At 66.0% G+C, this 115,343-nt stretch carries 102 protein-coding genes, 2 tRNA genes and 2 pseudogenes (1 of these 106 running past the window's edge); 41 read left to right on the forward strand and 65 right to left on the reverse strand.

The annotated features are described in order from the left end of the window. Positions 1-206: 206 nt before the first annotated feature. The gene (locus tag E3O25_RS03855; protein ID WP_134360505.1) at positions 207-2,057 is read right to left on the reverse strand and encodes a phosphoenolpyruvate carboxykinase (GTP); all 1,851 of its coding nucleotides are present in this window, start codon (positions 2,055-2,057) and stop codon (positions 207-209) included. Positions 2,058-2,236: 179 nt separating this feature from the next. On the opposite strand from E3O25_RS03855, the gene E3O25_RS03860 reads away from it, so the two are divergent. The 3 genes from E3O25_RS03860 to E3O25_RS03870 all read left to right on the forward strand — a co-directional run bounded on the left by E3O25_RS03860 (position 2,237) and on the right by E3O25_RS03870 (position 5,832). Continuing rightward, positions 2,237-3,679: a helix-turn-helix domain-containing protein gene (locus E3O25_RS03860; protein WP_092109955.1), complete on the forward strand. Its 1,443-nt coding sequence runs from the start codon at positions 2,237-2,239 to the stop codon at positions 3,677-3,679. A gap of 144 nt (positions 3,680-3,823) precedes the next feature. Next, complete coding sequence (locus E3O25_RS03865; RefSeq protein WP_092109953.1) at positions 3,824-4,807, forward strand: nitrilase-related carbon-nitrogen hydrolase; 984 nt, start codon at positions 3,824-3,826, stop codon at positions 4,805-4,807. Next, positions 4,804-5,832 (forward strand): agmatine/peptidylarginine deiminase, encoded by a 1,029-nt coding sequence (locus tag E3O25_RS03870; protein WP_134360506.1) that lies wholly within the window; start codon positions 4,804-4,806, stop codon positions 5,830-5,832. Before E3O25_RS03865 ends, E3O25_RS03870 begins: the two co-directional genes overlap by 4 nt. A gap of 4 nt (positions 5,833-5,836) precedes the next feature. Here E3O25_RS03870 and E3O25_RS03875 read toward each other — a convergent pair whose 3' ends face one another. From E3O25_RS03875 to E3O25_RS03920, 10 genes and pseudogenes are all read right to left on the reverse strand, one after another. Continuing rightward, positions 5,837-6,136 carry a hypothetical protein gene (locus E3O25_RS03875; RefSeq protein ID WP_134360507.1) on the reverse strand — a complete coding sequence of 100 codons (300 nt, stop codon included), beginning with the start codon at positions 6,134-6,136 and terminating at the stop codon, positions 5,837-5,839. Positions 6,137-6,153: 17 nt separating this feature from the next. After that, positions 6,154-6,936: a 3-hydroxyacyl-CoA dehydrogenase gene (locus tag E3O25_RS03880; RefSeq protein ID WP_092109948.1), complete on the reverse strand. Its 783-nt coding sequence runs from the start codon at positions 6,934-6,936 to the stop codon at positions 6,154-6,156. Then, positions 6,936-8,120: a thiolase family protein gene (locus E3O25_RS03885; RefSeq protein ID WP_092109946.1), complete on the reverse strand. Its 1,185-nt coding sequence runs from the start codon at positions 8,118-8,120 to the stop codon at positions 6,936-6,938. The genes E3O25_RS03880 and E3O25_RS03885 overlap by 1 nt, the downstream gene beginning before the upstream one ends. A 41-nt stretch (positions 8,121-8,161) precedes the next feature. Beyond that, positions 8,162-8,968, reverse strand: a complete 807-nt coding sequence (locus E3O25_RS03890) for an RNA methyltransferase (protein ID WP_092109945.1) — start codon at positions 8,966-8,968, stop codon at positions 8,162-8,164. A gap of 412 nt (positions 8,969-9,380) precedes the next feature. Next, on the reverse strand, positions 9,381-10,001 hold the full coding sequence (locus E3O25_RS17855) for a DUF4397 domain-containing protein (RefSeq protein ID WP_370448719.1): 621 nt from the start codon (positions 9,999-10,001) through the stop codon (positions 9,381-9,383). A 213-nt stretch (positions 10,002-10,214) separates the two neighbouring features. Further along, positions 10,215-10,703, reverse strand: a pseudogene (locus E3O25_RS17860) (DUF4397 domain-containing protein); the annotation flags it as partial. Between the two features lie 86 nt (positions 10,704-10,789). Further along, a complete protein-coding gene (locus E3O25_RS03905) occupies positions 10,790-11,602 on the reverse strand; it encodes an anti-sigma factor (protein ID WP_134360508.1) in 813 nt (270 codons plus the stop codon). Next, positions 11,589-12,143, reverse strand: coding sequence for an RNA polymerase sigma factor (locus E3O25_RS03910; RefSeq protein WP_241988486.1), 555 nt, complete (start codon positions 12,141-12,143; stop codon positions 11,589-11,591). Before E3O25_RS03910 ends, E3O25_RS03905 begins: the two co-directional genes overlap by 14 nt. A gap of 276 nt (positions 12,144-12,419) precedes the next feature. Continuing rightward, positions 12,420-13,901, reverse strand: a complete 1,482-nt coding sequence (locus E3O25_RS03915; RefSeq protein WP_134360510.1) for an NAD-dependent succinate-semialdehyde dehydrogenase — start codon at positions 13,899-13,901, stop codon at positions 12,420-12,422. A 168-nt stretch (positions 13,902-14,069) separates the two neighbouring features. Continuing rightward, a complete protein-coding gene (locus tag E3O25_RS03920) occupies positions 14,070-15,539 on the reverse strand; it encodes an MFS transporter (protein ID WP_338419433.1) in 1,470 nt (489 codons plus the stop codon). A 138-nt stretch (positions 15,540-15,677) separates the two neighbouring features. Between E3O25_RS03920 and E3O25_RS03925 the strand changes: the two genes are divergently transcribed. Next, positions 15,678-16,556 (forward strand): helix-turn-helix transcriptional regulator, encoded by an 879-nt coding sequence (locus E3O25_RS03925; RefSeq protein ID WP_092109933.1) that lies wholly within the window; start codon positions 15,678-15,680, stop codon positions 16,554-16,556. 96 nt (positions 16,557-16,652) lie between these two features. Here the strand turns inward: E3O25_RS03925 and E3O25_RS03930 are convergent, their stop codons facing one another. The 6 genes from E3O25_RS03930 to E3O25_RS03955 all read right to left on the reverse strand — a co-directional run bounded on the left by E3O25_RS03930 (position 16,653) and on the right by E3O25_RS03955 (position 24,084). Next, positions 16,653-17,810 (reverse strand): acyltransferase, encoded by a 1,158-nt coding sequence (locus tag E3O25_RS03930; RefSeq protein WP_092109983.1) that lies wholly within the window; start codon positions 17,808-17,810, stop codon positions 16,653-16,655. 5 nt (positions 17,811-17,815) lie between these two features. Beyond that, the gene (locus E3O25_RS03935; RefSeq protein WP_241988487.1) at positions 17,816-19,339 is read right to left on the reverse strand and encodes an FAD-binding protein; all 1,524 of its coding nucleotides are present in this window, start codon (positions 19,337-19,339) and stop codon (positions 17,816-17,818) included. Between the two features lie 224 nt (positions 19,340-19,563). Further along, on the reverse strand, positions 19,564-20,829 hold the full coding sequence (locus E3O25_RS03940) for a VCBS repeat-containing protein (protein ID WP_134360512.1): 1,266 nt from the start codon (positions 20,827-20,829) through the stop codon (positions 19,564-19,566). Between the two features lie 27 nt (positions 20,830-20,856). After that, positions 20,857-22,077 carry an MFS transporter gene (locus E3O25_RS03945; RefSeq protein ID WP_134360513.1) on the reverse strand — a complete coding sequence of 407 codons (1,221 nt, stop codon included), beginning with the start codon at positions 22,075-22,077 and terminating at the stop codon, positions 20,857-20,859. Between the two features lie 91 nt (positions 22,078-22,168). Then, positions 22,169-23,335: a non-hydrolyzing UDP-N-acetylglucosamine 2-epimerase gene (gene wecB / locus E3O25_RS03950; RefSeq protein ID WP_092109925.1), complete on the reverse strand. Its 1,167-nt coding sequence runs from the start codon at positions 23,333-23,335 to the stop codon at positions 22,169-22,171. Positions 23,336-23,391: 56 nt separating this feature from the next. After that, positions 23,392-24,084 carry a hypothetical protein gene (locus E3O25_RS03955; RefSeq protein WP_134360514.1) on the reverse strand — a complete coding sequence of 231 codons (693 nt, stop codon included), beginning with the start codon at positions 24,082-24,084 and terminating at the stop codon, positions 23,392-23,394. A gap of 206 nt (positions 24,085-24,290) precedes the next feature. Here E3O25_RS03955 and E3O25_RS03960 point away from each other — a divergent pair, with 206 nt between their 5' ends. From E3O25_RS03960 to E3O25_RS04000, 9 genes are all read left to right on the forward strand, one after another. Then, positions 24,291-25,133, forward strand: a complete 843-nt coding sequence (locus tag E3O25_RS03960) for an alpha/beta hydrolase (protein ID WP_092109921.1) — start codon at positions 24,291-24,293, stop codon at positions 25,131-25,133. Next, positions 25,126-25,674 (forward strand): hypothetical protein, encoded by a 549-nt coding sequence (locus E3O25_RS03965; RefSeq protein WP_092109919.1) that lies wholly within the window; start codon positions 25,126-25,128, stop codon positions 25,672-25,674. The genes E3O25_RS03960 and E3O25_RS03965 overlap by 8 nt, the downstream gene beginning before the upstream one ends. 363 nt (positions 25,675-26,037) lie before the next feature. Further along, the gene (locus E3O25_RS03970; protein WP_134360515.1) at positions 26,038-27,492 is read left to right on the forward strand and encodes a fumarylacetoacetate hydrolase family protein; all 1,455 of its coding nucleotides are present in this window, start codon (positions 26,038-26,040) and stop codon (positions 27,490-27,492) included. Continuing rightward, positions 27,480-28,193 (forward strand): GntR family transcriptional regulator, encoded by a 714-nt coding sequence (locus E3O25_RS03975; protein WP_134360516.1) that lies wholly within the window; start codon positions 27,480-27,482, stop codon positions 28,191-28,193. Before E3O25_RS03970 ends, E3O25_RS03975 begins: the two co-directional genes overlap by 13 nt. Before the next feature lie 2 nt (positions 28,194-28,195). Continuing rightward, positions 28,196-29,710: a 5-carboxymethyl-2-hydroxymuconate semialdehyde dehydrogenase gene (gene hpaE, locus E3O25_RS03980; protein WP_092109913.1), complete on the forward strand. Its 1,515-nt coding sequence runs from the start codon at positions 28,196-28,198 to the stop codon at positions 29,708-29,710. A 154-nt stretch (positions 29,711-29,864) separates the two neighbouring features. After that, a complete protein-coding gene (gene hpaD / locus E3O25_RS03985; protein ID WP_092109911.1) occupies positions 29,865-30,938 on the forward strand; it encodes a 3,4-dihydroxyphenylacetate 2,3-dioxygenase in 1,074 nt (357 codons plus the stop codon). Between the two features lie 12 nt (positions 30,939-30,950). After that, the gene (gene hpaH / locus E3O25_RS03990; protein WP_134360517.1) at positions 30,951-31,736 is read left to right on the forward strand and encodes a 2-oxo-hept-4-ene-1,7-dioate hydratase; all 786 of its coding nucleotides are present in this window, start codon (positions 30,951-30,953) and stop codon (positions 31,734-31,736) included. Then, positions 31,721-32,542, forward strand: coding sequence for an HpcH/HpaI aldolase/citrate lyase family protein (locus E3O25_RS03995; protein ID WP_134360518.1), 822 nt, complete (start codon positions 31,721-31,723; stop codon positions 32,540-32,542). Before hpaH ends, E3O25_RS03995 begins: the two co-directional genes overlap by 16 nt. A gap of 32 nt (positions 32,543-32,574) precedes the next feature. Further along, positions 32,575-33,315: an IclR family transcriptional regulator gene (locus E3O25_RS04000; RefSeq protein WP_241988488.1), complete on the forward strand. Its 741-nt coding sequence runs from the start codon at positions 32,575-32,577 to the stop codon at positions 33,313-33,315. Here the strand turns inward: E3O25_RS04000 and E3O25_RS04005 are convergent, their stop codons facing one another. Next, positions 33,316-34,593 (reverse strand): hypothetical protein, encoded by a 1,278-nt coding sequence (locus tag E3O25_RS04005; RefSeq protein ID WP_134360519.1) that lies wholly within the window; start codon positions 34,591-34,593, stop codon positions 33,316-33,318. It abuts the gene before it with no gap. A 234-nt stretch (positions 34,594-34,827) separates the two neighbouring features. Here E3O25_RS04005 and E3O25_RS04010 point away from each other — a divergent pair, with 234 nt between their 5' ends. Continuing rightward, entirely contained in the window at positions 34,828-36,174 is a 1,347-nt protein-coding gene (locus E3O25_RS04010; RefSeq protein WP_092109903.1) for an MFS transporter, read from the forward strand. Between the two features lie 327 nt (positions 36,175-36,501). Here the strand turns inward: E3O25_RS04010 and E3O25_RS04015 are convergent, their stop codons facing one another. The 5 genes from E3O25_RS04015 to E3O25_RS04035 all read right to left on the reverse strand — a co-directional run bounded on the left by E3O25_RS04015 (position 36,502) and on the right by E3O25_RS04035 (position 41,938). After that, positions 36,502-37,944 (reverse strand): aldehyde dehydrogenase family protein, encoded by a 1,443-nt coding sequence (locus E3O25_RS04015; protein WP_134360520.1) that lies wholly within the window; start codon positions 37,942-37,944, stop codon positions 36,502-36,504. 127 nt (positions 37,945-38,071) lie between these two features. Next, entirely contained in the window at positions 38,072-38,767 is a 696-nt protein-coding gene (locus E3O25_RS04020) for an alpha/beta fold hydrolase (protein ID WP_198410946.1), read from the reverse strand. Positions 38,768-38,799: 32 nt separating this feature from the next. Further along, positions 38,800-39,390 carry an isochorismatase family protein gene (locus E3O25_RS04025; RefSeq protein WP_134360522.1) on the reverse strand — a complete coding sequence of 197 codons (591 nt, stop codon included), beginning with the start codon at positions 39,388-39,390 and terminating at the stop codon, positions 38,800-38,802. A gap of 34 nt (positions 39,391-39,424) precedes the next feature. Next, complete coding sequence (locus E3O25_RS04030) at positions 39,425-40,918, reverse strand: D-alanyl-D-alanine carboxypeptidase/D-alanyl-D-alanine-endopeptidase (protein ID WP_134360523.1); 1,494 nt, start codon at positions 40,916-40,918, stop codon at positions 39,425-39,427. Positions 40,919-40,951: 33 nt separating this feature from the next. Then, positions 40,952-41,938 (reverse strand): Gfo/Idh/MocA family protein, encoded by a 987-nt coding sequence (locus E3O25_RS04035; protein WP_092109893.1) that lies wholly within the window; start codon positions 41,936-41,938, stop codon positions 40,952-40,954. 94 nt (positions 41,939-42,032) lie between these two features. On the opposite strand from E3O25_RS04035, the gene E3O25_RS04040 reads away from it, so the two are divergent. Next, the gene (locus E3O25_RS04040) at positions 42,033-42,302 is read left to right on the forward strand and encodes a hypothetical protein (RefSeq protein ID WP_092109891.1); all 270 of its coding nucleotides are present in this window, start codon (positions 42,033-42,035) and stop codon (positions 42,300-42,302) included. A 3-nt stretch (positions 42,303-42,305) separates the two neighbouring features. On the opposite strand, the gene E3O25_RS04045 is transcribed toward E3O25_RS04040, so the two are convergent. From E3O25_RS04045 to arsD, 7 genes are all read right to left on the reverse strand, one after another. Continuing rightward, positions 42,306-43,100 carry a siderophore-interacting protein gene (locus tag E3O25_RS04045; protein WP_134360524.1) on the reverse strand — a complete coding sequence of 265 codons (795 nt, stop codon included), beginning with the start codon at positions 43,098-43,100 and terminating at the stop codon, positions 42,306-42,308. 9 nt (positions 43,101-43,109) lie between these two features. Further along, on the reverse strand, positions 43,110-43,868 hold the full coding sequence (locus tag E3O25_RS04050; RefSeq protein ID WP_092109888.1) for an ABC transporter ATP-binding protein: 759 nt from the start codon (positions 43,866-43,868) through the stop codon (positions 43,110-43,112). Beyond that, entirely contained in the window at positions 43,865-44,851 is a 987-nt protein-coding gene (locus E3O25_RS04055) for an iron chelate uptake ABC transporter family permease subunit (protein WP_241988489.1), read from the reverse strand. Before E3O25_RS04055 ends, E3O25_RS04050 begins: the two co-directional genes overlap by 4 nt. After that, a complete protein-coding gene (locus E3O25_RS04060) occupies positions 44,841-45,857 on the reverse strand; it encodes an ABC transporter permease (protein WP_241988490.1) in 1,017 nt (338 codons plus the stop codon). Before E3O25_RS04060 ends, E3O25_RS04055 begins: the two co-directional genes overlap by 11 nt. Before the next feature lie 8 nt (positions 45,858-45,865). Then, positions 45,866-46,819 (reverse strand): siderophore ABC transporter substrate-binding protein, encoded by a 954-nt coding sequence (locus E3O25_RS04065; RefSeq protein WP_198410947.1) that lies wholly within the window; start codon positions 46,817-46,819, stop codon positions 45,866-45,868. 204 nt (positions 46,820-47,023) lie between these two features. Then, on the reverse strand, positions 47,024-48,781 hold the full coding sequence (gene arsA / locus E3O25_RS04070; RefSeq protein ID WP_092109884.1) for an arsenical pump-driving ATPase: 1,758 nt from the start codon (positions 48,779-48,781) through the stop codon (positions 47,024-47,026). Positions 48,782-48,785: 4 nt separating this feature from the next. Further along, positions 48,786-49,169, reverse strand: coding sequence for an arsenite efflux transporter metallochaperone ArsD (gene arsD, locus E3O25_RS04075; protein WP_134360526.1), 384 nt, complete (start codon positions 49,167-49,169; stop codon positions 48,786-48,788). A gap of 94 nt (positions 49,170-49,263) precedes the next feature. Here arsD and arsM point away from each other — a divergent pair, with 94 nt between their 5' ends. From arsM to E3O25_RS04090, 3 genes are all read left to right on the forward strand, one after another. Further along, complete coding sequence (arsM, locus tag E3O25_RS04080; RefSeq protein WP_134360527.1) at positions 49,264-50,028, forward strand: arsenite methyltransferase; 765 nt, start codon at positions 49,264-49,266, stop codon at positions 50,026-50,028. Positions 50,029-50,076: 48 nt separating this feature from the next. After that, positions 50,077-50,436, forward strand: a complete 360-nt coding sequence (locus E3O25_RS04085; RefSeq protein ID WP_134360528.1) for a hypothetical protein — start codon at positions 50,077-50,079, stop codon at positions 50,434-50,436. Positions 50,437-50,507: 71 nt separating this feature from the next. Next, complete coding sequence (locus E3O25_RS04090; RefSeq protein WP_166787661.1) at positions 50,508-51,332, forward strand: META domain-containing protein; 825 nt, start codon at positions 50,508-50,510, stop codon at positions 51,330-51,332. A 111-nt stretch (positions 51,333-51,443) separates the two neighbouring features. On the opposite strand, the gene E3O25_RS04095 is transcribed toward E3O25_RS04090, so the two are convergent. Next, positions 51,444-52,037: a GNAT family N-acetyltransferase gene (locus tag E3O25_RS04095; protein ID WP_092109875.1), complete on the reverse strand. Its 594-nt coding sequence runs from the start codon at positions 52,035-52,037 to the stop codon at positions 51,444-51,446. Between the two features lie 342 nt (positions 52,038-52,379). Here E3O25_RS04095 and E3O25_RS04100 point away from each other — a divergent pair, with 342 nt between their 5' ends. After that, a complete protein-coding gene (locus E3O25_RS04100; RefSeq protein WP_092109874.1) occupies positions 52,380-52,763 on the forward strand; it encodes a hypothetical protein in 384 nt (127 codons plus the stop codon). Positions 52,764-53,162: 399 nt separating this feature from the next. Here the strand turns inward: E3O25_RS04100 and E3O25_RS04105 are convergent, their stop codons facing one another. Together E3O25_RS04105 and E3O25_RS04110 are read right to left on the reverse strand one after the other, a co-directional pair. Further along, entirely contained in the window at positions 53,163-53,573 is a 411-nt protein-coding gene (locus E3O25_RS04105; RefSeq protein WP_134360530.1) for a GntR family transcriptional regulator, read from the reverse strand. Next, positions 53,570-54,403 carry a hypothetical protein gene (locus E3O25_RS04110; RefSeq protein ID WP_134360531.1) on the reverse strand — a complete coding sequence of 278 codons (834 nt, stop codon included), beginning with the start codon at positions 54,401-54,403 and terminating at the stop codon, positions 53,570-53,572. The genes E3O25_RS04105 and E3O25_RS04110 overlap by 4 nt, the downstream gene beginning before the upstream one ends. Positions 54,404-55,086: 683 nt before the next feature. On the opposite strand from E3O25_RS04110, the gene E3O25_RS04115 reads away from it, so the two are divergent. Then, a complete protein-coding gene (locus tag E3O25_RS04115) occupies positions 55,087-55,695 on the forward strand; it encodes a hypothetical protein (protein WP_092109868.1) in 609 nt (202 codons plus the stop codon). After that, the gene (locus tag E3O25_RS04120; RefSeq protein ID WP_134360532.1) at positions 55,692-56,189 is read left to right on the forward strand and encodes an RNA polymerase sigma factor; all 498 of its coding nucleotides are present in this window, start codon (positions 55,692-55,694) and stop codon (positions 56,187-56,189) included. Before E3O25_RS04115 ends, E3O25_RS04120 begins: the two co-directional genes overlap by 4 nt. Before the next feature lie 90 nt (positions 56,190-56,279). On the opposite strand, the gene E3O25_RS04125 is transcribed toward E3O25_RS04120, so the two are convergent. Continuing rightward, positions 56,280-57,689, reverse strand: a complete 1,410-nt coding sequence (locus E3O25_RS04125; RefSeq protein ID WP_134360533.1) for a PLP-dependent aminotransferase family protein — start codon at positions 57,687-57,689, stop codon at positions 56,280-56,282. Between E3O25_RS04125 and E3O25_RS04130 the strand changes: the two are divergent. Continuing rightward, positions 57,688-58,673: pseudogene (locus tag E3O25_RS04130) on the forward strand (DMT family transporter). The gene E3O25_RS04125 and the pseudogene E3O25_RS04130 sit on opposite strands and share 2 nt — an antisense overlap. Positions 58,674-58,847: 174 nt before the next feature. Here the strand turns inward: E3O25_RS04130 and E3O25_RS04135 are convergent. The 6 genes from E3O25_RS04135 to topA form a co-directional block, all read right to left on the reverse strand. After that, positions 58,848-58,923: transfer RNA gene (locus E3O25_RS04135), tRNA-Thr, on the reverse strand. Positions 58,924-58,969: 46 nt separating this feature from the next. After that, the gene (locus E3O25_RS04140) at positions 58,970-59,635 is read right to left on the reverse strand and encodes a TetR family transcriptional regulator (protein ID WP_092109861.1); all 666 of its coding nucleotides are present in this window, start codon (positions 59,633-59,635) and stop codon (positions 58,970-58,972) included. 127 nt (positions 59,636-59,762) lie between these two features. Beyond that, positions 59,763-61,295 carry an alpha/beta hydrolase gene (locus tag E3O25_RS04145; protein ID WP_134360534.1) on the reverse strand — a complete coding sequence of 511 codons (1,533 nt, stop codon included), beginning with the start codon at positions 61,293-61,295 and terminating at the stop codon, positions 59,763-59,765. Positions 61,296-61,370: 75 nt separating this feature from the next. Beyond that, positions 61,371-62,570: a DNA polymerase III subunit delta' gene (locus E3O25_RS04150; protein WP_092109858.1), complete on the reverse strand. Its 1,200-nt coding sequence runs from the start codon at positions 62,568-62,570 to the stop codon at positions 61,371-61,373. Positions 62,571-62,641: 71 nt separating this feature from the next. Next, positions 62,642-63,259: a dTMP kinase gene (gene tmk, locus E3O25_RS04155; protein WP_092109856.1), complete on the reverse strand. Its 618-nt coding sequence runs from the start codon at positions 63,257-63,259 to the stop codon at positions 62,642-62,644. Further along, complete coding sequence (topA, locus tag E3O25_RS04160) at positions 63,256-66,288, reverse strand: type I DNA topoisomerase (protein ID WP_092109854.1); 3,033 nt, start codon at positions 66,286-66,288, stop codon at positions 63,256-63,258. Before topA ends, tmk begins: the two co-directional genes overlap by 4 nt. A gap of 206 nt (positions 66,289-66,494) precedes the next feature. On the opposite strand from topA, the gene E3O25_RS04165 reads away from it, so the two are divergent. Beyond that, positions 66,495-66,731, forward strand: coding sequence for a hypothetical protein (locus E3O25_RS04165; protein WP_092109853.1), 237 nt, complete (start codon positions 66,495-66,497; stop codon positions 66,729-66,731). 66 nt (positions 66,732-66,797) lie between these two features. Here E3O25_RS04165 and E3O25_RS04170 read toward each other — a convergent pair whose 3' ends face one another. From E3O25_RS04170 to E3O25_RS04190, 5 genes are all read right to left on the reverse strand, one after another. Then, the gene (locus E3O25_RS04170) at positions 66,798-67,190 is read right to left on the reverse strand and encodes an Rv3654c family TadE-like protein (protein ID WP_134360535.1); all 393 of its coding nucleotides are present in this window, start codon (positions 67,188-67,190) and stop codon (positions 66,798-66,800) included. Next, the gene (locus tag E3O25_RS04175; protein WP_198410951.1) at positions 67,187-67,546 is read right to left on the reverse strand and encodes a TadE family type IV pilus minor pilin; all 360 of its coding nucleotides are present in this window, start codon (positions 67,544-67,546) and stop codon (positions 67,187-67,189) included. Before E3O25_RS04175 ends, E3O25_RS04170 begins: the two co-directional genes overlap by 4 nt. Positions 67,547-67,571: 25 nt before the next feature. Further along, complete coding sequence (locus E3O25_RS04180) at positions 67,572-67,805, reverse strand: DUF4244 domain-containing protein (protein ID WP_241983795.1); 234 nt, start codon at positions 67,803-67,805, stop codon at positions 67,572-67,574. A 109-nt stretch (positions 67,806-67,914) separates the two neighbouring features. Beyond that, a complete protein-coding gene (locus E3O25_RS04185) occupies positions 67,915-68,994 on the reverse strand; it encodes a type II secretion system F family protein (RefSeq protein ID WP_092109847.1) in 1,080 nt (359 codons plus the stop codon). Next, on the reverse strand, positions 68,994-70,247 hold the full coding sequence (locus E3O25_RS04190) for a TadA family conjugal transfer-associated ATPase (protein ID WP_370448717.1): 1,254 nt from the start codon (positions 70,245-70,247) through the stop codon (positions 68,994-68,996). Before E3O25_RS04190 ends, E3O25_RS04185 begins: the two co-directional genes overlap by 1 nt. A 404-nt stretch (positions 70,248-70,651) precedes the next feature. Here E3O25_RS04190 and acs point away from each other — a divergent pair, with 404 nt between their 5' ends. After that, positions 70,652-72,625, forward strand: coding sequence for an acetate--CoA ligase (gene acs / locus E3O25_RS04200; RefSeq protein WP_092109843.1), 1,974 nt, complete (start codon positions 70,652-70,654; stop codon positions 72,623-72,625). A gap of 165 nt (positions 72,626-72,790) precedes the next feature. On the opposite strand, the gene E3O25_RS04205 is transcribed toward acs, so the two are convergent. Further along, entirely contained in the window at positions 72,791-73,261 is a 471-nt protein-coding gene (locus E3O25_RS04205) for a RidA family protein (RefSeq protein WP_134360537.1), read from the reverse strand. A 2-nt stretch (positions 73,262-73,263) separates the two neighbouring features. Further along, entirely contained in the window at positions 73,264-73,431 is a 168-nt protein-coding gene (locus E3O25_RS16885) for a DUF4177 domain-containing protein (protein WP_166787660.1), read from the reverse strand. 71 nt (positions 73,432-73,502) lie between these two features. Between E3O25_RS16885 and E3O25_RS04210 the strand changes: the two genes are divergently transcribed. From E3O25_RS04210 to E3O25_RS04245, 8 genes are all read left to right on the forward strand, one after another. Beyond that, a complete protein-coding gene (locus E3O25_RS04210) occupies positions 73,503-76,103 on the forward strand; it encodes a transglycosylase domain-containing protein (protein WP_241988492.1) in 2,601 nt (866 codons plus the stop codon). A gap of 44 nt (positions 76,104-76,147) precedes the next feature. Beyond that, positions 76,148-77,092 carry a metallophosphoesterase gene (locus E3O25_RS04215; RefSeq protein WP_092109978.1) on the forward strand — a complete coding sequence of 315 codons (945 nt, stop codon included), beginning with the start codon at positions 76,148-76,150 and terminating at the stop codon, positions 77,090-77,092. A gap of 63 nt (positions 77,093-77,155) precedes the next feature. Beyond that, positions 77,156-77,229, forward strand: a tRNA-Pro gene (locus E3O25_RS04220). A 67-nt stretch (positions 77,230-77,296) separates the two neighbouring features. Further along, on the forward strand, positions 77,297-78,790 hold the full coding sequence (locus E3O25_RS04225; RefSeq protein ID WP_166805963.1) for an MFS transporter: 1,494 nt from the start codon (positions 77,297-77,299) through the stop codon (positions 78,788-78,790). A gap of 6 nt (positions 78,791-78,796) precedes the next feature. Then, positions 78,797-79,261, forward strand: a complete 465-nt coding sequence (locus tag E3O25_RS04230; protein WP_092109835.1) for a VanZ family protein — start codon at positions 78,797-78,799, stop codon at positions 79,259-79,261. 77 nt (positions 79,262-79,338) lie between these two features. Beyond that, entirely contained in the window at positions 79,339-80,193 is an 855-nt protein-coding gene (locus tag E3O25_RS04235; protein ID WP_134360540.1) for a hypothetical protein, read from the forward strand. Between the two features lie 4 nt (positions 80,194-80,197). Beyond that, positions 80,198-81,298: an acyltransferase family protein gene (locus E3O25_RS04240; RefSeq protein WP_166805964.1), complete on the forward strand. Its 1,101-nt coding sequence runs from the start codon at positions 80,198-80,200 to the stop codon at positions 81,296-81,298. Next, positions 81,295-81,864 carry a YdcF family protein gene (locus E3O25_RS04245; RefSeq protein ID WP_092109829.1) on the forward strand — a complete coding sequence of 190 codons (570 nt, stop codon included), beginning with the start codon at positions 81,295-81,297 and terminating at the stop codon, positions 81,862-81,864. Before E3O25_RS04240 ends, E3O25_RS04245 begins: the two co-directional genes overlap by 4 nt. Here E3O25_RS04245 and E3O25_RS17745 read toward each other — a convergent pair. Further along, entirely contained in the window at positions 81,836-82,372 is a 537-nt protein-coding gene (locus tag E3O25_RS17745; protein WP_092109827.1) for a DapH/DapD/GlmU-related protein, read from the reverse strand. The genes E3O25_RS04245 and E3O25_RS17745 overlap by 29 nt on opposite strands. Before the next feature lie 193 nt (positions 82,373-82,565). Between E3O25_RS17745 and E3O25_RS04255 the strand changes: the two genes are divergently transcribed. The 6 genes from E3O25_RS04255 (at position 82,566) to E3O25_RS04280 (ending at position 91,285) form a co-directional block, all read left to right on the forward strand. Continuing rightward, complete coding sequence (locus tag E3O25_RS04255; RefSeq protein ID WP_134360542.1) at positions 82,566-83,993, forward strand: O-antigen ligase; 1,428 nt, start codon at positions 82,566-82,568, stop codon at positions 83,991-83,993. An 84-nt stretch (positions 83,994-84,077) separates the two neighbouring features. After that, positions 84,078-85,094, forward strand: coding sequence for a hypothetical protein (locus E3O25_RS04260; RefSeq protein ID WP_092109977.1), 1,017 nt, complete (start codon positions 84,078-84,080; stop codon positions 85,092-85,094). After that, positions 85,091-88,012 (forward strand): oligosaccharide flippase family protein, encoded by a 2,922-nt coding sequence (locus E3O25_RS16890; protein WP_166805965.1) that lies wholly within the window; start codon positions 85,091-85,093, stop codon positions 88,010-88,012. Before E3O25_RS04260 ends, E3O25_RS16890 begins: the two co-directional genes overlap by 4 nt. After that, positions 88,009-89,226, forward strand: coding sequence for a glycosyltransferase (locus E3O25_RS04270; RefSeq protein WP_092109821.1), 1,218 nt, complete (start codon positions 88,009-88,011; stop codon positions 89,224-89,226). The genes E3O25_RS16890 and E3O25_RS04270 overlap by 4 nt, the downstream gene beginning before the upstream one ends. Further along, positions 89,223-90,272: a polysaccharide pyruvyl transferase family protein gene (locus tag E3O25_RS04275; protein WP_092109819.1), complete on the forward strand. Its 1,050-nt coding sequence runs from the start codon at positions 89,223-89,225 to the stop codon at positions 90,270-90,272. The genes E3O25_RS04270 and E3O25_RS04275 overlap by 4 nt, the downstream gene beginning before the upstream one ends. Further along, a complete protein-coding gene (locus tag E3O25_RS04280) occupies positions 90,269-91,285 on the forward strand; it encodes a glycosyltransferase (RefSeq protein WP_134360543.1) in 1,017 nt (338 codons plus the stop codon). The genes E3O25_RS04275 and E3O25_RS04280 overlap by 4 nt, the downstream gene beginning before the upstream one ends. Positions 91,286-91,319: 34 nt before the next feature. On the opposite strand, the gene E3O25_RS04285 is transcribed toward E3O25_RS04280, so the two are convergent. The 3 genes from E3O25_RS04285 to E3O25_RS04295 all read right to left on the reverse strand — a co-directional run bounded on the left by E3O25_RS04285 (position 91,320) and on the right by E3O25_RS04295 (position 93,766). Beyond that, positions 91,320-91,634: a transcriptional regulator gene (locus E3O25_RS04285; RefSeq protein WP_241983793.1), complete on the reverse strand. Its 315-nt coding sequence runs from the start codon at positions 91,632-91,634 to the stop codon at positions 91,320-91,322. Beyond that, a complete protein-coding gene (locus E3O25_RS04290; protein ID WP_092109815.1) occupies positions 91,627-92,085 on the reverse strand; it encodes a hypothetical protein in 459 nt (152 codons plus the stop codon). Before E3O25_RS04290 ends, E3O25_RS04285 begins: the two co-directional genes overlap by 8 nt. Positions 92,086-92,188: 103 nt before the next feature. Next, the gene (locus E3O25_RS04295; RefSeq protein ID WP_166805966.1) at positions 92,189-93,766 is read right to left on the reverse strand and encodes an HNH endonuclease signature motif containing protein; all 1,578 of its coding nucleotides are present in this window, start codon (positions 93,764-93,766) and stop codon (positions 92,189-92,191) included. Positions 93,767-94,479: 713 nt separating this feature from the next. On the opposite strand from E3O25_RS04295, the gene E3O25_RS04300 reads away from it, so the two are divergent. Then, positions 94,480-96,027 (forward strand): right-handed parallel beta-helix repeat-containing protein, encoded by a 1,548-nt coding sequence (locus E3O25_RS04300; protein WP_166805967.1) that lies wholly within the window; start codon positions 94,480-94,482, stop codon positions 96,025-96,027. A 518-nt stretch (positions 96,028-96,545) separates the two neighbouring features. Beyond that, positions 96,546-98,483 (forward strand): right-handed parallel beta-helix repeat-containing protein, encoded by a 1,938-nt coding sequence (locus tag E3O25_RS04305; protein ID WP_134360546.1) that lies wholly within the window; start codon positions 96,546-96,548, stop codon positions 98,481-98,483. Here the strand turns inward: E3O25_RS04305 and E3O25_RS04310 are convergent. From E3O25_RS04310 to E3O25_RS04345, 8 genes are all read right to left on the reverse strand, one after another. Further along, positions 98,437-99,660, reverse strand: coding sequence for a glycosyltransferase family 4 protein (locus tag E3O25_RS04310; protein WP_134360547.1), 1,224 nt, complete (start codon positions 99,658-99,660; stop codon positions 98,437-98,439). The genes E3O25_RS04305 and E3O25_RS04310 overlap by 47 nt on opposite strands. Further along, complete coding sequence (locus E3O25_RS04315; protein WP_134360548.1) at positions 99,657-100,760, reverse strand: polysaccharide pyruvyl transferase family protein; 1,104 nt, start codon at positions 100,758-100,760, stop codon at positions 99,657-99,659. Before E3O25_RS04315 ends, E3O25_RS04310 begins: the two co-directional genes overlap by 4 nt. Beyond that, positions 100,757-101,743, reverse strand: coding sequence for a glycosyltransferase (locus E3O25_RS04320; RefSeq protein WP_198410949.1), 987 nt, complete (start codon positions 101,741-101,743; stop codon positions 100,757-100,759). The genes E3O25_RS04315 and E3O25_RS04320 overlap by 4 nt, the downstream gene beginning before the upstream one ends. An 83-nt stretch (positions 101,744-101,826) precedes the next feature. Continuing rightward, positions 101,827-103,302, reverse strand: a complete 1,476-nt coding sequence (locus E3O25_RS04325; RefSeq protein WP_134360549.1) for a polysaccharide biosynthesis tyrosine autokinase — start codon at positions 103,300-103,302, stop codon at positions 101,827-101,829. A gap of 105 nt (positions 103,303-103,407) precedes the next feature. Further along, positions 103,408-104,325: an alpha/beta hydrolase gene (locus E3O25_RS04330; RefSeq protein ID WP_166805969.1), complete on the reverse strand. Its 918-nt coding sequence runs from the start codon at positions 104,323-104,325 to the stop codon at positions 103,408-103,410. Further along, positions 104,322-105,380, reverse strand: coding sequence for an acyltransferase family protein (locus E3O25_RS04335; RefSeq protein WP_166787653.1), 1,059 nt, complete (start codon positions 105,378-105,380; stop codon positions 104,322-104,324). The genes E3O25_RS04330 and E3O25_RS04335 overlap by 4 nt, the downstream gene beginning before the upstream one ends. Before the next feature lie 49 nt (positions 105,381-105,429). Beyond that, positions 105,430-106,431: an LCP family protein gene (locus E3O25_RS04340; protein ID WP_134360551.1), complete on the reverse strand. Its 1,002-nt coding sequence runs from the start codon at positions 106,429-106,431 to the stop codon at positions 105,430-105,432. A gap of 318 nt (positions 106,432-106,749) precedes the next feature. After that, complete coding sequence (locus tag E3O25_RS04345; protein WP_134360552.1) at positions 106,750-107,517, reverse strand: HAD-IIB family hydrolase; 768 nt, start codon at positions 107,515-107,517, stop codon at positions 106,750-106,752. A gap of 154 nt (positions 107,518-107,671) precedes the next feature. Here E3O25_RS04345 and E3O25_RS04350 point away from each other — a divergent pair, with 154 nt between their 5' ends. Next, positions 107,672-108,295 carry a flavin reductase family protein gene (locus E3O25_RS04350; protein WP_092109794.1) on the forward strand — a complete coding sequence of 208 codons (624 nt, stop codon included), beginning with the start codon at positions 107,672-107,674 and terminating at the stop codon, positions 108,293-108,295. Between the two features lie 181 nt (positions 108,296-108,476). Here E3O25_RS04350 and E3O25_RS04355 read toward each other — a convergent pair whose 3' ends face one another. From E3O25_RS04355 to E3O25_RS04380, 6 genes are all read right to left on the reverse strand, one after another. Then, positions 108,477-110,696, reverse strand: a complete 2,220-nt coding sequence (locus E3O25_RS04355; protein ID WP_134360553.1) for an acyltransferase family protein — start codon at positions 110,694-110,696, stop codon at positions 108,477-108,479. 80 nt (positions 110,697-110,776) lie between these two features. Continuing rightward, positions 110,777-111,196, reverse strand: coding sequence for a YeiH family protein (locus E3O25_RS17350; RefSeq protein WP_370448720.1), 420 nt, complete (start codon positions 111,194-111,196; stop codon positions 110,777-110,779). A 486-nt stretch (positions 111,197-111,682) separates the two neighbouring features. Then, positions 111,683-112,993 (reverse strand): UDP-glucose/GDP-mannose dehydrogenase family protein, encoded by a 1,311-nt coding sequence (locus E3O25_RS04365; protein ID WP_092109788.1) that lies wholly within the window; start codon positions 112,991-112,993, stop codon positions 111,683-111,685. Between the two features lie 345 nt (positions 112,994-113,338). Next, complete coding sequence (locus tag E3O25_RS04370; protein WP_092109785.1) at positions 113,339-114,226, reverse strand: aminodeoxychorismate lyase; 888 nt, start codon at positions 114,224-114,226, stop codon at positions 113,339-113,341. Between the two features lie 113 nt (positions 114,227-114,339). Next, positions 114,340-115,278, reverse strand: a complete 939-nt coding sequence (locus E3O25_RS04375) for an anti-sigma factor (RefSeq protein WP_092109783.1) — start codon at positions 115,276-115,278, stop codon at positions 114,340-114,342. Continuing rightward, on the reverse strand, positions 115,275-115,343 hold the 3' portion of the coding sequence (locus tag E3O25_RS04380; RefSeq protein WP_241983791.1) for a sigma-70 family RNA polymerase sigma factor. The gene runs 516 nt beyond the window's last position; 69 of the gene's 585 nt are visible here — the last part of the coding sequence; its start codon lies beyond the right edge, outside the window; the stop codon is at positions 115,275-115,277. Before E3O25_RS04380 ends, E3O25_RS04375 begins: the two co-directional genes overlap by 4 nt.

Consider the following 115,343-nt stretch of genomic DNA (forward strand, 5'->3'; position numbering starts at 1 on the left):
CGGATTCTGTTCGTCGGTCGAGGGCTCATTGGTCGGGTTTAACGTGGTCATACAAACTCCCAAGAGTCTGGGTGTTGCAACGACCAGTAGAACCCAAGTAGAACATGGGCCCGTTTTCCGGGACCGGGCCCGGAAAGCACTGCACGACCGATGGGGACACGACAAGGCCCCGTCACCTGCGTGACGGGGCCTTGTCACTCGGGAAATTAGTCCTTGAGGTGGTAACGCACGCTCGCGAGCTCAGCGCGCAGTGCCGGCGGCACCTTCTCGCCGAACTTGTCGAAGTATTCCTCGGTGAGGTCACACTCGGCGAGCCAGCTGGCCTGGTCGATCGCGAACAGCTGGTCCACGGCCTCCTTCGACAGGTCGAGACCGTCGAGGTTCAGACCGTTCTCGGCCGGGAGCAGCCCGATCGGGGTGTCGACGGCGTCGGCGGTGCCCTCGATGCGACGGATCATCCACTCGAGAACCCGCGAGTTCTCACCGAATCCGGGCCAGATGAAGTCACCGTCGGGGCCCTTGCGGAACCAGTTCACCTGGAAGATGGCCGGGGCGTTGGTGCCGAGCTCCTTGCCGACCTTGAGCCAGTGACCCCAGTAGTCGGCCATGTTGTAACCGCAGAAGGGCAGCATCGCGAACGGGTCGCGACGCAGCTCGCCGACGATGCCGTCAGCGGCCGCGGTCTTCTCAGACGAGATGGTGGCGCCCATGAACACGCCGTGCTTCCAACTGCGCGCCTGAGCGACCAGCGGAACGTTGGTCGCCCGACGGCCACCGAACACGATGGCGTCGATCGGCACGCCGCCGGCAGCTTCCCAGTCGTCGGCGATCGACGGGCACTGGGCGGCTGCCACGGTGAAGCGGGAGTTCGGGTGGGCGGCGGTACGGCCGGAGTTGGGAGTCCAGTCCTTGCCCTGCCAGTCGATCAGGTGCTCGGGAGCCTTGTCGGTGAGGCCTTCCCACCAGACGTCTCCGTCGTCGCGCAGGGCCACGTTGGTGAAGATGGTGTTGCCCCACATGGTGGAGACGGCGGTGGGGTTGGTGGTTTCACCGGTTCCGGGAGCGACTCCGAAGAAGCCGGCCTCGGGATTGATCGCCCAGAGACGGCCGTCTTCACCCTGGCGCAGCCAGGCGATGTCGTCGCCGATGGTCTCGACCTTCCAGCCGGGGATGGTCGGGCGCAGCATCGACAGGTTCGTCTTGCCACACGCCGACGGGAACGCGGCGGCCACGTGGAATACGCCGCCTTCCGGGGAGATCAGCTTGATGAGCAGCATGTGCTCGGCGAGCCACCCCTCGTCCCGGCCCATCACCGACGCGATACGCAGGGCGAAGGACTTCTTGGAGAGCAGGGCGTTGCCGCCGTAGCCGGAACCGTAGGACCAGACCTCGCGGGTGTCGGGGAACTGCACGATGTACTTGTCATCGTTGCACGGCCATTCCACGTCGGGGCGGGTGATGCCCGACGCGTCGACGAGCGGGTAACCGACGCTGTGCACGGTGTGCACCCACGGGTCGCCGGCCTCGATCATCGTCAGCACGGTCTCACCCATGCGTGTCATGATGCCCATGTTGAGTACGACGTAGGGGGAATCGGTGATCTCGACGCCGAGCTGCGAGATGGGGCCGCCGAGCGGGCCCATCGAGAACGGCACGATGTACATGGTGCGGCCGCGCATGCTGCCGGCGAAGACGCCGCGCAGTTCCGCGCGCATGGCGGAGGGTTCGGCCCAGTTGTTGGTGGGGCCGGCATCCGCTTCATCGGTGGAGCAGATGAAGGTGCGGCCCTCGACGCGGGCAACGTCTTTCGGGTCGGTGCGGGCGAGGAAGCTGTTGGGGCGCCATTCCGGGTTGAGCCGGATGAGCTGGCCGGAGGCGACGAGCAATTTGGAAAGCTCGTTGGCCTCGCGCTTCGAGCCGTCGCACCAGACGATGGCGTCGGGTTCGGTCAGGCGGGCGATCTCATCGACCCACGCCTGCAGGTTCGGGTCGGTGCTGCCCGTACGGGGCGGGAACGCGTCCCCGTTGGTCTGGAGGGAAGAGTTGGTGAGGGTCATATTCTGGCCTTTCCGTATTGCTCGGGTAGGTGCAAATTTATGGAACGTCGGGCTGCATTGCTTTCTTGACGTTGCGTACGACCATAATTTTGGCCACAAATCAAGGATGGCCCCATCTGGGACATAGAACCGACGAAATTGCCAGTTAAAAACCGTTGTTTTTTAGATATTGTTAAGGAATGTCGACTCAAGCCTCCGATCTGGTCACCCTGGGCCATCGAATCCGCCACTTTCGCAGCGAGCGGGGTCTCACCCTCGACCAACTTGGCGAGCGCGTCAGCCTGGCGGGCAGCCAGCTGTCACTGATCGAGAACGGCCGCCGCGAACCGAAACTCTCAACCCTGCAGGACCTCGCGACCGCCCTGTCGGTGGACCTGGCCGAACTGCTGCGCCGCGAAGCCCCCAACAACCGGGCGGCGCTCGAGATCGAACTGGACCGGGCGCAGAAGAATCCGCTCTACGGGGCGCTCGGCCTGCCCGTCGTGAAGGTGACCAAGGGGATGCCGCTGCCCGCAATCGAATCGCTGCTTGGCTTGCACCGTGAGCTGTCCCGCCGCGCCAGCGAGGCCATCGCCACCCCGGAGGAGGCCCGTCGGGCCAATACCGAATTGCGGGAACGGATGCGCGCGCAGGGCAACTACATTCCCGAAATCGAGGAACTCGTCGAGGAACGGGTGCGGGCGAGTGGGCACATCTCGGGCGCCCTCACCCACCGAGAAGTGAGCGTCATGGCTGATCAGCTCGGTTTCAGCCTGATCTATGTGAATGACCTGCCCAACTCCACCCGGTCGGTCACCGACCTCGCCAACGGCCGCATCTACCTGCCGCCGGCCTCGATTCCCGGCGGGCACGGCCTGCGATCGATGGCGTTGCAGGCGATGGGCCACCGCCTGCTCGGGCACGAACGGCCCGGCAGCTACGCCGAGTTTCTGTGGCAGCGGCTCGAGATCAACTATTTCGCGGCCGCGTGCCTGATGCCGCGCGAGGCATCCGTCGCTTTTCTGTCCAACGCGAAGCAGGAACGCGAGCTGTCGGTCGAGGATTTTCGGGACACCTTCGGTGTGACCCACGAAGCGGCCGCGCTGCGGCTGACCAACCTCGCCACGAGTCACCTCGACATGACCCTGCACTTTCTGCGGGTCAACGGCGACGGCGCACTGCAAAAGGGCTACGAGAACGACGACCTGCCGTTTCCGGTGGATGTCACCGGATCGATCGAGGGCCAATACGTCTGCAAGCAGTGGAGCGCGCGCAGCGCTTTCACCCACACCAATCGCACCACGGAGTACTACCAGTACACCGACACCCCGGCCGGCACGTTCTGGTCGGCCACTCAGACCGGGTCAACGGATGCCGGCGAATTCTCGATCAGCGTCGGCGTTCCGTTCGCGCAGGCGAAGTGGTTTCGGGGGCGGGAGACCACCCAGCGCACCGTGTCACGCTGCCCGGACGAATCCTGCTGCCGCCGCCCGAACTCGGATGCGGCAGCGCGCTGGGCCGGACGGGCCTGGCCGAGTGCCCGGTTGCACGCCCACGTGCTGTCGCCGTTGCCGTCTGGCACCTTTCCGGGGGTTGACGACTCCGAGGTGTATGCCTTTCTGGAGGCGCACGCAGCCGAGTAGCTCGCTGACGCTTTCGTTTGCTGCGCGCGCCCGCCGCCGCTGCCCGCGCGCGTGGCAGGCCAGCCGCGTGAGCAGGTTTCGGCCGCGCGAATGCCCCCACTGCCTATAGTGGGGGTCCGGGTTGTGCAATACGAGGAGAACACTATGCGCCTGATCCAGGCACCAGCCAGCCCAGCCTCCCCCACCCGGGTGCGCCAGCCCGATCGCGGCCCCCTGCGCGTCGGCCTCGTGCAGCATCGCTGGCACGGCAACGACGCGACGCTTCGCGCCGAGTTGGCCGAGGGCATCCTTTTGGCGGCCGAGGCCGGCGCGCGCATCGTCTTTCTGCCGGAGCTGACCCTCAGCAGATACCCCGGAAACGTGCGCGCCACCGGTACACCGAAAGCGGATGCCGAGCCGCTCCGGGACGGCCCGACCTTCGCCTTCGCGGCCGCCCAGGCCCGGCAGCACGAGGTAATCGTGCACGCGTCACTGTTCGAACAGCCCGCTGAAACCGACGAACCGAACGACCCGCGCGGCTACAACACGGCCATTCTGGTGTCGCCGAGCGGTGATCTGCTCGGCCGCACCCGCAAGACGCATATCCCGGTCACCGCCGGCTACTACGAAGACACCTACTTTCGGCCTGGTGCGGCCGACGACGCCTACCCGGTCTACGAGGTGGCGGGCGCCCGCCTCGGCCTGCCCACCTGCTGGGACGAATGGTTTCCCGAAGTCTCCCGGCTGTACGGTCTCGGCGGCGCCGAGATTCTCGCCTACCCCACCGCGATCGGGTCGGAACCGTTGTTTCCCGACTTCGACACCCAGCCGATCTGGCAACAGGTCATCGTGGCCAACGGCATCACAAGCGGCCTGTTCATGGTCGTGCCGAACCGGCACGGTCACGAGGGCGACCTCACGTTCTACGGCTCGTCGTTCATCTCCGACCCGTTCGGACGCGTGCTCGTGCAAGCGCCGCGCGGCGAGTCCGTGGCGCTCGTGGCCGATCTCGACCTGGCGCAGCGCGAAGAGTGGCTCAGCCTGTTCCCGTTCCTGGCCACCCGCCGGCCCGACAGCTACGGCCGGCTGACGGCGGCGGTCGACCCGGCGCATCCGTTCGGCGCGGCCGACACCGGGGCGACGGCATGACCTGGCGCATGCCGGCCGAGACGGCGCCGCAAGACCGCGTCTGGATGGCGTTTCCGGCCGGCGGTTACACCCTGGGCGACACCGCGGCCGAGGCCGACGAGGCCCGCCGCACGTGGGCCGCCGTCGCGCACGCGATCGTCGACTTCGAGCCGGTGACCATGGTCGTCGACCCGTCGGCCCAAGCCGACGCGACGCGCTACCTGTCGGCCGCCATCGAGATACTCGAGGCTCCGCTCAACGACAGCTGGATGCGCGACATCGGCCCGAGCTTCGTGCACGACGCAGACGGCCGCCTCGGCGCCGTCGACTGGACCTTCAACGGCTGGGGCGACCAGGAGTGGGCCAGCTGGGACCTCGACGCCTCGATCGGCCGGTTCGTTGCGGAGGCCGCCGGTGCAGCCGTTGTCGGGTCGTCGCTCGTGAACGAGGGCGGCGGAATCCACGTCGACGGCGAGGGCACCGTGCTGGCGACAACGAGCGTGCAACTCGACCCCGCACGCAACCCCGGCGCCACGCACGCCTCTGTCGAGGCCGAACTACGGCGCACGATCGGCGCCGAGCACGTGGTCTGGCTGCCGCGCGGCCTCACCCGCGACCACACCCGCTTCGGTACCCGCGGGCACATTGACATGGTCGCCGCGCTGCCGTCGGCGGGCACAATCCTGCTGCACGCGCAAAACGATCCGGCGCACCCCGACTACCCGCTCACCCGCGAATTGCGCGCCCTGCTGGCCGACGCGCACGATGCGGCCGGGCGCTCATTCACCATCATCGACCTGCCGGCGCCGGCCGTAGTGCGCGACGACGAGGGCTTCGTGGACTACAACTACGTCAATCATCTCGTGGTCAACGGCGGTGTCATTGCCTGCGGTTTCGGCGACGATCGGGCCGATGCCCAGGCTCGCGACGTGCTGGCCGCCACCTATCCGGGTCGGCGGGTGGTGTCGGTCGAGGCGCGGCCGCTGTTTACGCGCGGCGGCGGCATCCACTGCATCACGCAGCAGCAGCCGTCACAGCGGGCCTAGCCGATTAGGCCCGCGCGGCGACCCGCCGGTTGTGCCAGGTGCGAATGACAATGAACGGAACCAGTACGGCCGCGATGAGCAGCACGAAAGCCCAGGCGCCAATGTCGGGCGTCATGAGGTTGGCTCCCCAGATGACCAGCGCGACGGCTCCGACGTTCAGCAGAACGGATGCCCGCGGCCGGCTGGGCGGGCTGGTGAACAGGGGCAGCGGAGCCGTTGGGTTTGCCCAGGCCACGGACAGAACACCGAAGATGCCGCAGGCGAACCCGGCCAGAACAAGGATCGTACCGAAGATGACTGCCATACCTCGACCCTACAGTCCTACTTCGGCTGCATTCGAATCGCCCCGTCCAGACGGATAGTTTCCCCATTGAGCATGGGATTCTCGACTATATGCCGCACCAGGAATGCGAATTCCTCGGGGTCGCCCAAGCGGGACGGATGCGGCACCTGGCCGCCCAGCGAATCGCGCACCGGCTGCGGCAGGCCCTGCAACATGGGAGTGTCAAAGATTCCGGGCGCAATCGACACCACCCGAATCAGGCTCTGCGCGAATTCGCGGGCGAGCGGCAGGGTCATCGCGGCCACGCCGCCCTTGGACGCGGCGTACGCTGCCTGCCCGATCTGCCCGTCGAACGCGGCGACCGAGGCGGTATTGACGATGACGCCGCGTTCGGCGCCGCCGTGCCGACCCGGGTCACCGCGGGGTTCGGTGCGCTGCATCGCCGCAGCGGCCAGGCGCACGACGTTGAAGGTGCCCACGAGGTTGATGCGTATGGCCCGTTCGAAATCTTCAAGCGGCAGCGGGCCGTCGCGGCCGATCGTGCGGGCGCCGGGCGCAATGCCGGCGCAATTGACCACGATACGCAGCGGCGCCAATGCCACCGCGGCGTCGACGGCGGTTTGCACGTCGCCGGCGCTTGTCACATCGCCGGCCACGTACCGGGCCCGGTCGCCGAGCGCTGCGGCGATCAGCTCGCCGGGAGCGCCCGGCAGGTCGAGGAGCACGACGGAGGCCCCGGCCTCGTGCAGCGTGCGAACGCAGGCCAGGCCGAGGCCGGAGGCGCCTCCGGTAATGAGCGCGGAGCATCCGTCTATGTTCATCAGAGCCTCTCGATCAATGTGGCGTTGGCCATGCCGCCGCCCTCACACATGGCTTGCAGGCCCCACCGGCCGCCGGTCATCTCGAGGTGATTGAGCAGGGTGCCGAGCAGTCGGGTACCCGAGGAACCGAGCGCGTGGCCGAGGGCGATGGCGCCGCCGCGCGGGTTGAGGCAGTCGGGGTCGGCATGCAGCTCGCGCAGCCAGGCCAGCGGCACGCTCGCGAACGCTTCGTTGATCTCGTAGGCGTCGATGTCGTCGATGCCGAGCCCGGCCCGCGAGAGGATGCGCTGGGTCGCCGGAATAACACCGGTCAGCATGAGCAGCGGGTCGCTGCCCACCACGGTGAAGCTGTGAAAACGGGCCCGCGGGTTGAGGCCGAGCTGCGCGGCCCGCCCGGCGCTCATGATCAGGGTGGCCGAGGCGCCGTCGGTCAGCGGTGACGAGTTGCCGGCAGTGACGTGCCAGCCGAGTTTCGGAAACCGGGCTGCGAGGGCGTCGGTGCGAAACGCGGGGCGCAGGCCGGCGAGTGAGGCATGCGAGGTGCCGGCGCGGATGGTCTCGTCCTCACTCACGACGGTGCCGTCCGTTCGGGTGACGGCCACGATTTCGCCACCGAAGTCGTCGCGGTCGGCCGCCGCCGCGGCGAGCCGGTGCGAGCGGGCCGCATAGTTGTCGAGAGCGTCGCGGCCGAGGTTCCATTTCTGGTTAATGAGTTCGGCGGAGACGCCCTGGTTGACGAGGCCGTCGGGGTAGCGCTCGTGCATGAGGGTGCCGAATGGGTCCTGGGTGCCGGTCGATGACCCGAGCGGCACCCGACTCATCGACTCGACGCCGCACGCGATAACCACGTCGGCGCTGCCGCTCATCACGGCCTGGGCGGCGAAGGCGGTGGCCTGCTGGCTGGAGCCGCACTGCCGATCGATCGTGGTGCCGGGAACGGTGTCCGGGAATCCGGCGCTCAGCAGGGCGGTACGCGTCACGTTGTTGCTCTGCTCGCCGACCTGGCTGACGCAGCCGCCGATCACGTCGTCAACGAGCGCCGGATCGAGGTTGTTGCGGCTGACCAGTTCGCGCAGCACGGTGGCCAGCAGGTCGGCCGGATGGATGCCGTCGAGGGCTCCGCCAGGCTTACCGCGGCCCGACGGGGTGCGCAGAACGTCGATGATGACAGCTTCATTGCTCATGACCCCAGCCTAGGCCCGCGGGGTCGGGGTGTCAGAAAGCGCTACCCGGACAGCGCCCACATCGCGACGGCACTCGCCGCGGCAACGTTGAGCGAGTCGATGCCGTGCTTCATCGGAATCTGCACCACACTGTCCGACGCGGCGAGCGCCTCCGGAGTGAGCCCCTCACCCTCGGCGCCGAGCAAAAGGGCCAGGCGCTCATGCCGGGTGCCGTCGAAGTCGCGCAGGCTGACCGCGTCGGGCGTTAGAGCGAGGGCGGCCACCTGGAATCCGTGCCGGGTGAGCAGGGCGCGGGTCTCGGTCCAGTCGCCGACCCGGGTCCACGGCACCTGCAGCACGGTCCCCATCGACACCCGGATGGCCCGGCGGTAGAACGGGTCGGAGCAGCGCGGCGTGATCAGGATCGCATCCGCTCCGATGGCGCCGGCCGAGCGAAAAATGGCGCCGACATTGGTAGGGTCGGCCACGTTTTCAAGGATGACGATGCGGCTGGCACCGGCCAGCAGGGCGTCCGCGTCGGGCAGCTCTGGCCGGTTCATTGAGGCGATGAGGCCGCGGTGCAGAATGTAGCCGGTGAGGTCGGCCAGCAGCTCGCCGGGACCGACGAACACCGGCACTGCGGCCGCGTAATCGCCGAGCACCGCGAGCGCCTCATCGGCGGTATTGCCGAGAGCGAGCACCGACCGCGGAATATGACCGGCGCGCAGGGCCCGCTCCAGCACGAGGGCCGATTCGGCGATGTACAGCCCGTGTTCGGTGCCGCGGGCCTTCTTGAGGGCCACATCGGTGAGGTGGGCGTAGTCGACCAGTCGGGCATCGCTCAGGTCGTCGATCGCGATCAGGGGCATCCGCAAAGTCTAGCCAGCGCCCCGCCGCCTGCCTCCCGCGCGTCCCCCGGCCTCCCGCGCGTCCCCCGGCCTCCCCCGGCTCCCCCGGCTCAGTGTGGGGGCTAATTCAGGAAAACTTCCGGCGCCGGCAGCCGCCGCGCCCGGAAACACGCGGCACGGCGGATGCACACAGCGGGATTTCCTGAATTAGCCACTGGAACGGGCGGGTAAACACAGACCCGAACGGCTCTAGCGGCCGAGTGTGGGTCGTGTCACGAACTCCGTCATCCGGCCCATCGGGGGCCAATTCAGGAAAACTGGCGGCGCCGGCATCCGACACGCCCGGAAACACCCGGCACGACAGATGCACCCAGCTGGATTTCCTGAATTAGTCCCCGGCGAGTGTCATGTGACCCGACTTCGGGGGCTGAAGCTACCGGGTGGGCACCGTCTGCACGGCCAGCGCCAGGGTTCCGTCGGCGAGGCTGCCCCAGGCATACACGATCGTGTTGGTGCTCGCGGCGATGGCCACGTCGGCCGGGCCGATGAGCGCCGCCGTGGTACCGGCAGCGGCAACCGCGGCCGAGATGGTACCGACCGGCAGCACGAGCACGGACTCGTTCGGGTTGGTCAGGCCGGTGATGGCCGGCACGCCGTCAGCGAGCACGTCAACGGCCGGCGCTGCTGCCACGTGGCGCACCGTCAGGCGGCCCTGCCCGTCGCCGGGTGCCGACGTGTCGTTCGTGAACAAGGCGGCGGTCGGAGCTCCCGCCTCGCTCAGGTGGGCCACCGCGGTGTAGTTCAGGCCGGACGCGACCGCGAGGTCGACCGGACCGATCACGGGGGCGCTCGCGTCGGCGGCATCCGCTGCGGTGATGGCGAGGGAATAGCTGCCGGCCGGAATGCGGAACGTCTTCGTGAGGGTGCCGGGTTCAAAGTCGTCGATGACCAACGTGCCGTCGACGTACACGTCGACCATGACGCCCGGAATGGCGTGCAGCACCGAAACGGATGCCGGCGCAGCGGCCCGCGTGCGCACCGTCTGCACGAACAGGGCGAGGTTGCCGTCGGCGAGGCTGCCCCAGGCGTAGACGACCGTGTTGGTGCGCGGTGCGATCGTGACGTCGGCCGGGCCGAGCAACGGCGCGGTGGTTCCGGCGGCGGCCACAACGGCGCTGATCGTGCCGACCGGCAGGTCGAGCACCGCGTCCGACGGGTTGGTCAGGCCGGCGACGGCGACGGCGCCGTTCGCGAGAACGTCGACGGCGGGTGCCGCCGCTACGTGACGCACCGTGAGGCGGCCCTGCCCTGCAGCCAGCGGCGTGGTGTCATCGTTGAACAGGGTGGCGGTGGGCACGCCGGCGTCGGTGAGGTGGGCGACGGCCGTGAAGCTGCGCCCGGCCGTGACGGTCACGGTGGCCCCGCCGTTCAGGGCGATGCTCGCCGTCGGGGATCCGTTGGCGCTACCGCCGATCTCGAGGGGGTTGGAAGCCGAGATGTCGACGGTGTGGGTGCCGGCCGCGATTTTCAGCGGGCCGAGCAGGGTGCCCGGCTCGAAGTCGTCGATGACGACGCGGCCGTCGATCGAGATGTCGAGGGTCAGGCCGGGAATGGCGTGCAGCACGGACACCGACGCGGTACCCGGCGCAGCGGATGCCGCGGGTACGGCCGCCTGCGCCGGCGCGAGCCCGGCGAGAGCGATGAGGAGACCGGCGGATACTCCGACGGCGATGGACTTGCGCATTGCTACCTCCATGGGTCGTTACGGAAGGCCGCTTTGCCTCCCTCGGTAACAACTTCCCCGGCCTGGCGGGTTACGGATGCACCGTCCGGAAATATTTGTCAGGTATCCGAGTGCAGTTCGCCGCGAACGATGGAGTCACCGGAGTGCGCCGGGTCGCCGTCGGCGGGTTCGGCCGACACGTCCACGAGGGGGTACTGGGCCAGATCGACGGACGCGGGGAGGGCGAAGCGGCCGGTGGAGCCGTCGAGGAATCCGATGCTGACCAGGCCGGACGCATCCGCTTTCAACAGCCAGACCTCGCGCAGGCTCGTGTCGGCCGGCGCATCGAGGTCGACGACGACGACGCGACGGCCGTCGGGAGTCTGCTCGACCCGGGCCGATCCGCTTGCGGTCCACCCGGGCAGGGCGTCGAGGGCAGCTTCGGCCACGATCTGCTCCCGGGGCACGCCTCCGGTCGTGGTCGCGACGCCGATGGCAATGCCGCCGAGCAGCCCGACCACGCCGGCGGCTGCCGCGATGGACACCCAGCGTCGGCGGGGCCGGGACGACAGGCCGCCCGCGACTGGCTCCAGGCCGTCGATAGCGGATGCCTGCGGCCGGGTTGCGGCATCCGTCTCGGTCGGTGGGGGCGCTGGGCGCACGGCCTCGCTCAGTCCGAGTGCTGCGTGGATGCCGGCCCAGACTCCCCCGGGCGGCGTGAGCAATCGTTCAGGCCCGGCCGCGCGGCCGAGGTACACGACGTTTCGCAGTGCGCGGTATTCCTCGGTGCACGCAGCACAGGAGTCGAGGTGGGTGCACTCCCGGGCGCTCGCGCCCTGTTCGGCCAGCGCCAGCAGGTGCAGATCGTCGGCTCCGATGTGGGCACCGTCAATGTGCGCGACCTCGAGGTGGGCGGCCTCAGTAGGAGTCATCAGACACCTCCAGTCGGGTGCGCAGGCGGGTCAGGCTGCGCCGCATGTGGCTCTTGACCGTGCCCAGCGGCAGACCGAGGTTGTCGGCGATCTGCACCTGGGTGAGGTCGTCGAAGAGGGCCAGGCGCATCACCTGACGCGGTACCGGCTCGAGCCGGTCGATTTCGTCGCCGACCAGCACCCGATTGACCACGCTGATGCTGTCGTCAACATGCTGGGTCGGAATGGTCGCCGCGAGCGCTTGCTCCAGCCGCCGCCGTCGGCTTCGCGCTTCATGGGTGTCGGCAATCACGTGCCGGGTGATGCCAATCAGCCACGCCGGCAGCTGGGAGCGGCCCGAATCGAACCCGGCACGACCGCGCCACGCCGCAATGAACACTTTCTGGGTGACGTCTTCAGCATCGGCCGCGTTGGTGAGCGAGCGCACCGCGATCGTGAAGACCAGCGGACCCCAGCGCGCGTAGGCCGCAGCCAGGGCGCGCTCGTCACCCTCCCGAAAGGCGCCGGCCAGCGCCGCGTCATCGTCGGTGAATGCACTCACGTGGGGGTGGGTCCTTCGGGCCGAAACACGAACCGGGCAGGGTGGCGGCGTCCACACCCCTCGAGTGTTTACCTCCGCGCGCACCAGCATAGTGAGTTTCCTTCGACTCGGTGGCGGATTCCCGCCCGCGAAAGGCCACAGCACAAACCCGACGTCGCCTGCCGTGACCTCCGAGCGCGAACCACTTACCTGTTAGTTCTCCCGTCGACAGCGAAACGGATGCACCCGGCCGCGATTCACCGCGCGGTCACAGACCAACTCCCTCTGTCGTGTTGGCTAGGACACCGGCGTGAGCGTGTACTTCGTCGAGAGATATTCCTGGATGCCCTCGAGCCCGCCCTCGCGGCCCAGGCCGGACTGCTTGACGCCGCCGAACGGGGCGGCTGCGTTGGAGACGACGCCCGTGTTCAGGCCCATCATGCCGGTCTGCAGTTTCTCGATCATGCGCTGGCCGCGCGCGAGGTCGGTCGTGAACACATAGCTGATCAGGCCGAACTCGGTGTCGTTGGCGAGGCGGACGGCATCCGCTTCGTCGGAGAAGGTGCTGATTGCGAGCACCGGGCCGAAGATCTCGTCGCGCAGGATGTCGCTGCCCGGCCTGACGTCGGTCAGTACGGTCGGCGCGTAGAAGGTGCCCTCGCGCTCGATCGCGTTGCCGCCGGTGAGCAGGGTCGCGCCGCGGGAAACCGCGTCTTGTACGAGGGAATCCGCCTTGGCGACGGCTTTGCCGTCGATCAGCGGGCCGATGGTGATGCCGGCTTCGGTGCCGCGCCCAATCTGGAATGCCTCGACCTTTTCGGTGACGCGGCGGGCGAACTCCACGGCGACGGACTCGTGCACGATGAAGCGGTTGGCCGCGGTGCAGGCCTGGCCGATGTTGCGGAATTTGGCGATGATGGCACCGTCGACGGCCTTGTCGAGGTCGGCGTCGGCGAAGACGACGAACGGGGCGTTGCCGCCGAGTTCCATCGAGGTGCGCAGCACGTTCTCGGCGGAGAGCTTGATGAGCGACTTGCCGACTGCGGTCGACCCGGTGAAGCTGAGCTTGCGGAGGCGGGAGTCGGCGATGATCGGTTCGGAGACCGCACCGGACTGCGATGTCGTGATGACGTTGACGACGCCGGCAGGCAGGCCGGCCTCTTCGAGCAGGGCCACGAAGTGCAGTGTGGTCAGCGGGGTGAGCGCGGCCGGTTTGACGACGACGGTGCAGCCGGCGGCGAGCGCGGGGGCGATCTTGCGGGTCGCCATGGCGAGCGGAAAGTTCCACGGGGTGATCAGAAAGCAGGGGCCGACCGGGTGTTGGGTGACGATCATGCGACCGGTACCCTCGGGGTTGGCACCGTAGCGGCCGCTGATGCGCACGGCTTCTTCACTGAACCAGCGCAGGAATTCGCCGCCGTAGGCGACCTCACCGAGCGCCTCGGGCAGCGGTTTGCCCATTTCAATGGTCATGAGCAGGGCGAATTCCTGCTTGCGTTCCTGCAGCAGGTCGAAGGCTCGGCGCAGAATTTCGCCTCGCACGCGGGCTGGGGTCGCGGCCCAGTCGGCTTGCGCTGCGTCGGCGGCGTCGAGGGCGGCAGCGCCGTCCGCCACGGTCGCGTCGGCGATGGTCTTAATGACCAGTCCGGTGGCCGGATCGGTGACATCGAGGGTGCGGCCGCCGGTTGCGGCAATCCATTGGCCATTGATGTAAAGCTGGCCGGGCACTCGAGCGAGCAACTCGGATTCGTGCGTGCGCGCGTCGGTAATTACTGTCATTGCATCTCCCATGCTTATGTCTGCCCGTCGATCTGACGGTAATAGCCTATCTGCGCCCACCGACACGGTCGCTGGACGCGCATGTTTCTTGGCTTCGACGAGTGTGGGGCGAGGAACCGGTCTACATCTCACCTCATGGTGTCGTCCGACATAACCGGGTCTATCGACTCAGGCGTCGTTTCGTGCGGGAGATTTGAGGAATGCGGCCACGGCGAGGGCAGTGATGAGGCATAGTCCGGCATTGACCAGAATGGCAGTGGAGACTCCGTCGAGCACCGTCAGGGATGTTTCGGCCCCCAGCCGGTGAACCCGGGCTGCGACGATGGCACTCATAATCGGTATACCCATTGTGATGCCGATTTGCTGGCTCATGGTCGCCAACCCCGTAGCCAAACCTTGTTCGTGATCCGACAAACCCGATGTCGCGGTGACCATAAAACCGACGATTGCCACAAGGTTCGCCACCCCTCCCACGAAGGTGGCGATGAGCAGCAGGATGATGGACTCGCCATTGGTCCCGAGCAACACCAGCGATCCGGTGGCAGCGGCCTGCACGGTGAAACCGACGATGATGGTCTTCTTGGTGCCCCACCGACCGATGAGGCGGGGCCCGACGATACCGCCGAGAACCGTTCCCAGCCCCAGAACGGCGAAGGACAACCCGGCACCAAGGGGAGTGTAGCCAAGGGTCTTTTGCAGATAGAGGGTCAACAGGAAAACCAGGGATGTTTCGGTGACGAAGGCCAGAGCCCCGGCGATGTTTCCCCAAGCAATGGTGCTGCGTCGCAGAATAGCCACTGGAACGAGGGGGTGAGCTGTATTGCGTTCAACGAACCAGAAAACGACGAGCAGGAGCGCGCCAAAGAGGAGTGGTCCCAGCGTCATCGGGTGGACCCATGAGGTTTCCGCTGCTGAGGACAGGCCGTAAACGATGGCGAGCAGACCAAGGGTGACCGTGATAGCACCGGGCACGTCCAGTCTCGTTTTCTGCGCAGGACGGGATTCAGCCAGGATGGCCGGTGCAAGCATGACGACGGCTATCGCTATAGGTACGTTGATAAAGAATGCCCAACGCCAAGACAATAGATCGGTCAATACGCCGCCGAGGATGGCACCCGTGGTGAACCCGGCTGCCATCAGGGCGCCATTGAGTCCCAGCGCTTTCTCGCGAAGTTTCCCTTCAGGGAAGGATGTAGTCAGCAGGGACAACGCTGCGGGTACGACGGCTGCGGTTGCCAGTCCCTGAGCGACCCGGGCAATGAGCAACAGCGCCGGTGTGGTGGCGAGTCCGCCTACCAGGGAAGCGATCCCGAGCACGGCCATCCCGAGGATGAATAGCCGACGCCGGCCGAACAGGTCCGCGACCCGGCCGAAGAGCAGAGTGAACCCGGCCGCGCACAACGCAAACGCGGTGATGATCCACTGCAGGGTGTCCAGCCCAAAGCCGATCTCAGATCCGATTACGGGTAGCGCAACGTTGAGGATGGAAAAATCGACGGCGAGGGTGAAACTTGCCGTCAGCAGAAGAACGAGGATCAGTCGTTGCTTGCCGGTCATTGTTGCTGATGACGTGGCCGGGGGTGAAACTGTTCCCGGCGGTATTGATGGCGTCTCCTGGACGTCATTGGTGCTGGCCATGGCGGTGGTCCTTCCGTAAGCCCGAAACGGGATGTGTACCCTCAGCCTGCGATCTTCGCTCAAGCACAACCAGACCGTGCTGTGGGTAGCACTGGCGGGGTTAGGCAGGTGCAGTCCCGATAAGCCAGACTTAAGAGCATGAGTAGCCCCACAGAACTTGGTGAGTTCCTGCGTAACCGACGGTCCGGACTGCAGCCAGAAGATGTTGGTTTGCGCAACTATGGCGTGCGGAGAGTACCTGGGCTGCGTCGGGAGGAACTGGCCATGCTCGCGGGGGTCAGCAACACCTACTACACCCGACTCGAGCAGGGTCTAAGCAGCAACGCGTCCGAATCAGTCCTCGAAGCCATCGCCCGCGCGCTCGACCTTGACGATGCAGAACGCGCCCACCTGATGGACCTCGCGAAGCCGGTGAAAACGAAGCGTCGTGCGAACGTGAAGCCTGATCATGCGCGTCCGGGAACCCTGCGCCTCATCGAATCGATGTCAACCACTCCAGCGGTGGTGTTAGGTCGTCGCAGTGAAGTACTCGCTTGGAATGCCCTTGGACACAAACTCGTTGCGTCGCAGCTGGCCTTTGACAGTCCGTCCTGCTTGGCGGAGCGTCCCAACATGACGCACATGTTGTTCCTGGATGCTCATACTCGCGAGCTGTATGAGCGGTGGACCGAAGAAGCCAACCGCGCCGTCGCTTCGTTACGGCTGCTGACCGGTCGTTTCTCCGACGACCAGGAGCTGACTGCTCTGGTCGGTGAATTGACCATGAAGAGTCCGGAATTTGCCTCGATCTGGTCGAAGCATCCGGTGGAGAACTGCATATCTGGCTTGAAGTATTTCAGGCACCCGTTTGTCGGCTCCCTGGAGCTGAACTTCGAGGTTTTGTCCTCTCCAGATGACTCGGGCCACCGGATCCTGCTCTATACGGCTGATCCGGGCTCACCCAGCTCCGAAGCGCTGCAGCTGTTGACCTCCGCGAACACCGTCGGCCAGTTCGACCACGACTGGGCACGTCCGTAAGAACCGCCACCGGGATAAGAGAAGAGGGTGGCCCCACGCAATCCGTGGAGCCCCCTCCGTGAGGGCGAGGATCTTTCTCCAGGTTTGATCGGGGAGTCACGCCGCCGGTTCTTTCCGTCTGGGGCGGGCCCACCTGTCCATAGCCGGTTTTTCCACCAGCGCGTAGAGAGCCCATCCGCCCAAGATCGCTGCGATGAGAAACCCGACGATCATCAGGAAAGCAACCGGCGTCGGATAGGTCGCGTTTCCCATGAGAATGCGTCCGTAGAAGATAACGATTCCCTGGCAGAGGTAGAACCCAAAGGATATGTTTCCGAGCCACAACATGATGCGGCTTCCCAGAAACCGATTTGCACCGCGCATATCGGCGGTAGCAACGGTGCAGATCAAAGCAGAAATTGGAATGATCATCGCGACATTGAACGACCACACGAAAGGTACAGTCAGGGCAATACCGTAGCCCGCCGCGCAGAGGATCAGTGCCTGATAGGTCTTCATCGGGATCCAGCGTCCCGACAGAACGATAAGAGCCAGAATTGATCCGAGGACGAATTCGAAAAGCCGAGTCGGCGGAAAAATGTAACCAAACCAGAATTGTGTCGCGGAAACCGGAGTCAGTGCCGAAACCGGCGTATCCGGGATTAGGTATAGCGTGATGAGCTGCACGACGACCATGCACAGGCCCATCACTCCCGCCCACCCCCAGAGCCAGTTCCGGGGAATTTGCCGCAGGAGGTGCATGATGAACGGGAAGAGCAGATAGAAAAGCAGTTCGCTGCACAGCGTCCACGCTGGGGGATTGACCGCGACGTACACGGATTCGTCCGGCGAGTAGGAGTTCACCAGAAAGAAGCTGGTGATGGATGCCACCGGGCTGGTGATCGCCGCTGCGAACAGCACCATAGACAGCACCCACATTACGATGTGGTTGGGAAAGATCTTCACTATCCGGCGACGCCAGAAGCTGACCAGCCGCTCCCCTGGTTTCGACGCCCAGGCCAGGACGAAGCCGCTGAGCACGAAGAAGAACGACACTCCCACGTATCCGGTCTTGTTGAAGGCCGCCTCCAGGGTTCCTCCCAGCTGTACATCCTGGAAAGGGTTGACAGCGTTGTTTGGTGGGATGGGAGAGTTGAACAGCGTGATGTGGAAGAAGAAAACGAGCAGCGCGGCAAAGAAACGCAGCCCCGTCAGCGACGGCAATTTGCTGCGAACGGACACCTCGACCCGATCTGGGGTCAACGTCGTCGGCATAGTCATCACTGGACCGACTCACTGTTCGCGGGTTCGCGGGGAAGTTCGATACTCAGTTTGTGACGAAAGAAATCAGTCGGGTCCCAGGCAAGCTTGGCCTTTTGCAGACGAGGATAGTTGTCCTTGAAATACAGTTGCTGCCAGCCGATGCCGGAACGGTTATGCGCTCTTTCTGCAACGTCGGTGTCCGGATAATTGATGTAACAACCATCCGTGTCTTCGCCGGGGACGGGAACTCCCCCGGTTGCGGCGAACATCCCCTCGAAGGTTTCGCGCTCCCACCCCAGGTAGTAGGCGTCATCCTTGGCATCGGACCAGAACGTCTGCAAGCATAATTTGTAAGCGGAGCGGCGCTGTGCGTTGGCTGTTGAATGCTGTTCGACAGCGTTGACCTGGCCGCCGAAGGAGAACAGCACCATCATCGTGTTCGGGTTAGCGAAACCAGGTTTAGTCATTTGTCCGTACAGGACGCCGATCTGGGCTGCAGAAAAGCGCTTGTTCATGTAGGCAGACTTGTGGGCTCCACGGCTTGTTGGATTGGTGATTGTGGGGTTGTCCGTTCCGACCAACCGAGTTGCTTGCAACCACGGAATGTCCTGCGGGGTGAAGAAGGCGGGAACGGCCGGTATCTCGCCGTTGGCGGTGGTCACCGGGGCAGGTTCGATGGCCACTCCTTCGAGAATGGATGCGATGTAGTCGTTTAGAATCCTGCGCGCCTGCGGGGCGGCGGCGTCAACCTGGGTGAACATCCCCAGACTTCCATGAGCCTTATGACTAACGTTGAAGAGGCTGCTCAGATTGGACTCCGCCGTGCCTGGGCCGCTGTGTTTCTCATGCCAGGCACCGAAGTTGGTGATGAGGCGGGCAAATTTTCGTTCATCCAACTGGTTCCAAGGCAAGCTGATCGCACTGACCAGGACCCTCGACGGAGCAGCGATGAGTTGATTCTTCGGCTCGGTTCCACTAGCGCCGGGTGATCGAAACCAGTATTTCGTGATGAGGCCGAAGTTACCACCCCCGCCACCGGTGTGGGCCCACCACAGGTCTTGCTTTTCGCCTGCGTCATCCCGGGTCGCAACTACGGTTCGGACCTTTCGGTCGGACGTGACGGTGACGACTTCGACCGCGTAAAGGTGATCTACCGTCAGCCCGTGGGCGCGGGAAAGTAGTCCGTATCCTCCCCCAGCGATGTGTCCGCCAATGCCGACGCTGTAGCAGATACCACCGGGAATCGTTACTCCCCAGTTCTTGTAGAGGGTTTCGTAGACGTTCATGATGCGCGCACCGGGCTCGATGGCGAAAGCGCGCATCTTCGGATCGTAATAGACAGCGGTCATGGGTGACAGATCCAAGATGACTTCGACGTCGGGGTTGCAAACGAAGTCGGCAAAGCAGTGGCCTCCGCTGCGGACCGACACCCGTTTCTTTTGGGATAGAGCATCCTGTAGGGCTGCTGCGGCATCCTCCGTGGTCGTGATCAGCCTGACGTAGTCGGGGTTCGCCACGAAGCGCTGATTGTTCCCCGTCATGAGATCGGCATATCTGCGGTCTTCTGGTCTGACGATGGATCCGGCTGGGACGACCGGCCCTGACCCGAAACCTGAATCGGAGCTGAAGCCCGTCGGCGACGTCCCCAGCGCTGCTGCAGGTGCCACTCCGTGCGCAGCCAGGAGCAGCGTTCCCGCCACCGTACCGGCGGAGCCAGTCATGAACAGACGTCGATTCACTGGGGAGTCTCTTTTTCGTGTCATGACTATTCCAACCTTCGTTTCTCGTGCGGCGTGAGGTTATGGTGCAGGGTGATCTGCGCTTTTGGCGCAACGAAGTAGTGCTCGACCGAGTAGGAAATGGTGGCAAAGTCCTGTATTCCGCGACCCGTAAAGTCACCGGCTACGATGCGAGCCACTGATTCGCCGGACACCCGCCACTTGAGAAACAGACCTCTGGCTGCGTCGACCGCCTTGTAGTAAATGGCCCCCTGCCACGGGTTCGGCCCGCGCAATCCGACAAGGAATTCGTCATCGCCGTCCCCATCAAAGTCGCCACACATAACCGTGTGACCAGGCCCCTCACCGCTGTCGTTCGGGTCGCCGTAAATGTCCAGGACATGCCTCGTCCACCTCGCCTGTTCGCCCGTCTCGGGTGTGGCATCGCGCACATACACGGCGACGGTATTTCCGTGAAAGGGTTCCACTGCGGCGACGTACGCCAGCGGGTCCTCGCCCAATCGGCCGCCGTCCAGGTCACCGCTTCCCTTGAACGTGGTTTGTTCGAACTGGGACTCCTCGCCGGTACCAATGTGCTCCCAGGTCCACGCACGAGCCGCCTCGTCAAAATAGAGCCAGTTAACCCCTTCATCCGAAGCCATCAGGATGGAATCAAGATTTGACCCCGGAACAATATTCTCTTTCCGTGCAACACCGTGAATCATGCGAAAATCGCGGTTCGTGATGACTTCCATCGGCCATTCCGTAGCGTTCCTGACGTCATCGGGCTGGGTAAAGATGACCACCGGGAGAACGGCGTGGACACCTTCCACTGCGACGATGGGGAAGCCGATGATTTGCATCACATCGGTGCGGGTGAAGTGCCCCACCCGCAAACGGTGCATACCGGTGGCGCGCCCAACGTAGTGACGCACCCACTGATCCGTGGTTTCTGCGGCGTTCCCCGGGTTTTCAAGCCAGTCGATCTTGCCGCCCTCCGGGTCTGCATGGTGAATCGTTCCGCCGGGACCATACAGCTGGTAGCAGACCGCAAGATCGGAGACCCCGTTGCCGGTGATATCCCCGAAATCCATGCCTACTGGTTCCTTGATCTTGTCCACCACCAGGCGCTTCTGCCAGCCCGGATTTTGATACCAATAGATTTCTCCGAGCGACAGTCCGTAGCCGACGAGATCGGGCTTGCCGGTCCCTGTTATGTCTGGAGCTTCGAGCCAGTATCCGTCCCGAAGGAAGTCGGTGACAGTTTCGGAGCCGAAGCTTGGTTCGGCGATTGCCAGAGAGTGTACGGGCATGTGTATTCCTTTTCGATGACGGTGGAGTCAGCGTCGAATGGACAGATTTTTGGGAAGTGGCAGGGTTTCAGCGTGGGCACTGGTCGTGGCGCGACGGTTTTGCCTGCCCTCAAGCCGCGACGAGAGGAGCATCGTGACCACTGCCGCGCCCGCGAGGGCTGCTCCGACCCAACTCGGTGAGGTGTAGCCGAGTCCCGCTGCGATTGTCAGACCGCCCAGGTGGGCTCCGATCGCGTTGCCCAGGTTGAAGGCCGAGATATTCACACCGGAGGCGAGAGTCGGGGCCTCGGCAGCGAAGTGCAAAACACGCATCTGCATGCCCGGCACGGCTGCGAATCCGACGCCCCCGAGTAGGAACAGAGTAACAATGCTGGCCCACTGGTTGTGTGCGGTCAGCGTAAAAGCGGCGAGGATGACGGTGAGCGCGACGAGTAGGCCGATCAAAGTGCGATTAAGATTGTGGTCGGCCGCCCGGCCCCCGATGAGGTTGCCGACGAAGAGCCCGACGCCGAAGACCACGAGAAGCCAGCTGACCATTCCAGGCTGGAATCCCGCGACTTCGATCATCATTGGGGCGATGTACGTGAAGGCGCCGAACATTGCTCCGAAGCCGAAAATGGTGACCAGAACCGACAGCCATACCTGAGCATTCTTAAAGGCGCGCAACTCGCTTATCAGCCCAATTCGCGGACTGCTCGAGTCAACCTCCTTCGGCACAAAGAGCACCAGGCCGATCAGGGTGACGACCCCGATCGCGGAGATTGCCCAGAATGTTGTTCGCCACCCCGTTGACTGGCCCAAAAATGTTCCCAGCGGGACACCCAGAACGTTTGCCGTGGTTAGGCCGGCAAACATGACCGCAATGGCCCGGGCCTTTCGGTCCGGAGTAACGAGCTGGGAGGCCAACACGGCCCCGATTCCGAAGAACGCACCGTGACAGAGCGCGGCGATGATGCGGCCGGCCATCATGAGTGAATAGTCGATTGAAATGGCCGAGATGAAGTTTCCCGCGATGAAAAGGCACATCAGACCGACGAGTACCGTTTTGCGGTTCATCCGTGCCGTCGCCGCAGTCAGGATGACACCACCCACGGCCACGCTCAAGGCGTATATCGAGACCAAGTACCCGGCGACGGGAATACTGACGTTGAAGTCTGCTGCTACCTCGGGGAGCAGACCGAGTATGACAAATTCGGTCAACCCAATGCCGAATCCGCCGGCGGCAAGAGCTAAGAGGCCAAGAGGCATATCACAAGGTTCCTTTTAGGGAGTATGAACAGTAGCGCCGGGGAGTCTGTCTTCACGTCACTCTGCGCGACGGCGCCTGCACGCGAGACCACTATGCCGCGATGCCAACACGTTCTGCCCCGGGGACGAAAGGCGTGACCGCCGGCCCCATTCCGAAGAAATGAGCGACCGCGGCAATGGTGCGCTGGGTCGCACGGCCATCTCCGTATGGGTTTATGGCCGTGGCCATTTCCCGGTACACAACCTCGTCGTGAAGGAGCCGCATCACTTCGGCAACGATCACAGGCCGAGAACGACCAACCAGTTTCGAGCTGCCCGTCAGGATGGACTCGTGTCGTTCGGTGATGTCCCTCAGCACAAGCGTCGGTTTTCCCAGCGCAGGGCCCTCCTCCTCCGCGCCGGAGCTGTCCGAAAGGATGATGTCGCTGCGGACTAGCAGCCTGCAGAAGCTCAGGTATGGGAGCGGATCCACGAGGGTAACGTTTTCCAGCCCGGAAAGGACAGGAATCATAACGCCACGCACCAGCGGGTTCAGGTGCAGCGGGACAACGATCCGTACCTGGTCATTCTGGGCGATGTCGAAGAGGGCTCCAGCGATCTCCGCCATCGGCTGCCCCTGGGACTCACGGCGGTGGGTCGTGGCAACGATAACCTTCCGTGGATCCTGATCCAGGTCTTCCAAGGCTGGGTCACCGTAGCCTGCAAGATTGTTCATGCCCCATTCCAGGGCGTCGACGATGGTGTTACCGGTGACGACAATACAGCTTTCCCGGATTCCCTCACGAATAAGGTTGGCGCTGTTTCCGGGCGTGGGGGCCAGATGAAGTGAGGCGATCTGTGCAACCAGCTTCCGGTTGGCTTCCTCAGGATAGGGAGACTCGTTGTTTCCGCTACGCAGACCCGCTTCCACGTGGATGATCGGCACCTGGTTGTGCAGGCCAGCCAGGGCTCCGGCGAGAGTGGAGGCGGTGTCACCATGAACCATGACCGCATCCATGTCCCCCAAGTAGTCGCCGTCGCAAATGCCGGCCAGGATCCGGTGCGTAACCTGGCTGAGGGTCTGCTTGTCTCGCATGATCCTCAGCTCGACGTCCGGTTTGATACCGAATTCGTGCATCGTTGAATCCAGCATTTCGCGGTGCTGACCGGTTGAAATCAGAACCGGTCTGAACCGGCTGTCTTCCTGTAGGGCTTTGATGATCGGGGCGAATTTCACGGCCTCTGGCCGGGTACCAAAAACAAGTCCAATGGTTTTCATAACGCTCCCTGAGAGATCTTGATGGCTGATGTGTCGACACAATCGTCCGTGACGGTTTAATTCCGGTGGTATTCGATGGCCAGCCAGACACAGTCCGTGTCGGCTCGGTACTGGTGCCAGGGGTATTGGAACGCCCCCTCGGCCTCCCGGCAGAATGGAGTTGGGTTTGTATTTCCGGGGCTAAGCAGTTGGTCTTCGTACACGGTTTTTGCTTCGTTCTCCATGAACTTCTGCATGCGTCCGTATCCGTGTATCTGGGTGTGGACCTCAATGAAATCGTGTTCGTTATGGATCCCGCAGTCCGTGCCTTTCGGACTGAACCACAGGTTGGCCCGAACACCAAAGGTCGTCGATCCCCGTGAATCGCCCAGCTGCCCAAGGATCAGATTGCTATCGAACTCGACATATCCAAGTTCGTCCTGCGCGGACTTCAGTAACACTGGGGCATCAGGAGAGTCCCCGTAAAAGTTTGCCCAGCCCAGAGCGGCGATGCCGCTTTCGTCGACGCCGGTCTCTCCTAATTGCAGGACGATGAGCTTCTCCCCGGTGACCTTTCCCTGACGAAGAATCGTTGATGAGAGTGGGGGCAACGGACTGATCTGTGATCCCTCGATATAGGCCGCACTCGGGGCAGCGTTCACGATGATGGACGAATTGTGGAGGATTACTCCCACCGCGTCATCGAGCAGCTGCGCCTTGATCAACGTGCTGCTGAAATTTAGTATTGTGGATTCATCGATTTCATTCACATCCTCCAAGTCATTGAGACAGTAGGGATGCAAGCGCCACTTGTCGGCGCAATCTACAGCCCAAAGAGAAGTGGCTACCCGCATCGGATAACCACTCTGGTCCAACGCCACCAGCTTGGGGGATAGACCCTCTGACATCCATACCCTGTCAGGGATAGGCACGGCAGGGGCAGGCGACAACATGCGAACCTGAGCATGATGAAGGGATGAACACCGGATCAACGACCATGCGCAACGTCCGATGGGCTAAGTCCAGCGTGATGGCGGACGATGGCCATCGCATTCCGCTGAGGATCTATGAGACCGAGACGGCCGTTCGGAAAACCCTGGTTTGGGCCCACGGCGGTAGCTGGATCCGCGGTTCGCTCAACGACTGGCATGCTGCCTGTTTGTCCGTGGCCGCCCTGTGCGGGATGCGTGTTGTCAGCGTCGGGTATCGATTAGCCCCTGAATGGACCCACCCAACCGCCCTTCACGACCTTCTCGCTGCACTCGATTGGGCATCGTCGCTCCTCGATGATCCAGGGACCCAGCTATTCGTGGGCGGCGACAGCGCGGGCGGTACGCTCGCTGCATCCGCTTCTCTGTGGTGCCGAGATCATGGCAAGCCGCTGGCGGGGCAGGTATTGGCCTATCCGCCGCTGGACCCTGACTGCCGGGCTCCCTCGTACTTTAAACTCAGACCAGGATTTCCTGATCGTGTACAGCTCCAACAGTCATGGGCCCTGTATCGCGGAGCAGCGAAGCTGCCGGACGAGGAACGGTACCTCACCCCGCTGAATGTCGCCGACCTCTCCGGCGTGTGTGCCACCGCAATTCTCACCGGAAGTCTTGACCCGGTCGCAGACGACGTGCGGATCTACGCCGGCGAACTACGGCGGGCAGGAGTCCATGCGACGCTCCGCATCGACCCCACCGTTGGTCACGGCGACTTCCTTGCTCTGAGCGGAATGCGACCAAACCCCGTGCACGCATGGATTGCTTCCACACTGAAAACCGGATTCGACTCAACCAAAGACACCGAAAATCGGAGACACCAGAATGAATGAGAAAATCCACATTTCCCCCTCCGGAACCGGCTACGTTTCGGCCTTGCTCCGGCACTTCGCGGACCTGCGCGACGGAACCCACGGCGATGCTGTCAGCCGTTCCGAAAAAGAACATCTGTTCAGGAATACGGTCGCGCTCCTGGACCGACAGAGCCGATGCGCATTGCACGAGGTGAACGCAACACTACTGCTGGGCTCGGGCACGATCACCACCACCACCACGATCCGCACCCCAGACGGCGGGCTCAGCTGCTGCTGGATGCTCACCTGGCCCGGGCAATCGGCGGCAGGTATTCCGCCGATCACCCTTGAGGCGTACTACGGCCGCGGATTCCACCACCCGCATCTTCGAGGCGGAACAGTTCGGGACTGGCCCCTGAACGTGTTTACGCCGGAACAGGCTGCCGAGGAGCTTCCGACACTGCGGGCCATCGTGGCAGCCGAACTTCACAACCTCGTCTTTCTGGCCGATTTCAGCATTGTCCCCGCAACAGCAGCCAGGAACGACCGTGCGCACGAGGCCTTGAACCGGAAGTCATGAGGCTCTCCATCCCGGACCAGTCCTCGGTCGGTAGCACTTCAATAGACGATAGTTTCCGGCACACCGGCCCAGGTCCGGTGCCGATGGGAATTCCTCGCAGAACGCAACGTTGTTGACGAGCTAGTGACCAATAGTCCGATAGCTGCTTGGACAGACCGTTTGACGTCTTACCGTCTGCTCGCTGCAGAGTTTCACCGCCGTTTCCTCTGACCGTCCCAATGTCACCGATGAGAATCATTACCTTGGAGGCCGGGGCGGCGGCTCAGCGGACGGGACACAGCGGCGAATTCTGACGAGGGTTGCATCCTCCGCGAGATCGTATATGATTTCAAATACACACGCAGCGCCGCGAGAGGACATCACATGCAGCACCCCACACCGTTCACCGGCACCCCCGGCAAGGTGATCGCCCTGCACCTGAACTACCCCTCCCGCATCGCTCAGCGCGGCCGCACGCCGGAACAGCCGTCCTACTTCCTCAAGCCCGGCACCTCGGTGAGCGCGTCGGGTACCCCGATCGAACGCCCGGCCGGCACTGAACTGCTCGCCTTCGAAGGCGAGATCGCCCTCATCATCGGCCGCAGCATCCGTCGGGTAACGCCGGAGGACGCCTGGGCAGCCGTCTCGGGCGTCACCGCCGCGAACGACTTCGGCGTCTACGACCTGCGCTACGCCGATAAGGGCTCGAACCTCAAGTCCAAGGGCGGCGACGGTTTCACCCCGCTCGGCCCGGCCGTGATCAACGCCGCCGACATTCAAGCGGATGCCCTGCGCGTGCGCACCTGGGTCAATGGCGAGCTCGTGCAGGAAGACACCACGGCTGACCTGGCCTTCCCGTTCGGCCGTCTGGTCGCCGATCTCTCGCAACTCATGACGCTCGAACCGGGCGACGTGATTCTCACCGGAACTCCCGCCGGGTCCTCCGTCGTGCAGCCGGGCGACGTCGTCGAAGTCGAAGTGGACGCCCCCACCGCGCCCGGCGCGCCGAGCACGGGCCGCCTGGTCACGCCGGTCGTCGCGGGCACGGTCGCCATGGCCGGCTACGGCGCCGCACCCAGGATCGACGACCTGCAGCGGGCCGAGGCCTGGGGGTCCGCTGAGGCGGCCGGGCTGCCGGGATCGACCGGCATCCTGACCGACGAACTCAAGGCGAAGATCAACTCGGTCGGGACGGCAACGCTCAGCTCCCAGCTGCGTAAGCGCGGCCTCAACAACGTCTCGATCGACGGACTCCGATCCACTCGTCCAGGCATGCGAATGGTCGGCCTCGCCCGTACCCTGCGCTTCATTCCCAACCGCGAAGACCTCTTCATCTCCCACGGCGGCGGCTACAACGCTCAAAAACGCGCCTTCGACTCCCTCCGCCCCGATGACGTGCTCGTGATCGAGGCCCGCGGCGAGACCGGCACCGGCACGGTCGGTGACATCCTCGCCCTGCGCGCCCAGGTCAACGGCGCCGCCGGTCTGGTGACGGACGGCGGGGTGCGCGATGTGGCCGCCGTCACCGCCCTGGCGATGCCCACCTACTTCGCCAATGCGCATCCGGCCGTTCTCGGCCGAAAGCACGTGCCGTGGGATACCGACCTCACCATCGCCTGCGGCGGCGCGGCGGTGCAGCCCGGCGACGTGATCGTCGGGGATGCGGACGGCGTCCTCGTGATTCCGCCGGGATTGATCGAAGAGGTCGTCGCCGAGGCCATCGAACAGGAACACGAGGAGACCTTCATCGCCGAGATGGTTGCTGCGGGCGAGGGCGTCGACGGGCTGTACCCAATGAACGCGAGCTGGAAGGAACGGTACCGGGAATGGCTGAAGTAACCGGCCAGGCCACCGGCCTCAGCAAGTCGCAGCTCTCCTACCAATGGATCAAGGCGCGCATCTCCGACAGCACGTTCACCCCGGGCTACCGTCTGGTGCTCGGTGCGATCGGCAAAGAGTTGGGCGTGAGCGCGGTCCCGGTCCGCGAGGCCATCCGCCGCCTCGAGGCGGAGGGTCTGGTCACCTTCGAACGCAACGTCGGTGCCCAGGTCGCCATGATCGAAGAGACCGAATACCTCTACACGATGCAGACCCTGAGCGTCGTCGAGGGCGTCGCGACCGCCCTGTCGGCCCCCTTCATCACCGGCGCCGACATTGCCCGGGCCCGCACGGTCAACCAGGAGATGATCGCCTCCCTCGAAGACCTCAACCCGCACCGGTTTACCGAACTCAACCTCGAATTTCACTCCATCCTGTTCGAGAACTGTCCAAACCCGCACATTCTCGACCTGGTGCACCGCGGCTGGAACCGCATGCAGGTGCTGCGCGATTCCTCGTTCAGCTTCGTGCCCGGCCGTGCCCGCGAGTCCGTGGCGGAGCACGAGAACCTGCTGCAGCTGATCGAGGCGGAGGCGCCCGCCCTCACGCTCGAGCTGGCCGCACGCGCCCACCGCACCGGCACAATGGATGCCCTCCTCGCGTACCAGAAGTCGCATCACCCCCACCAGACCCCCGAATCGTCCCCGAGAAAGAGATCCTGACCATGACACAGACGTCTGTCCAGACCACGCACTACGTTCCCGCTGACCTACCCACCAGCATCCGTCATTTCATCGGCGGAGAATTCGTCGACAGCGTCGGCGGGGAAACCTTCGACGTGCTCGACCCGGTGTCAAACCAGACCTACGCCACCGCGGCCGCCGGCCAGCAAGCCGACATCGACCTGGCTGTCGCCGCCGCGAAGGAAGCCTTCGACAACGGTCCCTGGCCGCGCATGCTGCCGCGAGCTCGCGCCCGGGTGCTGCACCGCATCGCTGACGCCGTCGAGGCGCAGGATGCCCGACTCGCCGAGCTCGAGACTTTCGACACCGGGCTGCCGATCACGCAGGCGCTCGGCCAGGCGCAACGGGCCGCCGAGAACTTTCGTTTCTTCGCCGACCTGATCGTGGCGCAGGCCGACGACACCTACAAGGTGCCGGGCCGGCAGATCAACTACGTCAACCGCAAGCCGGTCGGCGTCGCCGGGCTGATCACCCCGTGGAACACCCCGTTCATGCTCGAAAGCTGGAAGCTCGCCCCGGCGCTCGCCTCCGGCTGCACCGTCGTGCTGAAACCCGCCGAATTCACGCCCCTGTCGGCGAGCCTGTGGGCGCAGATCTTTCGCACCGCCGGGGTTCCCGACGGCGTGTTCAACCTGGTCAACGGCATCGGCGAGGAGGCCGGCGACGCGCTGGTCAAACACCCTGACGTGCCGCTCATCTCCTTCACCGGCGAAACCACGACCGGCCAGACCATCTACCGCAACTGCGCCGCGAACCTCAAGGGCATGTCGATGGAACTCGGCGGCAAATCCCCCGCCGTGGTCTTCGCCGACGCCGACCTCGACGCCGCCATCGATTCAACTCTGTTCGGCGTGTTCTCCCTCAACGGCGAGCGCTGCACGGCGTCGAGCCGCATCCTGGTGGAGCGCTCCATCTACGATGATTTCTGCGCCCGCTATGCGGCCCGCGCCCAGAGCATTGTCGTCGGCGACCCGCACGACCCGAAGACCGAGGTCGGCGCGCTCGTACACCCCGAGCATTACGCCAAGGTCATGAGCTACGTCGAGATCGGAAAATCCGAGGGCCGTCTGCTCGCCGGCGGCGGCCGCCCGGCCGGCCTGCCAGAGGGCAACTACGTCTCCCCCACGGTCTTCGCCGATGTCGCCCCGACCGCCCGCATCTTTCAGGAGGAGATCTTCGGCCCGGTCGTGGCCATCACCCCCTTCGAAACGGATGCCGAAGCGCTCGCCCTGGCCAACGGTGTGAAGTACGGGCTCGCCGCCTACATCTGGACCACCGACCTCACCCGCGCGCACAACTTCGCCCAGTCGGTCGATGCCGGCATGGTCTGGTTGAACTCGCACAACGTGCGGGACCTTCGCACCCCGTTCGGCGGCGTCAAGGCCTCCGGCCTCGGCCACGAGGGCGGCTACCGGTCGATCGACTTTTACACCGACTCGCAGGCCGTGCACATCACGCTCGCGCCCGTGCACACGCCTCGCTTCGGCGGCCGGTAACCCGCCCCTGTGGACGGGGCCCGGGCCCCGTCCACAGGCCCAGTTTAGAAACTGGGCCCACGTTCACACCGTGGGTCCGGCATCCGTTTCACCCAGCAGAACCCCTGCACCTACCCCGCACCTACCCCGCGTCACCCTCAACGAGGAGAACCCCATGACCCATCCGATTCCCACCCCCACCGCGACCCCGCCCGACATTCTCCGCTGCGCCTACATGGACATCGTCGTGACCGACCTGGCCCGCTCGCGCGAATTTTACGTCGACATTCTCGGCCTCGTTGTCACCGAGGAGAGCGACACCGAGATCTACCTGCGCAGCTTCGAAGAGTTCATCCATCACAACCTGGTGCTGCGTCAGGGGCCCATCGCCGCCGTCGCCGCGATGGCCTTTCGGGTGCGCAGCCCCGAAGACGTCGACCTCGCCGAGGCGTACTACCGGGAGCTCGGCTGCCGCACCGATCGCCGCACCGAGGGCTTCGTGAAGGGCATCGGCGACAGCGTGCGCGTCGAGGATCCGCTCGGCTTTCCCTACGAGTTCTTCTATTCGACCATCCACGTGGAACGTCTCGCCTGGCGTTACGACCTGCAGGGGCCGGGCGCGCTCGTGCGTCTCGACCACTTCAACCAGGTCACCCCCGACGTCGGCCGGGGCCGCAAGTACCTCGAAGACCTCGGCTTTCGCGTCACCGAAGACATCAAAGACGAAGACGGCGTCACCTACGCCGCCTGGATGCGCCGCAAGGACACCGTGCACGATACCGCCCTCACCGGCGGCAACGGGCCGCGCATGCACCACATCGCCTTCTCGACCCACGAGAAGCACAACATCATCTACATTTGTGACAAGCTCGGCGCGCTGCGCAAGAGCGACCTGATCGAGCGCGGACCCGGCCGCCACGGCGTCTCGAACGCGTTCTACCTGTACCTGCGCGACCCCGACGGCCACCGCGTCGAGATCTACACGCAGGACTACTACACCGGCGACCCCGACAACCCCGTCGTCACCTGGGACGTGCACGACAACCAGCGCCGCGACTGGTGGGGCAACCCCGTCGTGCCCAGCTGGTACACGGATGCCTCGCTCGTGCTCGACCTCGACGGCAACCCGCAGCCGGTCATCGAACGCACCGAGCCCCGCGAAATGGCCGTCACCGTCGGCGCCGACGGCTTCTCGTACACCCGCAAGGATGACGAGCTGGCCGGCTTCAAACTCGGCACCACTCTCTAGAAAGCAGCGCGCATGCTTGAGCAGTCAGTCATCGAAAAGATCGCCGACGAACTCGTCGCGGCCGGTCGCACCCGGTCGACGGTTCCGCTGTTGACCACCCGATACCCCGGAATGACCGTCGACGACGCCTATGCCGTGCAGAGCCTGTGGAAGGAGCGCGGCATCGCGGCCGGCCGCCGGCTCGTCGGCCGCAAAATCGGCCTGACCTCCAAGGTGATGCAGGTCGCCACCGGCATCACCGAACCCGACTACGGGGTGATCTTCGCCGACGAGGTCTACGAGAATGGTGCGAGCATCCGTTTCGACAGCTTCTCGAACGTGCGCATCGAGGTCGAACTCGCGTTTGTGCTCGGCAAGCCGTTGTCCGGCCCGAACTGCACCCTGTTCGACGTTCTCGACGCGACGGACTATGTGGTTCCGGCGCTGGAGATTCTCAGCTCGCGCATCGAGATGACCGGCCGCACCATCGTCGACACCATCTCCGACAACGCGGCGATGGGCGGCATGCTGCTCGGCGGCAGGCCGGTGAAGGTCGGCGACGTGGACCTGCGCTGGGTGTCGGCGTTGCTTTACCGCAACCAGACCATCGAGGAGTCCGGGGTGGCCGCGGCCGTGCTCAACCACCCCGCTGCCGGCGTGTTCTGGCTGGCGAACAAACTCGCCCAGCACGGCACCAGCCTCGAGGCCGGGGAGATCATCCTGGCCGGTTCGTTCACCCGCCCGATGTGGGTGGAACAGGGCGACACCGTGCACGCCGACTATGGACCCCTGGGAGCCATCACATGCCGATTCGAGTAGCAGCAGAGCCGACCTTCCGCGACCTTCTCGCGGACAGCGAACGTGCGCAGATCGGCATGTGGGTGTGTTCCGGCAGCGCGTTGGTGGCGGAAATCTGCGCCGGCAGCGGTCTCGACTGGCTCCTGATCGACACCGAACACAGCCCCAACGGCCTCGAGTCGACGCTCAGCCAGCTGCAGGCCGTGCACGGCTACCCGATCGTGCCGCTGGTGCGGGCACCGATCGGAGACCGGATCATCGTGAAGCAGCTGCTCGACCTCGGCGCGCAGAATCTGCTCATTCCCATGGTCGACACCGCCGAGCAGTCCCGCGACATGGTGGCGGCGGTGCGCTACCCGCCGCTCGGCGTTCGTGGCGTCGGCAGCGCCCTGGCCCGGGCGTCCCGGTGGAACCGCATCGACGACTATCTGGCCAGCGCCAACGAGACGATCTCACTGTTCGTGCAGATCGAGACAACGGATGCCGTCGCCAACATCACCGAGATCGCCAGCGTCGACGGCGTAGACGGCCTGTTCATCGGTCCGTCCGACCTGGCCGCGTCGATGGGTTTGCTCGGCCAGCAGGACCACCCCGACGTCGTCGCGTCGGTTGAGCAGTGCATCCGCACCGTCACGGCGCTCGGCAAACCGGTCGGCGTCAATGCTTTCGCTCCGGCGACCGCGAAGCGGTACCTGGCGGCGGGTGCCCGTTTCGTGCTCGTCGGTGCCGACGTGGCCATCCTCGCCCGGGCGTCGGAGACGCTCGCCGCGACCTTCATCAGGCCCACGGGGCTGGCCGGGCCCGACCTTTCGCGGCCGAGTTACTAAAGCAACGGTCAGCCGACTGCGAGAATAGGACGGTGTCGATCCCAGAATTCGCCGAGACCCCCGGCAGCCAGCAGTCGGCACCCGCCGCGCACTCGCAAACCCTGTCGCGTGGCATCCGCGTGCTAGAGATTCTCGCTGACCGCACCGAACCGATGAGCATCGTCGAACTCGCCGCCGCCCTCGACGTGCACCGTTCGATCGCCTATCGCATCTTGCGCACCCTCGAAGATCATGGCCTCGTCGTTCGTGACCCGGCCGGGCTGGTGCGGCTCGGCGCGCGACTGGCCGCCCTGGCCCGCGGGGTGTCCCGCGATCTGCAGGCCGCTGCACGGCCCGTTCTCACCCGCATCGCCAACGAACTCGGCATGACCGCGTTCGTCGCGGTGCTCGACCAGGGCGAGATCTTCACTCTCGTGAGTATCGAGCCGCGGCAGGCCCACGCGACGGTCGCGCAGCAGCCCGGCACGCGGCATCCGCTGCACATGGGCGCGCCGGGAATCGCCATCCAGTCCGGCCTGAGCGCCACGCAATGGGCCGCGCTCGGCCACCCGGCAACTCGCCGCAGTGAGGCCGGGGAGGTCGCTGCCCTCGGCTACGCCTCGAGTCACAACGAGGTCATTGACGGCCTGTCGTCGATCGCCGTTCCGCTACTGGTGCCCGGTGAACCACCCGCCTCCCTCGCCGTCGTCTATATCTCGAGTCTGCACTCCCCCACCGACATCGGTGCCGTTCTCACCTCTTCCGCACGAACGATCGTCGCCGAGCTCGGCTAGTCACCTGGCCACGCAGAGGCTCTGCATTCCCACCCGCACCGTCGATCCCACGTGGCGGGCGCGCAGTTGGGACACGAGGCTCGGCTCGTCGGCGTAGGCGAGGAACTCGCTGTTGTAGGTCTGGCTGGGGTAACCGTCGGCCGCCCAGCCAGCGGTGATGCGCAGAAACGCGGCCGCCGCGGCGTCGTAATTCACGTCCCAGTCGTCGACAGCGGCGCTGGAGAAGGTGAGCTCCATACCGTAGCCGATCCCGGTATTCAGGCAGTCGAACGCGTACGGCGCAGCGGCTACGGCGAGGTCGAGCGCCGGGCCGGGGACCGCCCCCTGCCGTTCCGGTTCCGCGAACGCCGGCCCGAAGCGAGCGCTCGTCTGGGCGACGAACGCCGCAAATTGCGCCTCGAGCTCGGTCGCCGTCAGCGCCGTCGAGGGCGCGTCGGGAAGTACGACCGGCGGCAACTCGGGTGGCAGCATCAATTGCACGTCACCCGCTGACGGGGGCGCGGTTATTTGCGCGCTGCCGGTCGTTGCCGGCACGAACCGTTCACCGACGGTAATGACCTTCGCGATTGCCCCGAGACCCAGCGAGAGCGTCAGAGCGAGCAGCATCGTCCCGGCGACCAGTCCGGCGACCGCAACGGATGCCCGATCAGCTCGCCCGGACCGCGCGCGAGCCCGCAGCACCCAGCCGGCCAGTCCCGCCGCGACGGCGAGCAGTGGAATGGCGCCGGCCACGACGAGCTGCGCGGCATAGATCGGAATTTGGGTGTACGGGTCGGGTGCGCCCGACCCGGCCTGGCCGACGCCGAAGCCCAGATACAGCATCCAAGCCGGCGAGAGCACGGACGCTACCGCAAGCAACCCGCACAGCCGCCGCAGTCGACGAACCGAGAGCGATGGCACGGTCCCGGCCACATAGACGAAATTCACACCGAGTGCCACTGGCGCCAGCGTCGGCACCGCCCGCACTCCGGCCACGACACCGACTACCATGGCGGCAACGCCGAGCACGAGCACGACGGAGAAGCCGACAGTCACGCCCGCAGGGGTTGCGCTCGCCCACTCATTCGTCCCGGTGGAACAGAGCATCCGCGGCGGAAAGAAGTCGTAGCGCACGAGGTCGCCGGAGCTGTGAACCCGGGCGCAGGTCTCGCCAACGTCCCAGGCGCTGAGCACGAAGATGGCGGTCACGACCGGCCAGAGCAAAATCCCAACCACACCGATACTCAACGTTGCGAGCGCTGTGCGGCCGTGCACCGAGGGCACTTTCGAGGAGGACATCCCCTCCAAACTAGCGCCATCGCTTCGGATGCACTCGCCAGCACCCCCATGCAGGGCGCAATTCCACACTCTGAAACACCGAAAAATAACAATCCCACACAATACTGACCAATAGGTAGGTAATCGTCGATTTTGCTGCCATACTGCCCGAGTGCCGGTTTTTCCCGCATGATCCACACACACTTTGCAACAGCACCCGACCCAGCACCGCAGTGAAATACGAGGGAGTATTCCATGGCCTTTACGACCGAGCGCACACCGGCGACCAGCGCTAAACGCAACGAAGAACGGCGGGTGCTCGCCGGCACCATGGTCGGTACCACGATCGAGTGGTACGACTTCTTCATCTATGCCCAGGCCGCTGGACTCGTGCTGGCCGGCCTGTTCTTCGCCCCGCTGGCCGGGGAGAACGAACCGCTCGCCCAGCTCATCGCTTGGGCCTCGCTCGGCATCAGCTTTCTGTTCCGCCCGCTCGGTGCCATTGTGGCCGGGCACCTCGGCGACCGGATCGGCCGCAAGGCCATGCTGGTTTTCACCCTCGTCATGATGGGCGCGGCCACCGCGCTCATCGGTCTGCTGCCGACCTTCGACCAGATCGGCGTCTGGGCGCCCATCCTGCTGATCGTGCTGCGCATCCTGCAGGGCTTCTCGGCCGGCGGTGAATGGGGCGGCGCCGCCCTCATGTCGGTCGAACACGCACCCATCAACAAGCGCGGCTTCTTCGGCGCCTACCCACAGATCGGCGTACCGGTCGGACTGATCCTCGCCACCGGCGTGATGATTTTGGTCACCACGTCGATGAGTGAAGAGGCCTTCCTCAACTGGGGCTGGCGCATCCCGTTCCTCGTCTCCGTGCTGCTCATCGTCGTCGGCTGGGTCATCCGCCGCGCGGTCGCCGAGAGCCCGGTCTTCAAGGAGATGCAAACCCGCAAGAAGGAATCTGCCGCCCCGCTCAAGCAGCTGTTCAAAAACCACTCGCGTCAGGTCATCCTCACCGCCCTCATCTTCATCGCCAACAACGCGGCCGGCTACATGCTCATCGCGTTCTTCAACTCCTACGCCACCAAGCCCGCTGACGCCGGCGGACTCGGCATGGAGCGCACCCCGGTGCTCATCGCGAGCACCGTCGCGGCCGTGTTCTGGCTCGCCTCGACCATGCTCGGCGGCATCCTGTCCGACAAGATCGGCCGGGTGCGCACCTTCCAGCTCGGCTACGCGTTCCTGTTCATCTGGGCCATCCCAATGTTCCTGCTCATCGACACCGGCGACATCGTCTGGTTCGCGCTCTCGCTGATTGTCCTGGCCAGTGGACTCGGCTTCTCCTACGGTCCACAGGCGGCGCTGTACGCCGAGATGTTCCCGGCCCAGGTGCGCTACTCAGGCGTGTCGATCGGCTATGCGCTCGGCGCGATCCTCGGTGGCGCCTTCGCCCCGCTGATCGCCCAGCTGCTGCTCGATGAGACCGGCCAGACCTTCTCCATCGGCATCTACCTCATGGTGCTCGCGGCGATCTCCTTCGTCGCGGTCACCCTCGTGAAAGAGACCCGCGGAATTCCGCTGGGCGTCAGCACCCACGAGTAGTTTCCTGCACTGCCACACCGTGCCGCCCGGATTCCGATCCGGGCGGCACGGTTTTGTCCGTCGTAGTTTCTGGACGGGGCGCGGGCCCCGTCCCCGGGCCCAGTATAGAAACTGGGCCCGTGTTCATAAGGTGGGCCGCGACTTGCCGGTGCGGCCGGTCGTGGGGCTAATTCGGGCCGGGTGCACCGCGCCGGCAGATGTGCCGCGTGTTCGTGCGGGCCAGGTGCACGCATCCGTTCATTTCTCCTGAATTAGCCACCGCCCGGCCCGGCAACGGGCGCAGCAAAGAGCCCCCGTCGACGACGAGGGCCCTTCTGAAGCGGATGCTTAGCCGTTGATGACCTGCGGCACACCGAGTGCTTTGAGGCCCTCGACGCCGAACTCGAGCCCATAGCCTGACTGCTTGGCCCCGCCGAACGGAATCATCGGGTGCACCGCGCCGTGCGCGTTGATCCACACCGTTCCGGTCTCCAGACGTGCGGCCACAGCTCGGGCGGCGACGAGGTCGCTCGACCAGACCGATCCGCCGAGACCGACGTCAACACTGTTGGCGCGGGCGATGACATCGTCGAGGTCGGTGTAGCGCAGGATCGGAAGCGCCGGACCGAACTGTTCCTCCCGCACCAGCGGGTTGTCATCGTCGATGTCGGCGATGAGGGTGGTCGGGTAGAAGAAGCCGGGCGCCTCCAGATCGGGGTTGCCGCCGATGAGCACGCGCGCTCCGGAGTCCTTCGCGGACTGCACCAGACCGGCAACGATGTCGAACTGCGCCTGGTTCTGCAACGGGCCGAGCACGTTGCTTTCATCCATTCCGACACCCATCGGCATCCTGGCCGCTACCGCTGTCAGCTCTTCGCAGACGGCGTCGTAGATGTCATCGTGCACGTAGAGGCGTTTGAGCGCGGCACAGGTCTGGCCGGTGTTGATGAACGCACCCCAGAACAGTCCCTCGGCGATGGCCGCCGGGTCGGCGTCGGGCAGCACGATACCGGCGTCATTGCCCCCCAGCTCGAGCGTCAGACGCTTGACCGTGTCGGCCGAGCTCTTGATGATGGCCTTACCGGTCGCGGTCGAGCCGGTGAACATGACCTTTCCGATGCCGGGATGCACGGCGAGGCCGGCACCGATCGCGCGGCCGCCGGAGACGACCGTCACGAGCCCCTCCGGCAGTACCTGGTTGACCACAGCAACCAGGGCGAGCACGCTCAGCGGCGTGTACTCGGAGGGTTTGACCACGACAGCGTTGCCCATTCGCAGGGCTGGGGCGATCTGCCACATGGAGATCATTATCGGCCAATTCCAGGGGCCGATCGCTCCCACGACGCCGATCGGGCGGTAGCTGATCGCGGCGTGGGTGGTGCCGTCGTCGATGAGCACCTCGGATTCCAGCGGGGTCGCCGCCGCAGTGCGCAGCCAGGCGGATGCGCCGCCCACCTCGAAGCGCGCGTTGGGTCCGTTGAGCGGTTTGCCCTGTTCGCGGGAGAGCAGCTGGGCAAGGGCTTCAGCCGCGGCGTCGATCGCGTCGGCGGCCCGCACCATGACGGCGCTGCGCGCGTCGTGACCGAGCGCCGCCCAGGCCGGCTGGGCCAGGATTGCTGCGGCGATGGCGGCTTCGAGGTCATCGACGGTGTGCACTGGGGCCAGGCCAACGACCGCGCCCGTCGCCGGATCAAGAATCTCGCGCGTGTCGCCGGCTGAGGGGGTGATGGCGGCGAGCAGCCCGTCGTAGGTGTCGAGTTTCGGGGTTACCAGGGTGTCGTTCGATGTCATGAGTCCTCCACGTTGAGTGCGGCGCCTTGAATCACGCCGTGGCTCCACCGTAAGCGGGGGCATTCCAAACGACTTGCACGAGAGCGCTGCCCATCCACCATCCCGCGCACAGCAGCAGGCTCGAGCCTCAGGCTAGAAATTGCAGGGAGGCCTGTTGGAAATCGTGCGAAGTCAGCGCGTTGAGATGGGTTCGGCCAGGAAGCTCCAGGTACTGTGCGCCGCGCTTCGCCGCGAGGGCGGTCACCCCGACCGGAATCGGGTCGGCCCCGCCGGCGACGAACAGCTGCGGGATGCCCGCAGGCACGTCGAGCGTGCAGCCCGCGACCCCGCGCACGCACGCCAGCAGCGCCTCCCGGTCGGCTCCGGCCGTGATCGCCGGGCCGAGCACCGCAGCGATGGTTGGGTCGGCGGGCCGGTCGCCGGAGACCACATACCGAGCCACGGCGCCCTGATCCCAGGTCTCGAACAGTTCGATCGGGCCGGCCCCGCCGAGCACGAGACGGTGCACGCGTTCCGGCGCCAGTCGGGCCAGGGCGGCGACCACCCGTGAGCCCATGGAGTAGCCGATCACGTCGACCCGGTCGAGTTCGAGCGTGTCGAGCACGGCTACCAGGTCGGCGGCGAGCTGCCTCGGTGCGTAGTCGGCGGTGCGGTGCGGCTTGTCGCTGCGGCCGTGACCGCGCAGGTCGGGTGTGATAGCGCCGCGCCCGGCTTCCTCGAGCACTCGCACCCAGCCCGAACTCCGCCAGGTGGCCTCGGCGGTCGATGCGAAACCGTGCACGAGCAGAACCGGCAGCTCCCCCGGTGTGGCATCGAAGGCCACACGTACACCATCGAGCCGTCGGGCGAACTGAGTCACTCGACGACGTCGCTCGCGGCGAACACCGCGCCGGCATGCGCCATCTCGGCGAGGGCGGTCGCGGTGGATTCCGCGGCGACCCCGGCCACCAGATCCGTCAAAACACGCACGTGCTGGCCGTGTTCGAGGGCGTCGAGGGTGGAGGCTCGCACGCAGTAGTCGGTCGCGAGGCCGACCACGTCGATCTCGGTCACCCCGTGTTCGCTCAGCAGCGCTCCCACGGTCTCCCCAGCCTCAGTCGTACCTTCAAAGATCGAGTAGGCGGGCTTGCCCTGGCCCTTGCGAATGTGAAACGTCACGGCATCCGTTGTGAGGGCGGGGTGGTATTCGGCGCCCGCGGTGCCGGCCACGCAGTGCACCGGCCAGGTCGTGACAAAGTCGGGGGCCGCGTCGCGGGCGAAGTGGCCGCCGTTATCGTTGCCGATATCGTGCCAGTCGCGAGAGGCGAAGACATATGTGTAGGCGAGCGGATGCTCAGCGAGAAGTTTGCTCACGCCGGCAGCTACTGCCCCGCCGCCGTCGACACCGAGGGCCCCGCGCTCGGTGAAGTCGTTCTGAACGTCAATGATGAACAGGGCGCGGGTCACGATGTCTCCTTGTGAGCAGTCAGTTGATACGCGGTCAGTTGTTAGAGAGATTATCGCCGCATTGGAAGAAACCGGTGGCCAGGGTGTCGATGGCGATTTTGGCATTCGAGCTCACGTTACCAATTGCCGCGTTACTGATGGCATAGATGGCGAAGGTGAGCGGGGTGCCGTCGGCAGCACGGATGACGCCGGCAAGGGTGTAGCCGGTGTCGATCCAGCCGGTCTTGGCGAAAACGGCGCCGGCAGCGGCGGAATTGGCCCCGGCGAAACGGTCGCTGTAGGAGAGGGAGCCACGCGGTCCCCCGGCGATCGGCAGGCCGTCGAACAGAACGCCGAGGTTGCCCTCACGGGCATTGACCTTGACGAACAGAGCGGTCAGGTAGGCCGGCGACACGGCATTGTGCGGGCTGAGGCCCGAACCGTCTTTGATGATCATGCCGGTGGTATCGATGCCGTAGGCGGCGAGGCCGTTGACGATGCCCGCCTGCAGAGCGGAAAAGCTGCTACCGGCACCGTTTTCAATGGCCAGGAGGCGGGCGAGCATCTCGGCGATGGTGTTGTCGCTCACAATGAGGGACTGCTGAACCAGGGTCGACACCGGCGCCGACTGCACGGCGCCGAGCTGCGCTGACCCGGCCGGAGCGGTGGCCTGGCTGATCGTGAGCCCGCCGCCGAGGGCGTCGGCGAAGGCCTGGCCGGCCCGTGCAATCGGGTCTTCGCTACGGGCGGAGGTGCTGCGGCTGGGGTCGTCACGGTCGCCGTCGACCATCAGGGCGGTGATCTCGGGCATGTAGCCGAGGCCGAGTTCGGTGCGGGCCCAGCCCTCGTCCCAGTCGGGCCCGGAGAAGTACGAGGAGTCGAGCACGAGGGAGGTGATCGGCGGGTTGGCCGGATCGGCGGCCCAGGCGACCATGGTTTGGGTGGCGAGGTCGTCGAGGTGCGCGGCACCGGTGTAGAACGGTTCCTGGCCGGTGGGCAACCGGGACAGAGTGAGGTCTCCGCCGCCGACCAGCACGACCTGGCCGGGTTCGGCGCCCTTCACGACCCGGGTCGTAGCCCGATAGTCGCTGCCGAGCACGTTGAGTGCGGCAGCCGAGGTGAGCACCTTCATAACGCTCGCCGTGCGCGACGACGTCGTGCCGCCGCGGTCGAACAGCACCTCACCGGTGTTGGCGTTGACCACCTGGGCCTGAAAATCGGCGAGGCGAGTGTCGGCGGCGAGCCCGGCGACGGAGCAGGTGCGCAGCCGGCTGGCTGTCGTCGCCTGGGCTGGCACCGGACGGGCCGGGTCGACCGTGGGCGTGGGGCTTGGTGTCGGGGTGGGCGTGGCCACAGCGGATGCTGCCGCCGGAGCAGTCTCGCCGGTCTGGGTTCCGGCGAATACGGCCCCACTGCCCAGCAGCACGAAAACCAGGGCGCCAACGGCAATCAGCCAGGCCCGGCGGTGACGGCTGAAGACGGCTGCGATGCCGCCGCGCGCGGCAACGTCAGCCGTGCCGGCTTCGGGTGTCTGCACTGGTTCTTCCACCTCCGTATGGTAACCGACGCACCGTACAGCGGGCTATTCGCCCGGGTAGCGCAGACCGATCTGAGCCCGCACCGCATCGAGCGTGCGCAGGACGGCGACCGATTCCTCGGCCGGCATAATGTCACTTGAGATCTTTCCGGCGCGGATCAGCGTCTCGGCTTCGAGCGCTTCGAAGTGCATGCCCCGGCCGGTGAACTCGGCCGGCTCGAACGTTTCGAGCACGGCGCCGAGATTATCGAGCACCCGAAAACCGGTTGGCGCGTACCAGACACCGTCGATGTCGATGCGCCCGCGGGTGCCGATGATCGACGCCGTCGTCGGGCCGAGGGTGTCACTGGCCGAGAACGTCGTGGCGATCTGGCCGCCGACGTACCGAAAAATCGTCGCGACCTGGGCATCCGCTCCGGTGGTTTTGAACGAGGCGCTGGCCAGAATCGTATCGGGCGCGCCAAAGACGGCGTGCGCGAAACTCACCGGATAAACACCCAGGTCGAGCAGGGCTCCGCCCCCGAGGGCGAGCGCATTCAGGCGGTGTTCGGGGTCGTCGGGAAGATCTTGCGTGTGGTCGGCGAGCAGGCTGCGCACGTCGCCGAGCGTGCCGCCGACGAGAATCTCGCGAATCCGCGCCATGTGCGGCAGAAATCGGGTCCACATCGCCTCCATCACGAGCACGTTGCGACGGGCGGCGAGGTCCACGATCTGCCGGGCCTGCCCGGCGTTGAGCGCAAACGGCTTCTCGATCAGCACGTGCTTGCCCGCGTTCAGCGCGAGGGCAGCATGCTCGGAGTGAAAGGGGTGAGGCGTCGACACGTAGACAACGTCAACCTCGGGATCGTTCACGAGAGCCGCATAGCTCGCATGCGCGGTGGGGATGCTGAATTCGGCAGCGAAGGCATCCGCTGACGACTGGCTGCGCGACCCGACGGCCTGCACAGTGTGGCCGTTCTGCACCAGATCGTTCGCGAACATGTGCGCGATACCGCCGGTGGCCAGGATTCCCCAGCGAATGAGAGCCGTCATGCCTGCAGTTTATCCACGGGCACCGACACGCGGCGGTGAGCGAAAAAATCGGCGGCCGAAACGACGGCTCCTATATATAGGTCACACTAGAGCAATGATCACCCTGCAGCAGGATGCCGATGGCTTCATCCGCATGAACCGGCACTTTCCCGACAACTCACTCATCAGCATCCGCTTCACCGACGGGGCTGCGGAGCAATTCACCGGCGCCCAGCTCAACGCCGTCTTCGACGATGCGTTGGCGGAGTTTCGCGGCCTGAACCGTCTCGAGGGCGCGAAAGGTTTCTCCCGCGCGCCGGCCAAAACAGTGCACCCGACGAAGAACATCACCTTCGTCAAGGTGCACCCCAAAATGGCCGCCTAACAACTAGTCCGGATCGGTGGGGTCAATCGGCGCGTGATGGTCGAGGTTGTCGACGCCGAGCTTCCAGTACCCGCTGACCTGCGCCTGGTCGCGTCCGAGCCCCAGATGCTGCCGCAGGTGGCGGCGCAACGGAATGAGCGAGCCCGCCTCCCCCGCCGCCCAGACCAGGGTGCCATCGTCGATGGCCAGGTCGTTCAGTAGTTCGATCAGTGCATCGGCATGCGAGTTCGCATCGACGGCCTGAATCTGCGTGCCGGGCCGTTCCCCCTCAGCGAGATACTCAGCGAGCGCCGGGTCGTTCCCGACAATGAGCACGGTGACCGCCACCTTTGCCGGCAGGGCTTCCAGCCAGCGCGCCGTGGCGGGCAGAGCTGTGGCATCAGCAATAAGCACGGCCGAGCGGATGCCCTCCGGCAGCAGCTGGGACCCGCGCGGCCCGCCGATCTGCAGCCCATCACCGACCCGGGCCCGGGAGGCCCAGCCGGTGGCGGGGGCATCCGTTCCGTGCAGGGCGAAATCCAGGTCAAGCGCGGCTGGCACGCCTGCTCGGCCGGCTCGGAAGGCGCGCGGGGTGAAATCGCGAGCCGCGGTGTCCTCCCCGACCGCAAAGAACACCTTGATGTGGTCGTCTGGCCCGTCGGCGGTGAACCCGTCAAGGTCGGTGCCGGTCAGGGTCACCCGGCGCAGGGTCGGTGACAGGTCGCGAATGGCGTGCACGGTGAGGGAACGCCGCACCAGAGGGTGTCGAACGAGGAGCCGCACGGGAAAATCGGTGAGAAACATGTCAGCCTTACTCATAGGGTGTGATCAGGAGTAATACACGCCGATGCGGTGCCCGTCGATGACGTGCACCGCCACATCGATGCCGAAGATCTCGCGCAACGGCCCCGGTTCGATGACGTCGGCCGGTGGCCCCTGATGCAGCACCCGGCCGTCCTTCATCGCCACGATGTGGTCCGAATAGGTCGACGCGAAGTTGATGTCGTGCACGACCATGACGATGGTCTTGCCGAGTTCGTCGGCGGCGCGCCGCAGAATGCGCATCATCTCGACGGCGTGGCTCATGTCGAGGTTGTTGAGCGGTTCGTCGAGCAGCACGTAGTCGGTGTTCTGGCAGAGCACCATCGCCACGAAGGCACGCTGGCGTTGCCCGCCGGAGAGCTCGTCGAGGTACCGGTCGGTGAGCGCGTCGAGGTCGAGGTAGTCGATCGCCTGCTCGATCTGGGCCCGGTCGAGCGTCGTGAGGCGCCCCCGCGAGTGCGGATACCGCCCGAACGCCACCAGATCACGCACGGTCAGTCGGGCCGCGAGGTGGTTCTCCTGCCGCAGAATGGCGAGGCGACGGGCGAGTTCGTCGCTCTTCGTCGCCGCCACATCGTGTCCGTCTACGGTGATCGTGCCGCGCTCGGCCGTGAGCAAACGCGACACCATCGAGATGAGCGTGGACTTGCCGGCACCGTTCGCGCCGATGATCGAGGTGATACCGCCGGCCGGAATCCGCAGGTCGACGTCATCGACCACCACCACGCTGCCGTAGGTCTTGGTCACACCGACGATGTCGATCATCGCCGAGTTCCCCGGGTCACGAGCAGAATGAACACGATGCCTCCGATGAATTCGATGATGACGCTCAGCACGGTGGCCAAGCCGAACACGTGCTCGAGCACGGTCTGACCGCCGACCAGCGCGATGACGGCGAGCGCCACGGCCACGGCCACGGGCAGGTTGGCCGCGTGTCGGTGGGTACCCGTAATTTGGTAGGTGAGGCTCGCAACGAGCAGGCCGAAGAAGGTGATCGGCCCCACCAGGGCGGTCGACACCGAGACCAGTACCGAGACAACGATGAGAAGACGCAGCACGAGGTGGCGGTGGTCGGCGCCGAGCACCGTTGAGAGGTCCCGGCCGAGGGTGAGCACGTCAAGGTCGTGCCGCATCCGCCAGAGCACCACGCTCGTGACGACGAGAATTATCGCTGAAATCAGCAGCAGGTCGGGTTCGACGGCGTTGAAACTGGCGAACAGCCGGTCTTGCAGCACGGTGAATTCGTTCGGGTCGATCAGTCGCTGCAGAAAAGCGCTGATGCTGCGAAAAAACACACCCAGCACAATGCCGACGAGCACCAACAAGTGGATGCTGCGGCGCGCGCCCCCAAACAGCCACCGAAACAGCAGGGTCGACAGCACCACCATGACGACGATCTCCCCGAGGAACTGCGCCACCGGGGGGATCCTGCCGAGCGCGGAGGACCCGATTCCGAACACCAGCACGGTCTGGGTCAGCACGAACAGGGCGTCGAAACCGAGGATCGACGGCGTGAGGATACGGTTCTCGGTGATGGTCTGAAAGATCACCGTCGAGACGGCGATCGCAAAGCCAACCAGAACCAGCGCGGCCAGACGGCGCCCGCGAAACGGCAGCACAAAGCTCCAGCTGCCCTCCGCTCCGACGACGACGAAGGCGACGATGGTCAGCAGCAGCAGCAGCAGCGGGGCGAGGATCCCGGCGACCCGGCGCATCCGCTTATCTGGCCGTCGAACCTCAACCGACACGGGCACTCTTTCGCAGGAGCAGCACCAGGAACAGGCCGGCACCGACGACGCCGACGACGACCCCGATCGGTATTTCGTAAGGAAAGCGGATGATCCGCCCCGCGATATCGCAGACCAGCACGAACGCCGCGCCCACCACCGCCACCCACGGCAACGATTTGCGCAGGTTGTCGCCCATGGCGAGGCTCACGATATTCGGCACGATCAGCCCGAGAAAGGGCAGCGCACCGACGACGACCACCACGACGGCGGTCACGATCGACACCAGGAACAGCCCGATTGCCACCGTGCGGCGGTAGTTGAGGCCCAGGTTGGTGGTGAATTGTTCGCCGAGGCCGGCCACGGTGAAGCGGTCGCCCGCCACATAGATCGCCATGGTGAGCGCGGCGACGATCCAGAGCAGTTCATACCGGCCGGCGATGACGCCGGAGAAGTCCCCGGTCATCCACGCCGACAGGGTTTGCAGCAGGTCGTGGTCGAACGCCACGTAGGTAGAGATCGAGGCGATGATGCCCGAGAGCATCAGCCCCACGAGCGGCACGATCACGATCGAGCGCAGCGGGAGCGAACGCAGAATGCGCACGAAGACGAGGGTCGAGACCAGAGCGAACATCGCGGCCACGAGCATCTTGCCGATCAGCGGCAGGCCAGGGGCGAGAATCGTCACGGTCAGCAGCCCGAGGCCGGCCGCTTCGGTCGTACCGATCGTCGATGGTTCAACGAAGCGGTTGCGCACGAGCATCTGCATCACCAGTCCGCAGATGGCCATCGCGGCGCCCGCGAGCACGATCGAGATGGTGCGCGGCAGCCGACTGAGCAGAAAGATCTGCCGGGTCTGGCTGTCGGCACCCACTTGCAGCAGGCTGAGCGGCGTGACGTCGCTGACGCCGACGAACAGGCTCAGTACGGCGAGCAGCAGAACACCGGTGACCGCGAGCGGCAGGGCAGCGCGGCGGCGCGGTTGCGTTGTCAACGCCGCCGGCCGGCCAGGCGGCGCGGCGGTCACCGAGCGAGTCATGCTGTGAGGGCCGCGGCAACCTCGTCGGTCATGGCCTGCAGGTTGACCAGTCCGCCGTTGACGATGTACCAGGAGACTGGGTTGAGGTAGACGATGTGGTCGTTCTGGGCGGCGGCGGTCTGTGCGACGAGCTCGTTGTCCAGCACTTCTGCGGCGTTGCCGGTTCCCGATGCGGTGGCCGAGTCACGGTCGACGACGAACATCCACTCGGGGTCGGTCTCCAGCAGAAATTCGAAGGAGATCGCTTCGCCATGGGTGGCCGCTTCGACGTCGGCGACGGCGGGAACGATGCCGAGGGTGTCGTGCAGGTAGCCAAAGCGCGAGCCGGCCCCGAAGGCGGTCATCTCTCCGGCGTTCGTCATGACGATGAGGGCGTCGCCGGCGTCGGCGGCGAGCTCAGTGACCTCGGTGATCGACTCGTTGAGGGTGTCGACCAGCGTCGCGACCTCGGTCTGCTTCTCGAAGATCTCACCCAGGCTTTCGGTTCCGGCGATGACCGAAGCGGTGAAGTCCACCGCCTCGTTGCTCAGGTCGATGGTCGGGGCGATTTTGCTCAGTTCCGGGTAGACGGCGGCGGAGCGGCCAGCGACGATGATGAGGTCGGGCGCGGCGGCATTGACGGCCTCGTAGTCGGGCTCGAACAAAGTGCCGATGTTGAGGTAGTCGTCGCTGGCGAATTTGGCGAGCTCTCCGGGAAGGTTCGCTTTCGGCAGGCCCAGAACGTCGACGTCGAGGGCGTCGAGCGTCGTCAGGGAGGCGATGTCGAAGGTGAGCACGCGGGTGGGATTGACCGGAACGACGGTGTCGCCCTGGGCGTGGGTCACGGTGATTTCGGTCGCGGCCTCCTCGGTCGCGGTCGGCGTCGGCGTGGCGGCGCAACCAGCAAGAAGAGCGGTGAGCGCTGCGATGGCCGCGTAGGCGGTGGCTGTTCGTGGTGCGGGGAAGGGCACGGTGCTCGATTCGAGAAAGGGAAGGGTTGACTAACTTAGGATAGCCATACCTAACCACATAAAGCGAATGCGGCATTACAAACGGTGGGTGCCCCGAACGCTGCTCAGGCGACCATCGGCGGCTCGCGCGGCCGGCCCGCGGCGAGCAGCCAGTGGCATCCGCTCGAGCGTGCACAGTGCAGCGCCGCAAGCGGATGCCGGCGCTCAGACCGGTTGCGGGGTCCGAGCGGTCAGCGCGGCGAGCTTGTCGACGCCGATCGGCTCCTCGGCGAGCAGCGGCACGATGGCGACCCGGTCGGCGCGGGCGAAGACCGCGTCGATCTGGGTGGCTTCGCTGGCGGCGCGCGCCTGCAGAAACGGGGTCTCGGGGTGCGCGGCAGCGATGGAATTGTTGACGACCCAGCCCCAGGGCTGGATGCCGGCACGCTGGAGATCGTGCTGCAGGCCCTCGGCCTCGAGCACGGGCGTCGTCTCAGCGAGGGTCACCAGCAAGACCTTGGTCAGCGCCGGATCCTGCAGCCGCATCAACGGGGTCACGAACGCCATGCTCTCCCCCATCTGGCGGGAGATCTCGCGGTGATACGACCCGGTGGCATCCAGCAGCAGCAGGGTGTGGCCGGTCGGGGCGGTGTCCACGACGACGAATTCGTGACGGGACTCGTGCACGGCCTTCGAAAACTGCCGGAACACCGCGACCTCGTCGGTGCACGGCGAGAGCAGGTCTTCAGTCAGGGCGGCCCGGCCATCGTCGTCGAGGTTTTTCCCCTTGGTGGCCATGACGTGGTCGCGATACTCGCGAATCGCCTGCTCCGGGTCGATGCGCGACACGCGAAGCCCCGCCACGCTGCCGTGCAGGGTCTCGACCAGGTGGGCGGCCGGGTCCGTCGTGGTCAGGTGCACGGCGTGGCCGCGCTGGGCCAGGGCAACGGCGAGCGCCGCCGCGATCGTGGTCTTGCCCACGCCGCCCTTGCCCATGCAGAGGATCAGGCCGTGCCCGGCCGGTTCCAGCTCGTCGACGAAACGGCCAAGCGGAGCCTCCGGCACGACGACCGGCAGCTGCGGTTTCGAGGCGCTCTCGCCCTCGGCCTGAAACAGGGTGCGCAGCGCGTCAACACCCATCATGTTGCCGGCCTTGAGCTCAAGAACATCGCGTGGCAGGGCGGCGAGCGACGTGGGAATGCCCTCCAGTGCCGCCAACTCGCGGTGGCGCACCGCCGCCGCGATCGATTCCGTTCCCGCGGCGAGGGGCAGCACGCCGTTGATCACGACGAAGCCGCCGCGAATGCCGATCTGCGCCAGCTCGCCGAAGGTTCGATCAATCTCGCTCAGAGCGGATGCCTGCGCCCGCGCGACCAGCACCAGTCGCGTGCGTTCGGGGTCGGCGAGGGCGGCGACCGCGGCGGCGTAGACCGTTTTGTGCTTGTCCAGCCCCGACAACGGGCCGAGGCACGACGGATCGCCCTTGCCCGCATCGAGGAATTCGGTCCAGGATCCGGGCAGCTGCAGCAGGCGGATGGTGTGGCCGGTCGGGGCGGTGTCAAAGACGATGTGGTCGTAGGTCGCCAGCAGACTGTCATCGGTGAGCAGGTTGGTGAACTCGTCGAAAGAGGCGACCTCGGTCGTGCACGATCCCGACAATCCTTCGGCGATGCTCGCGAGCTCGCGCTCCGGGAGCAGTCCGCGAACCGGCGCGATGATGCGTTCGCGGTAGGCATCCGCGGCCTGTTCGGGGTCGATTTCCAGGGCACTGAGGCCGGAGATCGCGGCGATCGGAGTGACCGTGTTGCCGATCGTGAGGCCGAACACCTGCCCGATATTCGAGGCCGGGTCGGTGCTCACGAGCAGCACACGCCGGCCCCGATCGGCGAGATCGATGGCCGTGGCACAGGCCACGGAGGTCTTTCCCACGCCACCCTTGCCGGTGAAGAACAGAAAGCGGGGCGGGTCTTCCAGGAACTTCATGGTGCTAGCAGCAGCCGGTGGCGCCGCCGCAGCATCCGCTCTCGGATTTCTCGGTCAGGCCGAGCTCCACTCGGGCGGTTGGCGCAGCGAGGCCGGCAAAGGCGAGCAACTGAGCCTTGGAGGGGTAGCTTCCGGTCGCCACGGTGACGCCGTCGACAACGGTGAGCGGCAGCCCGGTGGAACCGACGACGTGCATGAACGCGCGAACGGTCTCATCCGTGGTGAAGGCGAGCGGGTCGGTGGCCAAATTGTGGCGCTGGATATCTGCGCCCTGCTCCTGCAGGCTGCGCACGCTCGCGGTCACCTCGACCAGGGACTGGTCGACGTCAACGCCACAGACCCCGGTGTCGCAGCACAGGGCCGGTTCGTAGATTCGGATGGCAACCATGTCGATCTCCCTCGTTGTTTTTCACGCACTCGCTATATCGATAAGTATCAATGTAGCAGTAGGCTGGTGCCGCCACCTATGGGAAGGAACAAAAATGACCGAGAAATCGGAGATCACGGAGTTGGTGCGCGAGCGCTACGCCGCCGCCGCGCTGCAACTGACGGATGTCTCGAGCACGTCCTGCTGCGTGCCCACCGATCTGGGCAATGGCACCGTGTTCGGATCCGTGCTGTACACCGAGGCAGACAACGTGCAGCTCCCCGAGGAAGCGCTCCTGGCCAGTCTTGGCTGCGGCAACCCCACCGCGGTCGCCGACCTGCGCGCCGGGGAAACCGTGCTCGATCTTGGCTCGGGAGGCGGCATCGATGTGCTCCTCTCCGCACGCCGGGTGGGCCCGACCGGCTTCGCCTACGGGCTCGACATGACCGACGAAATGCTCTCCCTGGCCCGCGCCAACGCGGTGAAGGCCGGCGCCAGCAACGTCAAGTTCATCAAGGGGCAGATCGAGGCGATCCCCCTGGCCGATGACAGCGTCAACGTCATCATCTCCAACTGTGTCATCAACCTCTCGGCCGACAAGAACGCGGTCGTCTCCGAGATGTTCCGGGTATTGAAACCGGGTGGGCGTCTCGGCATCTCCGACGTCGTCGCGGAAGACCAGCTCAGCGCAGAAGACCGCGTCGCGCGCGGCAGCTACACCGGCTGCATCGCCGGAGCCCTGACGAACCGGGAGTACCTCGACGCCCTGGCTGCGGCAGGTTTTGTCGATGCGAGCGTGGAATACACCCACGAGGTCGCCCAAGAAATGCACGGAGCCATCGTCAAGGCGGTCAAACCTGCCCTGGGCGCCCGGAGCTGAAGCCACCGCGCTGGACAATCCCCGTGGCCCGCGACCATAATCAAACTCATGGGGGCTACATCGAGTACGACGCAGCGCACCACTATGCAGTGGACGGCGCTGAATCTGGGAATTGTTGTTCTGGGACTTGTGCTGGTCTGGCTGTTCAGATTCAAATCCACCGTCTGCGCCATCTCCAGCTTTGCACCGTGCCCCGGACCGGAGGCGAGGCTGCTTCCCGCGGTGGTGTCATCGGTCGTTCTGGTTCTGTTATTGTGTGGCGCCGTAGTCGCCGCCAATGTCGTACCAAGCGATCGGCGCGTCGCAGTGATGAGCTGGGTGGCCTTGCTGCTGGCCGTCGCGGGGTTTGTCGGCAGTCTCGTCGTGTTGTTCTCTGCCGGTTTCGTCGTCTGGCCGGTGTGGGCATGACGGGCCCCGGTGGCGGCTGCACGGTGAGACGGATGCTCCGGCGAGTGGCGCCGGGTCTGGCGGCAGTACTCGTGCTCGCCCTGACGGCGTGCGCGCAGGGCCCGGATGATCCGGGCGCGCGAACTTCGAATTCGCCAGCTCCGCCCGATCCCGGCACGGGTGCGGCATCGACCGCAATCCAGCTGGTCAATCTGTGGCGGGTCTCCGGCGCAGAAGGCGAGGGCGCGGACACCTGGCTGCGCCTGGACGTCCCTGAGTTCCAGTTGTGGCGAGACTGCGGCATGATCCAGGGATCGTGGCGCGCGACAGACACGTTCTTCCTGGCGTCCACATACGGGGCCAGCGGGGAATGCGTCACGGGGTCGACCTTGCCTCGAGTGGTGTGGCTGGAATCCGTCAGCGAGTATCGTGCGGTCGGAGACGGCTGGGAGCTTCGCGATTCACAGGGTGCGGTGGTCGCGACCCTGACGCTGGACGGCGGGCCCGATCCGATCCCGACGGCGGCCGAGTCCTTTACCGAGCCGCCGGCGATCACTGACCGGATGCGGGAGGAGTTGCGGCAACCGGCACCCCTGCCGATCGGGCTGACTCCGGCCACGCCGGAGAACCTGGCCGCACGATGGGCGCCGGTCGGCGGTACGAGTGACCCCCATGTGGTCTTTGACGCGAACGGCGCGTGGACGGGTTCCGACGGGTGCAACGGCGGCCAGGGCCGATGGGCAGCCGATGGCGCAGGGGCATTCCTGGCGACTCCTGGGATATCGACCTTGGTGGCGTGCGAGGGGACGCCGGTCACGTCCTGGGTCTCCCAGGCCAGATGGGCCGTCATCGACAACGGGGCACTGCGACTGCTCGATGCGAATGCATCTGAGCTCGGCCGGCTCGGACGCGATTGACGACAAACCCGGTTGCGGCCATGCATGTCGCAGGCACAAGTTGAGACGCGAGTACAAGTTTCGTCGGCGATGCGTATCTGACTGCGTCGACCCGCCCGCGCGAAACCGGCGTCAGCCGCAGGCCGGCGGGACCGTCGTGCGCATCACAGTTTTGCTCTTGCCGATGTGACGCTCGAACGAAAATCCCGCCTTCTCGAACATGGCCCTCGTACCGTTGTGGAGAAAGGAGGACGACGTTCTCTTGCCGGGCGCGAGTTCGTTGGGAAACGAGACTACCTCGCCCCCACCGGCCAGCGCGATCAGCTCGAGCGCGCCATCCAGTGCTTCCCGTGCCACTCCGGAACGTCGATGGTCGCGGTCGACGAAGAAGCACGTGATGCGCCACGGCGCCGGTTTGTTCTCGCCCGCGTCGTACTCCTTGCGGTGGTAGATGCGCGGCAGTTCGAGCGGGCTGCCGTACTCGCACCATGCGATCACGTCGTCGCCATCGAAGACGAGCGCGGCATGTGCGACACCCTCCGCCACGAGTCTCTGCTTGAATGTCGGCCCGTCGTACTCACTCTTAATGGTGCGCTCCGTGTCGCCGTGAAAATACGAGCAGTAGCACCCACCCCAGACCCCGTTGTGCTTCTGCACGAGCGACAGCCACGCCCGAAAGGTGTCGGCGGTCAGCGGTTTGATCATGTGCGTCGTCGTCACGGCCACCTCCGTGGCTGTCTCGGGAAGGGGTTCAACAACGGCTGCCGCTGTTTCACTGCCCGACCCAAGTCGCGAGGCTAAACGGGCAGCATCGACAGTTATCCGAATCTTGCTCAATTCTAGGCTCGGATGCCGCTGGTATGGCCGAGTAGTGTTCGTGAGCTTCCCGAAACTCGTCACGAGCGTCCGGATGGTCCCGCCAATCGACAGTCACTGGGTCCCTGCAAGCTGCCCGGTGAGAAAGCCCAGTGAGAAAGCCCAGTGCCGAGCACGCATGTGGTCATTTACTATGGGATTTCGGGTGTTCCAACGAAGGTATCTAGCCTGGTAGAAAGCTAGGATGGTGATATGTCACTTAACACTCCCGGCCTGCGGGCCTACGAGATCTCAATCCGATCGGATATCGCCGAACTCGTCGGCCAGCTCCGTGAGCTCTTGGGTGCCCAGCTTGTGGCTTACCTCGGTTCCGTCACGGAAACCCGCGCCGTGCGGCAGTGGGCTGACGGCACACGAAAGCCACCGGCCGAGGCCATTCGCCGGCTTAGGCTCGCATACCAGGTCGCCGGCTTGCTCACCGAGCGCGATCAACCGCGAGTGGTCCAGGCGTGGTTTCAGGGCATGAATCCGCAACTTGAAGACACGGCGCCTGCTCGGCTTATTCGCGAGGGCAACCCAGACGAGGTCGGCCCGCGCGTGCTGGCCGCCGCTCGAGCGTTCGCCGCCGTCGGCTAGTGGAAATCACGCCGGACACGGTCGGCCGATTGGCCGTTCGCACCGACCCTGGGGAGGTTTGGCGCATCGGGTACGGATCTGAACCGTGGAACTGAGTCGACTGGGCCCACTCCATCAACGGGCGATTTAACGGGCGCTGGGATGCACCCGACTCCGCGTATCGGACGATCTACGCAGGTTCAACCCTGCTGCCTGCGACGGGGCTGGGCCGCAGCCCGCTACTCTCAGCCCGCCGGCATCTCGCCAGGTCTCAGCATCGCGGCAGGGATATCGATGGAGATTGTCGGCGGACGGGTTATAGCTGCCGGGTCGATGTTTACCCTCATTGTTGCTCCTGGCTCTGGCTTCGATGTCGTGGACGTCTCCAGAGCGGCCGTTGCATGCTGACGGGTCTGTGCCTCAGTCGATACCGTTGTCCCCGGTGGTGGATGGCGACGCTGCGGGTGACTCCACCCGCCACACGACACGGAGAACATCGATGACGTCGTCGGTGTTGACGCCGGTCGCGTCCGCCTCGGCGGCCAGGTCACGAATGCGCCGAATGACGGACAGTGGAAGCACTGCCGCTGACTCGGCGACGCGAGTGCCCGCGGCCGTGCGTGTTACGACCAGTCCGTCGCGTTCGAGAATTTTGTATGCTTTCCCGACCGTGCTCGGAGATACACGGAGGTCGCTGGCGGCCTGCCGCACGGTCGGCAGCCTTTCTCCCGAACCCAGCTGTCCGGACACGATGAGGCCACGGAACTGGCGGTAGATGCCGAGCGCCGGACTAGCGTCATCGGCCGCCGGCACGATCTGCTGGGGGGTCATCGCACTGATTCCGATAGGACTCGCTGCGGGCTGCCGTCTTGTGCGTGGAGGAATGCTTCTTTCAGCGGCACGCCGGTGACGACCAGGAGGAGGAGAACGAAGGCGGCGATCTCGAGGAGTGGCGCAAGATATCCGGCCGCCACCGCGAACTCCGCATATCGCCACGCCAAGTCGTACGAGTCGCTCCGACCACCGTCACCGCCGACCTGCAACCCCGCGATCGACCCGGCACGATCAATGAATCGAAAGGCACCGCCGAGTGCCAGTAACATGCTCGCGGTTGCAATCCGCACCACGCCCGTGGCGACCTCAACCCGCGCACGCTTCTCAACGACCAGGGTCTGAGGCCCCAGAAAGGGGCGCAGCGAGTTTCGGCGTAGTGCGGCCCACGTGACGACCATCAGCGCCGCCAGGCAGACCAGAACGGGCACACCGTAGGCCCAGCCGTAGAACCACGGACGGAGTGCGTCGATGGGCACGTTGGGTACGGGAATGGCCAGAAGAATGTAGCGGCCTAGATCGTCCGGCGATGACGCCAGTCCCGCAGCAACCGTCGTAGCGATTAAGGCCAACGAAGCGGCACCAACACCAACGAGGCGAGGGAGGGACGTGAAGCTGGTCCACGTGCGTCGGGCAAGAGACACGACGGGCTGTCCGGATAGGGCGCCTCGCTCCAGCGACAAGAAGCCGAGCATGAATATGAGGCCGACAGAAGCGGTGAAGAGGGGCATGGCGTATTGCCACCACTCGACGATGTCTGCGAGGTTCAGCAGGTATCCGCGCACCACGTTTTCGATCGCGTAGACGACGATCACCGTCAGTGCAGCCACGCTCAGAACGCGCCGTTCGGCAAGAAAGCGCCCGGGAAGCAACGTCCGGGCCTCGCTCGAACCTGGCCCTGTTCGACGGCGATGCGCCCACATGCCGATGAGCAATCCCCCAATGACGACAAGGGCGAGGACCAACGAGAACAATGGCAAAGAGAAGGCCGCTGTCACGAGTTCAGCGGGGCCAACTCGAGTAATGATGCTCTGCCACATGGCGGATCCTTTCAACGTTTGTGTGACATGTCTAACACAACTTGTATGGAAGCGCGAGTACAAGTGACTTTCTGTTGGCTCATGCGCTCGGCGGCTGGCCACGCTGCTGCGAGCGTTTGCCCGGCCCGTGCGGGAACCCTGATCAGGTCCAACGACACCCACCACGTTGGAACCGAGTCCACCACGGCCCGAGGCGCTCGCGAGAAGAGAACCTCGGCGCACCACAGTGCTAACCCGGCCGAGGTCAATTCATGTCACCGGCGGTAGTAATTACTTGTTGGGCAGTGAAATGGCCTAGTTTCTGTAGTGGTACGTCGATTCGGCCACGGCGTGTTGGCGACAGAATCGGCGCGATTCTCGATTCGCCCGCGGAGTTCATGCCGACCATTTAGGGAGATCAACTTGCCGAGTGATCGTTTCGAGTGCGTCCGGACATGTCTGTAGTAACGCACCTTTCAGGCTTGGAGCAACACATGAACGCAACGGACCCACTCGACATGATGCTCGGCCAATCGTCACCAGGGACGGTGACGATAACGCCCGGAGTGCAGCGCGACCTCGAGGTGATGAACCAGGCAGCAGCACGCGAAGTCGCAACCAGAACTCCGTCTCGCTGGACCACTCGTCTGGTCGTCGGATTCGGCCTCGCACTGGCGCTGACAGGTACTGCCGGCGCTGCCACAGCCACCGGCGTCTTCGCCTGGCTGCCCTGGGCTGAGCATCCTGACATGGCGTACGCATTCGTGCTTCCCAGCGGTCGAGCATGTGAAGGCCGCATCGCCCTCCAGCACGAGGCCGCGGCCGGAGACTGGGACGCGTTCGTTGAATCGATGGGCGCTCTGCAGGTCGACCCCGCCGATATCGAACAGATCACAACGGAGCTCCGCAACGACTCTCTGGTCGTGGTCACCGATGACGGCACCATCGAAGACAGACCTCCCGGATCCGTGCCCCAGACGGATGACGGCACCTACGCGGCAGCCAACCTGGTCGCTGTGAAAATGGCCATCACACGATTGTCAGCGACGACAGGTGTGGTCGTCTCCGACTTGCAGGTCCAGTGCGCCATCGTCGTGCCGTGAACGCCCGCCAAAAGGGCAAACAGCTGACGAAGGTCCTCGACCAGTGCGCTGGGGACGTACTGCGGTACCTGCAACGCCGCGTGGGGCCCGACGACGCCGCCGATCTCCTCGGCGACACCATGATGGTCGCCTGGCGCCGGGTGAACCTCCTTCCCGCCGACGCGGAAGGTGCCCGGATGTGGATCTTCGGTCTCGCCAGGGGAACCATCCTGAACCATTCCCGCGGTGAACGACGTCGCCTCGCACTGTCAGAGAAGATTCGAACCCACGTCATGTCGGCCCGGACCGCGCCGGCAGCCGACGAGGGCAGCGACGTGCGGGACGCTCTCTCACAACTCAGCCCCGAGCTTCGGGAAATCGTTCAGCTCGTTCATTGGGAAGGGTTCACCCTCGCTCAAGCCGCCCAGGTCGTCGGGATTCCCGCACCGACCGCGCGTGGCCGTTACAAACGTGCGAAGGATGAACTGCGGGTCGCACTCGGGGTGATCGTGTGAACCGCCCCCAGCGCGTCCTCACGCAGCGCCGCGAACAAAACGGCCAGATGACTGCGGTCCGGACCGTCGCTCACGTCACCGATGGCACTGTTAGTGGTTGGACAAGAGTGCTCGGCCGATGATGCGGGCGCCATCGGTGAATGCCCCTGGGTTCGGCCCGGAGTAGTTGAGCCTGATGAATGGGCCGGCGGCCTCGGCCGGGAACCAACTCGAGCCGGCAGCGATCAGCACCCCGGCGGCTTCGCAGTCTGCGACCAGACGGTCAAGGTTGGTCCCGTCCGGCAGGCGCGCCCACAGGTTGAGACCACCCGCTGGAACGGCGGTGATGTGGGCGTCGGGAGCGTGTTCGCGCAAACTCGTCAGCAACAGGTCTCGGCGTGCCCGCAGTTGCGGGCGAAGGTTGCGCAGATGGGTTTGCCACCCCGGCTGCGTAATGACGTCGAGCGCTGCGGCCTGAAGTATCCCGCTGACGTACATGGACTCCGCCCCGCGGTCGGCCAAGATGCGTTCCTTGGCGGGACCGCGGGCAATAATTGCCGCCACGCGAAGCGACGGTGAGACGCTCTTCGTGAGGGATCGCACATAGACCACATGGCCGGCGTCATCGCGCGCGGCGACAGGATGCGGGTCGGTTTCGATGCCGAAGTCATGGGCCCAATCGTCTTCGACCAAGAAGGCGCCGTGCTCGCGAACGACGTCGAGGATCTGCGTCGTGGTGGACTCTGACCACTGCGCGCCCGTCGGGTTCGCATAGGTGGGCTGGGCGTAGAAGACCCGTGAGCCGGTTTCCTGGAACGCCCGAGCGAGCTCGTCGGGATCGGGCCCCTCGGGTCCCGAGGGAACCGGGACCACGTCGATGCCGGCTTGGGCGGCAGCCTGGATCGCTCCCCAGTACGTGGGCGATTCCATCAGCAGCGGCTGCCCAGCGGTGACCAGGGCACGGAAGATCGTGGCCAGGCCACTTTGACTTCCAGGCAGCACGATGACATCGCTCGGCAGGGGCGGAGTCACACCGACCGGTGTCGCGGAGCCAAGCTCTTGAGCGAACCAGGACTGCAGCTCCGGAAGGCCCGCGACCGGTGAACGCGTCAGCGCCGCCTCGCTTCGGGCCGCGCGAGCCAGCGCTGACCGCACCAAACGTTCCGGCAACAGCTCCCGGTCGGGATACCCGGAATGCAGAGCAATGCTTCCTTGCTGCGCGGCACGCAGCGCGGGACTCAAACCGCCGAGGTGGCTGCTCGGTGAACGCATGGCGGCGGTTTGCCAGCTGAAATCGAGCGGGCGAGCGGTCCGTACCGCGCGAACGAAGGTGCCGGCCCCTGGCCGGGTTTCAATCAGTCCCTGCGCCACGAGGGTGCGCAGAGCTTTCTGCACCGTCACCGGGCTCGCCCCGTACTCGGCGACGAGCATCCGGCTGGTAGGCAGCCGGGCGCCCGGCGCGCGACCAGCAATCCACTCGCGCAGTGCGGCCGCGATCCGAAAACTGCTATCGTTATCCATGTCATATGATAGTAGCGCTATCAAGCGGATGCCCACACCGCTATCCCCCTCCCGGGCTGGCCTCGCCTGGGGGCTGCTCGGTGTCGCCGCGTTTTCCTTCACCGTACCGTTCACCCGCGTGGCCGTCGAAAGCATGTCCCCGTTGTTCATCGGATCCGGCCGCGCCGTCATCGCTGCCGTGCTCGCCGCGGCCGCTCTGAGCATCACGCGGCAACGCCTTCCGCAGGGCATTCAATGGTTTGCCTTCCGCAGGGCATTCAATGGTTTCGTTTGACCGTCGTCGCTGGCGGTGTCGTCGTCGGCTTCCCCCTCCTGACGTCCTTTGCCCTCACGACGACGTCGGCCAGCCACGGCGCCGTGGTCATCGCGCTCCTGCCAGCCGCAACGGCCGTCATGGCTGTCCTCCGCGGCAAAGAGCGACCACTGCTCCCGTTCTGGATCATGGCCGCCGTCGGAGCGCTGGTGGCCGTGGCCTTTGCATCCATGCAAGGAGGGGGAAGCATCCGCTTGCACTGGTCAGATCTGCTCCTGTTCGGTGCCGTCGCAGCCGCGGCGATCGGCTATGCCGAAGGCGGCCTGCTCGCGCGCGCGATCGGAGCGTGGCAAACCGTATCGTGGGCCCTCGTTCTGGCCGCGCCCCTCATGATCACCCTGACCGCATTCGCCCTCGTCGACCAGCCACCCACCGGCACGCCCACCCAATGGGCGGCCTTCGCCTACCTCGGCGTGGTGAGCATGTTCCTGGGATTCTTCGCCTGGTATCGCGGGCTGGCCATCGGGCCCATGGCTCAAGTCAGCCAGGTACAACTCACCCAACCCGTCCTCAGTATCCTTTGGGCCGCACTGATCCTCCACGAGCAGCTCACCTGGCAGACCGTCATCGGCGGCATCGCCGTCATCCTCTGCGCCGGGATCGCCGTGCGAACACGCCTGGGCCGCGTCCGGCCGACAGCCTCCGCTCCAGACCGTGACGATGAGTCCTGACGAGCCGCCCTGCACTCACGGTTGGGGCGGGGCTCGCGGAGCTAGGTCAGTGGTTGGACGCGTGGAGACTGCCCGCAAAAACCGAAAATCACATGAGTGTTGGACTTGTGGGCAAATTCGGCGCAACACACCGCTGAGACGGTCTTAGAAACCCCACCTGACCAGGAGTATTAGTGGAGCCGCCTGTCAGAATCGAACTGACGACCTTCTCATTACGAGTGAGATGCTCTACCAACTGAGCTAAGGCGGCGATACCAGAGCGCCCCATAAGGCACTCGGTGACACAGCAGCCAAGCCTAGTCGTTTCTCCGGGTGATTCTGTACACCTCGGCGAATGAGGCGTTCACACGCTCCGACAATGGGCTCGCACCGTCGCCCTCTGCCCAGCATCGCCAGGCGTGGCGGATAGCGGCCACGGCCACCAGGGTGAACAGCAGGGCGCGTTGGTTCAGCTCGGCGGGATCGTCTCCGCGAGCGGCGAGGGCGGTTTCGGGGGCGCGAGCGGCGGCATCCGCTCTGAAGCGTTTCTCAATGATCTGCTGCAGCTGGTCTTCGAAGTCGCGCAGGGTGGCCATGCGCATACCGAACAGGTACGCGTTCTCCTTCATGACCGAGCGGCGCAGCTGGTGGATCTCACGGTCTTCCTCGGTGCGCTGCAGGCTCTTGGAGAGCAGCACCGCGAGGTCGGCGAGCACATCGCTGTCGGGCGCTCCGGCGACGAAGGCCTCGATATCGTCAGCGGATGCCAGTCCCGGCGCGTCCCCGATCAGCGCCGCGTCTTTTGAGGGAAAGTAGTTGAAAAAGGTGCGCGGCGACACGTTGGCGACCCGGCTGATGTCCTCAACGGTGACGTGGTCGATGCCCCGCTCTCGGGACAGGGTCAGCACGGCGTGCTGGATGGCCCGTCGGGTGGCGAGGCGTTTACGCTCGCGCAGCCCCGGCGCTTCAGTTTCGATCGGCATGCCCAATTATTTCACAGCGTGCACACTGCTGGCACTGCTGCTCTACTAGCACTGCTGCTCTACTAGCACTGCTGTCGACTAACACTGGGTTCGACTAACACTGGGGGTCGACTAACACTGGGTTCGACTAACACTGGGGGTCGGCCGCCGGCACGATTCCATCGACGAGATAGGAATCAACCGCGTCGTTCACGCAGGAGTTCGACTTGTTGTACGCGGTGTGGCCCTCACCGGTGTAGGTCACGAGGCTGCCGCGCTCGAGCTGTTCGGCTAGCTGCTGCGCCCAGACGTACGGGGTAGCCGGGTCGTTGGTGGTGCCGACGACGAGAATGGGTGCAGCACCGGCCGCGTGGATCTCGGCGCGGTCTCCGGTGAATTTGTACGGCCAGTCGGCGCAGCCGATGTCACCGAAGCTCATGAACCGGCCGATCACCGGGGCCGCGGCATCGAGCTCGGCGGCCTGCGCGCGCATCACGGTCGGGTCGGCGTTGTAGGCGTAGTCGATGCAGTTGATGGCCATGATCGATTCGGTCGAGTTGTCGGTGTAGTTACCGCTGTCATCGCGACCGTTGTAGGCGTCGGCGAACTGGAACGCTGCGGCGGCGCTGCCGCGCAGCACGGTGTCGAACATGGTGCTCAGTTGCGGCCACGCGGTCGCCTGATAGAGCGGGTAGATGATCGCGGTGAGCAGTGCGTTGGCACCCAGCTGACGGCCGTCAGCGGCCGTGATGGGGCTCACGTCCACCGATTCCAGCAGTGCGCCGATCGTGGTCATCGCGCTGTCAACGCTGCCGCGGAACGGGCAGTCCTGCCCGGCCAGGCAGTCGGCGAGGTAGGCGCGAAGCGCATTCTCGAAGCCCACCGCCTGCGTCTTGGTCACCTCGAAATTACTGGTCGAGGGGTCGACGGCGCCATCGAGCACGAGGCGGCCGACCTTCTCGGGAAAGAGCTCGGCGTAGGTCGCTCCGAGGTAGGTGCCGTAGGAGAAACCGAGATAATTTAGGTGGGTGTCGCCGAGCACCGCGCGCAGCAGGTCTAGGTCGCGGGCGGCGCTCTGGGTGTCGACCGTACCGAGCAGCGGCCCGGTCTGCTCAGCGCAGGCCGCCGCGAACGCCTCGGAGGACGCCGCCAGTTCGGCGATCCAGGCATCCGTTCCGCGTTCTGCGGTCGTCAGTCCGTAGAGGTATTCGTCCATGTCGGCCGAGTCGTAGCAGGAGACCGCCGTGGAGCGGCCCACACCACGGGGGTCGAACCCGACGACGTCGAAGCTTGCCTGCAGGGTGGCATCGGTGGCGTAGTCGAGGGAATCCTTGATGAAATCGTAACCGGAACCGCCCGGTCCGCCCGGATTCACCAGCAACGATCCGATCCGGTCACCGGTGGCGACGTGGCGAACCAGGGCGAGTGACACGTCACCGGAAGCCGGGTCGGAGTAGTCCAGCGGGGCGGTGGCGTCGGTGCACTGCAGGCCGTCGCCGCAGTCTTCCCACTGCAGCACCTGGCTGTAGAACGGGGCGAGCTCGTTGCGTACCTGTTCGTTGGTGGGGGTGGACTGGGCGGGGCCGGCGTCCTGCGAAAAGAGGGAGGCGCATCCGCTGAGAGCGAGAGTGAGTGCCAGGGCTGCGGCCGTGGCACTGGTAGCGCGGGTCTTGCGGTTCAACGGGTTCCTCTTTCATGGCGAGCGGATGCTGCGGTTCAGGCTACCGACGGTGGCTGGGAGTCTCTGCGTTTGTTGTCACTTCGGGCGGCGGATCGCCGAGACGAGCATCGCCTCGAGGGCGAGGGCCGGAGCAACGTTGCCCTGGATGCGCTGGCGGGCCACCGCGATGGCATCCATCGTGGCGACCGTCGCTGCGGGGGCGCTGGCCGTGCTCGCGGTGCGCAGTTCGGCGAGCAGTTCGAGGTTGATCACGGCCTGGTCGCGGCCCAGCTGCACCATCATGACATCGCGATAGAGCGAAGCCAGGTCAACCAGGATACGGTCAATGCCGTCGCGGAGGCTGCGCACAGCTCGACGTTTCTGGTCGTCTTCGAGCGCCTTGATCTGGCTGCGCAGCCCCGGAGGAACGGATTGGCCGGCCTCGACCCCGAGCGAGCGCAACATGCCATCGCGCTCGGCGGCATCCAGCTCGAGCGTGATCGCCTTGGCGTCGTCACCGGCGATTGCGAGCAGCCGCGCCGCCGCGTTGACGGCCGCCGACACCGAGCGGATGCCCAGCGCGGTGCGCAGCGTCTCCTCGCGTCGCGCCCGCGCGTCGGCGTTGGTCGCCAGACGCCTGGCCATGCCGATGTGGCTCTGGGCGAGGCGGGCGCTGAGTTCGGCGATGACCGGGTCGACGCCATTGCGCCGCACGAGCAGGTCGGCAACATCGGCCACGCTCGGTACGCGCAGGCGTACGGTGCGCACCCGGGAGCGGATGGTGGGGAGCAGGTCGGCTTCGCTCGGTGCGCAGAGAATCCACACGGTGCGTTCGGGCGGCTCTTCAAGGGCTTTCAGCAGCACGTTCGAGGTGCGTTCGACCATGCGGTCGGCGTCTTCGACGACGACGACGCGATAGCGACCGACCGAGGGCGAGTATTGCGAGCGGGCGACGGCCTCCTTGACCGATTCCATCTTGATGATGACGCCCTCGGTGGTGAGCACGCTGAGGTCGGGGTGGGTTCGCGCGTCGACCTGGCGGGCGGCCGCGAGGTCTTCGGCGGGCGTGCCCGGGCTGAGCAGCGCCGCCGCAAACGCGAAGGCGAGATTCGAGCGGCCGGAGCCGGGCGGGCCGGTGATGAGCCAGGCGTGCGTCATGGAGGTGGACTCGGCGGTGGTGACGGTGCCACCGGCGTCCGCTGCCCCATGCGTTGCTGAGGAAGGTACCCGCTCGGCGGCCGCCCGGAAGATGGCGATTGCGTCGGCCTGTCCCGTTAGGTTGTCCCACACTGCCATGAGTCAAGGGTAACCCGCCCCGCCGACAGGCCGTGTCCTCGGTGCGCCTTCTCCCAACCGGGCCCGGAAGGTTAGAGGAGGGGGACCACCCGGGCGCGGATGGTGGCGGCGATCTCGGCGATGGGAGCGGCAGCATCCACTACCAGGAACCGGTCGGGCTCGGCGTCGGCCAAGTCGAGGAACGCCGCCCGCACGCGGGAATGAAAGTCGTCTTTTTCCGCCTCGAGCCGGTCGAAGACCTTATCGTCGGCATCCAGCCGGGCCCGGGCGGCCTGCGAGTCGAGGTCGAGCAGCACGGTCAGGTCGGGCAGCAGCCCCTCGGCGGCCCAGAGGGACAGGTCGCGCACCTCGGTGGCGCCGAGCACGCGCCCGGCACCCTGGTACGCGACCGAGGAATCCAGGTAGCGATCCTGCACGATCACGTCGCCGCGGGCGAGCGCGGGCCGCAGCTTGGTGCCAACGTGTTGAGCCCGGTCCGCGGCATACAGCAGCGCCTCGGCGCGCGGGTCGACCTCACCACGATGGTGCAGCACGATCTGCCGAATCTCGACGCCGACATCCGTTCCGCCGGGCTCGCGGGTGCGCACAACCGTGCGCCCCCGCTCTTCGAGCCATTCGGTGAGCAGCTGCGCCTGGGTGGTCTTACCCGACCCGTCCCCGCCCTCGAGGGTGATGAACAGACCGGTCACGGCGCGATCGTCGTCGTGGCGGCGGAGTCAGCCGCCGAGCTGGCCGTCTTCTTCGCTGCGGGCTTCCTGACGGCGGGCTTCTTCACGGCCGCCTTCTTGACCGCTGCCTTCTTCACCGGCAGGGGCGTGCCGGCCAACGCTGCCTTGGCTGCCGCGTTCGCGGCCCGGGTCGCGGCCGCTTTTTTTGCGGTGGCCGCTTTCGCAGCGGCGGTCGGAGCCTTTTTGACGGCGGGCTTCTTAACGGCCGCCTTCTTGGCCGGCGCCTTCTTACGGGGCGCAGCCGGGCCCTTGGCCCGCTTGTCCGCGAGCAACTGCACGGCCCGATCGAAGTCGATCTCCTCGATGTCCTCCGACTTGGGAATCGTCGCGTTGGTGACCCCGTCGGTCACATAGGCACCGAATCGGCCGTCCTTGATCTTGATCGCCTTGCCGCTTTCGGGGTCGGGTGCCTCGAATTCCTTGAGGGCACTCGACGCCCGACGGGCGCCGTACTTCGGCTGCGCGTACAACTCGATCGCACCCGGCAGGTCGATGTCGAAGATCTGGTCTTCGCTCGTGAGCGACCGGGTGTCGATGCCCTTCTTCAGGTACGGGCCGAATTTACCGTTCTGGGCCAGAATCTCGGTGCCGGTCTCCGGGTCGAGGCCGACGACGCGCGGCAGGGCGAGCAGGCGCAGCGCCGTTTCGAGGTCCACGGTGGCCAGGTCCATTGACTTGAAAATGGATGCTGTGCGCGGCTTGTCCGCAGCGGCCACCTTCTTCACGGCCGGCTTGCGCTTCGGCTTGGCCAACGCTGCGGGAGAACTGGTGACCTCGCCGGTCGCGGGGTCGATCGTTTCTACCGCGGCGGACGCCACGACCGGAATGACGGGTTCAGTCGGGGCCGAGGCGAGCTCGGTGACGTACGGCCCAAACCGACCGTCTTTCGCCACGATCTCCTTGCCGTTCTCCGGGTTGACGCCGATCACGCGGTCGGTGACGACCGGGGCATCGATGAGTTCCCTGGCCTTGGCCGCGGTCAGTTCATCGGGCGCGAGTTCCGGCGGAATGTTCACGCGGCGGGGCGGGGCATCCGCTGCCGCGTCGGGGTCGTTGACCTCGAGGTAGGGGCCATACTTGCCGATGCGCAGTGTGATGTCGTCGCTGATCGCGACCGAATTGATGACGCGCGGGTCGATCTCGCCGAGGTTGTCGATGACCTGGCGCAGCCCGCGGTGCTTGTCGCTGCCGAAGTAGAAGCTGTTGAGCCAGTCCAGACGGTTGGCTTCACCGCCGGCGATGCGGTCGAGGTCGTCCTCCATCTCGGCGGTGAAGTCGTATTCAACCAGGTCGCCGAAGAACTCTTCGAGCAGGCGCACGACCGAGAAGGCGATCCAGTTGGGCACGAGCGACTGACCGCGCGGCGTGACGTAGCCGCGCTCGGTGATGGTGGAGATGATCGATGCGAAGGTTGAGGGGCGGCCGATGCCGAGCTCTTCGAGCTTCTTGACCAGGCTGGCCTCGGTGTAGCGGGCCGCCGGAGTGGTCTCGTGGCCCTTGGCTTCGAGGTCCAGCAGAGCCAGGCTCTGCCCCTCCTCGAGCGGCGGCAGCTTCGACTCGGTCGCGTCCGTTGACGCGTTGCGCTCCTCATCCTTGGACTCTTCGTAGGCGAGCATGAAACCGCGAAAGGTGATGACCGTTCCACTGGCCGAGAATTCGGCGAGCGCGCCCGACGCCGACGCGTGCTCGGACGTGCCGGTCGGACCGGCCGCGATGGTCACGGAGGCGGTCGAACCGGTGGCGTCCTTCATCTGTGAGGCGACGGTGCGTTTCCAGATCAGGTCGTAGAGCTTGAAATCATTGCCGCGCAGGCTCGACGCGAGCGAAGCCGGGGTGCGGAAGGTGTCGCCGGACGGGCGGATGGCCTCGTGAGCTTCCTGCGCATTCTTGCTCTTGCCCTTGTAGGCGCGCGGGGCATCCGGAACCGTCTCGGCGCCGTACAGCGCTGCTGCCTGCGTGCGGGCAGCGGTCAGGGCCTGCTGCCCGAGCGACGGCGAGTCGGTACGCATATAGGTGATGTAGCCGTTTTCGTAAAGCGACTGGGCCACGCTCATGGTCTGGCGGGCGGTGAAGCGCAGCTTGCGCGCCGCTTCCTGCTGCAGGGTCGACGTGGTGAAGGGTGCGGCAGGGCTGCGACGGTACGGCTTGGAGGTGACTTTGGTGACCTTGAGCTTCACGCCGGGGCTCTGCAGCGCGGTCGTCAGGGCGTGCGCGGCGGCGGCGTCGAGGGTGACGGCCTTCACGGTCGGCTTGAGCGCACCGGAATCGTCGAAGTCGCCACCGGTGGCGATGCGCTCACCGTTCAGGCGCACGAGTTTCGCGTCGAACGCCTGGTCGGTTTCTGCAGCGGATGCCGCCAGTCGCGCCAGCAGATCCCAGTAGCCGGCGGAGACGAACGCGAGGCGCTCCTTCTCCCGGTCGACAACCAGGCGGGTCGCAGCGCTCTGCACGCGGCCAGCGGACAGGCCCGGGCCGACCTTGCGCCACAAGACCGGAGAGATTTCATAGCCGTAGATGCGGTCGAGGATACGCCGGGTCTCCTGCGCGTCGACGAGAGCGGTGTCGAGCTCTCGCGTGTTGTCCTTGGCGGCGAGGATGGCGTCTTTGGTGATCTCGTGGAACACCATGCGCTTGACCGGAACCTTGGGCTGCAAGACCTGCAGCAGGTGCCAGGCAATGGCCTCGCCCTCGCGGTCCTCATCAGTTGCGAGCAGGAGTTCGTTCGCATTCTTCAGGGCCCGCTTGAGTTCGCTGACAGTCTTCTTCTTGGCGTCGCTCACCACGTAGTACGGCTCAAAACCGTTGTCGACATCGACCGAGAACCGGCCGAGCGCACCCTTCTTGAGCTCGGGCGGCAGGTTTTTCGGCTCGATCAGATCGCGAATGTGACCGACCGAAGACAAAACTTCATAGCCGTCGCCGAGATATGCGGCAATCGACTTCATCTTGGTCGGTGATTCAACAATGACCAGCTTCTTAGTGCCTGGCACCAGACTCCTCTTTATACGTAGTGGCCACATGATGGGCCAAGGCACACCATACACACCGGAATGGAATGCGCGCCTATCGACAGGTTCTCCTCGGCGCGTCCCGGCGGCGCACACGGCGCTCCCAGCCATCGCCCAGTTCGCTCAGAGCATGCACGACAACAATCCCAAGCCCTTGCTGTTTGCCCGCCCAAGTGCAGAATAGACCCATGGGTACAACGACGGCCACATACACCGCGAAGTTGACGGATGGGCCCCTTCAGGGCAAGACAATCACGACAACCTTCCTCGACTCGGGCGATCCGCAACCCCGCATCGAGATTCCGGCCGACTCCGGCAAGCGCTACCTGTACGCGCGCGGCGCTGGCCTCGAGTTTGAGGGTTCCGACTCGCCCGGCCGCCCGACCGCGGTCGAGTACCGCTACCTCGAGGTTCTCCTCTCCTAGTTCGCCCCACTAGTCCATCCGATTGCTTCAGCCGGTCGGTTCATCAGCGCGCTCATCCGGACTGCTTCATTCAGCTGGTACCTCCGGCGGCGGCCCGGCCCTGGCGCTCGCGGTGATGTCGATGCCGTTCACCCGACGCCGCACCGAAACGGATGCGATCAGCCCCGTCACCGCACAGCGCGTGACGGCCGTCTCGTTCAGGGCGGCCGCGGCATCCGCTGCCGCGCAGGGGTAGCCCGCGATCGCACCGGAAGCGGTGTCGGCGGCAGCCAGAGCGGCCGCGTCGGCCGCGCTCGCGACGGATCGACCGACGGCCAGCAGCCCGAGGATCGACACGACCAGGGTGGTCAGCAGCACGGTGCCCGCGAGCACCGCGAGGGCGAGGATCGAGCCCGCTCCGCGCTCGGCAGGCGGGACCTCGGCCGTACCGGCCGTCGAGCGGTGGTCTTTCTCACTCATAAGCCGCCGGCCAGGGCGCAGGATTGCGCTTCGAGGGTTAGGACCGCGAATATTCCCGGCAACCCCTGCGCCCTGACGCGGGCGCAGACGAACTCCCCGCGACGATCCGACGACAGTCTCGCCCCGGTGACCGCACTCTGCACGAGGCCGGAAGCCCGCCCCGCACTCTCACCTCGGGCGAGCGCGCGCGCTGCGCTGGCGGCCGCATCCGTCAACCGCACCTGCACGCCCACCACCTGAACGGCGCCGAGACAACAGGCCAGAACGAGCACGATCGCCGGCAAGGCGGTGGCGAATTCGGCCGTCGTGCTGCCCCGAGCAGCGCGAAGCCCGACAATATCCGGATGGCCCCACAGTTCCCGAAGCCTTCGAGGACCCCGGCTACCCGATGCTGAGAGCACGACGCACCAGATCGGTGAGCATTCCCCGCACCTCATCGCTGCGCAGAATGACAATAAGCAGCCCGGCAAATCCGACCGCGGCCATCGTGGCCACAACGTATTCCGCGGTGGCGGCTCCGGCCTCGTCGGCCAGACGCCTCAGCGCAGTGCGGCCGGTGACAGCGGATGCAGCGGGCACAGCGGGCACGGCGGGTGCAGCCATCTTTGTATACACAGACTCGTCTCCTTCGGCGTCCATCGACGCGGGTTGGGCGGCACGAGCACGATCACTCTGCTCCGGTGTGCTCGCCGGCGCCGCGGCAGTTGCTCATCTGTGGAAAACTTCAGAACGTCGTGAGGGTGGAGGACAGCACGCTGATCAGCAGCGGCACCACCCCAACGAGCATGAACGCGGGCAGCACGCACAGGCCGAGTGGCAGCATCAGCGTCACCGAGAGCGTCGCGGCCCGGCGCGCTCCAGCACTGCGGGCATCACGACGCAGCTGTTCGGCCTCGCTGCGCAGCAATTCCGCGGCGGGAACCCCCGCGCGCATCGACAGGGCGAGCACCCGCTCAATCGGATCGACATCGCTCGCGGAGGTGATGCCGTAGCGCCGTGCTGCGGCATGCACGAGCGCGCGCGAACGGTCCACCGACCCGCCGCCGGACATGGCAATCGCCATGAGCTCGAGGCGCAGCCCGGGGGTCAGCTCCGTCGGAGCCGCCCGGCCCACGAGCGCGCGGCTCCAACTCGCAGCAGCGAGCATCAACAGTGCGCCACCACCGAGGCAGACCAGCCCCGGCACAGTCGCAAACAGGGTGTGCAGGGAGTCGAACCCCATCAGACTGCCGAACAGAACGCCAATCACCGGCAGCACCATGACCAGCCGGGCCGTCGCTCGCGGAGCAGCCAGAGCCACCTCCAGGTCGCGCTGCACCTGAGCGAGGTCGCGCAGCGACGCGGCGAGCTCGCGCAGGCATCCGGCGAGCGGGGCGCCCGTCTGGGTCGCCACCTGCCACGCCGCGGCGAGTCCGAGCCACGCGCGCTCAGTCTGCCCGGGCGCTTCGCCCCTTCGCCCGGTGCGGGCCGACCGTGGCGCCCGCCGCCCGCCGCCGGACGACGGGCGCTCTCTCGCTTGGCGGCGCGCCTGGCCGGCGATCGCGTCGGCCACACTATCGCCGCGGGACGCCGCCCTGGCTGCAGCCCGCAGGATGCCCGTGGTCGTCGAATCAGTTGGGCTCGGCGGTGAGGCGCCCCTCCGCGTGGGCGTGATCGGCTCGGCCCCCGGACCCGCCGTCTTCTCCCGAACCGGCATGAGATACCCCCAGGCCGACACCGGAGAGACACCGGCCGACAGCAACACCGCGAGCCGCTGGGTGACCGCCGCGACTTCTTCGAGTGGCCGCACGGCCTCCACCGGCATCAGGCCGCCTCGATCGACAGCCGGTCCCGGCCGTTGAGGGTGAACCGACCGACCGCTTCGAGCCTTCGCTCCCCGTCGACACGCTCCAGATGCAGCACCAATCCGATCGCGCTCACCGTCTGCCGGGCTACGGCCGCGGCGCTCATCCCGGCAAGAGAACCGAGCGCTTCCAACCGGGCCGGAACATCTTCGAGCGAATTCGCGTGCAGAGTGCCGGCTCCCCCGTCGTGCCCGGTGTTGAGGGCGGCGAGCAACTCCCGAATCTCCGATCCGCGGCACTCGCCCAGCACGAGACGATCCGGCCGCATGCGCAGCGCTTCGCGCAACAGCGCCTCGAGGCCGATGCGCCCGGCTCCCTCCAAATTAGCCTGCCGGGCCTCCAACGCGACCACGTGCGGATGCCGGATGCGCAGCTCGGCCACATCTTCGATCGCGACGATGCGTTCGTGGGCCGGCGCTTCGCCGAGCAGTGCGGCGAGCAGGGTAGTCTTCCCGCTCCCGGCTGCACCGGTGATGAGAATATTCTGGCGATCCCGTACCGCTTTGAGCAGTCGGTTCAACTGCGCAGCGGATGCCTCCCCCACGCCGAACAAACCAGCATCAGCGAGCGCAGCGAGGCTCCGGTCGGCGGCGTGCGGCAGCCGAATGGAGAGCAGCGTTCCCGTACTCGACACCGGCGGCAGCACGGCATGCACGCGGATGCCGTCGGCCAGACGCACGTCGACGCACGGGCTCGCCTCGTCGATGTGCCGGCCGCCGAGCGCGATCAGCCGCACAGCCAACTCCCGCACCGCGGCCTCGCCGAACTGCCATGCGGGCGCGAACGAGAGACCGCGCCCGGCATCGATCCACAGTCCCGAGTCGCCGTTGACGAACAGGTCGGTCGTGTCGGGGTGTGCGGCGTAGCTGGCGAGGGGTCCGAGTGCGCGCACATTCATGCGTTCGTTGCCGGCTGCGGCCGGTTCAGGCACGGTCGGTTCAGGCGCGGCCGGTTCAGGCGCGGTCGGTTCAGGCGCGGTCGGTTCAGGCGCGGTCGGTTCAGGCGCGGTCGGTTCAGGCGCGGTCGGTTCAGGCGCGGTCGGATCGACCACGCTCGCTTCAACGTGAAGCGTGGTCGCCGTGCGATGTCGAGCGGTGTTCGCGGGCGGTAGTGCAGCAGGGGGCGCACCGGTCGACGGCGGCGTGCCAGGATCTGACCGCGGCGACTCGACCGGGACGGCGTAGGAGGGAACGGCGACGAAGGGCTGGCCCATGCTTCGACGCTACGGCCAGGCGGCCACGCCTCTGCTGCCGCCGCAGAATTTGTGCAGAACCCGCCCGCCAGCAGGCCTGGGGAGGAGCCCAATTAAAAAGAAGGGGCGGCACCTATTGGGGGGAACAGGTGCCGCCTAGCACCACGCAGATTGGGGGGAACCGTACGCGGTGCTGGTCAAAACTTTCGTTCAGACGTGTTTCAGTTTACGCAGCTGCGACCAAATTGCAAGTCCAATGTCCTCATTTGGGAGGACACTCGCCTGGGGGGTAGAAAATGTCCCTGAAACGGGGGCCCATTTCTCAGTATTTCGTTTGTGTATACAGAAAATGACCCGGACCGGTAGGGTTCAGGTGAGCTGGCAATGTCCTGCATGCACGTACCGCAAAGGAGCGAATTACACATATGACGGTTAAAATTGACACCCTCCTGCACGAATCGCGTCGATTCGCGCCCACTCCCGAATTCGCCGCACAGACAGCAGCGACACCCGACCTGTACACCGACGCACAGAAAGATCCGGCCACATTTTGGGCTGATCAGGCCAGAAATCTGCTGCACTGGCACAAGCCATTCACCAAGACCCTCGACTGGACGAATCCCCCGTTCGCAAAGTGGTTCGAAGACGGCGAACTCAACGTCGCCTACAACTGCCTCGACCGCCACGTTCTGGCCGGCAACGGCGACCGCGTCGCGCTCTACTTCGAGGGGGAGCCCGGCGATTCGCGCAGCTATACCTACGCCGAACTGACCACCGAGGTCAAAAAAGCCGCCAACGTACTGCTCGGGCTCGGCGTCACGGCCGGTGACCGCGTGGCTGTCTACCTGCCGATGATTCCCGAAGCCGTCATCTCCATGCTCGCCGTGGCCCGCATCGGCGCCGTGCACTCGGTCATCTTCGGCGGGTTCAGCGCGGAGAGCTTGCGCTCACGCATCGACGACGCCAACGCCGTGCTCGTCATCACCGCCGATGGCGGCTACCGCAAGGGTAAGATCAGTGCCCTGAAGCCGGCCGTGGACGCTGCCCTGCAGAGCAACGACTCGTCGGTGAAGAACGTGCTCGTGGTCAAGCGCACCGGCCAGGACGTGCAGTGGAACGACCGCGACGTGTGGTGGTCCGACGCCATGGAAACAGCGTCTCCCGAGCACGAAGCTGAATCCTTCCCGGCCGAGAACCCGCTCTTTATTCTGTATACATCGGGCACGACCGGTGCGCCCAAAGGAATTCTGCACACCAGCGGCGGCTACCTGACGCAGAACGCGTTCACCCACCAGAACGTCTTCGACCTCAAACCTGAAACGGATGTGTACTGGTGCACCGCCGACGTCGGCTGGATCACCGGACACAGCTACGTGGTCTACGGACCGCTCGCCAACGGTGCCACCCAGGTGCTCTACGAGGGCACTCCCGATTCCCCGCACACCGGCCGCTGGTGGGAAATCATCGAAAAGTACAAGGTCTCGATTCTGTATACAGCGCCGACCGCCATCCGCACGTTCATGAAACTCGGCCGCCAGATTCCGCAGAAGTTCGACCTGTCAAGCCTGCGCGTGCTCGGCTCGGTGGGTGAGCCCATCAACCCCGAGGCCTGGATGTGGTACCGCGAGGTCATCGGCAGCAATCTCACTCCCATCGTCGACACCTGGTGGCAGACCGAGACCGGATCAATCATGGTCTCGGCCCTCGCCGGGCTCACCGAGACGAAGCCGGGCGCCGCCCAGGTTCCGGTGCCGGGCATCACCATCGACGTGCTCGACGATGACGGCCAGCACGTTGGCCACGGCAACGGCGGACTCCTCGTGGTCACCCAGCCCTGGCCGGCCATGCTCCGCGGCATCTGGGGCGACCCCGAACGCTTCAAGGAGACCTACTGGGACAAGTTCGAGGGCACCACGGGCGCGAAGGACGGCCCGCTGTACTTCGCCGGCGACGGCGCTCGGCTCGACCACGACGGTGACATCTGGCTGCTCGGCCGCGTCGACGACGTCATGAACGTGTCGGGTCACCGCCTGTCCACCGCCGAGATCGAGTCGTCCCTCGTGGCGCACTCCCTCACAGCCGAAGCCGCCGTGGTCGGCGCCGCCGATGAGACCACCGGTCAGGCGGTCGTCGCGTTCGTGGTGATCAAGTTCAGCCAGGCTGAGATCGCCTCGCACGAGGACATCGTGGGCATTCTGCGAGCGCACGTGGCCCAGCAGATCGGTGCCATCGCCCGCCCGCGCGACATCTACATCGTCGACGAGCTGCCGAAGACCCGCTCGGGCAAGATCATGCGGCGTCTGCTGCGCGACGCGGCCGAAGGGCGCGACGTCGGCGACGTGACGACCCTCGCCGACACCATGGTGATGAACACCATCACGTCGCAGATGAAGAAGTAGCAAGCCAGATACCAGTTGAGGCCGCTCTCCGAAAGGGAGCGGCCTCAACTGTTTCTTCACGCCGGTGCGCATAACTCCTGCAATTCGTGGCCTGGCTCAGCGAGAGCCTTGATTTTCAGCGGATGCTCCGCGCGGCCGTCCCGAATTGCAGGAGTTACGAACGGGTTACGCGAAGGCGACGACGAACTCGATTTCGACCGGGGCGTCAAGCGGCAGCACGGCAACCCCGACGGCGGACCGTGCGTGACGGCCGATGTCGCCGAAGATGTCGACAAGCACGTCGGAGGCGCCGTTGACGACGGTCGGCTGGCCGGTGAACGACGGGTCGGAGGCGACGAAGCCGGTGACCTTGACCACCTGGGTGATGCGGTCGAGCGACCCGATCACGCTCTTGATCGCGGCGAGACCGTTGAGTGCGCAGGTACGGGCGTACTCCTGGGCGTTGGCGGCGGGAACAAGGCCGTGGCCATCACCGACCTTGCCGGCGGCGGGCAGTGCGCCCGACACCATCGGCAGCTGCCCGGCGGTGTAGACGAATCCGTTGCTGATCACGGCGGGCAGGTACGCCGCGACCGGCGGAACGACATTGGGCAGCTCAAGGCCCAGTTCGGCCAGGCGGGCTTCGATCTTTGACACGGTTATGCGTCTTCCTTGGCGGCGAGCGGGCGTTTCAGGTAGGCAACGAGGCCACCTTCGGGGCCGGGTACCACCTGCACGAGTTCCCACCCGTCAGTGCCCCAGTTGTTCAAAATGGCGGCCGTATTGTGGATCATCAACGGCGTTGTGAGGTATTCCCAGGCGGGCATGTGACTCCTATCGAGGCGGGCATTCAGATTTGTCGCTTACGCTCAAGTGTATGTCTGCCAAAAATCGAACCGTGAGCGGGGCTCTGGGGGGTTTCCTGGGTCTCGTCGGAATGAGTGCCGTCGCCGGCATTCTCGTGACCGCCGCCGTCGCCCCAGCCGTTGCCCTGTCGGGAATGGCCGCTACGAACACCATCAACGTGTTCGACAGCCTGCCCGAGTACCTGTCCATTGATCGTCTCTCCCAGAAGAGCAACATCTACGCGTCGACCGACGCCGCCGACCCGGTGGGCACCCGCGTACTCCTCGCCTCGTTCTACGAGCAGAACCGGGTCGACGTCGCGTCCGACGCCATCAGTCAGTTCGCCAAGGACGCCGCGATTGCCGGTGAAGACCCGCGTTTTATGGAACACGGCGGCGTCGACATCCAGTCGAGCTTCAACGGCGCTGTGCAGACGCTGGCCGGCGGTGAAACCCGCGGTGGTTCCTCGATTACCCAGCAGTACGTGAAGAACGTACTCATTCAAAAGTGCGAGGTCATGACAGACGCCGACGCAGCCGAGGCTTGCTACGCCGACGCGACCAAGCCGACGGCTGACCGTAAGCTGCGCGAGATGCGCCTCGCCATCGGCATCGAGAAGAAGTACGAAAAAGCAGACATTCTTCGCGGCTACCTCAACATCGCCGGCTACGGCGGAACGGTGTATGGCATCGAAGCCGCCGCCAACTATTACTTCAACACCACGGCGCTGGCCCTGACCCTGCCGCAGGCGGCGAGTCTCGTGGCGATCGTGAACAACCCTGTGAAGTTTCAGCTCGACCGCCCCGACAGCGAAACCAACGGTGCCGCCAATGGCTACGCCGACAATAAGTTTCGTCGCGACTATATTCTTCAGGAGATGTTGAAGTACGACAAGATCGCCCAGGCCGACTACGACGCCGCAGTGGCCGCGCCGGTCGAGCCCGTCATCACCGTGCCGAGCACCGGCTGCCAGACCGCCGGAGACAGTGCCTTCTTCTGCGACTACGTGACCAGAGTACTTAAGAACGATGTGACCTTCGGGGCGACCGAAGAGGAGCGCCTGGCCAACTTCAGCCAGGGCGGGTTCGACGTTTATACGACCCTCGACCTCGACCTCCAGGCAACCTCGGTTGCTGCACTGAACGCGAACGTTCCCAAGGTCGTTAACGATTGGAACGTCGGCGGCGTCGTGTCGAGCGTCAGGGTCGGCACCGGAGCCATTCTCGTCATGGCCCAGAACAAGGACTACAGCCAGGATCCGGACGTTCAGGCCACCGGTGCCAACTACACGAGCATCAACTACAACACCGACTTCGCCTTTGGCGGTTCGCGCGGATTCCAGCCCGGGTCAACATACAAGGTGTTCACCCTGGCCGAGTGGCTCAAGGAAGGCCACGCGCTCACCGAGCGCGTCGACTCCCGCCGCAAGTCGAACTGGGGCAACTTTCAGGACAGCTGCCTCGGCGTGCAAAACTATGACTCCGACACGCCGCCTTTCAACCCTCGAAACGACGGCGGCAGCAGCGAATCGAACCCAAACTATTCCGCCCTCCAGTCCACGACCAACTCCATCAACACCGGCTTCATCGGCATGGCCAAGAAGCTCGACCTCTGCGGAATTCGCAAGACCGCGGAGAACTTCGGCGTGCACCGCGCCGACGGCGGCGAGCTCGGCCAGAACGCCGCATCGGTGATCGGCACCAACGAAATCGCACCGCTCACGATGGCGGCGGCCTTTGCCGGCATCGCCAACAATGGCATGACATGTACCCCCGTCGCCATCTCCAAGATGATCCGCTCTGACGGTACCGAAATGCCGATTCCGAAGTCGACCTGCACCCAATCGGTCGAACCCGCGGTGGCCGCCGGCATGCAGCACGCGATGCAAACAGTTATGACAGGCGGAACGGCCCGCTTATCCAACGGCAATACCTCACCCCGGCTGCCCATGATCGGTAAGACTGGAACCACCGACTCCGCCAAAGACACCTGGATGAGTGGCGCCACGACCCAGGTCGCCACCGTCGTCGGCGTGGTCAACGTCGGCGGCTTGAACTGGAAGAATCAGCGCACCTACAGTGGCCGGCTGTTCGGCAAGGATGGCTCCACGGCGCGCCACCGCATCTGGCCGGTCGTCATGTCAGCCGCCAACGCGAAGTACGGCGGGGACGATTTCCCTGAAGCCTCGTCCAACGTGATCAATGCAGTGTCCGTTCCGGTGCCCGACGTGCGCGGCAAGTCCATGGCCGAGGCCAAGACCACTCTCGAGGCGGCCGGGTTCCTGTTCGTCGACGGCGGCGCGACCACCTCCGAAATGCCCGCCGGCACCGTGGCAAACACGGACCCGGCGGGTGGTTCGGCTTCCACTCGCGGTGCCACCATCACGGCCTTCTCAAGCGACGGTACCGGCGTTGTCATTCCCAAGGGAATCATCGGCAAGTCCGAAGCGGATGCCCGAACGACGCTCACCGGCGCCCCCTATGGTTTCACCGTGGCCAAGACCGAAGAGCCGACCCTCGACGAGGCGCAGAACGGCAAGGTTGTCGCCGTTCAGCCGGGCGAGGGCACGGCTGGCCGCCCCGGCGACGCCGTGACCATCGTCATCGGCAAATACACGGCGCCCGCAGCAACCGATACGAAACCCAAAGAGTGACCGCGCTTCGCCGGCCCGGCGAGGGCGGCCGGCTCGTCGGCACGATGCTCGCGGCGGCGGGCGCGCTCGGCCTCGCCGCCTTTGCCTGGGGCACTCTCGTGGAGCGCACCCGGTTCACGCTGCGTGAGGTGAGCGTTCCGGTGCTCGCGCCGGACTCAGCATCCATTCGCGTGCTGCACCTGTCCGACCTGCACATGGCACCGTGGCAGAAGAACAAGCAGGAGTGGGTGCGCAGCCTCGCCGCGCTGAAACCCGACCTCGTCGTGAACACCGGCGACAACCTCGGGCACGAAGACGGCGTCAGGGGCATCGAGTATGCCCTCGCACCGTTCCGCGGTATTCCCGGCGTGTTCGTCAACGGATCCAACGACTACGTCGGACCACAACTGAAGAACCCGTTCACCTACTTCGGCGGCCCGTCCAGCCGGCGCACAATTCGCCCGGAGGAGCTCGACACCGACGCCCTCCGCCAGGTGTTCGCCGATCTGGGGTGGACCGACATCAACAATGCGGCCGAGGCGCTCGATCTGAAGGACACCCACGTGGAGTTCTTCGGTGTCGACGACCCACACATCGGGCGGGACCGGCTCGACCTGATCACGCGCGCGATCGATGACCTGCGGGCGAACGATCCGCTCGGCGACGACGTCTGGCCCGACCCGGAACAAGCCGCGGCGCCGCGCTCCACGCTTACCGTCGGCGTCGCGCATGCCCCGTATCAGCGGGTGTTGAACTCTTTCGTGAATCATGGCGCCCAGCTGATCCTGGCCGGGCACACCCACGGCGGTCAGGTCTGCGTGCCAGGTTTCGGCGCGCTTGTGACCAACTGCGATATTCCGCGCCGCCAGGTGAAAGGGTTGAGCCTCTGGAACCACGGCCTGCGCACGGCATTTCTGAACGTCTCGGCCGGCCTCGGTACTTCCATTTATGCGCCGGTACGCTTCGCCTGCCCGCCCGAAGCGACCCTGCTCACGCTGACCGCGGCCTAACTGCCCGCTCAATTCGTTGTGAGGGACGTTGAGCGCCTATACTGATTGAGGCCCACGGGCCATCGGGGTATGGCGCAGCTTGGTAGCGCGCGTCGTTCGGGACGACGAGGTCGCAGGTTCAAATCCTGTTACCCCGACAGCAGTAGCAGCACGACAATGAAACCCTCACTCAAGCCGAGTGGGGGTTTCGTTGTAGGATCTCCTGTGACTTCTACGCCCGCCACCCCCACCGCACCGCTCGTTCCGCGCCGGGCGTGGCAGGCCCTGATCGTGCTGCTCTCGGGCATGTTCATGGCGCTGCTCGATACGACCATCGTGAATGTGGCGCTGCCCAGTATTCGCACGAGTCTCGACGCCAGCGAGGCCACCCTGTCGTGGATCATCTCCGGCTACGCCCTCGCCTTCGGCCTCGCGCTCATTCCGGCGGGCCGCGTCGGCGACCGCGTCGGTCACAAATGGGTCTTTTTCACGGGACTGGCCTTGTTCACAATGGCGAGCCTGGCCTGTGGGCTCGCGCAGAACGACCTGCAGCTCATCGTGGCCCGCGTGGTTCAGGGACTGGCCGGCGGCATGTTCGTGCCGGCCGTGACCGCCGTGATCCAGCTGATGTTCCCGCCCGCGGCCCGCGGTAAGGCTTTCGCGATCATGGGATCGGTCATCGGAGTCTCCACCGCCCTCGGCCCCATCGTCGGCGGGCTCATCATCGAGGCCTTCGGCGCCGCGGACGGTTGGCGGCTGGTGTTCTGGGTGAACCTGCCGATCGGTATTCTGGCCCTCATCGCCACGGTTTTTCTCCTGCCCGCCGGTGCAGTTCTCCCCCGGAAAGCACAGATCTCCCGGGCGAACATCGACTGGCTCGGCCTCGTCCTCATCTCTGCCGGTCTGGTAGCACTGCTGGTGCCGCTCATCGAGGGCGAAGACCAGGGCTGGCCGCTGTGGACCTTCCTCACCCTCGCAGCCGGTGCGCTGCTCGTGGTGGCTTTCGGCGCCTGGGAAGTGAGTGTCGCCAAACGTGACGGCAGCCCGCTCGTGCCACCGCACCTGTTCTCCCACCCGGCCTTCACCGGTGGCGTCATTCTCGCGCTGGTCTACTTTGCCGCTTTCACCAGCATCTTCTTTACCATCTCGATTCTCTGGCAGGCCGGGTTGGGGCACAGCGCTCTCGAGTCTGGACTCGTCTCGATTCCCTTCGCCATCGGCACCATACTCGGGGCCTCCCAGAGCGACCGGCTGGCCAAACGGCTCGGGCGCTCGGTGCTCCTGGTCGGCGTGACCTTCGTGACGATCGGCCTGATCTGGATCTGGCTGGTCATGCTCTTGACCACTCCGGGCGACCTGACCAACTGGCACCTCCTGCCGCCGTTGTTCATCGCCGGCCTCGGCAGCGGACTCTTCATCGCCCCGAACGTGTCGTTCATCGTCGCGACCGTCGACCGCTCTGAGGCCGGCGGCGCGAGCGGTGTGGTGGGCGTCATGCAGCGCGTCGGCAGCGCCGTCGGTATCGCCGTGATCGGCAGCGTCTTTTTCGGCTCGCTGACGGTGACCGGCCCCGGAGCGGATGCCCTAGCTGTCGCGTTCACGCACAGCGCCACCCTGGCAATGGCGGTCAGCGCCGGGTTCGCCGTGATCGCTCTCGTGCTGGTGTTCGCGCTGCCCAAGCGCGTCGTCGGCAACGGCCCGGCCGCCGCCGACGGGTAGGCCGAGTTGACCGCGATTCGTCGACGTCGGCACGGACTGCTGCGCCGGGCCGCTCTCTGGCTCGCGCTGGCTTACGTTGTGGCCCTGAATGCGATCGCCTTCTGGCCGACGCCCGTCGATCGCGGCGTGCACGGGTCGATTTCGACGCTCGTACTCTGGCTGCACGCTCACGGTATTCCGGCGTGGCTGGACTATCCGTCCATTGAATTCACGGCGAACATCGCGCTGTTCATTCCGGTGGGCCTGCTCGTCGTCGTGCTCGCTGGAGCTCGCCGCTGGTGGCTCGGCCCGGTGGGCGGCGCGCTGGTGAGTACTGTGATCGAACTCGCCCAGCACTTTTTTCTGCCGGAGCGGTTTGCCACGGTCAACGACGTTGTCGCCAACAGCCTCGGCGCGCTGCTCGGTGCCGGCCTCGCGGTCGGGGTACTTTGGCTGGCCCTGGGACCGCGGCTGGCACCGCACGAAGCCTAGCTGCGCAAGAACCGGGTTGGACCTCTGTGATCGACTCTGCTACCTTCGGCAGAATGAAGCGTCGAGAGTTTCTCACATTGTCATCTGCTGGTGCAGCCACGCTCGGTTTTGGTGCGCTCGGCGCACCGGCCGCTTTCGCTGCCACCGCTCCGAAGCTGCCCGGAGAGGTGTCGCGCGTGTCGAACGTACTCACCCAGAAGGGTAGGAAGCTCTACGACAACATCGAGGTGGACATCGGCGGTGATCGGGCCCGCCTGTTCATTCCGCAGACGATCTCTCGCAACACCACCGCTTCGGTGGGCGCGGTGTGGTTCTACCACGCGGCCTCCAGCTCGCACAACGCCCTCAACGGCGGCTTCAAGTATCCCGGTGAACTCGTCGTCGACCAGAACACCATCGCCATCTGCATCAATGCCGGCGGCACCCAATACACCAATTCCATCGCCACCACCGCCCAGAAGAATGCCTGGACCTACCTAAACTCGCTCTACACCGTGCGCCGCAATTTTTTGCGGGCCACGTCATTCGGCGGATCCCTCGCCTGCTACACCTACGGCAAGAAACTGATCCCCTACATTCGCGGCCTGTACATGGTCAACGCCCTGTACGACAACGAGTGGCTCTACGCCTACGACACCAAGAACCAAGCCCACGTCGGCGATGCCTACGACAACAACCAAACCCTGATCAAGGGCACCAACCCGGCTCGCATCAGCGCAACGCCGTGGACCAACAGTCGGGTCAAGGTGCTCGTCTCGGACGACGCCCACCCCGACAATGTGGTCATTCCGAGCAAGAACGGACTCGCCCTGATCAATAAGATCAAGCCGGTCGCCGCCGACGCCCAGGTCATGTACCACACCCTCGCCCATGAGACACCGGGCTTCGCCCACACGGACATGATGAAGACCTTTGCGCAGTGGTCTGCATAGTGCAGTGGTCCGGGTAGGGAACCAGACGCGGGTCGACTGGGTTGATGGCGCCAAAGGCATCGCCATCCTGCTGGTCGCCCTCGCGCACGCGGTGCAGTGGACCGTGCTCAGCGGCCTGGCCCCCGAGCTGTGGAACAAGATCAACCTCGTGTTCATCGTGTTTCGCATGCCGTTGTTCTTTCTCGCCTCCGGACTGTTCGCAGCCTCGGTCGTCCGGCGCAGCTGGCCCGACCTGTGGCGCACCCGGCTGAGCCTGCTGGTCTGGGCTTTGCTGGTCTGGACGGTCATCCGCTTCGGGTATTTCTCCCTGCTGCCCAACCCGGCCGGTTTCGACGAAACCAACCCGATCGATCTGCTGCTCGCCCCGGTGCGCCCCAGTAACGGCCTGTGGTTTCTCTACGCGCTCGCCCTGTTCTTCGTGGCCGCCAAGCTCATGCGTGGCCGCATCGACTGGCGGGTGCAGATCGGCGGCGCCGCCGTGCTGTCGGTGTTGTTCTTCGCCCGCGCCGACACCGGCAACATCGCCTGGAACGGCATCGGCCGCTACTTTCTGTTCTTTCTGCTCGGCTGCTATCTGCGCGAATGGATCCTCGCCTTCGTGAACCGCCCCAGCCGCTTCGGAACCCTCTGGCTGGGCCTCGGTTTCGGTGCGGCCTTCCTCGCGCTGGCCGGCGTCATTCTCACCGTGGATGCGCGGGTGCCGTTCATCACGGGAACCCTCGTGCTGGTCAGCCTGCTCGCCCTCGGCGCCGGCCTTCTCGTGGCCCGGTTCCTGGTCGGCTTTCGCGCCATGAACGGGCTGGCCTACGTCGGTCGCAACACCCTGCCGATCTACGTTGTGCACGTTCTGTTCGTCTCAGCCTTCACCAGCCTGCTGCTGCTGTACCGCGGTGAGGCCTGGCTCGACCGCCTCGGGCCGGCACTGCCCGTGCTCGTCGCCGGCGGGGCTGTCGCCGCCTCGCTGCTGCTCTGGCGCCTCGTACGCGACCTGCCGGTGCTTCGTTACGGGTTCACAGTTCCAACCTGGTTCGCCGGGCGCGCGCCGGAGGTGGCAGCGGCCGCATCGACACACCCGGCAGAGCGGATGCTGCCGCGCAACGAGTGAGCAGGTCGCGCCCCCGACAGCGCGCGCTCACGGTACTCACCGGTCTGCTGCTATTGGCCGTGGGCCTGCTGGCTGTTACGACCCGAACGGTGATGTTTCCGCGTGAAGACCCGCCCCGGCCTGCCGACGCGATCGTCGTGCTCGGTGGCCTGGGTAGCGCCGCCGTGGTGGCAAAGGCAGTCGACCTTGCCACAGCGGGCTATAGCGGGCGCATCCTCATCTCGGATGCGTTCGGCGGCGACACCCGCCCGGCGAATCTGTGCGCTCGCCCGGTGCCCGTGCCGGGCACCACGATCGAGGTCGACTGTTTCGACCCCCACCCGACCACGACCCGCGGTGAAGCCGAGGCGATTGCCGTGTTTGCGACCGCGCGAGGCTGGAATCGGGTGATCGTGGTCACCTCGAGCTACCACGTGAGCCGGGCCCGGGTACAGATCAGCCGGTGTTACGCCGGGTCGCTCGCCGTGATCGGCGCCCGACAGCCGATGGATCCGCTGAAGTGGGCCTACCAGTTCGGCTACCAGAGCGCCGGGTTCATCAAGGCCGTGGCCACGCCCGCATGTTGACCAGAAACCCCTCGGCGATCGAGTCGACCCGCTCACGGTAGGTCGCGCCGACCATGTCGGCCTCAGCCGGCCAGGCGGCGAGCGCCGCATGAAACTCGGGCCATTCCTTGATCGGCCGCGCCGGAACGCCGGCCACGATGGTGCCGTCCGGAATCGATGCGGTGACCACCGACCCAGCTCCGACGACGCACCGGTCCCCGATTCGAACGCCCGGCAGCACGGTAACGCCGGCACCGATGAAGACGTCGGAGCCCACCCGAATCGGCGCAAACCGATAACGGCGACCGCGCTCGTCCCGGTAAAGCCAGCCGGAACCGTCGTGGGTGATGAACGTCACCCCGGAGCTGATGGTCACTCGATCGCCGACCGAGATAAGCCACGGCTCGGTCGTGGCGATATCACTCAGAATGCGGCAGCCGTCACCGATGCGAACGCCCAGGGTGCGCATGGCGTACACCCGGCCTCGGGAACGACGCAGGAGCTTGTAGGTCAGGCGGGACAATTTCACCGGAGAACTTCCCTTCGTTGATGGTTCGGGCCTTCAGCGACCCGCCCAAAGTATCGGTTTTCACGCCGGTTCGGTGGCGCTGAGGAAAAGTCACGTGTTATCGTTGCGCCTGTTGCACCAACAGTGCTGCGGCCAGATCTCGTGCTCCCCTGCGCGACTCCATTCCCTGCGCGACCTCCCCCGAAGGCGGCCGATGTTCGATTTCACCACCCTGCGCCAGCGCCGCACGCCGATTATCCTCGTCGCATTCGCCGGCCTGTTCGTGATCGTGGCCAGCCTGGTGCTGCCGCGCTTCGTCACCGGTCTCGGCATCATCGTCCTCCCACTGACCCTGCTGGCCTTCATCGCTGTGGTCACATTGTTTCTGGTGCCGGCCCACATTCTTCCTGCCGTTGCGCTGGCCACCTTTGCACTCATTCCGGCCCGCGTCCTTCCGCAGGACGGCCCGATCGGCGCTCTGCCGCTGACCACCATGATCATCGTTGTCTGGGCGGTGCGTCGCCTGCTGCCTGCGAAAGCGGATGCCCGCCCCGCGGCCCCGGCGGCACCGTTCCGGTCAGCCACCCGCTACTTCGCCCTGCTGTTTTTGGTCTGGACGCTGTTCACCCTCGTGCGTTCAACCGACCTGCAGGCGAGCCTCGGCTGGATGATCAGCTTCAGCGCTGCGGTGCTGCTGCCGCTGTGCATCGGCACCAGCACCCGTGAGGCCTATTGGATTCGCCGAACCTGGCTGCTGCTCGGCGCCTGCCTCGGCGCCTATGCGCTCGTCGAAGGGGTTCTGCGCTTCAACCCGCTCTGGGGCACCCTGTTCTCGATGCTCGGGCTGACCGACCACCAGCATTGGTCGGTATATCGGGCCGACGCATCGTTCGGGCATCCGCTCTTCGCCGGCTTGTTCTTTGCCGTCGCCTGCGCCCTCGCTATCGGCGTCTGGCTGCGCGAGAATTCCAAGCCGGCCCTCGTTGCCGCGGTGTTCAGCGGGCTCGGCCTCGTCGCCACCGTTTCTCGCGGCGCGATCCTCTCGGCGGCCATCGCCATCGCCTTCGCCTACGCGGTATCGCTCGTCATGCGCGGTGAGAAGCGCTGGGGCAAATTTGCTCTGCTCGCGGCCCTGATGATCGTCGCGGTGATCGCACTGTTCCAGTTCGACGCCTTCACCGCCCGCAACAGTTCGATCGAAGCCGAACTGTCGTCGCAGGCCCGCGACCTCGGCGTCTGGGTGTCACTGCAGGCCGCGAACTTCACCGGCTGGATCGGGTCGGGGCCGGGCACCTCGGGCATCACCGGGCGCCTGTTCAACGAGGTGACCATTGAGAACGCGCTGTTGCAACTGCTCATCAGCATCGGCCTGCCCGGACTCGCCCTGTTCTTGCTCATGATCGGTTCGGCCGTCGCTCACGCGCTCTCCCGGAGAATGGTCGGAGCCGCGGCGGCCCTGGTGGCCTACACGGTATGCATCGCCGGTTTCAACGCGATCGATGCCCTGCGCCCCATGCACCTGCTGCTCGGATGTCTGCTCATTCTGGCGTTGAATCCGACGCGAGCGGATGCCGCTCCCCCGCTCGAGCCCCGCCAGGGCCGGGTGAAGGTACACCCCAAACGGGGGTATGCGCGGCTCTAACGTGCTCGTAGCGCGCACGCTACGCTAAACCGACAGATTCTCAACTTAGCCGGACTTCACCGGCCTGTGAGGGGTATGGGCGTGATGAATACAGGCACGACACACATCACCGTGTTGCAGTCGCTGAGCCCGCCCGACGGCACCACCCGGTACGTCAACCAGGTGGTCGAGGGCGCACCGGACGCGGTGACCATGCGTTTCTTCTCCTGGCGTACCGCGCTGCTCGGCCGCTATGACGTTTTTCACGTGCACTGGCCGGAGCTGCTCGTTCGTGCGCCGCGCCCGCTGAAGGCCCGACTGCGCCGCCTTGCGCTGTACGCGCTGCTGCTGCGCGCCCGACTGCAGCACATTCCCATCGTACGCACCATGCACAACCTGAGCCCGCACGAAGCCGGCCACGGCGCCGAGACCCGGGCCCTCGCCGCGCTCGACGCCCGCACGGCTCTCGTCATCCGCCTGAATCCGACGACGCCGGTACAACCCGAATCCCGGGCGGTCACCATCCTGCACGGCCACTATCGTGACCGTTTCAGCGGCATGCCGCGGCTCGAGTCGGTGAGCGGGCGCATCTTATATTTTGGGCTCATTCGCCCGTATAAGGGCGTCGAAACCCTGTTACAGGTGTTTCGGGCACTACCAAGCCCTGACCTGACGCTGCGCATTGTGGGTCGGCCGTCGAGCGGTCTCGGCGAGATCATCACGGCCGAGGCCGCTCAGGATGCCCGCATCAGCTCGGTGCTGCGCTTCGTCTCCGACGAGGAACTGGTGGTCGAGGTCGGGGGGGCCGAGCTGGTCGTGCTGCCGTACCGCGAAATGCACAATTCGGGCGTGCTGCTCGTGACGCTCTCCCTTGATCGACCCGTGCTGGTGCCGTCGACACCGTCGAACCAGGCTCTGGCCGCCGAGGTCGGGCCGGATTGGATCTACCTCTACGACGGCGAGCTCACGCCCGAGATTCTGCAGGGCACCCTCGAACGGATGCGCGCGGCCGGTCAACACCCGCGCCCGCGGCTCGACGGTCGGGATTGGAAAACCCTCGGCGAACAGAGCTATCGCACCTATCTGCGGGCCCTGGAGCTGGCCGGGCGGAGCATCCGTTGACCGCGACCCTGCCGCCCGACGCGCCCAAAACGCCCGGAAGTCCTGAAACGCCCGTCAAGCCCGCCTCGACAGCCGGCCTGGGTCGCACTGCAGGGCGCGGCGCGTCGACCACCCTGGTCGGTCAGCTCATTCGCATCGGCGTGCAGCTCGGCGGCATCGTCGTGCTCGGCCGCCTGCTCGACCCGAGCGACTATGGCCTGGTCGCGTCGGTCGCCGCGATCATCGGCGTCGGCGAGGTGTTGCGTAACTTCGGGTTGTCGTCGGCCGCGATTCAGGTGCGCGACCTGAGCCGGCACCAGAAAGACAACCTGTTCTGGATCAACAGCCTGATCGGGCTGGCACTCATGCTGCTCGCTGTGCTGTGCAGCCCGCTGATCGCCACCCTGTACGGCGACGAGCGACTCGTACTGCTCACCCAGGTGCTCGCCGGAACGTTTCTGCTCAACGGCCTGGCCACCCAGTTTCGGGCCGACCTCAACCGCAACTTCCACTTCAAAGCCCTCGCCGGGTCGGAGATCGGAGCCCAGGTTGGCGGCCTGACCGTTGGCGTTGTTATGGCGCTGAACGGTTTCGGCTACTGGGCCCTGGCCGGGCAGCAGATCAGCCAGGGCATCCTGACCCTTCTTATTCTGGTTTCGATTACCCGCTGGTTTCCCGGCTGGTATCACCGCCGAGCGCCGATGCGCCACCTGATGATGTTCGGATCGAACCTCGCCGGCACGCAACTGCTCGGCTACGCCAGCCGCAACACCGACTCGATCGTGATCGGTGCCACGCTCGGCGCAGGCCCGCTCGGCCTCTACAACCGGGCCTTTCAGCTGCTGCTGCTGCCACTGAACCAGATCAACGGCCCGTCCACCCGGGTGGCCCTGCCAGTGCTTGCCCGACTGCAGGACGACCCGCCCAAGTACGACCGGTTCATTCTGCTCGGGCAGACCATCATGCTGCACGCCGTCACCATCGTTCTCGCCTTCTCCTGCGCCCAGGCCCTGCCCATCATCAGCATCGCGCTCGGCAGCAACTGGCTGGGCTCCGCCCCGATCTTTCAGATTCTCGCCATTGCCGGGTTCTTCGAAGCGGCCGCCTATGCGACCTACTGGGTCTTCTTATCGAAGGGCGTCACCAAACAGAACCTGTATTTCGCCCTGTGCACCCGGCCGCTGCTCGTCGCGTTCGTGCTGCTCGGCTCGTTCTGGGGCGTCTACGGCGTCGCCGCCGGCTACTCGCTCGGCGTCGCCCTGATCTGGCCGATCGGCCTGTGGTGGATCAGCCGGGTCACCAACGCCCCGACGCGCGCCATGTTCCTGGCCGGAGTACGCGCCATTCTCGGTTACGGTTTCGCAACCGGAGTGAGCTGGGCTGCGGTGCAGTGGATCCCGATCGAGTTGCCGTTCGCGCGCATCGCGCTCGGCGGGGTCGCCCTGCTCGCGGCGATCGGCGTGGTCATGCTGATCTGGCCGATCTTTCGCCGGGATGTGCGCTCGATCACCCAGGCGCGCAGCTTTCTGCGCTCGGCTAAGTCGCCCAAGTCCGGCGGCCCGAAGGCCGACCAGCTAGCGCCAGCCCGCACCTCCACCGCGAGCCGCACGGCCAGCCGCACCTGGCTGCGCATCGTCCGTCGGCTGGATCGGGTGCTGCACGGGCTCGCCGCGGCATCCGCTCTGCCCTACCTGCGCGATCGCGCCGCGCTGAAACGCGCGACCGGCCGGCTGCTCCCGTTCGACGTGCACACCGAGCGATGGCACGTACTCGTCGCCCCGCCGGGCGAGGGCAATATCGGCGACCAGGCCATGGTCGAGGCCTTCCTCGAGAACGTGTCGGGCCCGGTGCAGGTTCTGGTGCGTCGGCCGGCCGACGTGCACATTCCGTCGCAACACGCCTGGCGGGCCCGGCTCGTGCCCATTCCGCACCTGATTTACGGCACCGCACGGGTGCACCGGCGGGCCATGACGGCGTTGGCCCCCGTGCTCAATGGCGCCCTGTCGCTGACCGTTGTCGGCGCCGACATCATGGACGGCGCCTACAGCGTGCGCGCCTCCGCGCGGCGAGCGGACGTTGCCAGCCTCGCCCGCAGCGTCGGTGTCGACGCGCGCATCCTCGGTTTCAGCTGGAATGGCCGCGCCAATATGGGGGTGCGACGCTCGCTCGCCCGGGCCGGCCGGCTGGGCACCCGACTGCAGTTGCGCGACCCGATCTCGAGTGCCCGCGCCCGCGCCAATCGCTTCAGCAACGTGGTCGATGTCGCCGACTGCGTGTTCGCAGCCCAGACCAGCTCCGCCCGCGCCGCCACGGAATATCTCGGGGCTACGCCGGCACCCTACGCCGTCGTGAATGCCAGCGCACTGGTCGGGCGCAGCTTCGACCAGACCACGGAGTACGCCCGCATCGTCACCGCACTGCTGCAGGCGGGGCTCCGGGTAGTGCTGCTGCCACACGTCGTGCGGTCGAGCGGCGACGACGCCGCCGCCTGCCGGGCCGTGTTCGACCGCCTGCCCGGAGCTGACGGTGTCGTTCTGGTGAATCGGCTGCTCACCCCGGGCGAGGTGCGCGGGCTGTGCGCCGGGGCCGAGATTGTACTGACCGGGCGCATGCACCTCGCCGTGCAGTCCATTTTCAACGAGGTGCCGGCGGTTACACTGTCGACCCAGGGCAAGGTCGCCGGCCTGATGCGGCTTTTCGACACACAGGAACTCTGTGTCGAGCCGGGCATCGGACTGGCCGAGCGCATGATTCCGGTCGCCCTCGGGGTGCTGGCCGATCGGCAGCGTTATCGCGACCGTCTGGCCGAACGGCTGCCCGAGGTGCAGCGTCTGGCCGCCCGCAACTTCGCCGCCCTGCCGAGCAGCACGCCGTCCCGTCCCACCGCCGCGCACCCGAGCGCCCAGGCCCCGACTCCCCACAGACAAGGTCCAGCATGACATCCTCTTCACACACCCCGCCCGACTACGCGCGCGGGCATCCTGCACTCCGGCGCATCCTGTTCGTGATTCCCTCGCTGCACGGTGGCGGGGCAGAATTCGTCGCCCGCACCTGGATGGGCTGGCTCGCCGATCAGGACTACGCGGTGGGCGTCGTGCTCACCGCCGCGGAGGTGAAGCCGGGGTACCTGCCCGACGGGGTGGAGGCCTTCTCCCTCGCCGGCCAGCGCGGGCACCTGAAGAAGGCCGCCGCCCTGCGTCGCCGCCTCCTCGACTGGCAGCCCGACGTGGCGATCTCCCTGCAGGCGCATCCGAACCTGGTACTGCTGACCGCGGCTCGACTGATGCCGGCGCGTCTGCGCCCCCGCGTGCTCGTCAGCGAGCGCAACCTGGTGTCGCTCGGACTGCCCGGATCGGATCTGGCCCACCGGGTGAAAATCTGGTTCGCCAAGCGCCTGTATCGGTGGGCGGATCACGTGATCGCCATCTCGCATCCGGTCGCCGCCGAAATGGTCGCCGCTTTCGGGGTGCGCGGCGATCGCATCACGGTCGTCGCCAACCCGGCAACGGCGAAACTGCGAGGAACGCCCCGCGGGCCGGGCACGACCACAGCTCACGCGCAGGTCGGTGGTGATGAGGCAGGCGGCGTCGACACGATTGTGGCGCGATCGGAACGCCGGCCCGGATCGGCCCGGGGCATTCAGATTGTGTTGGCCTGTCGTCTGGTGGCACAGAAGCGTCCGCTGCTCGCGATCGCGGCGGCCGCCGAGCTGGCCCGCCGCGGCGTGCCCGTTGAGGTCGTCTCGTTCGGCGGCGGTCCGCTGCTGGAGGACGTGCAGGCAGCGGCCAGGCAGGAAAACGTGGTCTTCCACCACCGCGGCTGGGTCGAGAACTGGTTCGACCATTTCGGCGATAATGCCGTGGCCCTGCTGACGTCGAGTCGGGAGGGCTTCGGCAACGTGCTGGTCGAGGCGGCCGCGGCCGGGTATCCCTCGGTCGCCGTCTCGGGGGCGCTCGGCGTAGCGGATGCGATTGTGCCCGGCATCACGGGCGAGCTCGCGCTGTCCGCGCACCCGGTTGACCTCGCCGATGCCATTCTGCGGGCCGCCGAGCTGCCGCTGGACAACATCGAACCGTGGCTGGCGCGCTTCTCCGAGGAAGCGAGCGGCGGAGACCTGGAACGGGTGCTGCTGCGGGTTGTGGAGCGCGCATGAGAATCTTCGCCTCGGCCATGGGCCAGATCGACAATGTCGGCGACACGGTACTACGGCGGGCCTTTCTGAACGCCTTGCGGGACGCCGGCGAACTGCAGGTGTTCGTCGGCGCCCGGTCGGATGCCTATCTGAGCGGGCTCGGCCTGCACGACACAGATCGGGTCTACCGCACGAGCGCCGAGTGGCGACGCGAGATTTCGCGGTCGACGCTGCGGGAGGCATCCGTTTATGCCTTCAACGCCGGGGAAATGGAGCTGCAGCGCGCCTACGCTCTGCGTTATCTGCGTCTGGCTCCGCACCTCGCACTCAACCGGCTGCGCGGCGGGCACGCCGTGCACGCCGGGTTCGGGGTGCGGCAGAAGACCGGTTGGCGCATTCCGGTGGCGGCGACGCTGCGCCTGTGCGACCTCGTGGCCTGGCGCGACGCGTACAGCCGCGCAGCAATGGGGCTCGGTCGCGTCGCACCGGACTGGGCTTTCGCCACCGGGGCAGCGGATGTCGACCTGCTCGCGTCGACGCCTGACCGCCCGCTTCTCGCCGTCTCGGTGCGTTACAACGGGCGACGTCCAGACGCAGCCTGGCTGAGCGCCCTGCGGAACCTGGCCGACACCCTCGAACTCGAGATCGTGGCCGTGGCGCAGATCGAACGGGACGGCCCACTCGCCGAAGAACTCGCCGCGTCGCTCGGCGGTACCGCGTTGGTCTGGGGTGGTCCGGACCATGCCGAGCAGGAGCTTCGACTGCGGGAGGTCTACCAACGGTCGCTGCTCGTGGTGACCGACCGGCTGCACGCCGCCGTGATCGGGCTGACCGAGGGCGCGCTGCCGCTCGTGATCGCTGACGGCGGCCCGTCGAAGGCAGCGCGCACCCTCGACGCGGTCGGCATCAAGGGCGCCACGATCGGTTGGACACTGCCAGACCCGGCGGGACTCGAGCGTCGGGCTCGCGACGTCATCAGCCGCAGAGAGCCGATTCTGCGCCACGTCGTCGAGGCGCGCGCCGCCCTGCGCGAGTTGACCGGCTGCATTCGAAAGCTCACCGCGTGACCGGGGCGCACGCGGCGGGGCGGCCGATGGTGACCGTCATCGTGCCGGCCTACAACGCCGCCGAATTTCTGGCCGGCGCGATCGATCGGCTGCTGCAGCAGACCCTGGCCACATCGGTGGGGGCCGTCGAGATCGTCGTGGTCGACGACGGGTCAACGGATGCGACGGCCACGATCGGTGCGCGGGCGGCCGCCGCACACGCATCCGTTCGCTACTTTCGACTGGAGCAGAACGGCGGGGTCGCTCGTGCCAGGGCCCGCGCGGTAGCGGAGAGTCGAGGGGAGTTTCTCTGGTTCGTCGACTGTGACGACGATTGGGCTCTGTCGGCACTCGAGAAGCTCGTGGCGGCGGCGCGGTCCACTCACGCCGACGTGGTGGTCTGCGGAGCAGAGTATGTCTACCCCGGCCAGCGGCGCCCGCTCGCGGCACCTCGTCTGAGCGTTCCGATCAGCGGGGCCGCAGCCTTCAACCTGCTGCTCGACGGCGAACTCACCGGACATCTGTGGAACAAGCTGTTCCGGCGTTCCCTTGCCGGCGAGATCGAGTTCACACCGGCCCGGGTGCACTCCGACCTGGCCATGGTCGCCCAGCTGCTCGCCGCGGCCGATCGGGTGGCTTTCATCGACGATGTGCTGTACTCCTATGTCGTGCGGGGCGGGTCGATCATCCGCTCGGGGTCGCGCCGGGCGGATTCGCTGCTGCTGGTCGAGCAGGCCGTCACGACGGCGGCGATCACGCTCGATACCCGCATCATCGGTTCGAATTCCTACGGCTACTTTCGGCTGCGCTATGTGCTGCTGTCGGGACTGAAAGATGCCCTGACCGGTCCCTATGACGCCGAGGAACGCGCCGAGATCGTCGCTGAGCTGCGCTCTCGCCTAACCTGGCGCCTCGTGCTGCTCGCCGCCGCCCGCCGGGACTGGAAGCGCCTGGCGCTCGCCGGGACGGCCAAGCTGAGCGTGCCCCTGCACCGTCGCCTGCTGCGCCTGGCTGCTGAGCAGGGAGCTGCCTAGGCCGGGTTGGCGTCCGCTGGCCGAGTCGGAACACTCACGGCTCGGCGTCGTCTGCGCCCACGATGGTACGGAGGAACGCGACGTGGCCCGTGAAGGCCTCACGACCAGCATCGGTGAGCTGCACCCGGGTGCGCGGGCGACTGGCAACGATTCCCTTGAGAATATCGACATAGCCGGCCGCTTCGAGAATTCTCAGGTGCTTACTGAGGGTCGGGTCGCTCACCTCGAGGCTATTGCGCAGCAGCCGGAACTCGGTCGTTCCAAGCTGCTGCAGCATGGCACACACCCGCAGCCGCACGGCGCCGTGGACGATCTCGTTGAACCGGACGGCTGATTGCGGGTCAGGCACCCTGGGCGACCGACCGTGCGAAGGCCCGCTCCATCCTGGCACCCAACACGAGCTTGAGGACGAGAACGACGGCAGCGGTCACAACCAGGACCCACAGAAGGTCGAACTGCCGATGGGCGAGAATACCAGCCGCCAGGACGGGCACAATAATTGCGAACTGCACCAGCCCACCACGCCACGTGCGGGCGTCGGACCACGGCTCTGCCGTCGTGCGCGTGAAGACGCGACGTAAGAGGCCGAGCGCAATGTAGGTGAAACCGACAGCATTGGCACCAAGGTAGAAGGTCGGATCGTCGAGGGCGAAGCACATCACGAACGCAGCAAGAAGCAGTCCTTCAATCAGCTGGTACCACCACGGTGCCGTCACACGTGCGGCCACTCGGCCACGATCGGCGCCAAGCTGATCGAGCGCTCGACGGGCTTCAGCGGCGGTGACATCTGGAGTTTCCATACCGGCAACTATACACTTGCCAACCCGGCAACCATTTAGCAACTGTACGGCTTCCCGCCCGAACGACCTGCTTGACGCCGTTTGTATTGGTGCGAGCGCAGGGTTAGGTGCGCCAGGGTGTTTCGGGGCTGGGGGTGTTGGCGCGGTGGGTGTGGGCGGGTCGCCAGGTTTGGGTGGGGTCCCAGAGCAGTGGGCCGCGCACTTGGGGTCGCCCGGCGATCATTCGAATGTCCCAACCACTGGTTTCTATGGTGTGGTGATGAAACCAACAGAGAAGTGTTCCATTGTCGATGCGGGTTGGCCCGCCCTTTCCGTAAGGTACCACGTGGTGTACTTCGGTCCAGCGGGCGGGGATGGTGCAGCCGGGGATGATGCAGCCTCCGTCGCGGGCGGCGATGGCGGCGCGTTGTTTGGCGGTGAAGCAGCGGATTTTGTCGGTGAGGTAGAGCACGTCGCCGTTGGGGCCGAAGATGGCGTGTTGGGAGCCGCCGGCGCAGATGGTCTCTTTCACCCGGCGCATCGAGACCGGGGCTTCGATGCCGTCGATCCAGCCGACGCCGCGGTCGTTGTCGAGGTCGGTGGCGTTGATGTGGATCATCACCGTGGGGGCGGCTCCGCCCATCGTCGGGGTTTTCGGGTCCCGGGCGGCGGCTTCGAATACGGCGCGGAGGATGTCGGCGCGTTTCTCGCCGGCGGTGCGCCGGTCGCCGTCGTAGCGGGGGTCGCCGATGAACGGGTCGGCGCTGAACCGGTCGGTGCCGCCGTCTGCCGGATCGAGGCCGTCCAGCACGGTCTCACCGCCACCCACGCCGCAGCCACCACCCACGCCGTTCCCGTCGACCGAGTCGAGCGAGTCGGTCGGCACGAAGATCGGGGTGCGTGACCGGGCCGATAGGTGGGTGTCGAAGAGGGTGTCCATGATGCCGCGTAGCTCCGGGGTGACGTCGGCCCGCAGCGGGTAGAGGCCGTTGCGCAGCAGCCCGAAGGTGAGCCTGCTTTTCGCCTCCACCCCCTCCTCGTTCGGGGCGGTGCCGTCGGGGTCGAGCCGGCCCTGCCATTCCAGGGCTTGCGCCCGCAGCAGGTCGGGCGCGAAGCGGATGCCCGCTCCCGGCAGCCCCGCGGTCTCGGGCGTGATCGCACCGGTCGCGGAGGCGACCAGGGCGCGTTCCACCTGGTCAAGTTCGTTCTGCATGACCGTGCCGTGCAGCGCGGTGAGCGTCGTGGCGATGATCTCGGCCGCCTCCACCCCCAGCTCGCCGGACGAGAGCCCGTCGGCGATCACCGGGTAGCGGGCCGGCACCGGCAGTCCCATCGGGGTGCGTTCCACCGTGGTCTCGCCGAGTTTGAGGCGGCGTTTGGCTTCACGGCCGCTGATGCCGGCGAGCTGGGTGATGAACTCGACCCGGTTGCGGCATCCGTTTCGATAGGCCAGCGACCCGTTCCCCAGGTCGGTCTCCGCGCGCACCCCGATGTCGGTGGTGGCCCGTAGTCTGGCCCCATCAACCTTGCGACCCAGCCCTTCCAGGGCCACCAACACCGCCATGGCTTCACCGTCATCGAAGTAGCCAAACGTCACACCCTCAAACGCCGCTGCCAGCAACGCACCGGCCTGAACGACCGCCTCAACCCGGGAACTCTCCGGCACGGGGCCGGTTGCGGCGGGCGGGGCGGTGAGGGTCATGGCGACGGTGCCTCCTTCACCTTGAATTCTACCGCGAATCGCCTTCAAAGGCGAGAGAATATCAACAATATACTGACATAGCTTCAGAAGTTTCTTCTGGTAGCGAGACCGGTAGCAGCAACACATCACCCGCTCTCGCGGGACGTGCGGCGCGACGTGGGAATGAGGCGCGCGGCAGAACATTGCAACCGAACGGGGGGAATGGAAATCAGGGATGGAACGCCACGACCGCACCCCGGCCTCGGCCTCGGCGATAGGCGAGAAGGCACGCGGGACCACCGGGCAGCATCCGGGTGGCACGGGCGCAGCTGCCGTGAGAACCATCTCGCCGACCTGACCATTATCGGGACTTTCACAGGTAAGTGAAACGGATTCGACTTTGCCGCTCGATAGGCTCGAAGCCATAGTTCAATCCGAATAGTCCCTACGCTGTCGGGCTTCGAACGCTGAATACGCACCACGCACCGACCGGGCCCGCATCCGCCCCAAGCACCTGTCAGACCGACACGCTGCTGCAGAACACGCGGGATCACGACACCTGCCCGGCTCGATGAGGTCGACGAACCGACCTCGGGCGATATGCCGCCTGCACCGGTGCGACAGCTTCATCCGCTTATTCGAACCGGCCCCTGATGGTTCGAGCAGGCACAGCATTCGCGCAGCACCGCGCACCCGCTGTGCATTCGCGACCCGACTCTCCGGAGGACTCCACCGTGCCATTTTTTCACCTGCCACTCGTTCACAAGCCCAAAGCCAGCAGCCCCGCAGCCAGCACTACGCCGGCTCACCACGGCATACCCGCCCGTCATACCCTGATCGCCGTCGCCGCGATCACGGCCGTGACCCTGGCGATCCTTGCCCCGGTGATCACGCCGACCACGGAGGCGGCGTCCGCCGCTCCCGCCCGGACCGTCATCGACAGCACGTCGCCGAAGATCAACTACACCGGCACCTGGCGCAGCACGCGCAGTGCCGCCGACCGCGGCGGGTCTGTGCGCTTTCAGTTCAGCGCCGGCAGCGCGTCGATGACCTTCACCGGATCCAGCGTCGCCCTGATCACGCGCACCACGAAGAGCTCGGGCAAGAGCACCGTCTCGATCGACGGCAAGGTCGTGGCCACGCTTAACGGCTATTCCGCGACCACCGTGCACCAGAAGACCGCCTTCAGCACCACGAGTCTCTCGGACGGAACCCACACGATCAAGGTCAGTCGTACCGGCAAGAAGGATGCGCATTCAAGCGGCACCAACAGCATCATCGACGCCTTCGTCGTGAACGCCGCGACCGGCACCGCACCGGCACCGGCACCAGTACCGGCACCGGCCCCCGCGTCGTCGCCCTCCGTGCACCGCTACGCGGACTGCCCCGCAGCAACGACGACGGTACGCACGGCCGACCAGCTCATGGCCGCCGTCGACCGCGCCGGTCCCGGCACCGTCATTCGGATGGCCCCTGGCACCTACCGCGGCCAGATCAACATGCACGCCAACGGAACCGCCGCCAATCCGATCTGGGTCTGCGGTTCGCGCGACGCGGTGATCAATGTCGGCAGCATCCAGGACGACCACGGCATCCAGATCAAGAATTCCTCGAATCTGGTCATCGCCGGCATGACCGTGACCAACAGCCTCAAGGGCATCAGCGTGATCGGCGGCACGAACGTGACGATCGCCGACACCCGCGTCGACCACATCGGCTACGAGGGCATCCACCTGCGCGCCTTCACCACCGACAGCACGGTCGTCGGCAACACTATCTCCAACACCGGAGCCCGCGACGCCTCATATGGTGAGGGAATTTACATCGGCACCTCGGAGAACAACTGGTGCGAGCAGACCACATGCGGTCCTGACCGCACCGACGGCACCCTCGTACTCGGCAACCGAATCAGCCGCACCGGGGCCCAGCCCATCGAGGTCAAGGAGGGCACCTCGGACGGCGTCATTCGTGACAACGTCATCGACGGCGCCAACGCCATGCCGCGCGCGGAGGAATGGGTCAAGGTCAAGGGAAACGACTGGACGATCGACGGCAATCAGGGCGCCAACAGCCCGCTGCACGGCTTCGCGGTCAACGGAAGCGTCGCGGGCTGGGGGCTGCGCAACACGTTCACCGACAACTCGGGCGCCGTGAACGCCGGAGGCTACGCCTTCTTCATCCACGAAAAGGGCAGCAAGGGGTCGAGCAACACCGACCTGTCGTGCTCGAACTCGGTCACGCGAGCCAGCGAGGGATTCTCCAACCTGGCCTGCACCCCCTAGCCGAAGAGTCTGAAGGGCCCCCAGCACGCTGTCCCAGCGCGCTGGGGCCCTGTTTTGTAAACGGCGCCGGATGCACCGCCAACGTTTGATTTTCGGGGCTGACAAAATCTCAAGAGTTTCAAAACCACTCTAGGCACTTTCACAGGAATAACGGACGCCGCTGCTGCCAACCGTTCCCGCTGACACAAACTTCACGCCCTCGCTCGTGTGGCATAACCCACAATGGGCAATAACACTGATCAGCGCCAAATCCAGAGGTCTTCTCAGTTTCCCCTCCGGGCCAGCCGCCGGGAGGCGCGACGTCTCGCGCGCTCCCCCGCGAGACGGAGGCTTCAACATCCGCTTGTTGAAAGCCCACAAACCCATTTGCACACGGGCAACGCGCAGCACTTCAGACGCTAATTGACGAAGTGAGACCGGCAGCACAACCGCCGGCTATCACAAAGATCATGTGCGTCGGGACCCGTCGGGTTCACGGACGTAACCATCCCGTCCATGAACATCCGGAAGGTCCCACCATGTTGTTCCCCCGCTTTTCCCGACGTGTCACCATTGCGGCCGTCGCAATCGCCGCGCTGGTTCCTCTCACGGCCATCCTTCCCGTCGGCGTCGCATCGGCCTCCGCCGCGACGGCGCCCGCCGGCACCACGGTGATCGACAGCACCTCCACCCAGATCAAGTACTCGGGCACCTGGCGCAGCACCGGCTCCCCCTCCGATAACGGCGGGTCCGTGCAGTTCGCCTCCGCAACGTCGAGCGCCTCACTGACCTTCACCGGGTCGACCGTGGCCTACATCGCGCGTCTCACGAACAGCTCGGGTACGAGCACCGTCTCGATCGACGGCAAGGTTGTGGCCACGGTCAACGGCTACTCGGACACGACCAAATACCAGCAGAGCCTCTTCAGCACCTCGAACCTGTCGAGCGGAACGCACACCATCACGGTCAGCCGCACCGGCCAGAAGGATGCCCGCTCCACCGGTACCAGCAGCATCATCGACGCCTTCGTCACCCTCACGCCGGCCAGCACCACCACGCCGACCCCGGCACCCGTCACCGCACCCGTCACCGCACCCGTCACTGCGGCCCCCGTCGCCACAACAGCCCCGGTCGAGGCTCCGGCCGGCTCGACCACGTTCGACAGTGAGTCAGCTCAGGTCAAGTACGCCGGCACCTGGCGCACCTCCGGGTCGGCCAGCGACTCCGGCGGCGGAGTTCAGTTCACCACAACGGCCGGAAGCGCTTCATTCACCTTCCAGGGCACGAGCGTGGCCTTCATCACCCGCCTGACCAGCAGCTCCGGTACGAGCAATATCGCCATCGACGGCCAGACCGTCGCCACGGTCAACGGCTATTCGGCCACCACCGCCTACAAGCAGAAGGCATTCAGCACGACGAGCCTGTCGGCCGGCCAGCACACCATCACGGTGACCCGCACCGGCCAGAAGGATGCCCGCTCCACCGGTACCAGCAGCATCGTCGACGCGTTCATCGTGTCGGCCGTGCCGAGCACGGCGCCCACCCCCGCGCCGAGCAACGCCCACCGCTATGCGGACTGCCCCGCGGCCACTGTCAACGTGGCATCGGCCCGGGAGCTCATGGCTGCCGTTCAGCAGGCCAAGCCCGGAACCGTCATCAAGATGGCTCCCGGAACCTACAACGAGCAGGTCAACATGACCGCGAACGGAACCGCTGCCAACCCGATCTGGATCTGCGGCCCCCGGAACGCCGTCGTCAACCCCGGAAGCGTGCAGAACAACCACGGGATTCAGATCTCCAACTCGTCCAACCTCGTCGTCGCTGGCATGACCGTGACCAACAGCCTCAAGGGCATCAGCGTCATCCGCAGCAGCAACGTCACAATCGCGGACACGCTCGTCGACAACATCGGCTACGAGGGCATTCACCTGCGTGCGTTCACCACCGACAGCAAGGTCGTCGGCAACACCATCAAGAACACCGGCAAGCGCGACCCGTTCTACGGTGAGGGCATCTACATCGGCACATCCGAGAACAACTGGTGCGCCCAGACCAGCTGCCAGCCCGACCGTACCGACCGCACCCTGCTCATGGCCAATAACATCAGCCTCACCGGCGCCCAGCCGATCGAGGTCAAGGAAGGCACCTCGGCCGGCATCATTCGCGATAACGTCATCGACGGCGCCGCAGCCATGCCGCGAGCCGAGGAATGGGTCAAGGTCAAGGGCAACGACTGGAGCATTTACAACAACACCGGCAAAAACAGCACCGTGCACGGCTTCGCGGTGAACGGGAGTGTCGCCGGCTGGGGCCTGCGCAACAGCTTCTACGGCAACACAGCTCCGGTCGGCGCCGCCGGCTACGGCTTCTTCATTCACGAGCAGGGTAGCAAGGGCGCCAGCGGCACCAAGGTCTACTGCTCGAACACTGTCACGGCTGCGGGCTCGGGCTTCTCAAACCTGGCGTGCCTTTCTTAACCACCCGGTCTGATCGGCGGTCGAGCGCAGTCCTCCAGCTGCGCTCGACCAGCGGAAAGACAGCGGCCGCCGAATAGGTGGTCTCAAAGGCGGATCTGGCCAGATCCGCCTTTTTGGCGCGCCAGACGGCATCCGTTATCGCCCGCTGCAGCGCCGCCTCGAGCGAGTCGACGTCACCCGGTTCCACGATCACCCCCACGCCGTTCGCCAGCACGGCCGGCACGCCGCCGACCCGGGTCGCGACCACACAGTTGTTGCGGGCCATCGCTTCGAGAATGAACATGGGCATCGCCTCGTCGCGCGAGGGCAACACCGCGATCGACGATCGCTCCAACAATTTCATCAGCGCCTCATGACTGAGCGCTCCCACGAATTCGCCACGGGTGAGCGGCACCGCCGGCTGGTCGACGATCGGGCCGGCTATGACGAGTCGCCACAGCGGATGCTCCGGCGCGAGCCGCCGCCACGCCGCCGCGAGCACGTCTACGCCCTTACGTGTGCTGACCGCACCGCCGAACACGACGAGCGGTTCGATCTCGCGCTGCACACCGTCGGCGACCGCGTTCGGCACGAGCACAACCCGCTCCCCCGGCACGAATTCGGCGGCCGCAGCGCTCGACTCGGCCGAGAGGGTGAGCACCACATCGGCCGCGCGCAGCACACGCCCGACCAGGCCGGGGCGCTTCTGGGCGAAATCGGCGAAGGAACTGCCGTGCAATTGCGCCACCGTGGCAAAGCCGCGGGCCTGGGCGAGGGCCAGCAACGCGCCCTCGCGGGCGAAGGACCCGCCCTGCGACAGGTGAGCGACCACCACGGTGCGTCCCGGGTCGGCCAGCCGCAGCACCTTCCAGCCGGCGGATGCCGCCACGGCGACGGCCCGTGCCCCGCCACTGCCGTCGCGCGAAGAAATCATGCGCAGGTCGAAGTCGGCGAAGGAATGCGCCAGATACCCGTTGACGACCTGGCTCATGCCGCCGGCGACCTCCCCGCTGCGCCCGATGTGCACCGAGAGCAGCCGTTCGATCGGCGGCGAGTGGACGGGCGGGACGGGAACCGGGGTCGACTGCGGATGGGTACCGGCAGCGGGAGTAGCCGAGGGCTTCGTGATGGCCGGCGGCCCCAGGGTGATCGGTTCGGTGTCGATCGGCTGCGTGTCACCGGGTTCGGCGAGGCTCACCGCACGCTTTCGATCGTCAGCACCTGGTCGAGCAGGCGGCGCACGGTCTGCAGTTCGTTCTGTGCCTCGGCCAGTCCGGCCAGAATGGCTGTGCGACGGCCGAGCAGGTTCTGCAGCCGTCCCGCAATCTCAGCGGCCGATAATCCGGCGCTGATAATGCTCACGTCGTGCAGTCCGGCGGCGGCGAAGTGACGGGCGATCTTGTCTGATTTGCCATCCACCAAAAGCGCGGCCGGAACCGCCCCCTCGGTGAGAGCGCCGACGAGTACGTGCAGGCGATCGCTCACGGCGATCGCCGCCCGCCGATACAGGGCGCGCAGACGCTGCTCCTGCTCGTCGTGCCCGGTGCCGTTCCAGCGCAGCGCCTGCCCGCCGAGGTCGGCGGCGAGCTGGCCGCACTTCTCGTCATCGCGCAATACCTGGGTGACGCACCAGATCTCAAGGCCGTTGTCGTCCGCGACGGTGCGCACGCCGGCCAGCCAGGCACTGTTCGGGTAGTCGAGGTCGGAGCGCATCGACACGACGAGCACGTCGCGTCTCTCCACCGGAACGTCACGCGCTTGGTTCGCCCCGGCGCCGGCGAAGGCCAGATCCGGCATGACGCGGCCCTGCCCGAGATACCCGGCCGTGGCCGCATCCCGCCACAGCGACACGTTGGACAGCGCGATCGACGGCCCCATCAGGGCACGCGGCAGCGGCGCGAAGTTTCGGCTGCCGACCCCGACCCGGGCGACGCGGCCGTGCCGGGCGCGAACCAGAGCGAGCACCGGCAGCATGGCGAGGTGTTCCTTCATGCCGACCAGGGTGAGTTGAATCTCGCCCGGCTTGAACACGTAGGAGGCCCGTCCGCGTGCCGCACTCGCAAGCGCCGCCAGGTACCAGCGGCGAAACGAACGGTACTGCACGTCATCGGGCCCGAGGCCGAGGCCCTCGGCATATCCGTCGGGGGCGTCGCCGACATAGACGTGCAGCGGGCCGCTCGCGCGGAGCCAGTCGAGCAATTGGCGACGCAGCAGAATGTCGCCGATGTTGTCGAACTGTCCGCGGGCGGGTACGAAGATGTCACGCCGCATCCGCTGCTGCAGCGCTGGTTGCCTCATCGCTCGCTGGGCAGCGGAATACGCACCCCGGTGTCGATGGCACGTCCGGCAGCGAAGCGGATGACGTCGGCCGTCAGGTCCGGCGCGTCAACGGCCCTGGCAACCCCAAGGTACTCGGCGAGCTCGGCGATCTGCATTTGGTGGTCGTCGACGTGTTCGCTACGGTGCTTGCGGCGGGTCACGATCACCGGGAAGATGCCCATTTCGAGCAGCCCCATGAACGTGCCGACGCCGGCGTGGGTGATCACGACGTCGGCGTTGAGCGCGGCGTCGATGAACTGCGCGGTCGGCATCATCTGGTGCACCTGGCCGAGGAGGTCGGTGCGGTCGGTGGTGAAGCCGAGCTGCCAGACGGTGTGCTCATCGGCCAGGCCGGTCGCAAGCACCGCATCCACGAGGGAGTCGAATCGATAGCCCTCGATGGTGCCGAGGGTAACGAACAGTCTGGGGCGCTCCGGCGCGGGCCGGATCAACGAATGGTAGGTGGACAGCACGCTCGGGTGGGTTTGCCAGCGATTGGTGGCCCACGCGGGATGCTGGGTGCGCACGCTGACCAGGTGGCTGGCGGCGAGCATCCGCCCGCTGAGCGATGGGCCCTCGACGCGGGAGACGCTCTCGATGTACAGGCTCGGTACGCCGCTGATCGCGGCCTGCGGAAGCGCGGCGACGGCGAGGCCGGCGCCGGTACTCACGGCGCCCTCAAAGGTTTCGTGCTTGAGCACGCGGCGCACGATGCCGGCCGCTCGCATCATGCCGAGGTAGTCCCTGGGGCGCACGTACGGCACGTGGATGCGCCGTTGGCCGGCCAGCAGCGAGCGGCTCTGCATGGAATCAAAGGTGACCCAAAGCGAACTGGGCGAGGCGCCGAGCCCCGGCGCCAGCCGCACCAGCTGGGCCAGGTGCCCGCCGGTGGAGGCGACGAGCAGAAGCTTCCGCTGCCGGGAGGGCGACGGATTTATCGGGTAAGACGGGTGAACGGACACTGAGACTCCCTTCGGGTAAAGCCTTGTAGAACTGATTCGAACGTGCGTCTTCGAACGTGCGCTATACGGATGGGACGGGTCAGCTACCAGGTGACGCGTTGTTGGGCTTCGGTCGGAGCCGACTCGCTGTCGGGCGAGATGGAACGGCTCGCGTCGCTCGGTCGACCGTCGACGGTTCGGGGGGCACGGGGAGCCGGACGCATCGCAGCCGCGAACCCGCCGTCACGCACGAGCGCGTCGGGGCCGCGGGTTGGAACCATGGCGAGAACGACGCCGAGGGGCGTGGTTCCGACCGCTTCGAGGGCGTCGAAGGCGGCGAGCAGTTCGGGTTCGCGCACCCGGTTCGCGCCGACGACGAGTAAGGTGCCGCCGGTCCACCGGCTGAGCACGGCGGCGTCGGTCACCGCGAGCACCGACGGGGCGTCGATGAGCACGTAGTCGTAGCTGCTGCTGAGCACGTCGAGCACGGTGCCCATGGCGGTCGATCCGAGCAGTTCGCTCGGGTTGGTGGGGATCTTTCCCGACGACAGCACGGTGAGCGGATGCTGCGTGCCCCACGATTGCAGGGATTCCTTGAGCTGCACGTCGCCGAGAAGCACCTCGGTGAGGCCGCGATCAGCGTCGAGGCCGAGGTAGTCGGCAAGCCGGGGCGTGCGCAGGTCGGCGTCGATCACGGCGACGGTCGCGCCGCTCTGGGCCAGCACGATGGCGAGGTTCACCAGGGTCGTGGTCTTGCCCTCCCCCGTTACCGAGGAGGTCACCACGAGGCTGCGGCGGCTGGTATCGGCGTCGGCGAATTCCAGGTTGGTACGCAGCACTCTGAACGCCTCAGCGCGGGCGCTGCTCGCGCCGTCCGGTGAGATGATCGGCGTGGCGCGGGCTTCGAGCGGAATACCGCCGAGCACCGGTACGACGGTGAGGCGCTCGATGTCGTCGCGGTTGTAGATGCGGCGGTCGAGCAGGCCGAGGATGAGCGCGGTCACCAGCCCGACCAGCAGACCGATGAGCACACCGACGGCGAGGTTGAGGTAGAGCTGGGGCAGTGCGGGGTTGTCGGGGGCGACGGCCGGGTCGAGCACTCCGACCGTGACCGGGCTCGCGCCGCCGTCGGCCGGCGTTTCCAGCTGGTTGATGACGACGTCGGTGAAGCTTTCCGAGACGGCCTGCGCGAGCTGCTGGGCGGCATCCGCTGAGGAGGCGAGGGCAGCGATCTCGATGACGGCTGAGCCGGGCTCGGTCGTGGCCGTGACGCGCTGGGCCAGGTCGACCGCGCTCTCGTCGAGGTTCAGACTCGAAATGACGGGGTCGAGCACGCGGGGGCTTGTTGCGACGTCAAGGTAGTAGGGCAGTTTCTGCACGACGAAGTTGTTGCCCTGCACCAGATCGCCGGGTGTGGACCCGTTCTGAATCTGTGCGGCCACAAACACCCGGGTGGCGGATTCGTATTGCACCGGGGTCAGCAGCGCGGCTGCCGCTGCGCCGACCAGCCCGAGCAGGACGAATGCAACGATGAGAATCCATCGCTTTCGCATAATTCGAACCAGGCGTTTGAATTCCATACGTGCTTCTCCCCGCGCGATTGACGCGTCGTGCTTCGGGTGCACAACGACAGGACCCTATGTTGGCATAAAAATCCTCACTTTTGGACCGCCGATGTTGAGGATTTAATCAGTCCGTGTTGAGGATTTAACCAGATTGTCAATGAGAAACTGACGAATGCTCGCTCGCGTTGCCTCGTTGAGGAGCTCCAATGCGTGTCGTTCACCGGGTTTCACGTCGAGAGTGACGGGCACGCCGACCGCCGTGAGAGCGGACGCCATGGCCTGCCCCTGCTCGACGGGAACAAGTTCTTTTTTCGACATGGCGATGTAAAACGGCGGGTCGGTCGGGTCGACGGAGTACAACGGCGATGCATCACGGGCATTCGGGCACGCTCGAAACTCGTCGCAGCCGAGGTATTGCAGAATTGAGGCGATCGCTATTTTCGACGGGTCGCCGAGCAACAGTCCCGTCTCGGTCAGGTCGACCGCCGGTGACAACGCCACGACCGCAGCGACCCGGTCGCCGCCGGTGAGGTTGCCGGTGCCGTTCGTTCCGATCGAGGAAGCGATGATCGCGCCGGCGGAGCTGCCGAACAGTCCGATGCGTTCGGGATCGATGCCGAACTTGGCGACCTGGGCCGGGTCACGCAACCATTCGAGCGCGTCGGTGACGTCATTCACCTGCGCCGGGTAGGCGAATTTCGGGGCGAGGCGGTAATCCACCGAGAAGGCGGCGAGTCCGCCGTCGGCCAGCTCGGAGCACAGCGCGGTCATACCGCCGAAGTCCTTGGTGCCGCTGTCGAAACCGCCACCGTGAATGAGGATCACCGCCGCGGTGGGTGTGTTCCCGCCCTTGGGCAGACAGGCGTTCAGCAGCAACTTCTCCCCTTTAGCGGTGCCGTATTGCAGGTCGTTCCGCAGTACGACCGAGTCGCTGTGCGCGTTCGCGGCGGGCGCGGTGGGGGTGGCGGAGCATCCGCTCAGCACCAGGCCAACAGCCAGCAGTGCAGCGGATGCCGCGAGCAGGCGGGTTGTCTTCACAGCAGGTCTCCGTTCAATGAGGCCCGATGCGAGACGATTTTGGTCTGGCGTTTGCGGAAGGGACTGACCCACAGAAAGGAGTACCGGCGTAGGAGCTTGGCGAGGTAGAGCGAGGCGACGAGCACGAGGGCAGCGAGCAAAAACGGGAGGGCATTACCGGCGCGCTGCAGCCAGAACGCTTCGGCGAACGGGGCGAGCAGCGCGAGGGCGCTGGCCACGAGAAACAGGTGCAGCAGGTAGATCTGAAAACTGTATTGGCCCAGCGTGTTCATGAAGTTCAGCCACTTCACTCGCACCAGAAGGGTGGCCAGGGCTACGCCCATCGCGACGGCGACGGCGCTTTCGAGCAGAATCAGGCCGGGCACCCGTGAGAGGTGCAGGAGCACGAGCACTGCGGCGAGGCCGACATAAACCACGACGAGCACCGCGGCATGCCAGACGCGCACCCGGGCGGCGAGGCGGTATACGGTGCGTGGAAAATAAACGGCAAGGATGAAGAAGATGAAGTTGGCGGCGACCCGGTCCCAGCCGACATTGTCGAGATCGAGCACTCCCGGCGTTGTCGACAGGATGGCCAGGGCGCCGGCGAGACCGATCTGCACTCCGACCGGCAATTTACGCAGCAGCCAGGCCAGCAAGGTGAACAGTGCCAGGGCCCAAATGAACCAATAGCTGCTGGTGGGCCAGACCGGCAGCAGCACCATATTGAGCAGGTCGGTCGGGGACCGTTCGGTGCCGCGCAGGTGCGGCACGACGAGGTAGAACACAACCCGAATGAGCGACCACAGCAGGTACAGGTAGACCAGGGTGAGCAGGCGGCGGCGCCACAGATCCGACAGGCTCCAGGTGAGCATGCGCCGGGCGGTGAGACCGGCGATGAAGAAGAACACCGGCATGGGAAAGTAGCTGAGCACGAGGCGCAGCCGCGGGGTGCTGCCGGCCAGCCCCAGGTCGTTGAGGAACAACGACGAGTGGTAGAGCACGACGAGGATGATCGCCGCGCCCTTGGCGAAGTTGATCCACTCGCGATTCTCGGGGGCCTGTATCTCTTTCACAAGCGAAATGTACACGAGAAAAACTCAAGATGGTATCTCGGACCGGCTTCTAGGGGGCATATTGCGCGAGCGTGTCGGTCTGGAAGGCCTCCTGCAAGGGGGCGAGCTCGTCGGTGGCGATGTTCACGATGGACTGCCCGTTGGCGGACGTTCCGGTTCCGTTCGTTGGCAGGGTGAAGAAGGTGAGGTCGCTGCCGTGCAGGTCACGCAATTGCAGCTCGAGGCCGGTGAGGTAGGCGAAATCGAGGCCGTCATCCACGGCGATCCACGGGGTGACCTGCTCGATTAATCTGGTCAGAGTGGCCGGATTGGTCACCGTTCGTGAACTCATGACGGTGCTCAACATGGCCTTGAAGAGTCGCTGCTGATTGCGCACCCTCGTGAAGTCGCCGTCGGCGAAGGCGTAGCGCTCCCGCGCGTAGGCGAGCGCCTCGGCTCCGGTCACGACCTGCTTGCCGACCGCGAAGGTATGACCCTTGAGCTTGGACGATGCAAACGCTACGGGGTTGTCGATTTCGACGCCGCCGACGGCATCCGTTATGGCTTGAAAACCCTCGAAATCGACCACGGCGACATGGTCGATGCGTGTCTTGATCAGGCCTTCCACTGTCTCGACGGCGAGCGGAACTCCGCCCCAGGAGAGCGCCGCGTTGATCTTGGCCTGGCCGTGGCCCGGGATCTCCAGCCAGCTGTCACGCAGGATAGACATGACCCAGACACCCTCGCGGTCGGCCGGGAGGTGCACGACCATGATCACGTCGGAGCGCTGGCCGGTCAGGTCGGTGATCGACGCGTTGTGCGCGCCGCGCCTGTCGGAGCCGAGTACGAGAATATTCTGGGCTTCGGCAACCGCGCCGACGCTTGCCGGTGGGCGCACGGCGGCGGGCGGGAAGACCGTGCTGAGGGTGGCGACCTGGTCGTCGAAGGATCGGCTGAGTTTGTAGGCGCCGACCCCGCCGGCGCCGGCACCGAGAAGAACAAGGGCCAGAACGCTGCCCATGACGATGTGCCAGCCTCTGGTGCGGCGCTGGTGACGGAGTGCGTACGGCACGGTGCTGCCTCCTGCTACCGCATTCGGGAGCGGTGTGCACACCGTAGGCCCGTCACCCACTGCGCGGAATGGGCTAGCTCCCGGTCAGCCCCGGACTGGGGGTAAAAGCACTACTGGGTGTGCGCCGCCCGCCTGTCGCGGGCCATCTGGCGCATAACTCCTGCAATTTGTTGCCGGCTCCAGAAAGGGCCCCGGAATCACGCGGATGCGCCTTTTCCCACTGCGAATTTGCAGGAGTTATGCGCAGAAAAAGAGGGGGGCAGGGGTGAAGGAAGGGGAACAGCCGGGGGCAGGGTAATAAAGAGGGCGGGCGGTGGATCAGACAGTGACGTAGCGGGGGATCAGATCTTCGAGCAGGGCTGCGGTGTTCGGCCAGCCTTCGACGGCGATGCATTCCACGCCGAGCACCTTGACCGGGTAGTCGTTGCCGTTCTCGTCGAGGCGGTCGCCGACGAACAGCATGTCGTCGAGGTCGACACCGGTGAGGTCGGCGAGGCGCTTCATGCCGTAGGCCTTGTCGATACCCTGCCGGGTGATATCAACGGATGTCGATCCGCCGGAACGCACCTCGAGATCGGGCAGCAGGGCCTGCACGGCCTCGCGCAGCGTATTCTTCTTCTCGCCGCTGGAATCCCAGGCGATCTTGGCGGCGACCGGGGCGGCCTGACCGAGTGCGGAGAAGGTGATCTGTGAGCCGCGGTCTTCGAGAATCGGCCCCCACGTGTCGCTCTCCCAGAAGCCGAGGCTGCGCGCGGTCTGCTCGACCGCGGCGAGGGCCCGCGTCTTTTGGTCGTCGCTGAGGTTTTCAGCGTAGATCTGGGTCCACCCCTGGGCATCGGCTCGATAGTACTGGGTGCCGCAGGTGGGCATGAGGTGCAGGCGGGCGAGCTGTTCCGGGCCGATTTCCGGCAGGTTGTCGATGATCTGCGCCTGGAACTGACCGAACTGGCCCCCGGAGATGATGCAGACCTCGGTGACGTCGAGCAGCTTCACGAGCAGGTCGATCATGCGCGGGTCGAGCGCGGATTTGGACGGTGCGAGCGTATCGTCCAGGTCGAAGGCCACCAGGCGGGGAAGAGTAGGCATCAGGCCACTCTATCGGCGGCAAGCGTCGGGCTGCTGTGCGCGGTGGCGGGGTGGCAGGGCGGACGAGGCTGCGCGGTGGCGGCAAAGCGGGTTGGCGGCGGGTGGGGCTTGCATATCGGGGTGTCGCAGCGGCGGGAGTTGTTAGCCTGAGCGGGTGCGCACTGACTTTGATCCCCGAGACCTTCCCCGCCGCGACTTCTACCGCCTGCTCAATTCGCTCGTTGTGCCGCGACCGATCGCGTGGGTGTCGAGCCGGTCGGCGGCGGGTGTCGACAACCTGGCGCCGCATTCGTTCTTCACCGTGGCATCCGTTTCGCCGGCCATCGTGCAGTTCACCTCGGTTGGGGTGAAGGACACCGTGCGCAATATCGTCGCGACCGGGGATTTCGTGGTGAACTTCACGCCGGAATCGCTGTTTGAGGAGGTCAACGCGACCGGCACCGACTTCGCAGCGGACGAGAGCGAGTTCGACCGCGCCGGGCTCACCAGGGAGCCGAGCCTGACCGTGGCCTCGATGCGGGTGGCCGAGTCCCCCGCGGCGATCGAATGCCGCCTGCACTCGACCCTGGCGATGGGCGACTGCACGCTCGTGTTCGGCGAGGTGACGCAGGTAGCGGTGTCGTCTGCGGTGCTGGACGGGGCGCATCCGCTCATTGGCAAGCTGCGCCCGCTGTCACGCCTGGGTCTCGACGAGTGGGGAACCCTCGGCGAGGTCAAGGAGATTCAGCGCATTCGGGCGAGCGACTGGCCGCGCGAGTTTCGGCCGCGCGAGCACTGACGGCCGGCGCGATCAGCGTTCGGCCGCGCGAGCGACAGAATTCCCACGCCCGCAGATGCTGCCACTACGTGCCGGGCCCACCTTATGCAACTGGGCCCATGAAACCGCCCTAACCTGGGCCCAGCTTCCGGGCCCGGGCCCGGAAATATGACCCACCTTCTGAACGGGCGCCGCAGGACGCCTATGCAGCCGGCGGGAACAGAGCCTCGGCGAGCAACGGGCCGAGCTGGGTGCTCGCCTCGCGCACGAAGTGCTGGCCGTCGAAGAACACCGGGGTGTTGTCGATGACGGCCGGGCAGCTGCTGTCGACGCAGAGCCAGGGCACGACGTTCACGTACTGGGCGAAGTCGCCGTGCCCTTCGACCGCGGACTGCTCCGCCGCTACGACCTTTTGGTAGAGGCTCGACGGGCTGTACGCGCAATCGGCCGGGTTGCTCGTGAGGGTTTTGCACTCCGCGAACGGCGTGCTGGCCGGCGGCGGTGACAGCACCGCCACGTGCTCGGTAGACCCCTGCAGCGCAGTGATGGTGTCGGCGGTCGCGGTCTGCCATTCGGTGAGCGCTACGGCTCCTTCATTGCCGCTGGCGAGGCGCACGATGGAGCCGGCCAGGCTCGACATGATCACGAGGTCGGGCGAGAGCCGGGCGACCTCAGCGTAGACCCAGGCGTGGTGGTCGTCGCAGGTGGCGGCCGAGGCGTCGGAGGCGTTCTTGGGGGCGACCGAGATATTGACGGCCGGGCAGGAGAACATGGTGAGCGAGTGAACGTTGTAGCCGAGCGGTTCGAGGGCGGCGCGAATGGCGGGCATATAGCTGATCGCCATGGAATCCCCGAGCAGCACCGCGGTCTTCGTCGCGGCCGGGTCGCCGTAGCGGCATCCGGCGGCGTTCTTCGCGCTGACCGAGAGGCAGTTGTCGTCAATCCACTCCGGGGCGCCGGAGTTGTCGCCGAGCGCGTCGAAAGCCGGGGTGGTTTCGGGCCACGCGGTCGCGGCCAGGGCCGCGGTGATGGCTGCCTGTCGGGCGGCCAACAGGGTGGCCGGTTCAGCGGGCGTCTCGATGCCCAGGTTGGCGTCCGCGCCGAGAGCGGCCGGGCCGGCGGCCGGGCCCGACGACGCGCCGCCCTTCAGCGCTACAAAGGAGACCGACACGATGACGAGGGTGACGACGACGAGGGCGCCGATCCAGCCCTGGGCCGCGGTGAGGCCGGGGCGGTGCCGGGTGGCGGGGCGGCGCATCCGTTCTCGCTGGCGGGTCTGGGAATTCTCGAGCCAGAGTGAGTGCCGAATGGGGTCCTCGACGAAGTGAAAGGAGAACACCGAGAGGGCCAGCATGAGCCCAAACGCCAGCGGCAGGTAGACCGGCGAGTCGGTGGCGAAGATGGTGGCGAGCAGAATGGCGACCGGAAAGTGCCAGAGATAGAGGGAGTAGGAGATCTTGCCGATGTAGCGGCTCACCGGATTGGTTAGCGGAAAGAGCAGCCGCTGCTCGGGCCGACCGATGCCGGCGGCGATGACGAGGGCGCTTCCGGCGACGGGCAGCAGACCCCACGGCGCGGGGAACGGCGAGTCGCGGCTGATCAGCACGAGGCTGGCGACGATGAGGGCGAGGCCGAGCCAGGCGAGCACGGGACGCACGGCGGCCGAAAGCTTGGCGATGCCGGGTGCTGCGGCGGCGAGGAGGGCGCCGATGCCGAGCTCCCAGGCGCGAGCGCCGGTTGAGAAGTAGGCGATAGCGGGGCTCGTCGACGTTTCGAAGAAGCTCCAGGCCAGGAACGCGACGGTGATGACGCCGGTCGTGACGGCAACCATGGTCACGAGGGCGCGGGCGCTCAGTGTGCGGCGGCCGGTGAGGGCGAAGATGACGATGAGCAGGAACGGCCAGACGAAGTAAAACTGTTCCTCGACCGCGAGCGACCAGTAGTGCTGCAGCGGGGAGACGGCGTTGGTGGTTTGCAGATAGTCGGTTCCGACGAAGGCGAAGTGCCAGTTGGCGACGAACAGGGCGGAGTAGATGCCGTCCCACAGGGTGCTGAGGGCGCGCGCGCCCGGCAGCAGCAGGTAGCCGACGGCGACAGTGACGACGAGTACGAGCAACGACACCGGCAGGATGCGGCGGATGCGGCGGCGATAGAAGTCCACGAGGGAGATCCGGCCGGTGCGGGCGTGCTCCTTGAGCAGCAGGCTCGTGATGAGAAAGCCGGAGATGACGAAGAAGATGTCGACGCCGATGAATCCGCCCGACGGCCAGCCGAGCAGGTGGTCGAGAATGACGACGATCACGGCGACCGCGCGCAAGCCCTCGATGTCGCCGCGGAAGGTGCGGGTGGCGGACTTGCCCCGGGTGGGGCCGGCGGGATCGGGGGCGCGCTCGTGGCGTTCCAGGACGGACTGAACGGACATGTATAGCCTCCGACTCGGGTTTCGGAACTGGTACCTGTTCGGCCCGACATTCGGGCACGTCCTGCGATTATGACGTAATCTCAGCTATTGAGGCAAACTCGCCCACGGTTGTTTACCCAACCGTCACAACCACGCCGGTGAGGGCGGATGCCGGTGGCTGAGTCAGCGGATCTGCGCTGCTGCTTTCTGCACCGGGGGAGTTTGACGACGAGGGCCACGGCCAGCACGGTCGACCCGGCGATCTGCGCAATTGCGACAACCTGGTCAACGTCGTGCACGCCGGCGCCGACCCAGTGGCCGAACTGCAGGGCGCTTAGGCCGAGCGGATGCCACAGCAGCGGCAGCACGGCGATCGCGAGGGTTCCGCACAGGGTCACCAAGGCGATCGGCGTGGCAGTTTCGTCGTCCCTGGCCTTGACGACCCCGCTCATGGCACCGATCGCTGAGGCGCCACAGATGCTGAATCCGGTGGCTATGAGTAGGGGCTCATGCCCGGGCAGCCCGAATCAGCGGCCGAGCCCGAGGGTGCCCGCGAAGGTGAGGAGCACGATGGCGACGGTGCTCGCGCACGGTCACCCAACCGAGCGCCATGATGTCGACCAGGCTGAGTGTGAGGCCGAGCAGCACAATCCCGAGCTGCATGAACGGTTTCGCGGTGACGGCCAGGCCGGGCGCGCAAGGGTTCCGGCGAGCATTGGCCGTGCGGCCGGGATCTGTCCGACGACGATTCCGAGCACGACGGCCGGCGTGAGCCGGGGATACCCGGTATGGCGAGGTGCACGCCCCAGGCCGCAGCGGCGGCGAGGGCCACGACGAGCACTCCCCGAAGCCCCATTGATACGAGTCTAAGCCGGGTACAACTCGGACGGGCCCCGGCCCCGTCCGTGGGGCCCGTTAAGAGACTGTGCCCGGTTGCCGAAGGTTGGCCCGGAAAGCACTGCTCCGGGCCCCGTCCACAGGCCCCGCAGGTGGATACGAGACCCGGGCTAGGGGCGCCCGAGCCCGTGGTAGGTCCAGCCGGCGGCACGCCAGACGGCGGGGTCGAGGGCGTTGCGGCCGTCGACCACGGTCTTGGTGCGCACGAGCGCGCCGGCCCAAACTGGGTCGAGGTGCCGAAACTCCGGCCACTCGGTGACGAGCACGACGGCATCCGCTCCCCGCAGGGTGTCTTCGAGCGACGACGAATACTGCAGCTGCGGATGCCGCGCCCGCGAGTTCTCGATGGCCTGCGGGTCGGTCGCCACCACCTCGGCGCCCAGGCCGCGCAACTGCACGGCAACGTCGAGCGCCGGCGAGTCGCGCACGTCGTCGGAGTGCGGCTTGAAACTCAGGCCGAGCACCGCGACCTTGGCGTTATAAACCGAGTCGCCGAGCGCTCCCACGGTGAGGTCGACGACCCGCTGGCGGCGTCGCAGGTTGATCTTGTCGATCTCCTTGAGGAAGGCCACGGACTCACCGCGCCCCAGCTCTTCGGCGCGCGCGGTGAAGGCACGAATATCCTTCGGCAGGCATCCGCCGCCGAAACCGACGCCGGCACCCAGGAAACGGCGGCCGATGCGGCCGTCGTAGCCGATGGCATCCGCCAGCTGGGTCACGTCGGCGCCGGTGACCTCGGCGATCTCAGCCATGGCGTTGATAAAGCTGATCTTGGTGGCGAGAAACGCGTTGGCGGCGACCTTGACGAGCTCGGCGGTGGCGTAGTCGGTGATGACCAGAGGGGTGTCGGCGGCGAGGGCCGTGGCGTAGATCTGGTTGAGCAGCGCGGTGGCGTGCTCGCCTTGAGCGCCGGGCGCCACCCCGTAGACGAGACGGTCAGGGCTAATGGTGTCCTGCACGGCGAATCCCTCGCGCAAAAATTCGGGGTTCCAGGCCAGCGACGCGCCGCTGCCGGCCTCGATCAGGTCGGCGAGGCGCGCGGCGGTTCCCACCGGCACCGTGCTCTTGCCGACGACAAGGTCACCGTCGGCCAGATGCGGGATGAGCGACTCGATCGACGCATCCACGTAACGCAGGTCGGCACTGTAGCTGCCGGGCTTCTGCGGAGTACCGACGGCGATGAAGTGCACCTGCGAGCCGGCGGCATCCGCTATGTCCGTGCTGAACCGCAGGCGACCACTACTCATGGCCGAGGTCAGAACCTCGGGAAGTCCGGGTTCGAAGAAGGGGGGCTTGCCGATGGCAAGTTGGGCGATCTTGGCCGCGTCGACGTCGATTCCAACGACGTCGTGTCCCAGCTCGGCCATGGCCGACGCGTGAACGGCTCCCAGGTAGCCGCATCCAATGACAGAAATTCTCATTTATTCCTCTCGGTCATCCCAGAGCCTAGTGGGCGCGGCAGTTCGGCCCAATTCGGGCCGGTTAAGCGGATTCCCCGCTCGCGTCCCCCACTTTCCCGCCGCCCGGTTTCGGCGCCACGCGGCTTCCCGGGCCCGGGCCCGGGAAGTGGGCCCATGATCTAACGCGGGCCCGGTTTCATAGGGTGGGCCCGGCGGCACGAGGCGGCACGAGGCGGCACGAGGGCTCGGTTGGGCGCCGGGCGTACGGGGCAGCGGACAATTTCACAGTCCGCCATGGTTCGGCACCGATTTGCCCGGTTTCTGGCCGATTTTCCGCACTGACGCACCAGCGGATGCCGCGCCCGCCTAGGCCGTGCGGGCCAGCAGGTAGGTGTTCAGGGCGTCGGTCAGCGCCTGATCTGCCGGAAAATCAGAGCCGTCGAGGGCGACCACGGAGACGGCCAGGCGCACGCTGGAGACGAGCCAGACGGCATCCGCTCGGCGAAGTTCGTCGACGGTGACGTCACGGTAGTCGACGGAGGCGCCCTGCGCGCGCAGGTAGTCGAACATGCTCTGCTGCGTGGTGCCGTGTAAAATCGCGCCGCTCGGCGCGGGAGTCACGTACTCCCCCGCGATGCGCAGCACGACGCTCGAAGTTGGGCCCTCCATGACGAAGCCGTCGGTGGTGAGAAAGATGGTGTCATCGGCGCCGCGTCGGTGGGCCTCACGAATCGCCGCCATGTTCACGGCGTAGCTGAGCGTTTTCGCGCCCATCAGCAGCCAGGGCGCCTTCTCGGCGACGCCGCGCGGATAGCCACGGTCGAGGGTGATCACGCGCACGCCGTCCGCCCGCACCGCACTGAAGTCCGCCGCCGCGGCAGCGTGCAGCCAGGCGGTGGGCGCGGGGCCGTGCTCGACGCCGCGGCTGAGCACGAATTTGAGGGCGATCTCGCCGCGCTGCGGAATGCGCGATACGGCGTAGGCGATCGCAGCCCGCCACTGCTCGGCATTCGGCACCGGCAACTCGCAGATGCGCGCAGAGTTGCGCAGCCGGCTGATGTGCGGCTCAACCTCCTGCGGGTGCCCGTTGACGACGGCCAGGGTTTCAAAGATGCCGTCACCGCGCTGGGTGCTCAGCTCCCCGACGCGCAGGGCAGGCGCCGAGGAATCCATCTCGTGGAAGGTGTCGGCGAAGTCGTGCTGCAGCGAGTCGGCGGGCACGGGGTCGATCAGCAGCGTGAAGGGCAGTCTCATGCCCTGAGCCTACTGGGGCATGCGCTTCGCACGAGCGGATGCGGCCGCCCCGCCCGAATCGCCGCCCGCCCCAGCGCCGTGCGGCCGCAACCGCAGCGCGAACGGCCGAAGGGCTAGCTCTGGAAGGCGACGATCGGGTTGGTCGTGGGCTGGTCGGATCCGCCGTTGGGCTCCACGGTGACGCCGACCTGGTCGCCGGCGTGCATCGTGCCGTCGAGCACGCGCCAGGCGGTTCCGTCGCCGCTCGAGTCGAAGGTTCCGGCCGAGACCGCACCCTCGCCGTTGATGTACCACAGCTGGTAGTCCTGGTCGCTGGGAAGCACGGGCAGGTTGTCGACCAGCAGCGCGGATATTCCGAGCTTGTTCGACCAGACCAGGGTGGCTTCTTGGCCGTCGGCGGTGGTCGTCGCGGCGCGTTGCGAATCATCGGCTGCGTTGATCTGCGCGAGACTCGCGGCCTGCTGCGACTCGAACTGGTTGCCGTTGAGCGTCTGACCGAGGAAAGTTCCGCCCACGAACAGCGCTGCGGCGGCCGCCGCAGCCAGCATGAACTGTGCCGGACGCTTGAACCAGCGCGCCTGCGCCCGCTCGGTAGCCGATGAACGGCCGGCGCCAGACGAGTCAGCAGAGCGAATACCCGCGACCGGTCGGGATGCACCGGTCGGCGCGGTCCCCGTCGACGCGCCGTCCCCCGGCATCGCCGAGGGTGTCGACGGCCCGGTGGGAGCGGCCGCGACCGGGGAAACAACGGCAGCCGCGCCGGGAGCGGAGGCGGGAGCATCCGTTGTGGCAGCGGCCCGCGGAAGCGGCGGAAGCTGGGGGGTCGACGCGAGCAGCGACATGAGGTTGGTCTTGAGCGCACTGGAAGGCTGCACGGGTGCCACGGCGAGGCCGAGGGCCACCGCGGTGTCGTTCAGCTCGGCGGCTTCGATGCGCGCCCGCTCGGAGTCGGCGAGGTGCGCCTCGAAGGCTGCGGTGTCCTGGGCGTCGAGGGCGTGCAGGGCGTAGGCTCCGGCGAGGTCGGCCGGATGGGTTTCGTTGTGCTCGGTCATGATGCCACGCCCAGTTCGTCGCGCAGGCGGATGAGTCCGTCGCGGAGCCGCGTTTTCACGGTGCC

The organism is Cryobacterium sp. TMT1-3, assembly GCF_004402315.1.
In the GTDB taxonomy this organism is placed as follows: domain Bacteria; phylum Actinomycetota; class Actinomycetes; order Actinomycetales; family Microbacteriaceae; genus Cryobacterium; species Cryobacterium luteum.

Coding starts and splice junctions, on each gene's coding strand:
- E3O25_RS03855 (WP_134360505.1), bottom strand. CDS start 2,057: ATGACCCTCACCAACTCTTCCCTCCAGACCAACGGGGACGCGTTCCCG.
- E3O25_RS03860 (WP_092109955.1), top strand. CDS start 2,237: ATGTCGACTCAAGCCTCCGATCTGGTCACCCTGGGCCATCGAATCCGC.
- E3O25_RS03865 (WP_092109953.1), top strand. CDS start 3,824: ATGCGCCTGATCCAGGCACCAGCCAGCCCAGCCTCCCCCACCCGGGTG.
- E3O25_RS03870 (WP_134360506.1), top strand. CDS start 4,804: ATGACCTGGCGCATGCCGGCCGAGACGGCGCCGCAAGACCGCGTCTGG.
- E3O25_RS03875 (WP_134360507.1), bottom strand. CDS start 6,136: ATGGCAGTCATCTTCGGTACGATCCTTGTTCTGGCCGGGTTCGCCTGC.
- E3O25_RS03880 (WP_092109948.1), bottom strand. CDS start 6,936: ATGAACATAGACGGATGCTCCGCGCTCATTACCGGAGGCGCCTCCGGC.
- E3O25_RS03885 (WP_092109946.1), bottom strand. CDS start 8,120: ATGAGCAATGAAGCTGTCATCATCGACGTTCTGCGCACCCCGTCGGGC.
- E3O25_RS03890 (WP_092109945.1), bottom strand. CDS start 8,968: ATGCCCCTGATCGCGATCGACGACCTGAGCGATGCCCGACTGGTCGAC.
- E3O25_RS03905 (WP_134360508.1), bottom strand. CDS start 11,602: ATGACTCCTACTGAGGCCGCCCACCTCGAGGTCGCGCACATTGACGGT.
- E3O25_RS03915 (WP_134360510.1), bottom strand. CDS start 13,901: ATGACAGTAATTACCGACGCGCGCACGCACGAATCCGAGTTGCTCGCT.
- E3O25_RS03920 (WP_338419433.1), bottom strand. CDS start 15,539: ATGGCCAGCACCAATGACGTCCAGGAGACGCCATCAATACCGCCGGGA.
- E3O25_RS03925 (WP_092109933.1), top strand. CDS start 15,678: ATGAGTAGCCCCACAGAACTTGGTGAGTTCCTGCGTAACCGACGGTCC.
- E3O25_RS03930 (WP_092109983.1), bottom strand. CDS start 17,810: ATGCCGACGACGTTGACCCCAGATCGGGTCGAGGTGTCCGTTCGCAGC.
- E3O25_RS03935 (WP_241988487.1), bottom strand. CDS start 19,339: ATGACGGGGAACAATCAGCGCTTCGTGGCGAACCCCGACTACGTCAGG.
- E3O25_RS03940 (WP_134360512.1), bottom strand. CDS start 20,829: ATGCCCGTACACTCTCTGGCAATCGCCGAACCAAGCTTCGGCTCCGAA.
- E3O25_RS03945 (WP_134360513.1), bottom strand. CDS start 22,077: ATGCCTCTTGGCCTCTTAGCTCTTGCCGCCGGCGGATTCGGCATTGGG.
- wecB (WP_092109925.1), bottom strand. CDS start 23,335: ATGAAAACCATTGGACTTGTTTTTGGTACCCGGCCAGAGGCCGTGAAA.
- E3O25_RS03960 (WP_092109921.1), top strand. CDS start 24,291: ATGAACACCGGATCAACGACCATGCGCAACGTCCGATGGGCTAAGTCC.
- E3O25_RS03965 (WP_092109919.1), top strand. CDS start 25,126: ATGAATGAGAAAATCCACATTTCCCCCTCCGGAACCGGCTACGTTTCG.
- E3O25_RS03970 (WP_134360515.1), top strand. CDS start 26,038: ATGCAGCACCCCACACCGTTCACCGGCACCCCCGGCAAGGTGATCGCC.
- E3O25_RS03975 (WP_134360516.1), top strand. CDS start 27,480: ATGGCTGAAGTAACCGGCCAGGCCACCGGCCTCAGCAAGTCGCAGCTC.
- hpaE (WP_092109913.1), top strand. CDS start 28,196: ATGACACAGACGTCTGTCCAGACCACGCACTACGTTCCCGCTGACCTA.
- hpaD (WP_092109911.1), top strand. CDS start 29,865: ATGACCCATCCGATTCCCACCCCCACCGCGACCCCGCCCGACATTCTC.
- hpaH (WP_134360517.1), top strand. CDS start 30,951: ATGCTTGAGCAGTCAGTCATCGAAAAGATCGCCGACGAACTCGTCGCG.
- E3O25_RS03995 (WP_134360518.1), top strand. CDS start 31,721: ATGCCGATTCGAGTAGCAGCAGAGCCGACCTTCCGCGACCTTCTCGCG.
- E3O25_RS04005 (WP_134360519.1), bottom strand. CDS start 34,593: ATGTCCTCCTCGAAAGTGCCCTCGGTGCACGGCCGCACAGCGCTCGCA.
- E3O25_RS04010 (WP_092109903.1), top strand. CDS start 34,828: ATGGCCTTTACGACCGAGCGCACACCGGCGACCAGCGCTAAACGCAAC.
- E3O25_RS04015 (WP_134360520.1), bottom strand. CDS start 37,944: ATGACATCGAACGACACCCTGGTAACCCCGAAACTCGACACCTACGAC.
- E3O25_RS04035 (WP_092109893.1), bottom strand. CDS start 41,938: ATGACGGCTCTCATTCGCTGGGGAATCCTGGCCACCGGCGGTATCGCG.
- E3O25_RS04040 (WP_092109891.1), top strand. CDS start 42,033: ATGATCACCCTGCAGCAGGATGCCGATGGCTTCATCCGCATGAACCGG.
- E3O25_RS04045 (WP_134360524.1), bottom strand. CDS start 43,100: ATGAGTAAGGCTGACATGTTTCTCACCGATTTTCCCGTGCGGCTCCTC.
- E3O25_RS04050 (WP_092109888.1), bottom strand. CDS start 43,868: ATGATCGACATCGTCGGTGTGACCAAGACCTACGGCAGCGTGGTGGTG.
- arsA (WP_092109884.1), bottom strand. CDS start 48,781: ATGAAGTTCCTGGAAGACCCGCCCCGCTTTCTGTTCTTCACCGGCAAG.
- arsD (WP_134360526.1), bottom strand. CDS start 49,169: ATGGTTGCCATCCGAATCTACGAACCGGCCCTGTGCTGCGACACCGGG.
- arsM (WP_134360527.1), top strand. CDS start 49,264: ATGACCGAGAAATCGGAGATCACGGAGTTGGTGCGCGAGCGCTACGCC.
- E3O25_RS04085 (WP_134360528.1), top strand. CDS start 50,077: ATGGGGGCTACATCGAGTACGACGCAGCGCACCACTATGCAGTGGACG.
- E3O25_RS04100 (WP_092109874.1), top strand. CDS start 52,380: ATGTCACTTAACACTCCCGGCCTGCGGGCCTACGAGATCTCAATCCGA.
- E3O25_RS04105 (WP_134360530.1), bottom strand. CDS start 53,573: ATGACCCCCCAGCAGATCGTGCCGGCGGCCGATGACGCTAGTCCGGCG.
- E3O25_RS04115 (WP_092109868.1), top strand. CDS start 55,087: ATGAACGCAACGGACCCACTCGACATGATGCTCGGCCAATCGTCACCA.
- E3O25_RS04125 (WP_134360533.1), bottom strand. CDS start 57,689: ATGGATAACGATAGCAGTTTTCGGATCGCGGCCGCACTGCGCGAGTGG.
- E3O25_RS04140 (WP_092109861.1), bottom strand. CDS start 59,635: ATGCCGATCGAAACTGAAGCGCCGGGGCTGCGCGAGCGTAAACGCCTC.
- E3O25_RS04150 (WP_092109858.1), bottom strand. CDS start 62,570: ATGGCAGTGTGGGACAACCTAACGGGACAGGCCGACGCAATCGCCATC.
- E3O25_RS04165 (WP_092109853.1), top strand. CDS start 66,495: ATGGGTACAACGACGGCCACATACACCGCGAAGTTGACGGATGGGCCC.
- E3O25_RS04170 (WP_134360535.1), bottom strand. CDS start 67,190: ATGAGTGAGAAAGACCACCGCTCGACGGCCGGTACGGCCGAGGTCCCG.
- E3O25_RS04185 (WP_092109847.1), bottom strand. CDS start 68,994: ATGCCGGTGGAGGCCGTGCGGCCACTCGAAGAAGTCGCGGCGGTCACC.
- E3O25_RS04190 (WP_370448717.1), bottom strand. CDS start 70,247: ATGGGCCAGCCCTTCGTCGCCGTTCCCTCCTACGCCGTCCCGGTCGAG.
- acs (WP_092109843.1), top strand. CDS start 70,652: ATGACGGTTAAAATTGACACCCTCCTGCACGAATCGCGTCGATTCGCG.
- E3O25_RS16885 (WP_166787660.1), bottom strand. CDS start 73,431: ATGCCCGCCTGGGAATACCTCACAACGCCGTTGATGATCCACAATACG.
- E3O25_RS04215 (WP_092109978.1), top strand. CDS start 76,148: ATGCTCGCGGCGGCGGGCGCGCTCGGCCTCGCCGCCTTTGCCTGGGGC.
- E3O25_RS04255 (WP_134360542.1), top strand. CDS start 82,566: ATGTTCGATTTCACCACCCTGCGCCAGCGCCGCACGCCGATTATCCTC.
- E3O25_RS04260 (WP_092109977.1), top strand. CDS start 84,078: ATGAATACAGGCACGACACACATCACCGTGTTGCAGTCGCTGAGCCCG.
- E3O25_RS04270 (WP_092109821.1), top strand. CDS start 88,009: ATGACATCCTCTTCACACACCCCGCCCGACTACGCGCGCGGGCATCCT.
- E3O25_RS04275 (WP_092109819.1), top strand. CDS start 89,223: ATGAGAATCTTCGCCTCGGCCATGGGCCAGATCGACAATGTCGGCGAC.
- E3O25_RS04290 (WP_092109815.1), bottom strand. CDS start 92,085: ATGGAAACTCCAGATGTCACCGCCGCTGAAGCCCGTCGAGCGCTCGAT.
- E3O25_RS04295 (WP_166805966.1), bottom strand. CDS start 93,766: ATGACCCTCACCGCCCCGCCCGCCGCAACCGGCCCCGTGCCGGAGAGT.
- E3O25_RS04305 (WP_134360546.1), top strand. CDS start 96,546: ATGTTGTTCCCCCGCTTTTCCCGACGTGTCACCATTGCGGCCGTCGCA.
- E3O25_RS04315 (WP_134360548.1), bottom strand. CDS start 100,760: ATGAGGCAACCAGCGCTGCAGCAGCGGATGCGGCGTGACATCTTCGTA.
- E3O25_RS04325 (WP_134360549.1), bottom strand. CDS start 103,302: ATGGAATTCAAACGCCTGGTTCGAATTATGCGAAAGCGATGGATTCTC.
- E3O25_RS04345 (WP_134360552.1), bottom strand. CDS start 107,517: ATGCCTACTCTTCCCCGCCTGGTGGCCTTCGACCTGGACGATACGCTC.
- E3O25_RS04355 (WP_134360553.1), bottom strand. CDS start 110,696: ATGTCCGTTCAGTCCGTCCTGGAACGCCACGAGCGCGCCCCCGATCCC.
- E3O25_RS04365 (WP_092109788.1), bottom strand. CDS start 112,993: ATGAGAATTTCTGTCATTGGATGCGGCTACCTGGGAGCCGTTCACGCG.
- E3O25_RS04370 (WP_092109785.1), bottom strand. CDS start 114,226: ATGAGACTGCCCTTCACGCTGCTGATCGACCCCGTGCCCGCCGACTCG.
- E3O25_RS04375 (WP_092109783.1), bottom strand. CDS start 115,278: ATGACCGAGCACAACGAAACCCATCCGGCCGACCTCGCCGGAGCCTAC.